Origin of the sequence: Bacillus halotolerans (assembly GCF_001517105.1) — a bacterium.
Taxonomy (GTDB): Bacteria; Bacillota; Bacilli; order Bacillales; family Bacillaceae; genus Bacillus; species Bacillus halotolerans.
In genome coordinates this window covers 230,076-345,418 of the sequence record NZ_LPVF01000009.1, presented here as the reverse complement: position 1 = coordinate 345,418, position 115,343 = coordinate 230,076, and the positions used below count along the sequence as shown (strand labels likewise).

At 44.3% G+C, this 115,343-nt stretch carries 114 protein-coding genes, 1 other RNA gene, 3 pseudogenes and 3 other annotated features (2 of these 121 cut by a window edge); of the genes and pseudogenes, 99 read left to right on the top strand and 19 right to left on the bottom strand.

All coding sequences use genetic code 11. The features are described from left to right. The 8 genes from leuC to yihA all read left to right on the top strand — a co-directional run. Positions 1-147, top strand: partial view of a 3-isopropylmalate dehydratase large subunit gene (gene leuC / locus AU387_RS09425; protein ID WP_059335537.1) — the final stretch only. The gene continues 1,272 nt to the left of window position 1, outside the view; the window shows 147 of its 1,419 coding nt (coding positions 1,273-1,419); the start codon falls outside the window, past its left edge; it ends in the stop codon at positions 145-147. A gap of 12 nt (positions 148-159) precedes the next feature. Continuing rightward, positions 160-759, top strand: coding sequence for a 3-isopropylmalate dehydratase small subunit (gene leuD / locus AU387_RS09420; RefSeq protein ID WP_044154097.1), 600 nt, complete (start codon positions 160-162; stop codon positions 757-759). A gap of 120 nt (positions 760-879) precedes the next feature. Continuing rightward, positions 880-1,884: a DNA damage checkpoint antagonist DdcA gene (gene ddcA / locus AU387_RS09415; RefSeq protein WP_059293477.1), complete on the top strand. Its 1,005-nt coding sequence runs from the start codon at positions 880-882 to the stop codon at positions 1,882-1,884. A gap of 226 nt (positions 1,885-2,110) precedes the next feature. Beyond that, positions 2,111-3,385, top strand: a complete 1,275-nt coding sequence (gene tig, locus AU387_RS09410; protein ID WP_059293478.1) for a trigger factor — start codon at positions 2,111-2,113, stop codon at positions 3,383-3,385. A 272-nt stretch (positions 3,386-3,657) separates the two neighbouring features. Continuing rightward, positions 3,658-4,920, top strand: coding sequence for an ATP-dependent protease ATP-binding subunit ClpX (gene clpX, locus AU387_RS09405; RefSeq protein ID WP_044154108.1), 1,263 nt, complete (start codon positions 3,658-3,660; stop codon positions 4,918-4,920). A gap of 152 nt (positions 4,921-5,072) precedes the next feature. Further along, positions 5,073-6,731 (top strand): ATP-dependent protease LonB, encoded by a 1,659-nt coding sequence (gene lonB / locus AU387_RS09400; protein WP_024122376.1) that lies wholly within the window; start codon positions 5,073-5,075, stop codon positions 6,729-6,731. A gap of 179 nt (positions 6,732-6,910) precedes the next feature. Next, positions 6,911-9,235, top strand: coding sequence for an endopeptidase La (lon, locus tag AU387_RS09395; protein WP_024122375.1), 2,325 nt, complete (start codon positions 6,911-6,913; stop codon positions 9,233-9,235). Next, positions 9,232-9,819: a ribosome biogenesis GTP-binding protein YihA/YsxC gene (yihA, locus tag AU387_RS09390; RefSeq protein ID WP_024122374.1), complete on the top strand. Its 588-nt coding sequence runs from the start codon at positions 9,232-9,234 to the stop codon at positions 9,817-9,819. The genes lon and yihA overlap by 4 nt, the downstream gene beginning before the upstream one ends. A 23-nt stretch (positions 9,820-9,842) precedes the next feature. Here yihA and AU387_RS09385 read toward each other — a convergent pair whose 3' ends face one another. Next, positions 9,843-10,340, bottom strand: a complete 498-nt coding sequence (locus tag AU387_RS09385) for a hypothetical protein (protein WP_044154109.1) — start codon at positions 10,338-10,340, stop codon at positions 9,843-9,845. Positions 10,341-10,570: 230 nt separating this feature from the next. Here AU387_RS09385 and hemA point away from each other — a divergent pair, with 230 nt between their 5' ends. The 8 genes from hemA (at position 10,571) to cotN (ending at position 20,342) form a co-directional block, all read left to right on the top strand. Beyond that, positions 10,571-11,938 (top strand): glutamyl-tRNA reductase, encoded by a 1,368-nt coding sequence (gene hemA / locus AU387_RS09380; protein WP_059335536.1) that lies wholly within the window; start codon positions 10,571-10,573, stop codon positions 11,936-11,938. 7 nt (positions 11,939-11,945) lie between these two features. After that, positions 11,946-12,776, top strand: coding sequence for a cytochrome c biogenesis protein (locus tag AU387_RS09375; protein WP_010335178.1), 831 nt, complete (start codon positions 11,946-11,948; stop codon positions 12,774-12,776). A gap of 36 nt (positions 12,777-12,812) precedes the next feature. Continuing rightward, positions 12,813-13,754, top strand: coding sequence for a hydroxymethylbilane synthase (hemC, locus tag AU387_RS09370; RefSeq protein WP_059335535.1), 942 nt, complete (start codon positions 12,813-12,815; stop codon positions 13,752-13,754). Then, a complete protein-coding gene (gene hemD, locus AU387_RS09365; protein ID WP_059335534.1) occupies positions 13,744-14,532 on the top strand; it encodes a uroporphyrinogen-III synthase in 789 nt (262 codons plus the stop codon). The genes hemC and hemD overlap by 11 nt, the downstream gene beginning before the upstream one ends. Beyond that, positions 14,529-15,503: a porphobilinogen synthase gene (hemB, locus tag AU387_RS09360; RefSeq protein WP_024122369.1), complete on the top strand. Its 975-nt coding sequence runs from the start codon at positions 14,529-14,531 to the stop codon at positions 15,501-15,503. The genes hemD and hemB overlap by 4 nt, the downstream gene beginning before the upstream one ends. Positions 15,504-15,532: 29 nt before the next feature. Continuing rightward, positions 15,533-16,825, top strand: coding sequence for a glutamate-1-semialdehyde 2,1-aminomutase (hemL, locus tag AU387_RS09355; protein ID WP_059293481.1), 1,293 nt, complete (start codon positions 15,533-15,535; stop codon positions 16,823-16,825). A gap of 134 nt (positions 16,826-16,959) precedes the next feature. Then, on the top strand, positions 16,960-19,284 hold the full coding sequence (locus AU387_RS09350; RefSeq protein WP_059335533.1) for a LysM peptidoglycan-binding domain-containing protein: 2,325 nt from the start codon (positions 16,960-16,962) through the stop codon (positions 19,282-19,284). 32 nt (positions 19,285-19,316) lie between these two features. Beyond that, complete coding sequence (cotN, locus tag AU387_RS09345; protein ID WP_059335532.1) at positions 19,317-20,342, top strand: spore coat protein CotN; 1,026 nt, start codon at positions 19,317-19,319, stop codon at positions 20,340-20,342. A 19-nt stretch (positions 20,343-20,361) separates the two neighbouring features. On the opposite strand, the gene AU387_RS09340 is transcribed toward cotN, so the two are convergent. Further along, on the bottom strand, positions 20,362-20,553 hold the full coding sequence (locus tag AU387_RS09340; RefSeq protein WP_024122364.1) for a hypothetical protein: 192 nt from the start codon (positions 20,551-20,553) through the stop codon (positions 20,362-20,364). Between the two features lie 166 nt (positions 20,554-20,719). After that, positions 20,720-20,942 (top strand) — a binding site (T-box leader). Positions 20,943-21,001: 59 nt separating this feature from the next. Between AU387_RS09340 and valS the strand changes: the two genes are divergently transcribed. The 16 genes from valS (at position 21,002) to rpmA (ending at position 35,428) form a co-directional block, all read left to right on the top strand. Beyond that, entirely contained in the window at positions 21,002-23,644 is a 2,643-nt protein-coding gene (gene valS / locus AU387_RS09335; RefSeq protein ID WP_059335531.1) for a valine--tRNA ligase, read from the top strand. A 59-nt stretch (positions 23,645-23,703) separates the two neighbouring features. After that, the gene (locus AU387_RS09330) at positions 23,704-24,996 is read left to right on the top strand and encodes a bifunctional folylpolyglutamate synthase/dihydrofolate synthase (protein ID WP_059335530.1); all 1,293 of its coding nucleotides are present in this window, start codon (positions 23,704-23,706) and stop codon (positions 24,994-24,996) included. Between the two features lie 141 nt (positions 24,997-25,137). Then, a complete protein-coding gene (locus AU387_RS09325) occupies positions 25,138-25,884 on the top strand; it encodes a prepilin peptidase (RefSeq protein ID WP_044154157.1) in 747 nt (248 codons plus the stop codon). 112 nt (positions 25,885-25,996) lie between these two features. Next, positions 25,997-27,013, top strand: coding sequence for an SPOR domain-containing protein (locus AU387_RS09320; RefSeq protein ID WP_415868787.1), 1,017 nt, complete (start codon positions 25,997-25,999; stop codon positions 27,011-27,013). A gap of 150 nt (positions 27,014-27,163) precedes the next feature. After that, positions 27,164-27,733 carry a Maf family nucleotide pyrophosphatase gene (locus AU387_RS09315; protein ID WP_044154168.1) on the top strand — a complete coding sequence of 190 codons (570 nt, stop codon included), beginning with the start codon at positions 27,164-27,166 and terminating at the stop codon, positions 27,731-27,733. 37 nt (positions 27,734-27,770) lie between these two features. Further along, entirely contained in the window at positions 27,771-28,466 is a 696-nt protein-coding gene (gene radC / locus AU387_RS09310; protein WP_044154171.1) for a RadC family protein, read from the top strand. A 90-nt stretch (positions 28,467-28,556) separates the two neighbouring features. Then, on the top strand, positions 28,557-29,570 hold the full coding sequence (gene mreB / locus AU387_RS09305) for a cell shape-determining protein MreB (RefSeq protein ID WP_010335164.1): 1,014 nt from the start codon (positions 28,557-28,559) through the stop codon (positions 29,568-29,570). 30 nt (positions 29,571-29,600) lie between these two features. Beyond that, entirely contained in the window at positions 29,601-30,473 is an 873-nt protein-coding gene (mreC, locus tag AU387_RS09300; protein WP_010335163.1) for a rod shape-determining protein MreC, read from the top strand. Continuing rightward, on the top strand, positions 30,470-30,988 hold the full coding sequence (gene mreD / locus AU387_RS09295) for a rod shape-determining protein MreD (RefSeq protein WP_010335162.1): 519 nt from the start codon (positions 30,470-30,472) through the stop codon (positions 30,986-30,988). Before mreC ends, mreD begins: the two co-directional genes overlap by 4 nt. Before the next feature lie 52 nt (positions 30,989-31,040). Further along, complete coding sequence (gene minC, locus AU387_RS09290; protein ID WP_024122354.1) at positions 31,041-31,721, top strand: septum site-determining protein MinC; 681 nt, start codon at positions 31,041-31,043, stop codon at positions 31,719-31,721. Between the two features lies 1 nt (position 31,722). Beyond that, positions 31,723-32,529 carry a septum site-determining protein MinD gene (minD, locus tag AU387_RS09285; RefSeq protein WP_024122353.1) on the top strand — a complete coding sequence of 269 codons (807 nt, stop codon included), beginning with the start codon at positions 31,723-31,725 and terminating at the stop codon, positions 32,527-32,529. 149 nt (positions 32,530-32,678) lie between these two features. Beyond that, positions 32,679-33,473 (top strand): peptidoglycan DD-metalloendopeptidase family protein, encoded by a 795-nt coding sequence (locus AU387_RS09280; RefSeq protein ID WP_059335529.1) that lies wholly within the window; start codon positions 32,679-32,681, stop codon positions 33,471-33,473. Next, the gene (locus tag AU387_RS09275; protein WP_059335528.1) at positions 33,466-34,332 is read left to right on the top strand and encodes a M50 family metallopeptidase; all 867 of its coding nucleotides are present in this window, start codon (positions 33,466-33,468) and stop codon (positions 34,330-34,332) included. Before AU387_RS09280 ends, AU387_RS09275 begins: the two co-directional genes overlap by 8 nt. A gap of 57 nt (positions 34,333-34,389) precedes the next feature. Then, positions 34,390-34,465 (top strand) — a sequence feature (ribosomal protein L21 leader region). Positions 34,466-34,478: 13 nt separating this feature from the next. After that, on the top strand, positions 34,479-34,787 hold the full coding sequence (rplU, locus tag AU387_RS09270) for a 50S ribosomal protein L21 (RefSeq protein WP_010330275.1): 309 nt from the start codon (positions 34,479-34,481) through the stop codon (positions 34,785-34,787). Positions 34,788-34,789: 2 nt separating this feature from the next. After that, positions 34,790-35,131, top strand: coding sequence for a ribosomal-processing cysteine protease Prp (locus AU387_RS09265; protein ID WP_059335527.1), 342 nt, complete (start codon positions 34,790-34,792; stop codon positions 35,129-35,131). Between the two features lie 12 nt (positions 35,132-35,143). Continuing rightward, entirely contained in the window at positions 35,144-35,428 is a 285-nt protein-coding gene (rpmA, locus tag AU387_RS09260) for a 50S ribosomal protein L27 (RefSeq protein WP_003222623.1), read from the top strand. A 119-nt stretch (positions 35,429-35,547) separates the two neighbouring features. On the opposite strand, the gene AU387_RS21595 is transcribed toward rpmA, so the two are convergent. Then, positions 35,548-35,670 carry a hypothetical protein gene (locus AU387_RS21595; protein WP_125825434.1) on the bottom strand — a complete coding sequence of 41 codons (123 nt, stop codon included), beginning with the start codon at positions 35,668-35,670 and terminating at the stop codon, positions 35,548-35,550. A gap of 77 nt (positions 35,671-35,747) precedes the next feature. Between AU387_RS21595 and AU387_RS09250 the strand changes: the two genes are divergently transcribed. The 4 genes from AU387_RS09250 to pheA are packed head-to-tail and all read left to right on the top strand — an operon-like array spanning position 35,748 to position 39,020. After that, positions 35,748-36,326, top strand: a complete 579-nt coding sequence (locus AU387_RS09250; protein WP_044154182.1) for a sporulation initiation phosphotransferase B — start codon at positions 35,748-35,750, stop codon at positions 36,324-36,326. A 34-nt stretch (positions 36,327-36,360) separates the two neighbouring features. Beyond that, positions 36,361-37,647 (top strand): GTPase ObgE, encoded by a 1,287-nt coding sequence (obgE, locus tag AU387_RS09245; RefSeq protein ID WP_044154184.1) that lies wholly within the window; start codon positions 36,361-36,363, stop codon positions 37,645-37,647. Between the two features lie 54 nt (positions 37,648-37,701). Next, positions 37,702-38,145, top strand: coding sequence for a transcriptional regulator ThrR (gene thrR / locus AU387_RS09240; RefSeq protein WP_010335153.1), 444 nt, complete (start codon positions 37,702-37,704; stop codon positions 38,143-38,145). Positions 38,146-38,162: 17 nt separating this feature from the next. Further along, positions 38,163-39,020 carry a prephenate dehydratase gene (gene pheA, locus AU387_RS09235; protein ID WP_059335526.1) on the top strand — a complete coding sequence of 286 codons (858 nt, stop codon included), beginning with the start codon at positions 38,163-38,165 and terminating at the stop codon, positions 39,018-39,020. Between the two features lie 21 nt (positions 39,021-39,041). On the opposite strand, the gene AU387_RS09230 is transcribed toward pheA, so the two are convergent. Together AU387_RS09230 and AU387_RS09225 are read right to left on the bottom strand one after the other, a co-directional pair. Further along, a complete protein-coding gene (locus AU387_RS09230; protein WP_059293490.1) occupies positions 39,042-39,584 on the bottom strand; it encodes a transcription repressor NadR in 543 nt (180 codons plus the stop codon). Next, the gene (locus tag AU387_RS09225) at positions 39,550-40,731 is read right to left on the bottom strand and encodes an IscS subfamily cysteine desulfurase (RefSeq protein ID WP_059335525.1); all 1,182 of its coding nucleotides are present in this window, start codon (positions 40,729-40,731) and stop codon (positions 39,550-39,552) included. Before AU387_RS09225 ends, AU387_RS09230 begins: the two co-directional genes overlap by 35 nt. Positions 40,732-40,835: 104 nt before the next feature. Between AU387_RS09225 and nadB the strand changes: the two genes are divergently transcribed. The 6 genes and pseudogenes from nadB to AU387_RS09195 all read left to right on the top strand — a co-directional run bounded on the left by nadB (position 40,836) and on the right by AU387_RS09195 (position 47,203). After that, positions 40,836-42,431 (top strand): L-aspartate oxidase, encoded by a 1,596-nt coding sequence (gene nadB, locus AU387_RS09220; RefSeq protein ID WP_059335524.1) that lies wholly within the window; start codon positions 40,836-40,838, stop codon positions 42,429-42,431. Continuing rightward, the gene (gene nadC, locus AU387_RS09215; RefSeq protein ID WP_059335523.1) at positions 42,385-43,254 is read left to right on the top strand and encodes a carboxylating nicotinate-nucleotide diphosphorylase; all 870 of its coding nucleotides are present in this window, start codon (positions 42,385-42,387) and stop codon (positions 43,252-43,254) included. The genes nadB and nadC overlap by 47 nt, the downstream gene beginning before the upstream one ends. After that, positions 43,241-44,343 (top strand): annotated as a pseudogene (gene nadA, locus AU387_RS09210) (quinolinate synthase NadA). Before nadC ends, nadA begins: the two are co-directional and overlap by 14 nt. Positions 44,344-44,458: 115 nt before the next feature. After that, complete coding sequence (gene safA, locus AU387_RS09205) at positions 44,459-45,622, top strand: spore coat assembly protein SafA (protein WP_059335522.1); 1,164 nt, start codon at positions 44,459-44,461, stop codon at positions 45,620-45,622. Between the two features lie 146 nt (positions 45,623-45,768). Continuing rightward, a complete protein-coding gene (locus AU387_RS09200; protein WP_059335521.1) occupies positions 45,769-46,380 on the top strand; it encodes a YhcN/YlaJ family sporulation lipoprotein in 612 nt (203 codons plus the stop codon). A 103-nt stretch (positions 46,381-46,483) separates the two neighbouring features. Beyond that, positions 46,484-47,203: a YebC/PmpR family DNA-binding transcriptional regulator gene (locus AU387_RS09195; RefSeq protein ID WP_059335520.1), complete on the top strand. Its 720-nt coding sequence runs from the start codon at positions 46,484-46,486 to the stop codon at positions 47,201-47,203. Positions 47,204-47,250: 47 nt separating this feature from the next. On the opposite strand, the gene AU387_RS09190 is transcribed toward AU387_RS09195, so the two are convergent. Further along, on the bottom strand, positions 47,251-48,705 hold the full coding sequence (locus AU387_RS09190; protein ID WP_059335519.1) for an alanine/glycine:cation symporter family protein: 1,455 nt from the start codon (positions 48,703-48,705) through the stop codon (positions 47,251-47,253). A gap of 265 nt (positions 48,706-48,970) precedes the next feature. Then, positions 48,971-49,324, bottom strand: coding sequence for a DUF5412 family protein (locus AU387_RS21590; RefSeq protein ID WP_232460803.1), 354 nt, complete (start codon positions 49,322-49,324; stop codon positions 48,971-48,973). A gap of 176 nt (positions 49,325-49,500) precedes the next feature. On the opposite strand from AU387_RS21590, the gene AU387_RS21585 reads away from it, so the two are divergent. Then, positions 49,501-49,623, top strand: a complete 123-nt coding sequence (locus AU387_RS21585) for a hypothetical protein (protein ID WP_063623044.1) — start codon at positions 49,501-49,503, stop codon at positions 49,621-49,623. 41 nt (positions 49,624-49,664) lie between these two features. Here the strand turns inward: AU387_RS21585 and AU387_RS09180 are convergent, their stop codons facing one another. After that, positions 49,665-50,315 (bottom strand): phosphotransferase, encoded by a 651-nt coding sequence (locus AU387_RS09180; protein ID WP_024122334.1) that lies wholly within the window; start codon positions 50,313-50,315, stop codon positions 49,665-49,667. A gap of 237 nt (positions 50,316-50,552) precedes the next feature. Between AU387_RS09180 and iolG the strand changes: the two genes are divergently transcribed. The 9 genes from iolG to yajC all read left to right on the top strand — a co-directional run bounded on the left by iolG (position 50,553) and on the right by yajC (position 58,018). Next, entirely contained in the window at positions 50,553-51,578 is a 1,026-nt protein-coding gene (gene iolG, locus AU387_RS09175; protein ID WP_059335518.1) for an inositol 2-dehydrogenase, read from the top strand. Between the two features lie 82 nt (positions 51,579-51,660). After that, a complete protein-coding gene (locus tag AU387_RS09170) occupies positions 51,661-52,968 on the top strand; it encodes an MFS transporter (protein ID WP_059335517.1) in 1,308 nt (435 codons plus the stop codon). Between the two features lie 47 nt (positions 52,969-53,015). Further along, positions 53,016-53,525, top strand: coding sequence for an intercompartmental signaling factor BofC (locus AU387_RS09165; RefSeq protein ID WP_044154215.1), 510 nt, complete (start codon positions 53,016-53,018; stop codon positions 53,523-53,525). A gap of 138 nt (positions 53,526-53,663) precedes the next feature. Continuing rightward, positions 53,664-54,269, top strand: coding sequence for a Holliday junction branch migration protein RuvA (gene ruvA, locus AU387_RS09160; protein ID WP_044154216.1), 606 nt, complete (start codon positions 53,664-53,666; stop codon positions 54,267-54,269). 10 nt (positions 54,270-54,279) lie between these two features. Beyond that, positions 54,280-55,284: a Holliday junction branch migration DNA helicase RuvB gene (gene ruvB, locus AU387_RS09155; RefSeq protein ID WP_059335516.1), complete on the top strand. Its 1,005-nt coding sequence runs from the start codon at positions 54,280-54,282 to the stop codon at positions 55,282-55,284. Continuing rightward, on the top strand, positions 55,277-55,477 hold the full coding sequence (locus AU387_RS09150) for a DUF2905 domain-containing protein (RefSeq protein WP_003222669.1): 201 nt from the start codon (positions 55,277-55,279) through the stop codon (positions 55,475-55,477). The genes ruvB and AU387_RS09150 overlap by 8 nt, the downstream gene beginning before the upstream one ends. 26 nt (positions 55,478-55,503) lie before the next feature. Further along, positions 55,504-56,532: a tRNA preQ1(34) S-adenosylmethionine ribosyltransferase-isomerase QueA gene (queA, locus tag AU387_RS09145; RefSeq protein WP_059335515.1), complete on the top strand. Its 1,029-nt coding sequence runs from the start codon at positions 55,504-55,506 to the stop codon at positions 56,530-56,532. Between the two features lie 26 nt (positions 56,533-56,558). Beyond that, positions 56,559-57,704: a tRNA guanosine(34) transglycosylase Tgt gene (tgt, locus tag AU387_RS09140; RefSeq protein ID WP_059335514.1), complete on the top strand. Its 1,146-nt coding sequence runs from the start codon at positions 56,559-56,561 to the stop codon at positions 57,702-57,704. Between the two features lie 47 nt (positions 57,705-57,751). Continuing rightward, a complete protein-coding gene (gene yajC / locus AU387_RS09135; RefSeq protein ID WP_024122325.1) occupies positions 57,752-58,018 on the top strand; it encodes a preprotein translocase subunit YajC in 267 nt (88 codons plus the stop codon). A gap of 57 nt (positions 58,019-58,075) precedes the next feature. Here the strand turns inward: yajC and AU387_RS09130 are convergent. Then, positions 58,076-58,458, bottom strand: a pseudogene (locus tag AU387_RS09130) (TIGR04086 family membrane protein). Between the two features lie 196 nt (positions 58,459-58,654). Here AU387_RS09130 and AU387_RS09125 point away from each other — a divergent pair. Further along, a complete protein-coding gene (locus tag AU387_RS09125) occupies positions 58,655-59,311 on the top strand; it encodes a DUF421 domain-containing protein (RefSeq protein WP_024122323.1) in 657 nt (218 codons plus the stop codon). Between the two features lie 3 nt (positions 59,312-59,314). Here AU387_RS09125 and spoVB read toward each other — a convergent pair whose 3' ends face one another. After that, positions 59,315-60,871 carry a stage V sporulation protein B gene (spoVB, locus tag AU387_RS09120; protein ID WP_059335513.1) on the bottom strand — a complete coding sequence of 519 codons (1,557 nt, stop codon included), beginning with the start codon at positions 60,869-60,871 and terminating at the stop codon, positions 59,315-59,317. Positions 60,872-60,986: 115 nt separating this feature from the next. Between spoVB and AU387_RS09115 the strand changes: the two genes are divergently transcribed. From AU387_RS09115 to dtd, 8 genes are all read left to right on the top strand, one after another. Beyond that, the gene (locus AU387_RS09115; RefSeq protein ID WP_059335512.1) at positions 60,987-61,283 is read left to right on the top strand and encodes a post-transcriptional regulator; all 297 of its coding nucleotides are present in this window, start codon (positions 60,987-60,989) and stop codon (positions 61,281-61,283) included. A 37-nt stretch (positions 61,284-61,320) separates the two neighbouring features. Beyond that, on the top strand, positions 61,321-63,534 hold the full coding sequence (gene secDF / locus AU387_RS09110; protein WP_059335511.1) for a protein translocase subunit SecDF: 2,214 nt from the start codon (positions 61,321-61,323) through the stop codon (positions 63,532-63,534). Positions 63,535-63,693: 159 nt separating this feature from the next. After that, the gene (locus tag AU387_RS09105; protein WP_044154248.1) at positions 63,694-64,191 is read left to right on the top strand and encodes a cation:proton antiporter regulatory subunit; all 498 of its coding nucleotides are present in this window, start codon (positions 63,694-63,696) and stop codon (positions 64,189-64,191) included. A gap of 76 nt (positions 64,192-64,267) precedes the next feature. Next, positions 64,268-64,603 carry a LapA family protein gene (locus tag AU387_RS09100; protein WP_024122318.1) on the top strand — a complete coding sequence of 112 codons (336 nt, stop codon included), beginning with the start codon at positions 64,268-64,270 and terminating at the stop codon, positions 64,601-64,603. Between the two features lie 66 nt (positions 64,604-64,669). Next, positions 64,670-67,030 (top strand): single-stranded-DNA-specific exonuclease RecJ, encoded by a 2,361-nt coding sequence (gene recJ, locus AU387_RS09095; protein ID WP_059335510.1) that lies wholly within the window; start codon positions 64,670-64,672, stop codon positions 67,028-67,030. 5 nt (positions 67,031-67,035) lie between these two features. Then, positions 67,036-67,548 carry an adenine phosphoribosyltransferase gene (locus AU387_RS09090; RefSeq protein WP_059335509.1) on the top strand — a complete coding sequence of 171 codons (513 nt, stop codon included), beginning with the start codon at positions 67,036-67,038 and terminating at the stop codon, positions 67,546-67,548. A gap of 167 nt (positions 67,549-67,715) precedes the next feature. Next, entirely contained in the window at positions 67,716-69,920 is a 2,205-nt protein-coding gene (relA, locus tag AU387_RS09085) for a GTP diphosphokinase (protein WP_059335508.1), read from the top strand. 12 nt (positions 69,921-69,932) lie between these two features. Beyond that, positions 69,933-70,373: a D-aminoacyl-tRNA deacylase gene (gene dtd / locus AU387_RS09080; protein WP_059293508.1), complete on the top strand. Its 441-nt coding sequence runs from the start codon at positions 69,933-69,935 to the stop codon at positions 70,371-70,373. A 25-nt stretch (positions 70,374-70,398) separates the two neighbouring features. On the opposite strand, the gene AU387_RS09075 is transcribed toward dtd, so the two are convergent. Next, entirely contained in the window at positions 70,399-71,952 is a 1,554-nt protein-coding gene (locus AU387_RS09075) for an N-acetylmuramoyl-L-alanine amidase family protein (RefSeq protein ID WP_059335507.1), read from the bottom strand. A gap of 133 nt (positions 71,953-72,085) precedes the next feature. On the opposite strand from AU387_RS09075, the gene AU387_RS20525 reads away from it, so the two are divergent. The 5 genes from AU387_RS20525 (at position 72,086) to AU387_RS09055 (ending at position 76,805) form a co-directional block, all read left to right on the top strand. Next, on the top strand, positions 72,086-72,256 hold the full coding sequence (locus tag AU387_RS20525) for a YrzK family protein (RefSeq protein ID WP_010335119.1): 171 nt from the start codon (positions 72,086-72,088) through the stop codon (positions 72,254-72,256). Positions 72,257-72,315: 59 nt separating this feature from the next. Next, positions 72,316-72,546 (top strand) — a binding site (T-box leader). A 91-nt stretch (positions 72,547-72,637) separates the two neighbouring features. Further along, positions 72,638-73,912 carry a histidine--tRNA ligase gene (hisS, locus tag AU387_RS09070; protein ID WP_059335506.1) on the top strand — a complete coding sequence of 425 codons (1,275 nt, stop codon included), beginning with the start codon at positions 72,638-72,640 and terminating at the stop codon, positions 73,910-73,912. A 13-nt stretch (positions 73,913-73,925) separates the two neighbouring features. Then, positions 73,926-75,704, top strand: a complete 1,779-nt coding sequence (aspS, locus tag AU387_RS09065; protein WP_059293511.1) for an aspartate--tRNA ligase — start codon at positions 73,926-73,928, stop codon at positions 75,702-75,704. A gap of 60 nt (positions 75,705-75,764) precedes the next feature. Further along, positions 75,765-75,957, top strand: a non-coding RNA gene (ssrS, locus tag AU387_RS09060) — 6S RNA. Positions 75,958-76,040: 83 nt separating this feature from the next. Then, complete coding sequence (locus AU387_RS09055; protein ID WP_059293512.1) at positions 76,041-76,805, top strand: tRNA threonylcarbamoyladenosine dehydratase; 765 nt, start codon at positions 76,041-76,043, stop codon at positions 76,803-76,805. Between the two features lie 38 nt (positions 76,806-76,843). Here the strand turns inward: AU387_RS09055 and AU387_RS09050 are convergent, their stop codons facing one another. Further along, the gene (locus tag AU387_RS09050; protein ID WP_059335505.1) at positions 76,844-78,109 is read right to left on the bottom strand and encodes a replication-associated recombination protein A; all 1,266 of its coding nucleotides are present in this window, start codon (positions 78,107-78,109) and stop codon (positions 76,844-76,846) included. 201 nt (positions 78,110-78,310) lie between these two features. Between AU387_RS09050 and cymR the strand changes: the two genes are divergently transcribed. The 8 genes from cymR (at position 78,311) to AU387_RS20520 (ending at position 85,096) form a co-directional block, all read left to right on the top strand. Continuing rightward, a complete protein-coding gene (gene cymR / locus AU387_RS09045) occupies positions 78,311-78,727 on the top strand; it encodes a cysteine metabolism transcriptional regulator CymR (RefSeq protein ID WP_003225879.1) in 417 nt (138 codons plus the stop codon). A 19-nt stretch (positions 78,728-78,746) separates the two neighbouring features. Next, on the top strand, positions 78,747-79,889 hold the full coding sequence (locus AU387_RS09040; protein WP_059293514.1) for a cysteine desulfurase family protein: 1,143 nt from the start codon (positions 78,747-78,749) through the stop codon (positions 79,887-79,889). Positions 79,890-79,917: 28 nt separating this feature from the next. Beyond that, positions 79,918-81,033, top strand: coding sequence for a tRNA 2-thiouridine(34) synthase MnmA (mnmA, locus tag AU387_RS09035; RefSeq protein ID WP_004398509.1), 1,116 nt, complete (start codon positions 79,918-79,920; stop codon positions 81,031-81,033). An 83-nt stretch (positions 81,034-81,116) separates the two neighbouring features. Beyond that, positions 81,117-81,737 (top strand): tetratricopeptide repeat protein, encoded by a 621-nt coding sequence (locus tag AU387_RS09030; RefSeq protein WP_081638347.1) that lies wholly within the window; start codon positions 81,117-81,119, stop codon positions 81,735-81,737. A gap of 24 nt (positions 81,738-81,761) precedes the next feature. Further along, positions 81,762-84,158 (top strand): SF1B family DNA helicase RecD2, encoded by a 2,397-nt coding sequence (gene recD2, locus AU387_RS09025; protein ID WP_059335504.1) that lies wholly within the window; start codon positions 81,762-81,764, stop codon positions 84,156-84,158. A 117-nt stretch (positions 84,159-84,275) separates the two neighbouring features. Next, the gene (locus AU387_RS09020; protein WP_044154311.1) at positions 84,276-84,740 is read left to right on the top strand and encodes a PRC-barrel domain-containing protein; all 465 of its coding nucleotides are present in this window, start codon (positions 84,276-84,278) and stop codon (positions 84,738-84,740) included. Positions 84,741-84,751: 11 nt separating this feature from the next. Next, positions 84,752-84,943, top strand: a complete 192-nt coding sequence (locus AU387_RS09015) for a hypothetical protein (protein ID WP_010335110.1) — start codon at positions 84,752-84,754, stop codon at positions 84,941-84,943. A gap of 21 nt (positions 84,944-84,964) precedes the next feature. After that, positions 84,965-85,096, top strand: coding sequence for a YrzQ family protein (locus AU387_RS20520; RefSeq protein ID WP_024122308.1), 132 nt, complete (start codon positions 84,965-84,967; stop codon positions 85,094-85,096). A gap of 33 nt (positions 85,097-85,129) precedes the next feature. Here the strand turns inward: AU387_RS20520 and AU387_RS09010 are convergent, their stop codons facing one another. From AU387_RS09010 to AU387_RS08995, 4 genes and pseudogenes are all read right to left on the bottom strand, one after another. After that, positions 85,130-85,786 (bottom strand): amino acid ABC transporter permease, encoded by a 657-nt coding sequence (locus AU387_RS09010; protein WP_044154312.1) that lies wholly within the window; start codon positions 85,784-85,786, stop codon positions 85,130-85,132. Between the two features lie 16 nt (positions 85,787-85,802). Then, positions 85,803-86,453, bottom strand: coding sequence for an amino acid ABC transporter permease (locus AU387_RS09005; protein ID WP_044154313.1), 651 nt, complete (start codon positions 86,451-86,453; stop codon positions 85,803-85,805). Positions 86,454-86,516: 63 nt separating this feature from the next. Next, a pseudogene (locus tag AU387_RS09000) lies at positions 86,517-87,337 on the bottom strand (transporter substrate-binding domain-containing protein). 22 nt (positions 87,338-87,359) lie between these two features. Next, positions 87,360-88,088: an amino acid ABC transporter ATP-binding protein gene (locus AU387_RS08995; RefSeq protein ID WP_059335503.1), complete on the bottom strand. Its 729-nt coding sequence runs from the start codon at positions 88,086-88,088 to the stop codon at positions 87,360-87,362. A gap of 222 nt (positions 88,089-88,310) precedes the next feature. Between AU387_RS08995 and AU387_RS08990 the strand changes: the two genes are divergently transcribed. The 13 genes from AU387_RS08990 (at position 88,311) to AU387_RS08930 (ending at position 101,590) form a co-directional block, all read left to right on the top strand. Then, positions 88,311-89,372, top strand: a complete 1,062-nt coding sequence (locus tag AU387_RS08990; RefSeq protein WP_059293521.1) for an AI-2E family transporter — start codon at positions 88,311-88,313, stop codon at positions 89,370-89,372. 332 nt (positions 89,373-89,704) lie between these two features. After that, positions 89,705-92,341, top strand: coding sequence for an alanine--tRNA ligase (alaS, locus tag AU387_RS08985; protein ID WP_059335502.1), 2,637 nt, complete (start codon positions 89,705-89,707; stop codon positions 92,339-92,341). 84 nt (positions 92,342-92,425) lie between these two features. Further along, on the top strand, positions 92,426-92,692 hold the full coding sequence (locus AU387_RS08980; protein WP_003225903.1) for an IreB family regulatory phosphoprotein: 267 nt from the start codon (positions 92,426-92,428) through the stop codon (positions 92,690-92,692). A 7-nt stretch (positions 92,693-92,699) separates the two neighbouring features. After that, positions 92,700-93,116, top strand: coding sequence for a Holliday junction resolvase RuvX (gene ruvX / locus AU387_RS08975; RefSeq protein WP_044154325.1), 417 nt, complete (start codon positions 92,700-92,702; stop codon positions 93,114-93,116). Positions 93,117-93,133: 17 nt separating this feature from the next. Then, positions 93,134-93,415 carry a DUF1292 domain-containing protein gene (locus tag AU387_RS08970; RefSeq protein WP_010335105.1) on the top strand — a complete coding sequence of 94 codons (282 nt, stop codon included), beginning with the start codon at positions 93,134-93,136 and terminating at the stop codon, positions 93,413-93,415. A 127-nt stretch (positions 93,416-93,542) separates the two neighbouring features. Then, positions 93,543-94,625, top strand: a complete 1,083-nt coding sequence (gene mltG, locus AU387_RS08965; RefSeq protein ID WP_059335501.1) for an endolytic transglycosylase MltG — start codon at positions 93,543-93,545, stop codon at positions 94,623-94,625. Positions 94,626-94,776: 151 nt separating this feature from the next. Next, the gene (locus AU387_RS08960; RefSeq protein ID WP_059293524.1) at positions 94,777-95,430 is read left to right on the top strand and encodes an O-methyltransferase; all 654 of its coding nucleotides are present in this window, start codon (positions 94,777-94,779) and stop codon (positions 95,428-95,430) included. A 5-nt stretch (positions 95,431-95,435) separates the two neighbouring features. Then, on the top strand, positions 95,436-96,365 hold the full coding sequence (locus AU387_RS08955; protein WP_059335500.1) for a peptidase U32 family protein: 930 nt from the start codon (positions 95,436-95,438) through the stop codon (positions 96,363-96,365). Positions 96,366-96,383: 18 nt separating this feature from the next. After that, complete coding sequence (locus AU387_RS08950; protein WP_059335499.1) at positions 96,384-97,652, top strand: peptidase U32 family protein; 1,269 nt, start codon at positions 96,384-96,386, stop codon at positions 97,650-97,652. Positions 97,653-97,658: 6 nt separating this feature from the next. Next, the gene (gene udk, locus AU387_RS08945) at positions 97,659-98,294 is read left to right on the top strand and encodes a uridine kinase (protein WP_010335100.1); all 636 of its coding nucleotides are present in this window, start codon (positions 97,659-97,661) and stop codon (positions 98,292-98,294) included. A 248-nt stretch (positions 98,295-98,542) separates the two neighbouring features. Next, positions 98,543-99,016, top strand: coding sequence for a transcription elongation factor GreA (gene greA / locus AU387_RS08940; protein ID WP_010335099.1), 474 nt, complete (start codon positions 98,543-98,545; stop codon positions 99,014-99,016). Positions 99,017-99,069: 53 nt separating this feature from the next. Beyond that, complete coding sequence (locus AU387_RS08935) at positions 99,070-100,824, top strand: peptidoglycan D,D-transpeptidase FtsI family protein (RefSeq protein ID WP_059335498.1); 1,755 nt, start codon at positions 99,070-99,072, stop codon at positions 100,822-100,824. Positions 100,825-100,888: 64 nt separating this feature from the next. Then, positions 100,889-101,590, top strand: a complete 702-nt coding sequence (locus tag AU387_RS08930) for a YrrS family protein (RefSeq protein ID WP_044154335.1) — start codon at positions 100,889-100,891, stop codon at positions 101,588-101,590. 33 nt (positions 101,591-101,623) lie between these two features. Here AU387_RS08930 and AU387_RS08925 read toward each other — a convergent pair whose 3' ends face one another. After that, a complete protein-coding gene (locus AU387_RS08925; protein WP_024122294.1) occupies positions 101,624-101,827 on the bottom strand; it encodes a YrzA family protein in 204 nt (67 codons plus the stop codon). Positions 101,828-102,019: 192 nt separating this feature from the next. Here AU387_RS08925 and AU387_RS08920 point away from each other — a divergent pair, with 192 nt between their 5' ends. The 5 genes from AU387_RS08920 (at position 102,020) to AU387_RS08900 (ending at position 105,819) form a co-directional block, all read left to right on the top strand. Then, positions 102,020-102,661 (top strand): class I SAM-dependent methyltransferase, encoded by a 642-nt coding sequence (locus tag AU387_RS08920; protein ID WP_044154337.1) that lies wholly within the window; start codon positions 102,020-102,022, stop codon positions 102,659-102,661. 20 nt (positions 102,662-102,681) lie between these two features. Further along, positions 102,682-103,377, top strand: coding sequence for a 5'-methylthioadenosine/S-adenosylhomocysteine nucleosidase (gene mtnN, locus AU387_RS08915; RefSeq protein WP_024122292.1), 696 nt, complete (start codon positions 102,682-102,684; stop codon positions 103,375-103,377). Positions 103,378-103,439: 62 nt separating this feature from the next. Then, positions 103,440-104,363: an O-acetylserine dependent cystathionine beta-synthase gene (locus tag AU387_RS08910; RefSeq protein ID WP_059335497.1), complete on the top strand. Its 924-nt coding sequence runs from the start codon at positions 103,440-103,442 to the stop codon at positions 104,361-104,363. A 1-nt stretch (position 104,364) separates the two neighbouring features. Then, a complete protein-coding gene (locus AU387_RS08905) occupies positions 104,365-105,504 on the top strand; it encodes a bifunctional cystathionine gamma-lyase/homocysteine desulfhydrase (RefSeq protein ID WP_059335496.1) in 1,140 nt (379 codons plus the stop codon). An 84-nt stretch (positions 105,505-105,588) separates the two neighbouring features. After that, positions 105,589-105,819 (top strand): YrhC family protein, encoded by a 231-nt coding sequence (locus tag AU387_RS08900; RefSeq protein ID WP_010335091.1) that lies wholly within the window; start codon positions 105,589-105,591, stop codon positions 105,817-105,819. Positions 105,820-105,851: 32 nt separating this feature from the next. Here the strand turns inward: AU387_RS08900 and AU387_RS08895 are convergent, their stop codons facing one another. Together AU387_RS08895 and fdhF are read right to left on the bottom strand one after the other, a co-directional pair. After that, positions 105,852-106,334: a helical membrane plugin domain-containing protein gene (locus AU387_RS08895; protein ID WP_059335495.1), complete on the bottom strand. Its 483-nt coding sequence runs from the start codon at positions 106,332-106,334 to the stop codon at positions 105,852-105,854. Between the two features lie 19 nt (positions 106,335-106,353). Continuing rightward, entirely contained in the window at positions 106,354-109,296 is a 2,943-nt protein-coding gene (gene fdhF / locus AU387_RS08890; RefSeq protein ID WP_082687884.1) for a formate dehydrogenase subunit alpha, read from the bottom strand. A 316-nt stretch (positions 109,297-109,612) separates the two neighbouring features. On the opposite strand from fdhF, the gene AU387_RS08885 reads away from it, so the two are divergent. From AU387_RS08885 to cypB, 7 genes are all read left to right on the top strand, one after another. Then, on the top strand, positions 109,613-109,981 hold the full coding sequence (locus AU387_RS08885) for a Na-translocating system protein MpsC family protein (RefSeq protein ID WP_024122287.1): 369 nt from the start codon (positions 109,613-109,615) through the stop codon (positions 109,979-109,981). Positions 109,982-110,245: 264 nt separating this feature from the next. Next, positions 110,246-111,046: a formate/nitrite transporter family protein gene (locus AU387_RS08880; RefSeq protein WP_059335493.1), complete on the top strand. Its 801-nt coding sequence runs from the start codon at positions 110,246-110,248 to the stop codon at positions 111,044-111,046. Between the two features lie 396 nt (positions 111,047-111,442). Next, positions 111,443-111,592: a YrzI family small protein gene (locus AU387_RS20515; protein ID WP_024122284.1), complete on the top strand. Its 150-nt coding sequence runs from the start codon at positions 111,443-111,445 to the stop codon at positions 111,590-111,592. 166 nt (positions 111,593-111,758) lie between these two features. Further along, positions 111,759-111,917, top strand: coding sequence for a hypothetical protein (locus AU387_RS21580; RefSeq protein ID WP_125825436.1), 159 nt, complete (start codon positions 111,759-111,761; stop codon positions 111,915-111,917). A 189-nt stretch (positions 111,918-112,106) separates the two neighbouring features. Next, positions 112,107-112,655: a class I SAM-dependent methyltransferase gene (locus AU387_RS08875; protein WP_059293534.1), complete on the top strand. Its 549-nt coding sequence runs from the start codon at positions 112,107-112,109 to the stop codon at positions 112,653-112,655. Positions 112,656-112,877: 222 nt separating this feature from the next. Next, positions 112,878-113,468, top strand: coding sequence for a transcriptional regulator FatR (fatR, locus tag AU387_RS08870; protein WP_024122281.1), 591 nt, complete (start codon positions 112,878-112,880; stop codon positions 113,466-113,468). Positions 113,469-113,484: 16 nt separating this feature from the next. Then, positions 113,485-115,343: the 5' portion of a bifunctional cytochrome P450/NADPH--P450 reductase CypB gene (gene cypB / locus AU387_RS08865; protein WP_059335492.1), read on the top strand. It continues 1,306 nt past the right edge of the window; only the first 1,859 of its 3,165 coding nucleotides appear in the window; it begins with the start codon at positions 113,485-113,487; the stop codon falls past the right edge of the window.

Sequence of the window (115,343 nt, the reverse complement as noted above, 5' to 3'; positions counted from 1 at the left end):
GCGTCAACCTCTAACCGTAACTTTGAGGGCAGACAAGGAAAAGGCGCGAAAACACATCTCGTCAGCCCTGCGATGGCTGCGATGGCCGCCATTCACGGCCATTTCGTGGATGTCAGAAAGTTTTATCAGGAAAAAACAGTTGTGTAAGGAGTGCACGAGATGGAACCTTTGAAAACACATACGGGGAAAGCGGCCGTATTAAATCGTATTAATGTTGATACAGACCAGATCATTCCGAAACAATTTCTGAAGAGAATTGAAAGAACGGGCTACGGCCGTTTTGCATTCTTTGACTGGAGATACGATGCGAATGGTGAACCGAACCCGGAATTTGAACTGAACCAGCCGGCTTATGAAGGGGCGTCCATTTTAATAGCGGGAGAAAACTTCGGCTGCGGGTCATCGCGTGAACACGCTCCGTGGGCCCTTGATGATTACGGCTTTAAAATCATTATCGCACCGTCATTTGCTGATATTTTCCACCAAAACTGCTTTAAAAACGGTATGCTGCCGATTCGCATGCCGTATGACAATTGGAAAAAGCTCGTCGGACAATACGAAAATCAGTCACTGCAAATGACAATCGATCTTGAAAATCAGCTTATTCATGACAGCGAAGGCAATCAGATCTCATTCGAAGTCGATCCGCATTGGAAAGAAATGCTGATCAACGGCTATGATGAAATTTCATTAACGCTTTTACTTGAAGATGAAATCAAGCAATTTGAGTCGCAGAGAAGCTCTTGGCTTCAAGCTTAAAAAAAGCTGCCCGGCAATTTGTCGGCAGCTTTTTTTGCCTGGCAGAACCTTTCCTTTCTTGTTTTTGTGTACGGGTGTTGATACACTTGAACAAAATAAATGCCTGAAAGGAATATAGGTATGACGCATGACAAGAAAAACGCAAAAATTATTCCTTTTCCTCATCTGAAAGACCGTCTGGTGGAAAAAGGAATGTCCTCGCTGAAGGAGAAAAAGTATCAAGAGGCGCTGGAATTGTTTTCAGAAGCAATGAAATATGATGATACTGAATCAGATCTTCACTTGGGCATGGCCATTTGCTTTTTGGAGCTGGGCGAATTGGAAGAGGCAAAACGTGTATGCGAAAAGATGCTGAAAGAAGGATACGGCCAGTATTTTACGGTTTTACAAGTATACATGACGATCTTAATTCAGCTTAAGAAATATGAAGAAGTAAAAAGCACGATTGAAGCCGTCCTGGAGGAAAATCAGCTGCCTGCGGAAAGTGCCGAGCAATTTTATAAGCTGCTTGATTTCAGCCGCAAAATGACCGATCCAGAGCGAGAAGACGAGGCTTGGGCCGAAGAGTATGAAGATGTGATCGACACGGAGAAAGTGTTAGCCAGCCCAGAGGAACAAATGAATTTAATCCATTCATTGAAAGACCGCAATGTAGCGAAGTATACGGGGCTGTTAAAAACAATTCTTGAAGATCCCGCTGCTCACCCGATTATCAAGACGATGATCGTGATGTTACTGGCGGAACACGACTACAGCAAACCGGTCCACATTACAAAATTCGGCGACTCCATGACAATCGAGCCGAGCGAGACTGTCCCGCCTGACGCCTCCCCGATTTTGCACCGCGTTCTCCGTGTGCTGGATGAAACGCTGGGGAATGAAAATCCAACCCTGTATGCAGCGGTAGAAGAACTGTGGAGAAGACATTTGTATGTTTTATATCCATTTCAGCCAAAATTGCTGTCTGCAGATCTTTGGGCGGCGGCCCTGCATAAAGTCGGTTATGAAATGCATGGGATTGAGATTGAAAGAGAAGAGCTGCATATGATGTATGAGTTTACCGACAGAGAACTTGATGAAGCGTGCACAATGATTAAAGATATTGAAGAAATTTCTTATTTGTAAATCACGCCATATAGTTGAAAGCGTTATGTGTTATGTTATAATATAATGGTTGTATTTGTGTATAACGGGTATAAGAAATACGGTTGGACAGGCTTTGCAGTTCATTATTAAAATGGATACATAATGATTCTGATCTTTGGCAGCTTCGTTTTTGATGGACGAAGCCGAATGATTGCTTTAGAATGGAAGACCGACACAACCTGAATAGATTTTTGGAGGGAAACACATGTCTGTAAAATGGGAAAAACAAGAAGGCAACGAAGGCGTTTTAACGGTTGAAGTTGATGCTGAAACATTTAAAACGGCACTTGATGATGCATTTAAAAAAGTAGTTAAGCAAGTTTCAATTCCTGGATTCCGTAAAGGGAAAATTCCTCGCGGTTTATTCGAACAGCGCTTTGGCGTAGAAGCTCTTTACCAAGATGCTTTGGATATTCTTCTTCCTGTAGAATACCCTAAAGCAGTTGAAGAAGCTGGAATCGAGCCTGTAGACCGTCCTGAAATCGATGTTGAAAAAATCGAAAAAGGCGAAAGCTTAATCTTCACTGCAAAAGTAACAGTGAAACCTGAAGTGAAGCTTGGCGAATACAAAGGCTTAGGCGTCGAAAAAGACGACACAGCTGTAACTGACGAAGATGTTCAAAACGAACTAAAAGCGCTTCAAGAGCGTCAAGCTGAGCTTGTTGTAAAAGAAGAAGGCGCTGTTGAAGAAGGAAACACAGTTGTTCTTGACTTCGAAGGATTCGTTGACGGCGAAGCATTCGAAGGCGGAAAAGCTGAAAACTATTCACTTGAAGTGGGCTCAGGTTCATTCATCCCTGGCTTCGAAGATCAGTTAGTTGGCCTTGAAGCAGGTGCTGAGAAGGATGTTGAAGTAACATTCCCTGAAGAGTACCACGCTGAAGATCTTGCCGGCAAACCAGCTGTCTTCAAAGTGAAAATTCACGAAATCAAAGCGAAAGAGCTTCCTGAGCTTGATGATGAATTCGCAAAAGATATCGATGAAGAAGTGGAAACACTTGCTGAATTGACTGAAAAAACGAAGAAACGTTTAGAAGAAGCAAAAGAAAACGAAGCTGACGCTAAATTGCGTGAAGAGCTTGTTCTGAAAGCTTCTGAAAACGCTGAAATCGATGTTCCTCAAGCGATGATCGACACTGAGCTTGACCGCATGCTGAAAGAATTCGAACAGCGTCTTCAAATGCAAGGCATGAACCTTGAGCTTTACACTCAATTCTCAGGCCAAGACGAAGCTGCGTTAAAAGAGCAAATGAAAGAAGATGCTGCAAAACGCGTAAAATCTAACCTGACTCTTGAGGCGATTGCGAAAGCGGAAAACCTTGAAGTAACAGATGAGGAAGTTGATGCTGAGCTTTCTAAAATGGCTGAAGCATACAACATGCCTGTTGAAAATATCAAACAAGCCATCGGTTCTACTGACGCGATGAAAGAAGATTTAAAAGTTCGCAAAGCAATTGATTTTCTTGTAGAAAACCGTTAATATGGTGCATAATAATAGTAATAATAAAACAGGGCGCGAATCATTCGTGCCTTGTTTTGTACAATTATGATATATCTCTTTTTCTTGGGGCAATATAGTTAATGCAGGCTGTTTTTTTGTCATACATATAGAATGTGCAAGTCAGAAACACAATGTTACCGTCTTTTTGGAAAGTATGGTAAAATGCAATACATACTCGTTTCGTTTCAAGAATCATTTTCTTTTGCTCTGCCGGTAAAAGAAAAAGTGAGACAAGATTAAGGGGTGAAAGAATGTTTAAATTCAACGAGGAAAAAGGACAATTAAAATGCTCGTTCTGTGGAAAAACACAAGATCAGGTTCGTAAGCTTGTAGCTGGACCTGGTGTATATATATGTGACGAATGTATCGAACTCTGCACTGAAATTGTGGAGGAAGAACTCGGAACAGAAGAAGAAGTAGAATTTAAAGATGTGCCGAAGCCGCAGGAAATTCGTGAAATTCTGAATGAATATGTAATCGGTCAGGATCAGGCGAAGAAATCACTTGCTGTTGCTGTATATAACCACTACAAACGCATCAACTCCAACAGCAAAGTGGACGATGTCGAGCTTTCGAAAAGTAACATTTCATTAATCGGCCCGACAGGAAGCGGTAAAACCCTTCTTGCGCAAACTTTAGCCCGTATTTTAAATGTGCCGTTTGCGATTGCTGACGCTACGTCCCTGACAGAAGCTGGATATGTAGGTGAAGATGTAGAGAATATTCTCTTGAAACTCATCCAAGCTGCTGACTATGACGTGGAAAAAGCGGAAAAAGGCATTATTTATATTGATGAAATCGATAAAGTGGCAAGAAAGTCTGAAAACCCGTCTATTACACGTGATGTGTCAGGTGAAGGCGTGCAGCAGGCATTGCTGAAAATTCTTGAAGGAACTGTGGCGAGCGTGCCGCCTCAAGGCGGACGTAAGCACCCTCATCAAGAGTTTATTCAAATTGATACAACAAACATTTTGTTCATTTGCGGCGGTGCCTTCGATGGTATCGAATCGATCATCAAACGCCGTTTAGGACAAAAAGTGATTGGCTTCGGTTCAGATAATAAGGCTGCAGATCTGGAGAAAGAAGACCTTCTTTCAAAAGTGCTTCCAGAAGACTTGCTCCGTTTCGGATTAATTCCGGAATTTATCGGACGTCTTCCGGTTATTGCAAGTCTTGAAAAGCTTGACGAAGAAGCGTTGGTTGCGATCTTAACGAAACCGAAAAACGCTCTTGTGAAGCAATTCAAAAAAATGCTTGAGCTTGATAATGTTGAGCTTGAGTTTGAAGAAGAAGCGCTGTCTGAAATTGCTAAAAAAGCAATTGAGCGTAAGACAGGAGCACGCGGACTCCGTTCCATCATTGAAGGCATTATGCTTGATGTGATGTTTGACCTGCCTTCCCGTGATGACATTGAAAAATGTGTGATTACTGGAGCGACTGTAACGCATGGAGAACCGCCTCGCCTTTTGTTAAAGGACGGTACTGAGGTTAGCCAAGACAAAACGTCTGCTTAAAAATGAAAATGAACCTCCTGAGTGGTAACATTCAGGAGGTTTTTTTGTTGTGTAAACTCTTCCGGAAAACGTTTATTCCCCTCTTTTGTGGGAGATACTAGCAATCAGAGGAATGAATTGGATACATAAATTGTTTTTCAGGAGGGACCACCATGAGTTGGACAGGGATCGCTTTATTTATTCAGCTGTTTTTTGGGATTATCATTGGTTTGTATTTTTGGAATTTGCTTAAAAATCAAAGGACACAAAAAGTCACGATAGATAAGGAATCAAAGAAGGAAATGGAGCAGCTTCGCAAAATGCGGGCTATCAGCCTGTCCGAACCGTTATCTGAAAAGGTGCGCCCTAAAAGCTTTCAAGATATTGTCGGTCAGGAAGACGGGATTAAAGCGTTAAAAGCGGCGTTGTGCGGACCGAATCCCCAGCACGTCATTGTCTATGGACCGCCGGGAGTCGGAAAAACAGCTGCTGCAAGGCTTGTGTTAGAGGAAGCCAAAAAACATAAGCAATCACCTTTTAAAGAGCAGGCTGTTTTTGTGGAACTCGATGCGACAACGGCTCGATTTGATGAAAGAGGAATTGCCGATCCGCTCATTGGATCTGTACATGATCCGATATACCAAGGGGCCGGAGCGATGGGACAGGCGGGTATTCCGCAGCCGAAGCAGGGGGCTGTCACGCATGCCCACGGCGGTGTATTGTTTATTGATGAAATTGGGGAGCTGCATCCTATTCAAATGAATAAAATGCTGAAGGTGCTTGAGGACCGGAAAGTCTTTTTAGACAGCGCTTATTACAGCGAAGAAAATACACAAATACCGAACCATATTCACGATATTTTTCAAAATGGGCTTCCGGCTGATTTTCGTCTGATCGGTGCGACAACAAGAATGCCCAATGAAATCCCTCCTGCAATCCGATCCCGCTGTTTAGAGGTATTTTTCCGCGAGCTTGAGAAAGATGAGCTGAAATCAGTTGCCAAAACAGCAGTGGATAAGATTGAAAAGAATATTTCTGAAGAGGGGCTTGATTTACTGACCAGCTATACGCGGAACGGCCGTGAAGCAGTTAATATGATTCAAATCGCGGCGGGAATGGCGGTGACTGAAGATCGGAAGGACATCACCATTGAGGATATAGAATGGGTGATTCATTCCAGCCAGCTTACTCCTAAGCACGAGCAGAAAATTGGCACTGCACCGCAAATCGGCATCGTAAACGGGCTTGCAGTGTATGGCCCTAACAGCGGTTCGCTGCTGGAAATCGAAGTGAACGTAACACCGGCTCAGGATAAAGGGTCAATTAACATTACCGGAATAGCAGAAGAAGAAAGCATCGGCAGCCAATCAAAATCAATTCGCAGGAAAAGCATGGCAAAGGGCTCGGTTGAGAATGTGCTAACCGTACTGCGTACAATGGGAATGAAGCCTTCAGACTATGATATCCACATTAATTTTCCCGGCGGCATTCCGATTGACGGGCCGTCGGCAGGTATTGCCATGGCGGCGGGAATTTTTTCAGCCGTTCATAAAATTCCGATTGACAACACGGTTGCCATGACAGGCGAGATCAGTCTAAACGGACTTGTAAAACCGATTGGAGGCGTGATTCCGAAAATTAAAGCGGCAAAACAGTCCGGTGCCAAAAAAGTTATTATACCGCATGAAAATCAGCAATCGATCTTAAAACAGATTGAAGGAATCAAAATTGTGGCGGTGAAAACGTTCCAGGAAGTGCTTGATGAAATTTTAGTGAACCCGCCTACTGAACAAAAACCGTTTAACATGCAAATGAATAAAGAATCGGTCTGACCCTATTTTAAAAATAGGGTTTTTTTCATGAAGGACATCTTTTCCTTTTTCAGATCAGAAAGAAAGGGTATACTACGAGGAGACTGTGTTATAGAAAATGAAACCATGCCGTTTATTGTACAAGGATGAAAAAGTTGTATTATAATGGTTCATACTAAAGTCACGGAGGTGTCAGTCATATGGCAGAAGAATTAAAACGCAGCATCCCGCTCCTCCCTTTAAGAGGTTTATTAGTGTACCCGACAATGGTTTTGCACTTAGATGTAGGACGTGACAAGTCGGTTCAGGCCCTTGAACAGGCAATGATGCATGATCATATGATATTTTTAGCCACTCAGCAGGATATTTCGATAGACGAACCGGGTGAAGACGAAATTTTTACTGTCGGCACCTATACGAAAATTAAACAAATGCTGAAGCTTCCGAACGGTACGATTCGTGTGCTGGTGGAGGGCATACAGCGCGCTCAGATTATTGAATACAATGAGCATGAAGATTATACATCAGTAGACATTCAGCTGATCCATGAAGATGATTCAAAAGATACAGAAGACGAAGCGCTGATGCGGACTTTGTTGGACCACTTTGATCAGTACATAAAAATTTCTAAAAAAATCTCAGCCGAAACGTACGCCGCGGTTACTGATATCGAAGAGCCGGGCAGAATGGCAGACATTGTTGCTTCTCACCTGCCTCTTAAACTAAAGGATAAGCAGGATATATTAGAAACGGCTGATGTCAAAGACAGACTGAACAAGGTCATTGATTTTATCAACAATGAAAAAGAAGTGCTTGAGATCGAGAAAAAAATCGGCCAGCGCGTCAAACGTTCAATGGAGCGTACACAAAAGGAATACTATTTGCGCGAACAGATGAAGGCGATCCAAAAAGAGCTTGGTGATAAAGAAGGCAAAACAGGTGAAGTTCAAACGCTGACCGAAAAAATCGAAGAAGCGGGCATGCCTGACCATGTGAAGGAAACGGCTCTTAAGGAATTAAACAGATATGAAAAAATTCCATCCAGTTCTGCCGAAAGTTCTGTTATCCGAAATTATATTGACTGGCTGGTCGCTCTCCCATGGACGGATGAGACAGAAGATAAGCTTGATTTAAAAGAGGCTGAACATCTTTTAGACAAAGAACATCACGGACTTGAAAAAGTGAAAGAGCGTATTTTAGAGTATTTGGCTGTTCAGAAGCTGACAAAATCCTTAAAAGGTCCGATTCTCTGTTTGGCTGGACCTCCAGGGGTCGGAAAAACGTCCTTGGCCAAATCGATTGCTAAAAGTATGGATCGGAAATTTGTCAGAATTTCACTTGGCGGGGTGCGCGACGAATCAGAAATTCGCGGGCACAGACGGACATATGTCGGGGCAATGCCGGGACGTATTATTCAAGGCATGAAAAAAGCCGGCAAGCTGAATCCGGTCTTCTTACTAGACGAAATTGACAAAATGTCTTCTGATTTCAGAGGCGATCCGTCATCCGCGATGCTTGAAGTGCTTGATCCAGAGCAAAACAGCACCTTCAGCGACCACTACATTGAGGAGACCTTTGATCTGTCAAAAGTGCTCTTTATCGCTACGGCTAACAATTTAGCGACAATCCCGGGACCGCTTAGAGACAGAATGGAAATCATTAATATTGCGGGCTACACGGAAGTGGAAAAACTTGAAATTGTGAAAGATCACCTTCTTCCGAAGCAGATCAAGGAGCATGGGCTCAAAAAGAGCAACCTGCAGCTGCGTGATCAGGCCATTCTTGATATTATTCGCTATTATACGAGAGAAGCAGGTGTGAGAAACCTCGAACGCCAGCTTGCTGCCATCTGCCGCAAGGCCGCAAAAGCCATTGTTTCTGAAGATAGAAAACGGATTACAGTTACGGAGAAAAATCTTCATGACTTTATCGGAAAACGAATTTTCAGATACGGACAAGCAGAAACGGAAGATCAGGTGGGCGTCGTCACGGGGCTGGCTTATACAACTGTCGGCGGAGATACGCTGTCGATCGAAGTATCGCTTTCTCCAGGGAAAGGAAAATTGATCCTGACGGGTAAGCTTGGAGATGTCATGAGAGAGTCTGCCCAGGCGGCTTTCAGCTACGTGCGTTCAAAAACAGAAGAACTTGGCATTGAACCTGACTTTCATGAGAAGTATGATATTCATATACATGTTCCTGAGGGTGCGGTGCCTAAAGATGGTCCGTCTGCCGGTATCACAATGGCGACTGCGCTTGTTTCTGCTTTAACAGGACGGGCTGTATCGCGTAAAGTCGGAATGACTGGAGAAATTACGCTTCGCGGACGCGTGCTTCCGATCGGCGGACTGAAAGAAAAAGCACTCGGAGCACATAGAGCGGGATTGACGACCATTATTGCGCCTAAAGATAATGAAAAAGATATAGAGGATATTCCAGAAAGCGTCAGAGAGGGGCTCACCTTTATATTGGCATCCCACTTAGACGAAGTTTTGGAACATGCCTTAGTAGGAGAGAAGAAATGAAAGTCACAAAGTCAGAAATCGTAATCAGTGCAGTTAAACCTGAACAGTACCCTGAAGGGGGGCTTCCGGAAATTGCACTGGCCGGAAGATCGAACGTTGGAAAGTCATCTTTTATCAATTCATTGATTAATCGTAAAAATCTTGCGAGAACATCATCAAAACCGGGAAAAACACAAACATTAAATTTCTACATTATTAATGACGAATTGCATTTTGTTGATGTACCGGGTTACGGTTTTGCCAAAGTGTCAAAATCCGAGCGTGAAGCTTGGGGCAGAATGATTGAAACCTACATTACAACACGCGAGGAATTGAAAGCGGTGGTGCAGATCGTTGATTTGCGGCATGCACCGTCTAATGATGATGTGCAGATGTATGAATTCTTAAAGTATTACGGCATTCCTGTTATTATTATCGCTACAAAAGCCGATAAGATCCCGAAAGGAAAATGGGACAAACATGCGAAGGTTGTCCGACAGACATTAAATATTGATCCGGAAGACGAGCTGATTCTCTTCTCCTCAGAAACGAAAAAGGGGAAAGACGAAGCTTGGGGAGTGATCAAAAAAATGATAAACCGGTAGAGAATACTCTCTGCCGGTTTTATTTATCGTATAGATTTTTTTCGTTTTATCAATAATAACAATAAACTGATTCCGATAAATACAAACGGCCAATACTCTTTCAGCAGGGACGTGGGAACATGCGCAGACTCGAGCCATGCCATAATCTGTTTGAAAAAGTAAAGAAACAGGGAAAAACAAATCATCGAAACAGCTTCATATACATATTCTTTTTTCTGAACGGTTGAAACGAGCAGCGAGAAGCCGACCATGAAGAGAAGCGTTTCAAAATCATCCGGCCACCATGTCCACTTTGGCTTAGCGAAAAAGTGCAAACCGATTCCGAAGAGAAGCAAGCCGATAAAGAAATGGGGGGAGACAGCTTCTTTTTTCCCTTGGTATATAAAGGCTGCGCCTAACAGCATAAGAAGAACAGGCCATTGATCCTGTCCTGAAAACAGTTCGGCTTGGCCGCTTTCAAGCCATGCGTAAATGGATGCAGCGAGCAGCAGACAAGGGAATAAAATTGATTTTTGTTTCATGCATATCACCTTCTTGTTTTTTAGAGCTGATGTGTAGTAAATTTCTGCTGTTTTTGGTATTGTCAATAGGAATGCTTCTTTTCCGTGAAGCTTTTTCTAATATAGCATAAGAATTTTAAAATCTGTTCACATTTTGTGAAAGAAACTATGTTATAATTATTATAAATAATGAGTTCTATGTTAGAATGATTATAAATAAAAGATTAGGTGTTGGGGGTGTAATTAAAGCGATGCATATACTTGTTGTGGGAGTAGATTATAAATCCGCCCCTATTGAGATACGTGAAAAAGTAAGTTTTCAGCCGAATGAGCTTGCAGAAGCGATGGTGCAGCTAAAAGCAGAGAAAAGCATTCTCGAAAATATCATCGTATCTACCTGCAACCGTACTGAAATTTATGCGGTAGTCGACCAGCTCCATACCGGCCGTTATTATATAAAGAAATTTTTAGCTGACTGGTTTCACTTAAGCAAAGAAGACCTGTCGCCGTTTTTAAGATTTTATGAAAGCGATGCGGCTGTTGAGCATTTGTTCCGTGTAGCCTGCGGATTGGATTCTATGGTGATCGGTGAAACGCAAATACTTGGCCAGGTGCGCGACAGCTTCAAAACAGCTCAGCAAGAAAAAACGATCGGCACGATTTTTAATGAGTTGTTTAAGCGGGCGGTTACAGTGGGTAAACGGACTCACGCCGAAACAGACATTGGCTCTAATGCAGTGTCTGTTAGCTATGCGGCCGTTGAGCTTGCGAAAAAAATCTTCGGAAACCTTTCAAGCAAGCATATATTGATCCTTGGTGCAGGAAAGATGGGCGAGCTTGCAGCCGAAAATCTGCACGGACAGGGAATCGGAAAAGTGACCGTCATTAACAGAACATACTTGAAAGCGAAAGAACTTGCAGACCGTTTCTCCGGTGAAGCGCGAAGCTTAAATCAGCTTGAAAGCGCGCTTGCAGAAGCCGATATTTTAATCAGCTCTACCGGTGCGAGTGATTTTGTTGTGTCTAAAGAAATGATGGAAAACGCGAATAAGCTTCGCAAGGGCCGCCCTTTATTTATGGTGGACATCGCCGTGCCAAGAGACTTGGATCCCGCTTTGAACGATTTAGAAGGCGTCTTCCTTTATGATATAGACGATCTTGAAGGGATCGTAGAAGCGAACCTGAAAGAGCGGAGAGAAACCGCTGAGAAGGTTGAACTGTTAATCGAAGAAACTATTGTGGAATTTAAACAATGGCTGAATACACTCGGTGTAGTGCCCGTCATTTCCGCATTGCGTGAAAAGGCGCTGGCAATCCAGTCTGAAACGATGGACAGCATCGAACGGAAGCTGCCTCATTTGACGACAAGAGAGAAAAAACTTTTGAATAAACATACGAAAAGTATCATTAATCAAATGCTCCGCGACCCGATATTAAAGGTGAAAGAACTTGCGGCAGAGGCTGATTCTGAAGAAAAGCTGGCTTTGTTTAAGCAGATTTTTGATATAGAAGAAGCTGCGGGCCGGCAAATGATCAAAAGCATTGAAGGCAGCCAAAAGGTCCATTCTTATAAGAAGGCTGAATCAAGAGCGGGGTTTGCCCCACTTGTAAGTGAGTGAAAGCTGAATGATTGATACTGCAATGGCAAGACTTAATGAAGGGACAATCGTCATTTACGCATTAAGTGTACTCTTTTATTTTATAGATTTTCTTCAACACAACCGGAAGGCTGGGAAAATGGCCTTCTGGTTGCTTTCTATTGTCTGGACTCTGCAAACCGTGTATTTAGCCTACTTTATGTGGGTGACGGGGCGGTTTCCGGTATTAAATGTGACGGAGGCGCTTTATTTTTATGCTTGGGTGCTTGTCACACTGTCACTTGTACTGACAAAGCTGCTGCGTGTTGATTTTATTGTGTTTTTTACAAATGTAATAGGGTTTGCTATGATCGCCATTCATACATTTTCACCGACGGAGCAGCAGTCAGCGGCTTTTTCGGGTCAGCTCGTATCGGAGCTGTTAGTGATTCATATTACAATGGCGATTCTTTCTTACGGCGCTTTTTCCCTTTCTTTTGTATTCTCTGTGCTCTACTTGTTTCAATATCATCTGTTAAAAAAGAAAAAATGGGGAAAGTGGCTGTTGAGAATAGAAGATTTGTCTAAGCTTGATTATATGGCGTATGTTCTGAATGTCATCGGAGTTCCGATGCTTTTGCTGAGTTTGATTCTTGGCGTCATTTGGGCGTATGTGTCTCTAGAAACGCTGTATTGGTTCGACGCCAAAGTGCTTGGTTCGTTTGTCGTCCTGCTTCTGTACAGCTATTATCTTTATATCAGGCTGATTAAAGAGCTTCAGGGGAAGGTCGCCGCACTGTGGAATACGGCTTGTTTTCTCGTGCTGATGATCAATTATTTCCTGCTCGGAAGCCTGTCTCAATTCCATTGGTTCAGTTAAATAATGTGCCCAAGCAGATTCGGGAGGAAAGAAAAAATGAGAACGATAAAAGTAGGTTCCAGACGGAGCAAACTCGCTATGACCCAAACAAAATGGGTGATTCGCAAACTGAAGGAGATCAATCCTTCTTTTGCTTTTGACATAAAAGAAATCGTCACAAAGGGTGACCGGATTGTCGATGTTACCCTGTCAAAAGTGGGAGGGAAAGGGCTGTTTGTCAAAGAAATCGAACAAGCGCTTTTAAACGAAGACATTGATATGGCGGTTCACAGCATGAAGGATATGCCTGCCGTTTTGCCTGAGGGCCTTGTGATCGGCTGTATTCCTGAACGGGAAGATCCTCGTGACGCTCTTATTTCAAAGAATCGTGTAAAGCTTTCTGAATTGAAGGAAGGTGCTGTAATCGGCACAAGCAGTTTAAGAAGAAGCGCGCAGCTTTTGATTGAGCGCCCTGACATTACAATTAAATGGATTAGAGGTAATATAGATACGAGACTTCAAAAGCTGGAAAACGAAGATTATGACGCAATTATTTTAGCTGCGGCAGGGCTTTCCAGAATGGGCTGGAAGCAGGAAGTCGTAACTGAATTTCTTGAGCCTGAGCGCTGTCTTCCGGCTGTTGGTCAAGGCGCTCTTGCAATTGAGTGCCGCGAATCCGATCGAGAGCTTTTAACGTTATTTTCTCAGTTTACGGATGAGTATACAAAACGGACTGTACTGGCAGAACGTGCCTACTTAAACGCGATGGAGGGCGGCTGTCAGGTGCCGATCGCCGGCTACTCGGTGATAAACGGCCAGGATGAAATTGAACTGACAGGGCTTGTGGCTTCGCCTGATGGAAAAATCATTTTCAAAGAAACCGTCACCGGAAACGATCCGGAGGAAGTCGGTAAGCGCTGTGCGGCTCTCATGACTGATCAAGGCGCTAAAGATTTAATTGATCGCGTAAAACGGGAGCTTGATGAGGATGGTAAATGATTTTCCTTTGAAAGGAAAAACAGTGCTTGTCACCCGAAATAAGACGCAGGCAAAATCGTTTCGGCAGAAAGTGGAGCAGCTTGGCGGAAAAGCGGTATTGGCCTCATTGATCACGTTTCACCGAGCTCTGCCGAATGATCTGGCAGAACAGGTGCGAATAGATCTTGCCATACCCGGGTGGCTTGTGTTTACGAGTGTAAATGGAGCAGATTTCTTTTTTTCTTATCTGAAAGAAAATCAGCTTATTGTTCCCGGTCATAAAAAAATTGCAGCTGTTGGTGAAAAAACCGCACGCCGTTTAGAATCGTACAACGTATCGGTTGATGTAATGCCTCATGACTATATTGCAGAACAATTGGCGGACGCTCTTAAGCAGCATGCCGAACCGTCAGAACGGATTTCAGTCATAAAAGGCAATTTATCTCGCGATGTGATAAAAAAAGAGCTTACGCCTCTTGGCTTTGAAGTGAAGGAATGGGTCGTATATGAAACTGTTCCTGATGAAGACGGCATTGAGGAATTAAAAAATGCCGCGAATCAGTATTCATTTGATTATGTGACATTTACAAGCTCATCAACCGTACATACATTTATGCATGTTCTGGGAGAAGGAATAAAAAAATGGCCGGCGCACCAGACGGCCTGCATCAGCATCGGACCGCTAACGAGGGACGCTCTGCTGTCGTACGGAATCACGTCGTATATGCCTGATACATTTACAATTGACGGCATGCTTGATTTAATGTGCCGCATGTCTAGAAAGGAAGATAGAATATGAGTCAATCATTTAACAGACACCGCCGTTTGCGGTCATCAAAAGCAATGAGAGAGATGGTGAAAGAAACTCGTCTGCATCCATCTGATTTTATTTATCCGATCTTTGTCGTTGAAGGTTTAGAAGGAAAAAAAGCTGTTCCTTCAATGCCTGATGTTTATCATGTATCTTTAGATCTATTAAAGGATGAAGTGGCTGAGCTGGTCAGTCTCGGAATTCAATCCGTCATTGTTTTCGGCATACCTGAAGAAAAAGATGATTGCGGAACGCAAGCTTACCATGACCATGGGATTGTGCAAGAAGCAATTGCCGAAATTAAAAAGCACTTCCCTGAGATGGTTGTCGTCGCTGATACATGCCTATGTGAATATACAGATCACGGACATTGCGGTCTCGTCAAAGACGGACAGATCCTGAATGATGAATCCTTGGAGCTATTGGCACAGACAGCTGTCAGCCAAGCAAAAGCCGGAGCGGATATCATTGCGCCTTCTAACATGATGGACGGATTTGTGACGGTTATCAGAGAAGCGTTAGATAAAGAAGGCTTCATCAATATTCCGATCATGTCTTACGCCGTGAAATATTCAAGTGAGTTTTACGGTCCGTTCCGGGATGCAGCAAACAGCACGCCTCAATTTGGCGACCGCAAAACGTATCAAATGGACCCTGCCAACCGCCTGGAAGCACTCCGTGAAGCCCAATCAGATGTTGAAGAAGGCGCGGACTTCCTGATTGTGAAACCTTCACTTTCTTATATGGATATCATGCGGGATGTAAAAAATGAGTTTACATTGCCGCTTGTGGCTTATAATGTAAGCGGAGAGTATTCTATGGTGAAGGCTGCAGCTCAGAACGGCTGGATCAAGGAAAAAGAGATTGTCTTAGAAATTTTGACAAGCATGAAGCGTGCGGGTGCCGACCTGATTATTACGTATCATGCAAAAGACGCAGCAAAATGGCTTGCGGAGTAATTTTATTCAGTTGACAGGAGTTGAGGCAGATGAGAAGCTATGAAAAATCAAAAGCGGCTTTTAAAGAAGCGCAAAAACTCATGCCGGGCGGTGTAAACAGCCCCGTTCGCGCCTTTAAATCGGTAGACATGGACCCGATTTTTATGGAGCGAGGAAAAGGCTCTAAAATCTATGATATTGATGGAAATGAGTATATTGATTACGTCTTGTCATGGGGGCCTTTAATTTTAGGACACACAAATGACCGCGTTGTAGAGAGCCTCAAAAAAGTGGCTGAATACGGGACAAGCTTCGGGGCTCCGACTGAGGTGGAAAATGAATTGGCGAAGCTCGTCATTGACCGAGTGCCGTCAGTAGAAATTGTACGGATGGTCAGCTCGGGAACCGAGGCGACCATGAGCGCGCTTCGTTTGGCAAGAGGATATACAGGCCGCAATAAGATTTTAAAATTTGAGGGCTGCTACCATGGACACGGAGATTCTCTGCTGATTAAAGCGGGTTCAGGAGTGGCAACACTCGGTCTGCCTGACAGCCCGGGCGTACCTGAAGGAATAGCGAAAAACACCATCACCGTTCCGTACAATGATTTAGAAAGTGTAAAGCTTGCATTCCAACAGTTCGGTGAAGACATTGCAGGCGTCATCGTAGAACCGGTTGCCGGAAACATGGGAGTAGTTCCGCCGCAAGAAGGCTTCCTGCAAGGATTGCGTGATATTACTGAACAGTACGGCACGCTGCTGATTTTTGATGAAGTCATGACTGGCTTCCGGGTCGATTACAAATGCGCTCAAGGCTATTTCGGCGTAACGCCTGATCTGACTTGCTTAGGAAAAGTGATCGGGGGCGGACTGCCTGTCGGCGCTTATGGCGGTAAAGCCGAAATTATGGAGCGGATCGCTCCGAGCGGTCCGATTTATCAGGCAGGTACGCTGTCAGGCAACCCGCTTGCGATGACGGCTGGACTCGAAACATTAAAGCAGCTCACGCCTGAATCATACAAGACCTTTATGAAAAAAGGCGACAGGCTGGAAGAAGGCATTTCAAAAGCGGCAGAGGCGCACGGTATTCCGCATACCTTTAACCGCGCAGGTTCAATGATCGGTTTCTTCTTTACAAATGAACCTGTCATCAATTATGAAACAGCCAAAGCATCGGATTTGAAGCTGTTTGCCAAGTATTATAAAGGAATGGCAAACGAAGGTGTGTTCCTTCCGCCGTCTCAATTTGAAGGGCTTTTCCTCTCGACGGCTCATACTGATGAAGATATTGAAAAAACAATTCAGGCAGCTGAGAACGTATTCGCAGAGATCAGCCGCGGATAAGTACGATAAAAACCGGTATCAAGGACATCCTTGTACCGGTTTTTCTATGCTTCCCCATTCATATTTTCTCCATTTCATACATACACCTTTAGTGACATCTAATTTTAAGGATTAGATGAAAGGAGGATATGAACTTGCCGCAAAATCATCGATTGCAATTTTCTGTAGAAGAATCGATCTGTTTCCAAAAAGGACAGGAAGTTTCTGAACTGCTTTCCATTTCATTAGATCCTGATATTAGGGTTCAGGAAGTAAATGATTACGTTTCAATCAGAGGATCGCTTGAACTTACAGGTGAGTACAACATAGATCAGAGCAAAAATACTGAAGAGTTTTATACCGATAAGCGGTTTGTCGAAGAGGTCAGAACGAGAGAGGATGGAACTGCGGAACTGACTCATTGTTTCCCTGTCGATATTACCATCCCGAAAAATAAAGTCAGTCATCTACATGAAGTTTTTGTGTTTATTGATGCATTTGACTATCAACTAACAGACTCGCGTATCCTAACGATCCAGGCTGATTTAGCAATAGAAGGCCTTCTTGATGACACAGCAGACAGGGAGCAAGACATTCCTCTCTATGAAGCTCCTGATGAAGGTTTTTCTGAGCCGCCAGAGCTATTTGCTTTAGAAGCAGAGGACAGCGTAGAAGAAGCGCCAGCCGAGCCGCCGGAGCTTGTTGTCTCGGAAACGAGGCTTCGTGAAGAGCAGGAAAATGAAGAGGAAGAAGCTGAGCGGCCAGAGCCATTGGCTTTGAAATCAGAGGACAGCGAAGATATAAAGGCGGAAGAAGCGCCAGCTGAGCCGCCGGAGCTTCTAGTCTCGGAAACGAGGCTTCGTGAAGAGCAGGAAAATGAAGAGGAAGAAGCTGAGCGGTCAGAGCCATTGGCTTTGAAACCAGAGGACAGCGAAGATATAAAGGCGGAAGAAGCGCCAGCTGAGCCGCCAGAGCTAGTTGTCTCGGAAGCGAGGCTTCGTGAAGAACAGGAAAATGAAAAGAAAGAAGCTGAGCGGTCAGAGCCATTGGCTTTAAAAGCGGAGGAAAGCGGCGGTATTAAAGCAGAAGAAGCGTCAGCTGAGCCGCCAGGGCTTGTTGTCTCGGAAGCGGGGCTTCGTGAAGAACAGGAAAATGAAAAGAAAGAAGCTGAGCGGTCAGCGCCATTGACTTTAAAATCAGAGGACAGCGAAGATATAAAGGCGGAAGAAGCGCCAGCTGAGCCGCCGGAGCTTGTTGTCTCGGAAGCGGGGCTTCGTGAAGAGCAAGCAGATGAAAAGGAAGAAGCTGAGCGGTCAGCGCCATTGGATTTAAAAGCAGAGGAAAGCGGCGGTATAAAAGCAGAAGAAGCGCCAGCCGAGCCGTCAGAGCTAGTTGTCTCGGAAGCGAGGCTTCGTGAAGAGCAGGCGAATGAAGAGAAAGAAACTGTACGATCAGAATCAGCTGCTTTAGAACCAGAGGGCAGCAAAGATATAAATGCGAAAGAAGCGAAGCCGCCGGAGCTCATTCTATCAGAGACAAGGCTTCGTGAGGAAGCGGAAACAATAGAAGCAGATTCCCCAAAGGCTGCTTCAGGAATAGGGATCCGCGAAAAAACAGAGACGGAAGAAGAGCAGGCTGAACTGTCAGAACCGCTTGTTTCAGAGGCGGAAATATCACTTGCTGTAGAAGCTGAGCGTGGTGAAGAAAAAACAGAAAATCCAGATTCTCCTATTCTTGAGCATGCTCTGTGTCAAGAATCCCAAAAAACAGAATCGTGGCTATCGGATCACATAGAGCCTGCACCTCGACAGGATGCAGAACAACCGGAGGAAGTCCAGGAAACTATACGTGAAGACGTTGTTTCTTTAGAAGGAAGCAGAGAGCAGGAAGAAGCGCCAGCTGCACTTTTAAAGGAAGAATCAGCAGTTCCAACCCTGCATTTTAATCAAAAGATAAGTGCTGAAGAGGAATCTCAGGAAGAAGAGCTTACGCCGGCCTACCGTACCTTCCTGCCGGAACAAGATTCAGAAGAGCATTCCTTTTATTCAGCGCCTAAGCTGCTGGAGGAAGAAGAGCAGAAGAAAGAAAGCTTTGAAATTGAAGTGAGAAAAACACCTTCACCTGAAGAACCTGAGGAAGAGGCGTCTTTTCATTCTTACCAGCTGCCAGACACTTCCGAACCTGAAAGGAAGGAAACAGATGCTGTTGCTGGGGCTGTTCCTGCTGCTCAAACAAAGGGAACTGAAACAAAGGAAAATCATAATTCTCTTTATTTAACAAAACTCTTTACAAGAGAAGAAGATGAGTTTTCTAGAATGAAAATCTGTATTGTTCAGCAGGAAGATACCATTGAACGTTTATGCGAACGGTACGACATTACCTCCCAGCAGCTGATCAGGATGAATTCTTTGGCGCTGGATGATGAATTGAAAGCAGGGCAGATTCTTTATATCCCTCAATACAACAGCAGCCATGCGTAAGTCGTAAGCGGTCGGAAAATGTGGTGAATGGAATGGAAGATGTCCAATCGGTTCTTCAGGAATACGGACTGACGGCTCAATTTATTGAGCCAGTCAGTTCTCGTGTGTGGAAAGTGTATTCAGATTATGGGGTATTTGCGCTGAAAAAAATGAAATCGGTTCGCGGCAAACATTTTACAGATCAAATGGTGGCAATTGAGGAAAAAGGCTTTCATTCGTTTGTTCCCATTTACAGAACAAATGGGGGAGAGTTTTTCTCCGGGGGCGTACAAACTGGAGACTCCTATTACTTAATGCCTTGGCTCCAATTTGACCAAGAGGAAGAGCGGGATCAGAAACATGCCTATCTATTTAGAGAAACAGCCCGCCTTCACGAGCGAACTGCGCAGGAGTTCAAGGTCAGGCGTGAAGACATTGAACGCCACTATGAACAAACGAGAAAAAAGTGGGAAAATGAAAAGATCATTTATGAACAGTTTGTAGACAGAGCTGAGAAAGAATGGTACCTGTCCCCCTTTGAATTGCAGGCTGTAACCTATTATTCAGAAACCATTTCCGCCGTGAACTTTGCGCTTGAGCGGATTAAGGACTGGTATGAAGCGGCAAAAGAAAAAGGCTCCTCAAGGGTTGTCATTACCCATGGCAGCCTGTCTATTCACCATTTTCTGTATAATGATGCGGGGACCGGATACTTTACGAATTTTGAGAGAGCGTCTGTGGGGCCGCCGCATAACGACTTGCTCGGCTTTTACACACGAATGTTCAGCGGTTTTCCAAAAGCTTGTCCGGAGTGTGTCGATTGGTTTTATGCATATACGAAAGCATTTCCTCTGCATGATGCTGAAATCAGTCTTTTTCTCAGTTACATGGCTTATCCGGCAGCGGTGTACAAAGTGCTGAACCGCTATCAGACCGGGAAAAGACAGCCTGAAAAAGATGAATGTACACACTTATTAAAGGCATACTGGCAAATGAAAAATATTGAGCCGTTTGTGATGAAAATCCATCAAATTGAACAAGAGAAAAAATTTCAGGCGGAAAACGAGTCCACGTCTTAATTGGCGCGGACTTGTTTGTTTATATCCATTCCAAATGAAGCGCACAGGCTAACAGAATCAATATTGCGAGCAGTAAGACATCAAAGGTTGTCGGAAAGAAAATAGTTCTGATACCTTGGAAAATCGTAATCGGGATAATCACTTGCGCGGATACAAGCCGAATTTGCCTGACCCACGGCGGCAGGGAATAAGAGCTGAAACGTTTCTTCACGGTGCATCCTCCTCAACGCATTTACAAGCATCATATGTATACTTGGTCAATAGGTGCCTGCCCATCTTGTATAGGACGCAGTATTTTTGGAAAAGATGATTGACGAATCAAAAACACTTTTACTATAATAAAGAACATAAATAAAGTATATAATGAGCTGATAGATACACCTGCTTAGAACGGGAAGAGTACAAGAAAGACGCATGCAGAGAGAGAAGCCGCTTGCTGAAAGGCTTCTTATGTTGTCTGATTGGAAGGTCGCCCGGGAGCATAATTTCTTGAAAGAAGAGTAGAGAAATTCGGGAAACCCCCGTTATCCGTTGAAGCGCATGAACTGACAAGGTTCATGAAAAAAGGTGGTACCGCGAAAGAGCTTTTTCGTCCTTTTCCCAAGGATGAAGGGCTCTTTTTTCGTTCTCAGCCATTTTAAACATGCTGGAGGGTTATGATGGAAACGAATGAACAAACAATGCCGACGAAATACGATCCGGCTGCGGTTGAAAAAGACCGATATGATTTTTGGCTAAAAGGTAGGTTTTTTGAAGCAGGCAGCGATCAGACAAAGGAGCCGTACTCTGTCGTTATTCCGCCGCCAAACGTAACAGGAAGGCTTCACCTTGGCCACGCTTGGGATACCACGCTGCAAGACATTGTAACAAGAATGAAACGCATGCAGGGTTATGATGTACTGTGGCTTCCGGGTATGGACCATGCCGGCATCGCGACACAGGCTAAAGTTGAAGCGAAACTTCGTGAAGAAGGCACAAGCCGTTACGATTTAGGCCGTGAGAAATTTCTTGAAGAAACGTGGAAGTGGAAGGAAGAGTATGCTGACTTCATCCGCAGCCAGTGGGCGAAATTAGGGCTTGGCCTTGATTATTCCCGTGAGCGCTTCACGCTTGATGAAGGCTTAAACAGAGCGGTTCGCGAAGTGTTCGTCAAACTTTATGAAAAAGGCTTGATCTACAGAGGCGAATACATCATAAATTGGGACCCTGCAACAAAAACAGCTTTATCAGACATTGAGGTCATTTACAAGGATGTTCAAGGCGCGTTTTATCACATGAGCTATCCGCTTGCTGACGGATCAGGTTCAATTGAAATCGCGACGACACGTCCAGAAACGATGCTTGGTGATTCAGCCGTTGCGGTTCACCCTGAAGATGAGCGCTACAAGCACCTTATCGGAAAAACGGTTATTCTGCCTATCACAAATCGTGAAATACCGATTGTCGGCGATGACTATGTTGATATGGAATTTGGTTCAGGTGCGGTGAAAATTACGCCTGCCCATGATCCGAACGACTTCGAGCTTGGCAACCGCCATAACTTAGAGCGCATTCTTGTCATGAATGAAGACGGCACGATGAATGAAAATGCGCTGCAATATCAAGGCATGGATCGCTTTGAATGCCGCAAAAAGCTCGTTAAAGATTTACAGGAGGCAGGCGTTCTCTTCAAAATCGAGGATCATCTGCACTCTGTCGGGCATAGTGAACGAAGCGGAGCGGTTGTTGAACCTTATCTTTCTACCCAATGGTTTGTGCGCATGCAGCCGCTTGCTGATGCAGCAATAGAATTGCAAGAGAAAGAAGAAAAAGTCAACTTTGTTCCTGACCGCTTCGAAAAAACGTATTTGCATTGGATGGAAAATATCCGCGATTGGTGTATTTCCCGTCAATTATGGTGGGGCCACCGCATTCCTGCCTGGTATCATAAAGAAACAGGCGAGTTATATGTCGGTCTTGAAGCGCCGGAGGACAGCGAAAATTGGGAGCAGGATACAGACGTGCTGGATACATGGTTTAGTTCTGCGCTCTGGCCTTTCTCCACTATGGGCTGGCCTGATTTGACAGCTGAAGACTTTAAACGCTATTATCCGACTGACGTTCTCGTTACAGGCTACGACATCATTTTCTTCTGGGTGTCACGCATGATTTTCCAAGGGATTGAATTTACTGGTGAACGTCCGTTTAAAGATGTTTTAATCCATGGCTTAATCCGTGATGAGCAAGGCAGAAAAATGAGTAAATCTCTTGGCAACGGTGTCGATCCGATGGACGTGATTGACAAGTACGGAGCCGATTCCCTTCGCTATTTCCTGGCGACTGGAAGCTCTCCTGGCCAAGATCTTCGCTTCAGCTATGAAAAAGTGGAATCGACTTGGAATTTTGCCAATAAAATTTGGAACGCTTCTCGTTTCGCGTTAATGAACATGGACGGCATGACATATGATGAGCTTGATCTGTCAGGCGAAAAATCAGTAGCTGACAAGTGGATTTTAACGCGATTAAATGAAACGATCGAGCACGTGACCCAGCTTGCTGACCGATATGAATTTGGTGAAGTCGGCCGCCATTTATATAACTTTATTTGGGACGATTTCTGTGATTGGTATATTGAAATGGCGAAGCTTCCGCTTTACGGAGAAGACGAAGCGGCTAAGAAAACAACCCGTTCCATCCTTGCTTATGTTCTGGATCAAACGATGCGCCTGCTCCATCCGTTTATGCCATTCTTAACGGAGGAAATTTGGCAGCACCTGCCGCACCAAGGAGAATCCATTACTGTAAGCACATGGCCTGTTGTTGTGCCTGAGCATACAGACACTGAAGCTGCTGCTGACATGAAGCTTCTCGTTGAGCTGATCCGTTCTGTGCGTAATATCCGCAGCGAAGTAAACACACCGATGAGCAAGCAAGTTGAATTGTACATTAAAGCGAGCACGGACGAGGTCGCAGCCCGTCTCGAAGCAAACCGTTCTTATGTGGAACGCTTTACAAATCCGAGCGTGCTGAAAATCGGTACAGATATCGAAGCTGTTGATAAAGCAATGACGGCAGTTGTCACAGGAGCAGAGGTCATACTTCCGCTTGAAGGTTTAATTAATATCGATGAAGAAATCGCCCGTCTGCAAAAAGAATTCGATAAGCTGACGAAAGAGGTCGAGCGTGTCCAAAAGAAACTTGGAAACGAAGGATTTATAAAAAAAGCGCCTGCGCACGTAATTGATGAAGAACGTGAGAAAGAGAAAGATTATGTGGCAAAGCGTGACGCTGTTCAAAAACGAATGGCTGAGCTGAAGGGCTAATGAAAAGCCGAGGCGGTTTCTTGAGAAACCGCCTTGTCTTATAAAAGAGGGGATTATCATTGTTTACTGCATATGAAGAAGCGCGCAGCTGGATTCACAGCCGTCTGAAATTCGGAGTGAAGCCCGGTCTTGATCGAATGAAGCAGCTGATGGCGCGATTGGACCATCCTGAAAAGAATATCCGCGCGCTCCACGTGGCGGGAACAAACGGCAAAGGATCAACTGTCGCTTTTATCCGTTCTATGCTGCAAGAAGCGGGATACACTGTCGGTACGTTTACATCGCCTTATATCATCACATTTAATGAGCGCATCAGCGTAAACGGCACACCTATTACAGATGAGGAGTGGGTCACACTCGTTAATCAGGTGAAACCGATCGTGGAAGAGCTTGATCAAACTGAACACGGTCAGCCGACAGAATTTGAAATTATGACGGCTTGTGCATTTTTATATTTTGCTGCGTATCATAAGGTCGATTTTGTTATTTTTGAAACAGGTCTGGGCGGAAGGTACGATTCTACCAATGTTGTCGAGCCGCTTTTAACTGTCATCACAAGCATCGGACACGACCATATGAACATTTTAGGAAACACCATTGAAGAAATCGCAGGCGAAAAAGCCGGGATTATAAAAGAAGGCATTCCGATCGTGACAGCCGTTACCCAGCCGGAAGCCTTACAGGTAATCCGGCATGAAGCTGAACGAAAGTCTGCTCCTTTTCAGTCATTGCATGATACAAGCAGGATTTATAATGAAAAGGCTCTCCCTGCAGGAGAACAGTTTTCTTTAAAAACCGGAGAAACGTGTTATGAAGATATTCGAACATCTCTCATCGGTACGCATCAAAGACAAAATGCGGCATTGTCCATTTTGGCTGCCGAGTGGCTTAACAGGGAAAACATTGCTGAATTGAGTGATGCTGCGTTAAGAAGCGGGCTCATAAAGGCTGCTTGGCCGGGCAGATTAGAGTTGGTTCAGGAACATCCGCCGGTATATTTAGACGGCGCCCATAATGAAGAAGGGATCGATAAGCTGACTGAAACGATGAAGCAGTGTTTCCCAGATTCCGATATTTGTGTGGTGTTTAGTGCGTTAAAGGATAAGCCGTATCATGACATGATTAAGAAACTGGAAACGATCGCGCACTCGATTCATTTTGCTTCTTTTGATTTTCCGCGTGCTTCTCTAGCGAAAGATCTGTATGATGCTAGTGAAATCAGCAGCAAAAGCTGGAATGAAGATCCGGAGCATGTGATCAAATTAATAGAAAGCAAAAAAGGCTCAAATAATATCGTGCTCATTACGGGATCACTTTATTTTATTTCTGACATTCGAAAAAGAATGCTGTAATGACTTTGGCCCGGCAGAATCAATAATGATATTCTGCCGGGATTTTTTCTGTCAAAATCTAAAATTGCTTATTATAGATCAATATGCTTGCTGTGCTACAATCCATAGCATAATCCTAAAGAGAGTAAAGGTGTGTTGTCTATGATTCCGATTCTTTTTGTCCTCGGCCTTATCCTCGGTTCATTTTATTATACGGTTGGATGCCGTATCCCCTTGCACATATCCATCATAAGTCCGCGTTCGGCATGTTCTTTTTGCCGTCGAACCCTAACCCCGACGGAATTAATCCCTGTTTTATCTTTTATTCTGCAAAAAGGCAATTGCAAAAGCTGCGGCCAAAAGCTCTCTCTTATGTACCCGGCGGCAGAGCTCTCGACAGCGAGTTTATTTGCAGCCGCGGGATTTCGTTTCGGTTTGTCTTGGGAACTGATTGTTGCGTTGCTGTTTCTATCTCTTCTAATTATTGTTTCTGTGACAGATATTCACTTTATGCTGATTCCAAATCGCATATTGCTATTCTTTCTTCCCTTTCTGGCGGCTGGCAGAATCATTTCTCCGCTTCTTTCTTGGTATGAAGGCTTTATAGGCGCGGCTGCCGGTTTTCTTTTACTGGCCTTTATTGCCGTCATCACTCATGGAGGAATAGGGGGAGGGGATATTAAATTATTTGCCGTTATCGGCCTTGTGCTTGGTGTAAAAATGCTTGCTGCCGCCTTTTTCTTTTCTGTTCTTATAGGCGCATTGTACGGAGCTGCCGCTGTACTGTTCGGAAGGCTGGCCAGAAAACAGCCGATTCCCTTTGCCCCGGCAATTGCAGCAGGAAGCATTTTCGCTTATTTATACGGTGACTCTATCATATCCTTTTATGTCAAAACGGCGTTAGGCTGACTGATGAAAAATTTGACGAACGTTTTTTGGACAAGACGACAAAAGTCTTGTTCTTTTTTTTTCGCCTATGCTAAAGTGTGTAGCATGAAAAGCCACAAGAACGGTCACACAAATGAAGGGAGGAAGCAGAATTGAAAAAAAGGAAGCAAAAAAAATCAGTAAAGCGGAAGAAAAAGCCCTTAAGGTGACGATTAATGGAAAAGAAGAAACAGTTTACGAACAAGAGACACCGAAGACAGAGCAAGAAAAAGACATGACGTTTTCAAATTGGGAGGAAAAGAGAAAGGCGGAGCAGGAGGTTGCGGCATCCCATGAACATCCTGATGAAGATGAATTCAACTGGGATTCAGACGAGGATAAGGTGTTTAAAGATGACCCCAAAGTTGTTCCGCCTTATCAAAAGAAGAAATCGAAGCTCTATTCAAAAGGAAAGTCAGGGGCGGCCAAGCCGGTAAAAAGAGTGGCGGCGACAATTGCCTTTGCGGCGGTTTTAGGCACAGGCTTAGGGCTATTCGCATTGAATATATCAGGCAATAAAGAAGCGTCGGCGCCAGCCTCCTTAGATGATTCTTTAGGCAGCCAGACGGCAAAAGCAGGAGATACATCTGCGGAGAAACAAAGCACCGGCGGAGAAAAACAAGCGGCACAAACGGAAGGTACATATAAAACATATGCAGTTCAAGCAGGAAAGTTTTCAAATGAAAAGGGTGCTGAGACGTTAACTGAACAGCTGACTGAAAAAGGATATTCCGCCGTCTCCCTGTCAAAGGATGACGGGTACACGTATGTCATTGCGGGCCTGGCAAATGATAAGGCTGTATCACAGCAGTTAGGGCAGCTTTTGATCGACAGCGATTTTGAAGCTTGGGGAGGCAAGGAATTATCCTTATCAATAGAGTCGGATATGACAGATTCTTTCAAGAAAACAGCAGAGCTCTCTGCGAAGGCGATCCTCGGAGAAGATATCACAAAAGCAAGTGTTAAAAAAATAGAAAAGTCGCTCGGTGAATCAGAAGCGGCTGAAACGGGAGAGAAAAAAGCAGTTTTGCAGGCGTTAAAGGAATTAGAGGACCCAAGTGCTGAAGCCGGATGGAAGGCTCAGCAGCAGCTTTTAGCCGTAGTTAAATAATAGAAAGTGCCTGAGCCTTCGTCCTTAGTGACAGGCTTTTTTTATTTTGTCATGAAAAAGTTATTTTTCTGAAATTGTGGCGAGCCTCATGATTTGGTAGGATAAATGAGTATCTTTTTTTCTTAAGCAAACCCTGAAAGGATGACGAACATGGCTAAGCCGCTTATACTTGCATCACAATCTCCGCGAAGAAAAGAACTCCTCGATCTGCTTCAGATTCCCTACACCATTATTGTCAGTGAAGTAGAGGAAAAATTAAATCGAAACTTTTCACCTGAAGAAAACGTCCAATGGTTGGCAAAACAAAAAGCTAAGGCTGTGGCCGATCTCAATCCGGGCGCAATCGTAATCGGTGCTGATACAATGGTATGTCTTGACGGTGAGTGCCTTGGCAAACCGCAAGATCAAGAAGAAGCCGCTGCTATGCTTCGCAGGCTTTCCGGCCGTAGTCATTCAGTGATAACCGCTGTCAGTATTCAAGCCGCAAATCACAGCGAAACGTTCTATGATAAGACAGAGGTTGTGTTTTGGCCCCTCAGTGAAGAAGAGATTTGGACTTATATTGAAACGAAAGAGCCGATGGATAAAGCAGGTGCTTACGGCATCCAAGGAAAAGGCGCACTTTTTGTAAAAAAAATAGACGGAGATTATTATTCAGTCGTAGGGCTCCCTATATCAAAAACAATGAGAGTTCTGAAGGATTTTGATGTAGAAGCCTGACGATTTTTATAAACGGGAAGGGAAAGAAAAGGAGGGCTTGATCATACACGATCTGCCATTAAAACTCAGAGATTTCCCAAAGAAAGAAAAACCTAGAGAACGGCTGCTGAAAGTCGGAGCCGAGAACTTAGCAAACAACGAACTTTTGGCTATTTTATTGCGGACAGGCACAAAGAACGAATCTGTTATGAACCTTTCAAACAGGCTTCTGCGCTCGTTTGACGGGCTGCGTCTGCTGAAAGAAGCTTCCGTTGAGGAGCTGTCCAGCATCCCGGGAATCGGTCTGGTGAAGGCTGTGCAAATACTGGCAGCAGTTGAACTGGGAAGCCGTATTCATAAACTAGCCAATGAAGAACATGTTGTAATCCGCTCCCCGGAAGACGGCGCAAACCTGGTCATGGAGGATATGCGCTTTTTAACCCAGGAGCATTTTGTCTGTTTATATTTAAATACAAAAAACCAAGTCATCCATAAACGCACTGTTTTTATCGGAAGTCTGAATTCATCTATTGTCCACCCCCGGGAGGTATTTAAAGAAGCGTTCAAACGATCTGCCGCTTCCTTTATTTGTATCCACAATCATCCTTCGGGGGATCCGACGCCGAGCAGGGAAGATATTGAAGTGACAAGACGGCTGTTTGAATGCGGAAACCTGATTGGCATCGAGCTGCTTGACCATTTGGTGATTGGCGACAAAAAATTTGTGAGTTTAAAGGAAAAAGGATATTTGTAACACTTTTTTTTCGTCGAATTAAGCTATAATAGAGTTTATGAGTTTTTCCCTTTAGGGTATTTTTGCTTTAAGAAAGGAAGATACATACATATGTTTGGAATTGGTACAAGAGACCTTGGTATAGATCTTGGAACTGCGAATACGCTTGTTTTTGTGAAAGGTAAAGGAATTGTTGTGAGAGAGCCGTCAGTCGTTGCTCTGCAAACGGATACGAAATCGATTGTTGCTGTCGGAAATGATGCGAAAAATATGATCGGACGGACTCCTGGAAACGTAGTGGCTCTTCGCCCGATGAAAGACGGCGTTATCGCTGATTATGAAACAACGGCTACCATGATGAAATATTACATCAATCAAGCCATTAAAAATAAAGGCATGTTTGCCAGAAAACCTTATGTGATGGTTTGTGTGCCATCCGGCATTACTGCGGTTGAAGAGCGTGCTGTTATCGATGCGACAAGACAAGCAGGAGCGCGTGACGCGTATCCGATCGAAGAACCGTTTGCTGCGGCTATCGGCGCCAATCTGCCGGTTTGGGAACCGACTGGAAGCATGGTTGTTGATATCGGTGGCGGAACGACAGAAGTTGCGATTATTTCCCTCGGAGGTATTGTAACATCTCAATCCATCCGCGTTGCCGGTGATGAAATGGACGATGCGATTATCAACTACATCAGAAAAACATACAACCTGATGATCGGGGACCGCACTGCTGAAGCGATTAAAATGGATATCGGCTCTGCTGAATCCGCAGAAGAATCCGATAAAATGGAAATCCGCGGACGTGACTTGCTGACTGGTCTGCCGAAAACGATCGAAATTACTGGAAAAGAAATTTCTAATGCTTTGCGTGACACTGTGTCAACCATTGTAGAGGCAGTTAAAAGCACACTTGAAAAAACACCGCCTGAGCTTGCCGCAGATATCATGGACAGAGGTATTGTGTTAACCGGCGGCGGAGCGCTTCTTCGTAATTTGGACAAAGTCATCAGCGAAGAAACAAAAATGCCGGTCCTTATCGCTGAAGACCCGCTTGATTGTGTAGCGATCGGTACAGGAAAAGCACTGGAGCACATTCATCTTTTCAAAGGAAAAACAAGATAATCGGGAGTTCAATAGAAGAGGTGTAACACGATGCCGAATAAACGGTTAATGCTATTACTTCTGTGTATTATCATATTGGTGGCTATGATTGGATTTTCGCTGAAGGACGGCCGTAATACCACCTGGCCTGAGAAACTGATCGGTGATACGACGGGAGTATTTCAAAACATTTTTCATACGCCTGCCGAATTTTTTGCAGGGATATTTGAGAACATTAGTGATTTAAAAAACACATACGAAGAAAACGAGCGTCTGAGAGAAAAGCTTGACGGACAGACAAAATATGAAGCCAAGCTCCAAGAACTTGAAGACGAAAACAAATCCTTGCGTGACGAACTCGGCCATGTGAAATCAATAAAAGATTACAAGCCGATTTTGGCGACAGTCATTGCCAGAAGCCCTGATAACTGGGCGAAGCAGGTGACCATTAACAAAGGGACTCAGCAAAACGTAGCGAAAGATATGGCTGTAACGAACGAAAAAGGCGCATTAATCGGGAAGATTAAAAGCTCCGGCCTTAATAACTTTACGTCTACGGTCCAGCTTTTAAGCGATACTGACCGGAATAACAGAGTCGCAACAACCATTTCCGGGAAAAAAGGCAGCAAAGGCTACGGTTTAATCGAAGGCTATGATAAAGACAAAAAACGGCTGAAGATGACCATAATCGAACGCAAGGATAAACAAGACGTGAAAAAAGGCGATCTGATTGAAACGTCGGGCACAGGAGGCGTATTTCCAGAAGGGCTGACAATCGGTGAAGTGACTGAGATCGAGTCTGACTCTTATGGATTAACGAAAGTTGCCTATGTAAAACCTGCGGCTGATCTTTCTGATTTAAATAATGTGATCGTTGTTAATCGTGATGTGCCGACTGTCGATACAGAGGAGGAAGGATCGTGAAACGTTTCCTTCTCCCTTTCGTTATGATGTTGGTTTTTTCAGCGGAAAGCATCTTTACTGATCTGGTGCATTTCCCGTTCGTCACGGATGACCAGGTGCTCGTCCCGCGTTTTCTGATGCTTGTGCTGATTTTTATGTCGGCTTTTATCAATCAAAAACACGCGGTGATCTACGGTTTTATTTTCGGCTTTCTATATGATATGAATTATACAAGTCTATTAGGTGTTTATATGTTTGGCTTTGCGGGGCTAAGCTATTTGGCGTCAAAAGCGTTTAAAGTGCTGCACACAAACGCTTTTGTCGTCATCCTGATTGCTGTTCTCGCAGTTTGCCTGCTTGAATTTTATGTATTCGGCATTCAGTCGCTGATTCACAAAGACATTATGACGTTTAATGGCTTTGTGTTAGACCGGTTTATACCGACAGTTTTATTAAATATGATAAGCGCACTCATCCTGGTTCTCCCATTTAGATTATTTTTTATGAGTCTAAAGAAAGAATTGAGAGATGAGTAAAAAGGATTTTATCTTTTTTTGACGAAATGAGTATGTTGTTGAGGTGAATATTGTGAAGACCAAAAAGCAGCAATATGTAACGATAAAAGGAACAAAGAATGGTTTGACATTGCATCTTGATGATGCATGTTCTTTTGATGAGCTTCTCGATGGTCTTCAGAATATGCTGTCAATTGAACAATATACAGATGGAAAAGGCCAGAAAATCAGCGTTCACATTAAGCTGGGCAATCGCTGCTTATATCAGGAGCAAGAGGAACAGCTGACCGAATTAATTGCGTCAAAGAAAGATTTGTTTGTTCATTCTATTGAGAGTGAAGTCATTACTAAAAAAGAAGCACAGCGTATGAAAGAGGAAGCTGAAATTATTTCTGTTTCAAAAATTGTCCGTTCAGGCCAAGTGCTCGAGGTGAAGGGCGATTTGCTTCTCATCGGAGATGTGAACCCGGGCGGGACAGTCAGAGCCGGCGGAAACATTTTTGTTCTGGGTTCGCTGAAAGGGATTGCCCACGCCGGATTTAACGGAAATAATCATGCGGTCATTGCTGCCTCTGAAATGCTGCCGACACAGTTAAGAATCAATCACGTGTTAAATCGCTCCCCAGACCACATTCAAAAAGGGAACGAAATGGAATGTGCTTATTTAGATACAGACGGAAATATGGTCATTGAACGCCTTCAACATTTGGCTCATTTAAGACCTGATCTAACAAGGCTTGAGGGAGGAATGTGAATTGGGTGAGGCTATCGTAATAACTTCGGGAAAAGGCGGAGTAGGTAAAACAACAACATCTGCTAACCTCGGTACCGCCTTAGCCATTTTAGGGAAGCGTGTATGTTTAGTAGATACTGATATAGGACTGCGCAACCTGGATGTAGTAATGGGTCTTGAAAATAGAATTATTTATGATCTCGTAGACGTTGTAGAGGGCAGATGTAAAATGCATCAGGCGCTCGTAAAGGATAAACGTTTTGATGATTTGCTCTATTTAATGCCCGCTGCTCAAACGAGCGATAAAACGGCTGTTGCTCCTGAACAAATTAAAACTATGGTCCAAGAGCTCAAGCAGGAATTTGATTATGTCATCATAGACTGCCCCGCAGGAATTGAGCAAGGATACAAAAACGCCGTTTCCGGGGCTGACAAGGCGGTAGTGGTCACAACGCCTGAAATTTCAGCTGTGCGAGATGCTGATCGCATTATAGGGCTTTTGGAGCAAGAAGAAAATATTGAACCGCCGCGGCTCGTTGTAAACAGAATCAGAAATCACCTGATGAAAAACGGTGACACGATGGATATCGATGAAATCGTTCAGCATTTGTCGATTGATTTGCTCGGTATCGTTGCCGATGATGATGAAGTGATTAAGGCATCTAACCATGGCGAACCGATTGCAATGGACCCGAAAAACCGCGCTTCCATCGCATATCGCAATATTGCCCGCCGCATTTTAGGCGAATCTGTTCCTTTGCAGGTGCTTGAAGAGCAAAACAAGGGAATGATGGCTAAGATTAAGTCATTTTTCGGAGTAAGATCATAACTTCATAGAATAAAAGAGAAGAATCTGACAAAGCAAATGCTGTGTCAGGTTTTTTTGTTTCTGACTGCTCTGTGCTGAAGGTAAATCGAATAATTGCCATGGACAAGACATATGATGTACAAACCCAACGAATGCAAAGGATGATGGCAATGAGTCACAGAGCAGATGAAATCAGAAAACGATTAGAGAAAAGAAGGAAACAGGTTTCCGGCTCAAAACGTTTCCCTACTCAGACAGGTTCCGAAAAGCAAAAACCGCCGTCTTGGGTCATGATGTCTGATCAAGAAAAACATGGAATACTCCCGGTATATGAAGATGGCAATTCGAATTTCAGCGGAAGATACCCTTTGGTGAAAACAGACTCAATTATTCTGAAATGTCTTCTATCGGCCTGCCTTGTTCTTGTTTCTGCCATAGCCTATAAAACAAATATTGGACCCGTCAGCCAGATCAAGCCGGTCGTTGCACAAACCTTCGAAACAGAATTTCAATTTGCTTCAGCAAGCCATTGGTTTGAAACGAAATTTGGCAGCCCGCTTGCATTTCTCGCTCCTGAAAAGAAAAATAAGGAACAGCAGGTTGAAGTGGGTCAGGATCTCGTCGCACCCGCATCTGGTAAAGTTCAGCAGGATTTTCAGGACAACGGGGAAGGCATTAAAGTCGAAACAAGCAGCGATACAATCGATTGTATAAAAGAAGGCTATGTTGTTGAAGTCAGTAAAGACGGTGAGACGGGGCTGACAGTGAAAGTGCAGCATGCTGACAATACCTACAGCATTTATGGCGAACTGAAAGATGTGGATGTCGCTTTATATGATTTTGTAGATAAAGGCAAAAAGCTCGGTTCGATTAAACTCGATGATCATAACAAAGGGCTCTATTATTTTGCCATGAAAGACGGCGATAAATTTATTGATCCGATTCAGGTGATCTCATTTGAATAAATGGCTTGACCTCATCTTGAAAATTCATGTTCATCCTTTTCTTTGGATTATCATGGCGCTGGGGCTGATTACAGGGCATATGAAAGCATTGCTGTGTTTGCTTGTGATTGTTCTGATCCATGAGCTGGGGCATGCCGCTCTGGCCGTGTTTTTTTCTTGGAGAATCAAGCGTGTTTTTTTGCTGCCATTTGGAGGAACAGTTGAAGTGGAAGAGCACGGAAATCGGCCGTTAAAGGAAGAGTTTGCGGTGATTATTGCCGGACCTCTTCAGCACATTTGGCTCCAGCTTGCGGCTTGGATGATTGCAGGCCTCTCAATAATTGATCAGCAGACCTTTGAACTGTTTACATTTTATAATCTATCTATTTTATTTGTGAATCTGCTGCCGATTTGGCCGCTTGATGGCGGCAAGCTGTTATTTTTAATTTTTTCAAAGCATCTGTCTTTTCAAAAAGCGCACCGGCTGAATCTAAAGACTTCACTTGTGTGCTGCCTGCTTCTCGCATGCTGGGTTTTATTTGCGGTTCCTCTGCAAATCAGCGCATGGGTTTTGTTTGTCTTTCTGGCTGTTTCTCTGTTTGAGGAGTACAGGCAAAGACACTACATCCATTTGAGGTTTCTCTTGGAAAGATATTATGGGAAAAACCGCGAGCTTGAAAAATTGCTTCCGCTTACCGTTAATGCTGAGGACAAAGTCTATCATGTCATGGCGGAATTCAAACGAGGCTGCAAGCATCCCATTATTATAGAAAAATCCGGAGAGAAGCTAAGCCAGCTGGATGAGAATGAAGTGCTGCATGCCTACTTTGCTGATAAGCGGACAAATTCCTCCATGGAAGAGCTGCTGCTCCCTTATTAAAATCGATTGACAAACGCCTTGTATTCTGATATATTTTTTAATGTTATGGATGTAGCACCATTGCTACAACCGCTCAGTACAGGTGTTAAGAGCTTTTACAGCCCCCTGGTATCTGGCGAGTCTTAGTCTAATAGGAGGTGCAGAGAATGTACGCAATCATTAAAACAGGCGGTAAACAAATCAAAGTTGAAGAAGGCCAAACTGTTTACATCGAAAAACTTGCTGCTGAAGCAGGTGAAACAGTTACTTTTGAAGACGTTTTGTTTGTTGGCGGAGACAACGTGAAAGTCGGCAACCCTACAGTTGAAGGCGCAACAGTAACGGCTAAAGTTGAAAAACAAGGCCGCGCGAAAAAAATCACTGTTTTCAGATACAAAGCAAAGAAAAACGTTCATAAAAAACAAGGTCATCGTCAGCCTTACACTAAATTGACGATCGAAAAAATCAACGCGTAAGCATGATTCAGGCAACAATCAGACGGTCCCGTACTGACAAAAGCTTATTGTCTTTTGAAATGACGGGTCACGCCAACTTTGCTGAACATGGACAAGATCTCGTATGTGCCGGAGTAACAGCCGTTGTGTTTGGATCCGTTAACGCGGTCATCGCGCTGGCGGGCTTCGAGCCGCTTCTTGATATAGGAGAAGATGGGGGTTATTTCTACTTTGAACTCCCTGAATCTCTCGATCCGGAGGCGCGCCAAAAAGCTCAGTTGCTGATTGAAGGCATGATTGTTTCGTTAGAGACAATTGAGCGGGATTATAAAGATCACTTGCGTGTGACCACAAACATAATATAGGAGGTGAGCTACATGCTTAGATTAGATCTTCAGTTTTTCGCTTCTAAAAAAGGAGTAGGTTCTACAAAGAACGGACGTGACTCTGAGGCTAAACGTTTAGGTGCTAAACGTGCTGACGGTCAATTCGTAACAGGCGGTTCTATCCTTTACCGTCAACGCGGAACAAAAATTTACCCAGGTGAAAACGTGGGCCGCGGCGGAGATGACACTCTTTTTGCGAAAATCGACGGAACTGTTAAATTCGAACGTTTCGGCCGTGACCGCAAAAAAGTGAGCGTATATCCTGTAGCTCAATAATGATTCAAAAACTCCGGTCGATGATGACTGGAGTTTTTTTTGCAATATGCGGAGTAAGCATCAAGAATGTTATGCAGAGTATGTGCGAGCAGACCCCGCCAAGAATGAGAACGAATGTCTCAAACCCACTGGATATGTTCCCCAAGCAGTAATACATAAAATGTTCTGCCTGGCTGAAAATCAACCGAAGCCAGAAAAAAGGAACATGATATTTCTGGGAAAAACAATTGTTTTTCTATCAAAGCCTTCTCTGTTATAATTCATAATACACACTTATACAGACTCCTAAATAAGAAATCAAATGATTGGGAGTGCGAAAATGAAGGATGTTTCAAAAAATCAAGAAGAAAATATAAGCGATACGGCTTTAACAAATGAACTGATTCATCTTCTTGGCCATTCCCGGCATGATTGGATGAATAAGCTGCAGCTAATTAAAGGAAACTTAAGCTTGCAGAAGTATGACCGCGTCTTTGAAATCATTGAAGAAATGGTGATAGACGCTAAGCACGAATCAAAGCTCTCAAACCTGAAAACACCGCATTTAGCGTTTGATTTTCTTACGTTTAATTGGAAAGCCCAATGTATGACACTTGAATATGAAGTTCTCGGGGAAATTAAGGATTTGTCAGCTTTTGATCAAAAATTGGCGAAACTGATGAGAAAGCTGTTTGATCTGTTTGAACAAGCAGTCACTAGAGGCAGTGAAAATCATTTAACCGTTTCGCTTCAAACCGATCATCCTGACAGACAGCTGATTCTTTACCTTGATTTTCACGGCACTTTTGCCGATATATCTGCCTTTGACGATTTTCGGCAAAATGGATATGAGGACTTTGATATCATGCGTTTTGAGATCACAAGTCACGAATGTCTGATTGAAATTGGGTTGAACTAGCGGAGTTTTTTAACGGTTTAGAACGGAGGACATTATGTTTGTAGATCAGGTGAAAGTGTATGTAAAAGGCGGCGACGGAGGCAACGGGATGGTTGCGTTTCGCCGTGAAAAATATGTGCCGAAAGGCGGCCCTGCCGGCGGCGACGGCGGAAAAGGAGGAGACGTCGTTTTTGAAGTGGACGAAGGTCTCCGTACTCTTATGGATTTTAGATATAAAAAACACTTTAAAGCCATTCGCGGCGAGCATGGCATGTCAAAAAACCAGCATGGACGAAATGCTGATGATATGGTCATTAAAGTTCCGCCTGGCACTGTTGTGACAGACGATGATACAAAACAGGTCATTGCCGATTTAACCGAACATGGACAGCAGGCTGTCATCGCAAGAGGCGGAAGAGGCGGAAGAGGGAACTCACGCTTTGCCACACCGGCGAACCCGGCACCTCAGCTCTCAGAAAACGGTGAACCGGGAAAAGAACGCTATGTTGTTCTTGAATTAAAAGTGCTTGCAGACGTCGGGCTTGTCGGGTTCCCAAGTGTAGGTAAATCGACTTTGTTGTCCGTCGTTTCATCTGCAAAACCGAAAATTGCGGATTATCATTTTACGACACTTGTTCCGAATCTTGGCATGGTCGAAACAGATGATGGACGGAGCTTCGTTATAGCCGATTTGCCTGGACTGATTGAAGGGGCTCATCAAGGCGTCGGGCTTGGCCACCAATTTTTGCGCCATATTGAGCGGACCCGTGTTATCGTTCATGTCATCGATATGTCCGGCTTGGAAGGCCGCGATCCGTATGAGGATTATGTGACGATTAATCAGGAATTGAGCGAGTACAATTTGCGTCTCACTGAGCGCCCGCAAATTATTGTCGCAAATAAAATGGACATGCCGCAGGCGGCGGAAAATCTTGAAGGGTTTAAAGAAAAGCTGACGGATGATTATCCGGTGTTCCCGGTCAGTGCAGTGACAAGAGAAGGTCTTCGCGAGCTTCTGTATGAAGTCGCCAATCAGCTGGAAAACACTCCGGAATTCCCGCTGTATGACGAGGAAGAGCTTACGCAAAACCGCGTCATGTACACGATAGAGAATGAAGAAGTGCCATTCAGCATTACGCGAGATCCTGACGGAGTCTTTGTGCTTTCAGGAGACAGTCTTGAGCGGTTATTCAAGATGACTGATTTCTCACGTGATGAATCTGTTAAACGATTTGCAAGACAGATGCGGGGAATGGGTGTTGATGAAGCACTCAGAGAACGCGGGGCCAAAGACGGAGACATTATCAGACTTCTTGAATTCGAATTTGAATTTATTGATTAATGATGGGTGAGAGCCTGGATATCAGGCTCTCTATTTTCAAAAGGGGGGATGCAAGTGAAAGAGGAGACGTTTTATCTTGTCCGTGAAGATGTGTTGCCTGATGCGATGAGAAAAACATTGGAAGTCAAAAAACTGCTGGATCGAAAAAAAGCAGAATCAGTGGCAGATGCCGTTCAAAAGGTGGATTTAAGCAGAAGTGCATTTTATAAATACAGAGATGCCGTTTTCCCTTTTTATACAATGGTTAAAGAACAAATTATCACACTTTTCTTTCATTTAGAGGATCGCTCAGGCGCGTTATCTCAGCTCCTTCAGGCGGTGGCTGACTCTGGAAGCAACGTTCTTTCCATTCACCAGACTATCCCGCTTCAAGGGAGAGCAAACGTAACGCTGTCTATCAGTACATCTGCAATGGAAGAGGATATTCATACATTAATGAACAAGATGAGAAAGTTTGATTTTGTAGAAAAGGTTGAAATATTAGGTTCAGGAGCGTAAGGGGAGAGAATATCGTCATGAAAGTCGGTTATTTAGGTCCAAAAGCTACATTCACACATCTAGCAGTCAGTTCTTGTTTCCAAAATGGCGCCGAGCATGTTGCTTACCGCACGATACCGGAATGTATAGATGCGGCAGTTGCAGGTGAGGTTGATTTTGCTTTTGTTCCTTTAGAGAACGCATTAGAAGGATCAGTAAACTTAACAATAGACTATTTAATACATGAACAGCCTCTGCCCATCGTAGGTGAAATGACATTGCCGATTCATCAGCACTTACTCGTTCATCCTTCCAGAGAAAATGCATGGAAGGACCTAGACAAAATTTATTCTCACTCACATGCGATTGCGCAGTGCCATAAATTTCTCCATGGGCATTTTTCTTCCGTGCCGTATGAATACGCCAATTCAACCGGAGCGGCGGCAAAGTTTGTCAGTGACCATCCCGAGCTGAATATCGGGGTGATTGCCAATGAAATGGCGGCTTCTACATACGAATTAAAAATCGTAAAACGGGATATACAGGATTATAGAGACAATCATACGCGATTTGTCATTCTGTCTCCTGATGAAAATATAACTTTTGAAGTGAATTCAAAATTGAATTCACGACCAAAAACAACACTGATGGTGACGCTTCCGCAGGATGATCAGTCCGGAGCGCTGCATAGAGTGCTGTCTGCTTTTTCTTGGAGAAACTTAAACCTGTCAAAAATCGAATCCCGTCCGACCAAAACCGGGTTAGGGAATTATTTCTTTATTATTGATATTGAACAGGCGTTTGATGAAATATTAATCCCTGGGGCTATGCAGGAGCTTGAAGCGCTCGGATGCAAAGTAAAGCTGCTTGGTACATATCAATCTTATCAATTATAAAAAGCCCTATTAGGGCTTTTTTTAGTCTTCAATCAAAATACCGGCTTCTTCGAGTGCTTGACAGGCTTGATCGATGCGATGTTCATCGGGTGCTGTCAGTGTATGAAGATGCACACCATCTGTCAGCTGTGATAAATAGGCGGCATTTGTGGAATTGATTTTTTTGATGAAATGTTTGACTTCTTTTCGCGTGCCGACTTGGATCGCTGCAGTTAAATCTCCGTATACAGGGTGCTCGATTTTTACGTCTTTTACAGTTACCCCTTCATCTACGATGAGCTGCAATTCTTCTTCTGTCCGTTCAGGCCCGTGCAGACACGCTATGATTCTTTCTGCCTGCTGATGCTTCTGAGCGGCGGCGTCCAGATAGACATAGCCTTGGCTTGTGGCGATAATCGGCTCGTTACTCGCTTTTAAAAGCGAGATATCCTGAACGATCACCTGTCTCGAAACATTTGCTTTTTTGGCGAGCTCTCCTCCTGTCAGCGGCGATGTGGATTCCTTCAGCCACAAAAGAAGCTGCTCACGCCTATTGGCGCCCAAGAGCTTTAATTCTTCGGTCAATATGATATTCTCCTTTCCTTTGTTCCAAAAGCGCTGTAAACGTATGTAATAACATATCCAGCTGTTCAGTTGTTGTGTTTTTTCCGAAAGAGATGCGGATAAATTGCAGGGCTTCCTGTTCTGTTTTTCTTAACGCTTTCATCGTTTCAGACGGTCCGTGATAGCCTGCAGAACAAGCGCTGCCCGTTGAAATGCAAATATTATTCCGATTACATTCTAACATAACATATTGTCCTTCAAATGAGCCAAAAAAACACCCGATAATATGGGGCAGACATTCTGTGTTTGCACCATCTGCCGCAAGGGTTACAGGGAGAGACCGAATACGGATTTGTTCTAAAAAGTATTGTCTCAGCGTTTGATTGTGGGATATCTGACTTTCCATTTCACTTACGATCAGCTCCGCAGCCGCTGTAAAGGCACCGATACCCGGTACGTTTACCGTGCCTGCTCGAAACCCATTCTCATGAACGGTGTCAGGGTACACCGGTTTCCAATTGACGTCCGGCCGAATATAGACAGCTCCGGCTCCTTTAGGGCCGTGAATTTTGTGACTGGAAACAGAGAGAGCATCCACCCCCATTTCTTCAGTATGGATGGGCAGTTTGCCGAATGTTTGTACCGCATCACAATGAAGAAGAATTTGCCTGTTGTGAAGATACGATGACAGGTGTTTAATGGGCTGAATAATTCCTGTTTCTGAATTGGCATGCTGAATAGAAACCAGGCCTGTGTCCGGGCGAATATGAGCTGCCAATATTTCCTCGGTAATAAGTCCGTACTCATTAGGCTTAATGATTGTCACGTCAAAGCCATGATTCCGCAGTAAAGCAGCACAGTTATGGATTGATTGATGTTCCATGGCAGTCGTAATAAAATGTCTTTTTGTTTTTGGCAAGCCGTTTAACAATGATTGAATGGCAAGAAAATTGGATTCTGTGCCGCCGCTTGTAAAATATATACCGTCTGTTTCTCCGCCGATTATGTCAGCTATTTTCCCCCGGCAGTACTCCAATATATGCTTTGCTTTTCCCCCAGCGTCATGCAAGCTGCTGGCATTCCCGTACATATCAATGCTGAGCTTCTGAAATACGTCCAGAGCTTCCTCGCAAATTGGCGTGGTTGCTGCATAATCTAAATAAATCATCCGGTCTTTCCTCCATATGTTCTTCATAAAAAAAACTCTTGAGTTTATTTTACCGTTGTGTAAATATAGGTGTCAAGACAGGTGTAAACAACAGGAGGTGGCATATGTCTATAAAGACGATTGCGGTCATTGGTTCTGGAGCGGCGGCACTTGCCCTGGCTTCTGCACTTCCGCCATCATACCAGGTGACTGTCATCACGAAAAAAAGCACAAAAAACAGCAATTCAAGACATGCACAGGGCGGAATTGCGGCGGCTTATGCAAAAGATGACTCGATTGCGTCTCATATGGAGGATACGTTATATGCAGGCTGCGGACATAACGATCAAAACATCGTATCAGACGTTTTACTTGATGGAAAAACCATCATTGAGAATTTTTTGGAGAATGACTTTCCATTTGACCGGGATAAACAAGGCAAAGTCAGCCTCAGCAGGGAAGGAGCCCACACGCACAACCGCATTTTTCATGCGGGCGGAGACGCTACAGGCAGCATGCTCATTGATTACTTGCTGAAACAAATTAATAGCCAAATCGAAGTCATCGAGAATGAAACAGCGGTTGATTTGCTGATGAAGAATGGGCGCTGTGCCGGTGTAGTGACGAAAGACAGCCGCGGCCGGATCAATTTGCGGCATGCGGATGAGGTTGTGCTTGCAGCTGGCGGATGCGGAAGCTTGTTTCAGCACCATACGAACGATCCATCTGTCACTGGTGATGGTCTTTCACTTGCTTACCGGGCCGGAGCGGAATTAACTGATCTAGAGTTTACCCAGTTTCATCCTACACTTCTAGTCAAAAATGGCGTCTCGTGTGGACTTGTTTCAGAGGCAGTCAGAGGTGAGGGCGGTTTTATAACAGACCAAAATGGCCGCCGTATTATGGCCGGACGGCATCCGCTGGAGGATTTAGCACCACGGGACGTCGTCTCGCGGGTGATTCATGAAGAAATAGCAAAAGGAAAACGTGTGTATATCGATTGCAGCGCTATTTCTGACTTCGAAGTGCGTTTTCCCACAATCACCTCTATTTGCCAAAAGGCAGGGGTTGATATTCGTAAAAGAAGAATACCTGTTGCGCCGGGAATGCATTTCTTAATGGGAGGCGTTTCAGTCAATCGGTGGGGAGAAACAACTGTACCCGGGCTTTACGCGATAGGGGAAACAGCATGCACCGGCTTACACGGAGCCAATCGTCTTGCGAGCAATTCTTTGCTGGAGGCACTAGTGTTTGGTAAAAGAGCAGCAGAACATATCATGAGAAAACCGGCTGATAACAGGTATAGTCAATTCAAAGGTGAAACCAGCGGAGTTTATGAGGTGCCGAATATCGAGCTTTCTGAACTGCAAAACAGAATGACAAGCGACATGTCCATAGTAAGAGAAAAAGACAGACTGATTGAGATGAGCAATTGGCTTTATGGGCTCCCATCTCAGAAGATAAATGTGAAGGATATCACAATTCCGCAGCTGGAGCTTTCTCACTTGTGGCAGGTTGCAAAGCTGATGACTTCGTCTGCTCTCTTGCGGGAAGAAAGCAGGGGGGCGCATTTTCGAATAGATATTCCTCAGGCTGATGAAGGCTGGCAAGGAAAACAAATTGTCCATACAAAAAAGGGAACCAAAATGAGAAAAAATGAAGGGGTTTGGAGAAATGAATCATTTACAGCTGAAAAAATTGCTGAATCACTTTTTTCATGAGGATATAGGGACGGGAGATCTTACATCACAGTCCATCTTTGAAGGACAGAACTGTGAGGCCTCAATTGTTGCAAAGTCAGACGGCATTTTCGCCGGAACTGCGGTGATTAAGGAAGGCTTTGCTTTATTAGATGAAAAGGTTCAGGTGTTTTTATACAAAACAGATGGAGATCATTTGCGAAAGGGTGATGTGGTTGCCGTCTTACGCGGGCCGGCCGCTGCTCTTCTTTCTGGAGAGAGGGTCGTATTAAATCTAATTCAAAGGCTGTCGGGTATTGCGACGATGACAAGGCAGGCTGTTGAACGGCTTGATGATGAACAGATTAAGATTTGTGACACAAGGAAAACGACGCCGGGGTTAAGAATGCTCGAAAAATATGCGGTCAGGGTCGGAGGGGGATATAACCATCGATTCGGCCTGTACGACGGAATCATGATCAAAGATAATCACATTGCAGCTTGCGGTTCCATTGTAAAGGCGTGTGAAAAAGCGCGGCAGGCGGCAGGGCACATGGTGAATATTGAAGTGGAAATTGAATCTGAGGAGCAGCTCAGAGAAGCCATTCTTGCTGAAGCTGATGTCATTATGTTTGACAATTGCCCGCCTGACACCGTCCGCCATTTTGCAAATATCACACCGGATCACATTAAAACAGAAGCTTCCGGAGGAATTACATTAGAATCACTGCCCGCTTTTAGAGGGACGGGTGTGAATTATATTTCCTTAGGATTTCTGACTCATTCGGTCAAAAGCTTAGATATCAGCATGGATGTGGCTTTAACAAATCAGTCAGTGGAGGAATGCGGTTATGTCAATTCTTGATGCAATCAAACAATTTGAAATGATGCCTGACCATTATAAAGGGCTGTCAATGAAAGAGATGGAAAGACGTGTTGCGGCCATTAAGGAAAAGTTCGGGAGCAGGTTGTTTATTCCAGGCCATCATTACCAAAAGGATGAAGTGATTCAATTTGCTGACCAAACGGGCGATTCACTCCAGCTTGCCCAAATGGCGGAAAAAATAAGGATGCGGAATATATTGTGTTTTGCGGCGTGCATTTTATGGCAGAGACCGCTGATATGCTGACAGGTACGGACCAAACGGTCATCCTGCCAGATATGAGAGCGGGCTGTTCTATGGCTGATATGGCTGACATGCAGCAGACGAACAGGGCGTGGGAGAAACTTCAGCATATATTCGGCGACACGATCATACCATTAACCTATGTGAATTCTACAGCGGAGATCAAGGCATTTGTCGGAAAGCATGGCGGAGCGACTGTAACCTCCTCCAATGCCAAAAAAGTGCTTGAATGGGCGTTTACACAGAAAAAACGCATTTTATTTCTGCCTGATCAGCATTTAGGAAGGAACACCGCTTATGAACTGGGTATCCCGCTTGAGGACATGGCTGTCTGGGACCCGATTCAAGATCAATTAGAGAACGAGGCAGAACAAAACGATATCAAGGTTATTCTTTGGAAAGGCCACTGCTCTGTTCATGAAAAATTCACCGTGAAAAATATAAATGATTTGAGAGAACGAGATTCTGACATCCGGATCATTGTTCATCCTGAATGCTCCCATGAAGTCGTAATGCAAAGTGACGACAGCGGATCAACGAAATATATTATTGATGCAATCAGCCACGCTCAGCCGGGTAGCAAATGGGCAATCGGTACAGAAATGAATCTTGTTCAGCGACTGATTCAAGAGCATTCCGACAAACAAATTGAATCACTCAATCCGGATATGTGTCCATGTCTGACGATGAATCGAATTGACCTCCCGCATTTACTCTGGTCTTTAGAACAAATAGAAAAAGGAGAACCAGCAGGCGTGATCAAAGTGCCGAAAGTCATTCAGGACGATGCCCTTCTAGCGCTGAATCGGATGCTTTCCATCACGTAAATCAGAAATATTTCCCCTCCTGTACTCATAATTTCTTTTGATCAGGCATATGTTGTGAAGAAACATATTGTAATCACAACTGAACTGTTCACGTTTTGCATAGGAGGGGAAAACGTTGAAAATCCATATCGTTCAAAAAGGCGATTCACTCTGGAAAATAGCTGAAAAATACGGAGTTGATGTTGAGGAAGTAAAAAAACTCAATACGCAGCTCAGCAATCCAGATTTAATCATGCCTGGAATGAAAATAAAAGTGCCGTCTGGAGGTGTTCCAGTCAGAAAAGAGATAAAAGCGGGCAAAAGTCCGGCGGCAGTCGGGGATGAGAAGCAAGAACACCCATTTTCCAAGGAGAAGCCTAAATCCGTTGTCGACGTAGAAGACACAAAACCGAAAGAAAAGCAGTCTGTTCCTTTTGTCCCGCCGATGCCAAATTTGCATGATAATGTGTATCCTGAAGCTGATGTGAACGATTATTATGATATGAATCAGCTTTTTCAGCCTTGGTCACCTCCTAAACCGGAGGAGCCTAAAAAGCATCATGACGGAAATATAGATCATATGTATGACATGCAAGATCAATTTCCACAACAGGAGGCAATGAGTAATATGGAGAATGCAAATTATCCGAATATGCCTAATACGCCTAAGGCGCCAGATGTAGGCGGTATGGAAGAAGAAAACATCCACCACACTGTTCCGAATATGCCGGCAGTTCAGCCATACTATCCGTATCCAGCCCATTTTGTGCCATGTCCGGTTCCTATCTCACCGGTTCTGCCTGGATCCGGCCTGTGCTACCCATACTTTCCTGCACATGCATTTCCGATGCATCAGCCTTATGGCTTCCAGCCAAGTTTTGTATCACCTTCGCAATATGATCCGGGTGAATATGATAACCAGCATCATGAAAACAACCATCACGGACATTACGGATATCAGCCTTCGCACGGCGCGCCTCAATATGCATCGCCGGCTTATGGATCTCCTTATGGGCATATGCCATACGGTCCTTATTATGGCGCTCCTCAAGTGATGGGTGCTTATCAGCCAAATGTGGCACATGGTTATATGCCGCCATTTAAGGATCATGATGATTGCGGGTGTGACGATGACCAGCAGCCATACTTCTCAGCACCTGGTTATCAGGGAGGAGCATATGGAACTCCTTATATGCCTTACGGAGGAGCAAATCCGAATCCGTATGCAGCCGGAACTTCCATGCCGAATCAGCCTTCAACAAACCAGATGTTTGGACGGCCGGAAGAAGAAAGTGAATGATTGTTCGGGACGATGTGAATCGTTCCTTTTTTTGTATTGCCTTACAATCGTCGAATGGTCATAACTGACACGCTTAACATATCTCCCTGATGCACATGATAAAAACGAGCACAACATGCTCAATCAGTCCTCGGGGGGTTTTTCCATTGGGTAGAAAGTTAACAATTGCAGGCCTCATTTTGATGACAGCCGGATTAACAGCATGCGGCGCAAATAATGATGCCCTTAATGATACTCGTAATAACGGTAATAACGGCAATACCCGTCCAATCGGATATTATACAAATGAGAATAACGCTGACAGACAGGGAGACGGGATGGATCACGACGGCCCGGTCTCTGAATTGATGGAGGACCAGAACGGCCAGAACGGCCGTGACCGAAACACAACCAATGTAAACGACCGTGTTACTGCAGATGATCGCGTCCCATTGGCAACTGACGGAACATATAACAACACAAATAACAGAAACATGAACCGAAATGGGACGAACAACAACGGGTATGACAACCAAGAGAACAGAAGACTTGCCGCAAAAATCGCCAATCGTGTAAAACAAGTGAAAAACGTCAACGACACACAAGTGATGGTAACGGATGACAAAGTAGTCATCGCAGTCAGAAGCCACGCTGATTTCACACAGTCTGACAGGCAAAATGTCAAAAAAGCCGCACGAAACTATGCGGATGGCCGTGACGTTCAAGTATCTACAGATAAAGGACTGTTCACAAGACTTCATAAAATGAACAGACGCTAGGACTAAGAAGGCCGCCGGAGAGTGATTCCCGGCGGTCTTTTTCTTTACAACGGCTTGCAAAACCCATTAAAGTGTACATAGAAATATCAAGGAAGGTGAAAGCATGGCTGGCCATTCTAAGTGGAAAAACATCCAAAAAAGAAAAAATGCGCAAGACGCAAAGCGCGGAAAAGTGTTTATGAAGCTTGCTAAAGAAATCTATGTGGCAGCAAAGCAAGGCGGAGCCGATCCTGAAGCAAACTCAGCATTGAGGCTTGTGATTGAAAAAGCAAAAGGCGCCAATATGCCAAACGATAATATAGACCGTGCCCTAAAAAAAGCCGCAGGAAGCCAGGACGGCAGCAGCTACGAGGAAATCACCTATGAAGGCTACGGCCCCTCAGGGGTTGCCGTCATGGTGGAGTGCTTAACTGATAATAAAAACCGTACGGCGACAAATGTGCGGACAGCTTTCAATAAAAACGGCGGAAGTCTCGGAGAAAGCGGATGTGTGGCATTTTTATTTGAGCGGAAGGGGTACATTGCAATTGACCGTACACATCGGCAAATAGAAGAGGATGATCTGATGCTTGATGTCATAGAAGCGGGCGGCGAAGAGCTGCAGACAGAGGATGAATACTTTGAGGTATTAACAGCGCCTGAACGTTTTGAAGAGGTAAAAACAGCACTTGAAGCAAATTATCCAGTCGATTCAGCTGAAGTAACCATGATTCCGAAAACATATGCAGATGCTGATGATGAGGCTGTTGAAAAACTGGATAAATTGATTGATGCGCTTGAAGACGATGAGGATGTTCAGGCAGTGTATACAAATTACCAGTAATATAAAAATGACCGGCGCGAAGTGATCTCAGGCCGGTCTTTTTCGTCTTAAGAGACGCGCTCATTTTCGTGTGTGTATTCTTTCTCCCAGAAATCAGCGTTTTTGATGCCGAGAGCTTTAGGATCAAAGACTGGGTCTAAGCCTTGTTTCTTCTGTTGCTCATAATCCTTTAACGCAATAAGCGCCGGCTTGGCGAGCAAAACAATGGCAATGACGTTCAGCCAAACCATAATGCCAAGTCCCGCGTCACCTAATGCCCAAGCAAGTGTAGCGGTTTTGACAGCACCGTAGAATGTCGCGGCTAAAATGATCAGTTTTAAGCCGAGCATTGCCCATTTGCTTTCTCCGCCTCTCGCTAAATATGCGATATTTGTTTCAGCGATGTAGTAATAAGCCATAATGGTTGTAAAAGCGAAGAAGAACAAAGCAATAGCGACAAAGCCTGCACCAAAGCCGGGCAGCACACTGTCAATGGCGGCCTGAGTGAAGCCCGGTCCAGCTTCTACACCTTTCAGGTGATTGACAATAAATGAACCGTCGGCAGCCTGTGTATTGTACATACCGGTAAATAAAATCATGAATGCTGTAGCGGAACATACAAATAAAGTGTCGATATAAACAGAAAATGCCTGAACCAATCCTTGCTTTACCGGATGAGATACCTCTGCGGCGGCAGCGGGATGAGGGCCTGTTCCTTGTCCGGCTTCGTTTGAATAAATGCCTCGTTTGACGCCCCATGAAATGGCCATGCCGATGAGACCGCCGAATGCAGAATCTAACGCGAAAGCGCTTCTGAAAATCAAAGAAATGACAGCAGGCAGTTCAGAAATATTCATCACAATGATGATCAGAGAGAGCAGAATGTATCCGACTGCCATAAACGGGACAATCATTTGTGCGGCACTGGCGATGCGTTTTACACCTCCGAAAATGATAAAACCTAATAAGAGAACAAGAAAACAGCCAGTAATGGCAGGAGAGATGCCGAATGCATTTTGGACGCCCGTCGCAATGGAGTTGGACTGGACCCCTGGCATAAGGAGAGCCATTGCAATAAGGGCCGCAGCCGCAAATAAAACAGCAAACCACTTAATGCCTAATCCTTTTTCTATATAATAAGCGGGTCCGCCTCGATATTGGCCGCCTTGTTTCACTTTATAAATTTGGGCAAGAGTAGATTCAACAAAGGCGCTTGAAGCACCGATAAAAGCAATGGCCCACATCCAGAACACCGCGCCGGGTCCGCCGAACGCAATTGCTGTTGCCACACCTGCGATGTTTCCGGTCCCCACCCTGCCGGACAGCGCAATTGATAATGCTTGAAACGAAGATACCCCTGCCTCTGAGCTCTTGCCTTGAAACATCAGCACAATCATTTCCTTGATGTGTCTGACTTGTAAAAAACGGGTCACAATAGAAAAGATCAATCCAATTCCTAATAAAATATAAATGACGGGTGTACTCCATAAGACCGCGTTTAAACCAGCAACAAAATCTGCCATCAAGCTTCCTCCTCACGTCGTTTCGATTGCATTTATAAAGAGGATTTTGGGTTAATTGAACTATTTTTACAATCAATCTGTCACATTATATAACGTGTAATGATCATGAGAGGGGAGAATGTGGTGAAAAAAGCGCAGCGTATGAAGTACGCCGCGCTTCTGTTTATAAAGGCATGTGGAAAGCAATTGTGAAACAGTCCTTGAGAAATAAATAGCCAAGCTCATTGTGTATATAAAAGGCAAACGATAAGGATCTTTCATTATCTCACCTCACTGATGCTTGCGGCGGTTCCTCACGAATCCAATGATCATCCTTTCGCCAATCATAAGTTTCATCGATATCGAGATGTAAAGTCTGGCTGCCGATTTTTACTGTATTGTAGTTCAACCATTTAACAGATGGTCTGCTGTCAGGATAATTCCAATAGATTGTTTTTTTGACAAGTGTTTTTTCATTCACGAGTTCGCCTCTGGCGGCATCTGAGCTTAAGGTATTTTTAGATACATAAGTGTTTAGCGTATAGCTTCCGTCAGGCGATGCCACTGATTGTACGAGGCTGCCTTTCGGAACATTTTTCAGTGAAAAAAACATCCAATAGACGGCACCGCCGAAGAACAGAAGACATGAGAATATTATAAGAAGGACTTTACTGCGTGTTTTGATGTGACTATCTCCCTTTTTTCTCTCATTTTACCACATCACGGATTTTATACGATCTTTACATTTCTTTAAAATTTCCTCAATAAAGCGCAGGTATGATAAAAGAAAATAGATAAAGGGTGGAGGAGACAGAAATGGAAAACACATATTGTCATTCCAGCGAAAAGAACTCAGAAGCGGTTTATTTGAGTGTGAGAGGGTATCGCATCAAGCTGTCGCCTGAACAAATGAAATTAATTTCTGCTGTCAGAAAGTAAAAATAAAATGATAAAGGCAGCCGCTTATGCGGCTGCCTTTTTTATGAAGAATATTTTCTTTTCCGTTGTGCAAAGTGCTTCTGAAACCAATCTTTTTTATATAAAAAAGCAATAACCTCAAGCCAAAAGCCCGGGATTTTTTTCGGGAAAATCGGCTTTTTATAAAGCGTATGATACGCCGTTTTTAAATCGTCCCACTGCGTGCACGTTTTCGTTTGTTCAAATCTCGCAACATCAATAACCCGCACTGCTCCGGATTCTGTCAGAATCAGATTGCGCAAATGAATGTCTGACGGGTTGAGGCCGGCTGCACGGGCGTCAGAAAGTGCGTCCTCTACCTGCTGAATCATATCGTCGCTGATCGCGATGCCTTTTTTCAGGCAGTTGTAAAAGGTATCGCCTTTAATATATTCCATTAAAATAAATGAATCACCAGTTTCATAAATGTCAGGGTAGAATGCGGATCCGGCTAATTTTTCATAAATCGCTGCTTCTTTGACGGCTGTCGCTTGATACTCCGGAAAAAATACCTTCAGCGCCATTTTCCGGTCACCTTCTGTTATGGCAAACACATAGGCGCTTCGTCCCTTGCCGATCAATGTTAATTCCTCGGGTTTCTCTTTGACTTTATCAAATCTGCTGTTTTGGCGGTATATGACTGAATGGGCCAGTGCCTCTGCTTTTGTCAGCATTTCATTCACCTTCTTTGCTCTATTTTATGCAGTTGTTTATAGGAAAATCCAAAACTGTTCAGGAAAAAGAGCCTAAATATAGTGTATCTGGTCTTGGGAAAGAAGGCTACCTATAAGCTTTGATTGTGATAAAAGAGACATGAAAACGTTTATTCCACTCCTTGAAAAGCGCTTACAAATGGGATACTATTAATTTTAAATAAAGCGCTTTCGTAAACTATCAAGGGGGAACACGCTATGACGAAACAGATGGTGACAGGAATGATCGGTGCAGGGCGCATCGGCAAACTTCATGTTCAAAATATACATCGGATTCCTCATATCAAAATAAAAGCGGTTTCTTATATTTCTGCAAGCTGTTTGCAGGATTGGGCCGCCAGTCACCACATTGAATACATAACCGCTGACTATAGAGATTTATTACTTGATCCTGATATTGACGCTGTATTTATCTGTTCGCCAACAAACACACATGCGCAAATCATCAGAGAAGCGGCTGAGGCGAAAAAACATATTTTTTGTGAAAAACCAATCAGTTTTTCTCCCGATGAAACGAAGGAGGCACTTGCGGCCGTGCGGAAACATGGGGTTAAGCTGCAAGTCGGATTTAACCGCCGTTTCGACCCTCATTTTAAGAAAATCAAAACCATTGTCTCAAATGGTGAAATCGGCACGCCTCATTTATTAAAAATTACGTCACGGGACCCTGAACCCCCAAATGTGGATTATGTCCGCACATCAGGCGGCTTATTTATCGATATGTCGATTCACGATTTTGATATGGCGAGATACATCATGGGAAGTGAAGTGACGGAAGTGTATGCAAAAGGAGCGGCTTTGGTGAATCCGTCCTTTGCAGAGCTGGGGGACATTGATACGGCTGTCATTACCTTGACATTTGCAAACGGTGCCATGGGTGTGATAGACAACAGCCGTCAAGCTGTGTACGGATATGACCAGCGGGTCGAGGTTTTCGGCACGAAAGGCTCGGCAGCAGCGGACAACAGCAGGCCGACGACGGTAGAAGTGTCAACGGCTGACTTTGTCATGAAGGATAAACCGCATTTCTTTTTTCTTGAACGCTATAAGGAAGCCTATACAGAAGAGATTCTTCAGTTTGCAGATGCGATCAAAACCGATCGGGAGACTGCCTGCACCGGCGATGACGGCTTTCAGGCGGAACGAATAGCAAGGGCGGCTCAGCAGTCGCTCGCTTTAGGCATGCCTGTCAGCATTGAACATACTGAGAAAATTGTTTTTTAATATTCAGATAAAGGGATTACAATACAGCAAGCTTGGGTATATACATTCCATTGATACTTTATAAAAGTAGGCGGTGGAAATCATGAATACAGCACATGCTAAAGGAAATGGTTTAAACAAAATCGGAATCCCTTCTCACATGCTTTGGGGTTATATTGGTGTGGTCATCTTTATGGTTGGAGACGGACTTGAGCAAGGATGGCTGTCTCCTTTTCTTGTTGATCACGGTCTCAGTATGCAGCAATCTGCTTCGCTGTTTACGGTGTATGGCATTGCTGTCACGATTTCGGCTTGGCTATCAGGAACCTTTGTCCAGACTTGGGGGCCAAGAAAGACGATGACGGTCGGTTTACTTGCTTTTATCCTCGGTTCGGTTGCTTTTATCGGCTGGGCGATTCCTCATATGTACTATCCGGCTCTCTTGGGCAGCTACGCGCTCAGGGGCTTGGGGTACCCGCTGTTTGCATACTCGTTTCTTGTATGGGTATCATACAGCACCTCTCAGCAAATCCTTGGTAAAGCCGTCGGCTGGTTTTGGTTTATGTTTACGTGCGGCCTGAACGTGCTTGGACCGTTTTATTCGAGCTATGCGGTTCCGGCGATTGGAGAAATTAATACGCTTTGGAGCGCTTTACTATTTGTGGCAGCAGGCGGAGTTCTCGCACTGTTTTTTAATAAAGATAAATTTATGCCTGCACATAAACAAGATCAGCCGAAATGGAAAGAGCTGTCGAAGGCGTTTACAATTATGTTTGAAAATCCTAAAGTCGGCATCGGCGGCGTAGTCAAGACAATTAATGCTCTCGGACAATTCGGATTTGCCATATTTCTTCCGACCTATTTGGCGCGTTACGGCTATTCTGTTTCAGAATGGCTGCAAATCTGGGGGACGCTGTTTTTTGTCAACATTGTATTTAACATCATTTTCGGCGCGGTCGGAGATAAACTGGGCTGGCGCAATACTGTCATGTGGTTTGGCGGAGTCGGCTGCGGCATTTTCACACTGGCGCTCTATTACACGCCGCAATTGATTGGGCATCAGTACTGGGTGCTGATGATCATTGCCTGCTGCTACGGTGCGGCACTGGCCGGATATGTTCCATTAAGCGCGCTTTTGCCGACGCTTGCGCCTGATAACAAAGGTGCTGCCATGTCTGTGTTAAATCTGGGATCGGGTCTGTGCGCTTTTATTGCTCCCGGCATCGTGAGCCTTTTTATCGGCCCGCTCGGCGCAGGCGGCGTGATATGGATTTTTGCGGCATTATATTTTCTCAGTGCTTTCATGACACAATTTCTGACGATTTCAGAACGGCACGCCGATATGTATCCAGAGGAACAGCTTGTCAGGAAAAATGTGCAAACAAATTTTGAGGAAACGGTTAAGCAGTAGCCTCTTTGGTCAGACTAGTCATAAACGTGTGCAAAGAGGTGTAAAGGGTGAAACGATTTAGCACTGCGTATCTGTTGCTGGGGATTTTATGCTCAGCCGCAGCTTTTCTAATGGGCGCTCCCCGCGCGTCAGGGTCGGAAGTGGAGCACTATGAACCGCTGCAGGTGCATGTGCAGCTGGAAAAAGTGTATTTGGATGGAGAGGTCAGCATCGAGCATAAGCGTGAAAAGGTGCTGTCCATGGATGACTTTTGGGCGGATTATGCGGGATGGACGCTTGTCGAACATAAAAATGGGTACGTTCTATTTCGGAAGCAGGTGGACGATATTTCTCCGCTCAGCAAGGTGAATGGTTATATCGGCGTTTCTGACAGCGGAGTAATTTCCACCTTTCATGGACGGCCGGAGTCGGATTCTGAACCGATTCAATCTTTTTTTCAAATTGACTTAGAAAGACTGGAGAGCCATATGCAAAAAAATCTCGAAAAAGGCATTCCGTTTCGGACGAAAGCGGAGTTTGAAGATGTCATAGAACATATCAAGACGTACAGCGGGTGACCATTGCTGATTGAAGACATGTGCTCATGTCTTTTTTTTCGTGGAACAATGAATGAGAAGCGAACATATGTTAACTTTTCTTTAAGCCTTTGGCTGTTTTTATGGTACAATGAAGAACAGTCAAAGAGGTGAATTTTCGTGATCGAATTTGTTAAAGGGACGATTGATTATGTATCTCCCCAATATATTGTGATAGAAAACGGCGGCATCGGCTATCAGATTTTTACGCCAAATCCGTTTATATATAAGGAGAGAAGTCAAGAAACCATTTTTACGTACCATCATGTAAGAGAAGATGCGTTTTTACTATACGGCTTTTCAACAAGGGAGGAAAAAGCGCTCTTTACAAAGCTGTTAAATGTGACCGGAATCGGTCCAAAAGGGGCACTCGCCATTTTGGGATCAGGTGACCCGGGAGCGGTCATTCAAGCAATTGAAAATGAAGATGAAGCCTTTTTAGTCAAGTTTCCGGGTGTCGGCAAAAAAACTGCCCGCCAGATTATCCTTGATTTAAAAGGAAAGCTGGCTGACGTCGTGCCTGAAATGATTGAAACTCTGTTCAATCATGAAGAAAGACTTGAAAAACAAACGGCAGAAACGGCGCTTGAAGAAGCACTCGAGGCTCTCAGGGTACTTGGTTATGCCGAAAAAGAAATCAAAAAGGTACTTCCTCACTTAAAAGAGGATATTGGTCTGACAACAGACCAGTACGTAAAAAAAGCATTACAAAAACTATTGAAGTAAGGTGATGTTCATGGATGAACGGCTCGTCTCAAGTGAAGCAGACAACCATGAATCAGTGATAGAGCAAAGCCTGAGGCCTCAGCGCCTGGTTCAATACATCGGGCAGCATAAGGTAAAAGAGAATTTGCGTGTTTTTATAGATGCCGCAAAAATGAGACAGGAAACGCTTGATCATGTTCTTTTATACGGTCCGCCAGGGCTTGGAAAAACGACGCTTGCTTCCATTGTTGCCAACGAAATGGGAGTGGAGTTGCGGACGACTTCGGGACCTGCGATTGAAAGGCCGGGTGATTTGGCTGCGATCTTAACGGCGCTTGAGCCGGGAGATGTATTATTTATCGATGAGATACATAGGCTGCACAGATCGATTGAAGAGGTGCTATATCCGGCAATGGAAGATTTTTGTCTTGATATTGTCATTGGAAAAGGGCCTTCTGCCCGTTCAGTCCGTCTTGATCTTCCGCCTTTTACACTGGTCGGCGCCACGACAAGAGTAGGGCTTTTGACGGCGCCGTTAAGAGATCGATTCGGGGTCATGTCGCGGCTTGAATATTATACACAAGAAGAGCTTGCTGATATTGTTGCGAGAACGGCTGATGTGTTTGAGGTTGAAATTGATCAGCCGTCAGCGCTTGAGATTGCCAGAAGATCAAGAGGAACGCCGCGGGTGGCCAACCGGCTGCTGAGAAGGGTCCGGGATTTTGCACAGGTGTTAGGTGACAGCCGGATTACAGAAGAGATTTCTCAGGACGCTTTGGAGCGGCTTCAAGTCGACCGTCTTGGCTTGGATCACATTGATCACAAGCTGCTGATGGGAATGATCGAAAAATTTAACGGCGGTCCGGTGGGGCTTGATACGATTTCAGCAACGATCGGCGAAGAACCGCATACGATTGAAGATGTGTACGAACCGTATCTTCTGCAAATCGGTTTTATCCAGAGAACGCCGCGGGGAAGGATCGTCACACCGGCCGTTTATCATCATTTTCAAATGGAGGCTCCCCGATATGACTGAATTTCCTAAGATCATTATGATTCTTGGTGCTGTTTTGCTTATTATCGGAGCGGTTTTGCATTTTGTCGGCAAGATGCCGGGAGATATTTTTGTGAAAAAAGGAAATGTGACGTTTTTCTTCCCGGTTGTCACTTGTATTATCATAAGTGTGGTATTATCAATCTTGCTTAATCTTTTCGGCAGAATGAAATAACAAAAGACTAGAATAAAGGTGAAATTATGAAAGTTGATTTATTTGATTTTGAACTTCCGGAACGTTTAATTGCACAGGTGCCATTGGAACAGCGTGACGCTTCAAGGCTGATGGTGCTTGATAAACATACAGGAGAGCTGACAGACAGCTCGTTTAAACAGATTATCAGTTTCTTTAAAGAAGGGGATTGTCTCGTGCTGAACAATACCCGCGTTTTGCCTGCCCGGTTATTCGGAACAAAAGAGGATACGGGGGCAAAAGTAGAACTGCTTTTGCTGAAACAAGAAGCCGGTGACAGGTGGGAAACGCTCGTCAAACCGGCAAAACGGGTAAAAAAAGGAACCGTTGTAACTTTTGGAGACGGAAGATTAAAAGCTGTCTGCACGGAAGAGCTGGAGCATGGCGGCAGAAAAGTTGAGTTCCAATATGACGGTATTTTTTACGAGGTGCTGGAATCACTCGGAGAAATGCCGCTTCCGCCATATATTAAGGAACAGCTTGATGACAGAGAGCGCTACCAAACGGTGTTTTCAAAAGAAATCGGATCTGCCGCTGCGCCTACAGCCGGACTTCATTTCACAGAAGACATTTTAGAGCAGCTGAAGGACAAAGGTGTTCAGATTGAGTTCATCACACTGCATGTTGGTCTCGGAACGTTTCGTCCGGTCAGTGCCGATGAAGTGGAAGAGCATAATATGCATGCAGAGTTTTATCAAATGTCAGAAGAAACGGCCGCGGCTTTAAACAGCGTAAGGGAAAAGGGAGGACGGATTGTTTCTGTCGGCACGACCTCAACCCGCACGCTTGAAACGATTGCCGGTGAACATGATGGGCGATTTAAAGCATCAAGCGGATGGACATCTATTTTTATTTATCCGGGCTATGAATTCAAAGCCATTGACGGAATGATTACAAACTTTCATTTGCCGAAATCATCATTGATTATGTTGGTCAGTGCGCTTGCAGGCAGAGAAAATGTCCTGCGTGCGTATAACCATGCGGTTGAAGAAGAATACCGTTTCTTCAGCTTCGGCGACGCAATGCTGATTATATAAATTGAGAACAGGAGGCCTCATAAAAAGTGGCTGAACAACCAATACGCTATGAATTTATAAAAGAATGCAAACAAACAGGGGCGCGCCTGGGCAGAGTGCATACTCCCCACGGCTCCTTTGAAACGCCTGTTTTTATGCCGGTCGGCACACTGGCGACAGTTAAAACAATGGCGCCTGAAGAGCTGAAGGAAATGGACGCGGGCATCATATTAAGCAACACATATCACCTATGGCTTCGCCCGGGACAGGATATTGTAAAAGAAGCGGGCGGACTCCATAAATTTATGAACTGGGACCGTGCAATTTTAACAGATTCAGGCGGTTTTCAGGTCTTTTCATTAAGCAAGTTTCGTAATATAGAGGAAGAGGGCGTTCACTTCCGCAATCACTTAAATGGAGATAAGCTGTTTTTATCTCCGGAAAAAGCGATGGAGATCCAAAACGCACTCGGCTCTGATATTATGATGGCATTTGACGAATGCCCGCCATATCCGGCAGAATACGATTACATGAAACGGTCAGTTGAGCGGACAAGCCGCTGGGCTGAACGCTGCCTGAATGCCCATGCCCGGCAGGACGAGCAAGGCCTGTTTGGTATTGTTCAGGGGGGAGAATACGAAGATTTGCGTACACAAAGCGCGAAAGACTTGATTTCCCTTGATTTTCCGGGATATGCTATAGGTGGATTGTCCGTTGGTGAACCGAAAGACGTTATGAATCGGGTGCTTGAATTTACGACACCGCTTTTACCGAAGGATAAGCCGAGGTATCTGATGGGAGTTGGTTCTCCGGATGCTCTGATTGACGGAGCGATCCGCGGAGTAGACATGTTTGACTGTGTGCTGCCTACCCGTATTGCACGGAACGGCACGGTGTTTACTGCTGAAGGCCGGCTCAATATGAAAAACGCAAAATTTGAGAGAGACTTCCGTCCAATTGATGAAGAGTGTGATTGCTACACATGTAAAAATTACACACGGGCGTATATCAGACATTTGATTCGCTGCAATGAAACGTTTGGACTCCGATTAACAACTTACCATAACCTTCATTTTCTGTTACACTTAATGGAGCAGGTAAGACAGGCTATTCGCGAGGATCGTCTGGGTGATTTCAGAGAAGAGTTCTTTGAGCGTTACGGCTATAACAAGCCAAATGCGAAAAGCTTCTAATATAAAAAGCCATAATGGCAAGTTTGTTTCAGAAAGGGGGGAAAAAGATGACAGGTACTTTAGGTACATTAGTTCCTATTATTTTAATGTTTGCGGTTCTTTATTTCTTGCTGATCCGTCCGCAGCAGAAGCAGCAAAAAGCTGTGCGTCGAATGCAGGAGGAACTGAAAAAAGGCGATTCAGTCGTGACAATCGGTGGATTGCACGGTACAGTTGACTCTATCGACGAAAGCAAAGTCGTCATTAAGACTGGTGATAACACACGTCTTACTTTCGACCGCCGCGCGATCAGAGAAACTTCTGCTGCTGAATAACAGCAGGAGTTCATACATAGCAAACAAAAAAGAGCGGGTAACCCCCGCTCTTTTTTATTAGGAAGATCTGCTTCCTCTCAAATTCACTCCGAAAATGCCGCCAAGCATACATACGCCTAAAAAGCCAAGATGGAAGAGCAGCTGTTCTGCTGTAAATGTTTTTCCGAATCCCAGATATTGAAACAGTAAAATAATCAAGGAAAAGCTTAAAGCAGTCAATGCCCCAATCAGCCATCCTCTTTCCTTCCCTTTCCCGCCAGATATGAATCCGCCGATAAATAAAGAAATGATACGGCGGTGATCAGCCAGTTGAATGATGATTCTTCAAGCGAGGTTGCTGTCAGTAAAAGTGAAACGGCTAAACTCGTTAGGAGCATGGCTGAAAAAATAGCGATTAAGCCGTAGAGTATGCCTTTTCCAACTTGTTTCGTTTCCTCCATGAATTTCTCCTCCCTGCCTATCTATAAAGGCTTCTGTACTTTTTAAACAAAGCCTCAGACATGCTGATGGCTCGTCTTTGTAAAAATGTATTCCCTCGTTCCGTGAATTAGACGTAAAAGCTTTATGAAATACGATCACTTTTTCTTACATAAATCGTATGTTTTGTTGCATGCTATGATGAGTTGGAGGTGCATGATGGAAGAGCTTCTTACTATAACGTTTCGCACAGTCGTATTATATTTTGTGATCCTGATTATTTTTCGTTTCATGGGCAAGCGGGAGATCGGAGAGCTTAGTATATTAGATCTCGTTGTCTTTATCATGATGGCAGAAATTGCTGTCCTGGCCATAGAAAACGTAGAGGACCATCTGTTTCATACCATTTTGCCAATGCTTGTGCTAATGATGATCCAAGTGACGTTTGCATACATATCCTTAAAAAACCGGAACGTACGTCAGCTTCTTGACGGCAAGCCCACCATTATCATTAAATACGGAAAAATTGACGAAAACGCCATGAAATCACAGCGTTATAATTTTGATGATTTGATGGTTCAGCTAAGAGAAAATAATATCGACAGAGTGGCTGATGTATCATTTGCTATATTAGAGCCGTCAGGCAAACTGACTGTCGTAAAAAAACAAAACAATGATGAACATAGACAGCTGGAGATGCCGCTTATCATTGACGGTGACATTCAAACTGAGAACCTGGCTCGGATCGGCAAAGATAACCAGTGGCTTGAGGAGAATTTATTAAAACAGGGATATACGAATCCTTCAGCTATATCATTTTGTTCGTTTACTGACGGCGAATTTTTTATTGATGAAAAAGATGGGCACCGCACCTGATTTTCAGCGGACGATCAGGCGTCCGATAATAGGGATGCGGCGAAGCTCATCTTTTTTGATTAAACGGAAAACGAGCAGCAAGATGATATAGAAAACAGCGCTTATCGCAATCCATCCGGCAACATTCACAGCCTCCGACTCTCCAAAGGTCACATATTGTTTGACAGCAGAGCTGAGGAACCCGCATATAAAAATAACCGCAAAGCAGAGCACGTACTCTTTTATTTTGATGCTGATCGGCAGCACTTTGCTCACTGTCGCTGCATGCAAAAGGGTGACGAGCACCATGCCCGTTACAATCGCTAATGCAGCACCCATGATGCCGAGAGACGGTCTCGTGGCAAGGACGAAAATAAGGCCTGTTTTTACAAGGGCTCCGATCAAGCTGTTCATCATTGCAGCACCTGCCAAATTGAGCGCCTGCAGCACAGCCTGAAGCGGACCCTGAAAATAATAAAGCAGAAAAAACGGAGCCATGACTTTTATAAACACAGCTGCGCCTGAGGACCCATACATCACGCTCATCAGCTCATCCGCAAATACATATAAAATCACAACTGAAATGCCCCCGCTAAGCAGGCACAGCCTCATGGCCTGCTCCAATCGGTATTCAACCACCTGAAGTTTTTTCTGTTCCATTCCTTCACTTATCGCAGGAACAAGCGCGGTCGACAAAGAATATGTAATAAAGCTGGGCAGAGTCAGCAGCGTCATGGCAAAGCCGGTCAGTTCCCCGTATTGCTTTGTAGCCGCAACTGTCGCCACTCCGGCAATTGCAAGGCTTTGCGCGACAACAATGGGTTCAAAAAACCAAGACAGGTTGCCGATAAAACGGCTGCCGGTTGTAGGAAGTGAGACGCTCATTAATTGAGATAAAGTTTCTTTTCCATTTTTAATCGATTGAAAAAAATGTTTTCTGATTTTCATTGTCTTTTTGAATTTGAAACAAATGAATAAATAAACGAGTGATGCCAGCTCTCCTGCAACTGAAGAAAGCATGGCTCCCGCTGCGGCATATTCAATTCCGTAAGGGAGAAAAATCGTCGTACATACAGCCACGAGAGAAATGCGGACGACCTGTTCTAGGACTTGTGAAACGGCAAGCGGGTTCATATTTTGTTTTCCTTGAAAATACCCTCTCAGCACACTGGATATGGCGATAATCGGCACGACCGGAGTAATGGCCAAGAGGGGGTACAGCGTCCTCTGATCTGTCAGCATGGTTTCCGCCATTATCGGAGCGAAAAATAAAAACAGCGGTGTGAAAATCAGGCTGAGAATCCCAGTGATGGTAAGAGACATGACTAAAATATTTTTCGTTTTTTGATGATCTCCGCGTGCGCTGGCTTCAGCGACAAGCTTACTGATCGCGACGGGAAGACCGAATTGAGTTAATGTAGTGGCTAAGAAAAAGGTAGGAGCCGCCATCATATAGAGCCCTACCCCTTCTTCACCGATAAAACGGGCGATGACCACCCGGTTGACAAAGCCGAGCATTCTTGTGACCATCCCTGCTGCGATAAGGATAAGAGTGCCCTTTAAAAACGTCTGTTTCGCCATTTTTACCCCCTGCCTTCTCAAACTACCTGGAATCATATACAATAAAGATATGCGTATATATCGTCCAAGCATGACAAGTCTTCTTGAAAAACAATAAAAAAGGAGCGTGGAATTCGTGGATAAGCATCCAGCCGATCTGTATAAAGACCACGTAAGGCCGTTTCTTTACAGCAAACTGGAAGAGTTTAAGATTCTGGGATATGCTGATGTTGAGCTCGATAGTTTGTGGTCATACTTAAAAAACAAGAAGTGGAAAAAGAAATCGGAGCTGCACATCTATGAACTGACAAGGGATATTTTATCAGTGAAAATTGGAGAATTTATGAACTATGCAACTGTTGAGTCATTTAAAACGTCTAATTGGCTGGGCAGTGAAGAAGGTCAGGAAGCATTGGAAGAACTACTGAGGTAGCAGTTGATCTGCATAGGTTTAAGGGAGGATATACATAATGAAAAAAGGACGCTTGATTGCGTTTTTCCTTTTCGTTCTATTGATTGGCACGGGGCTGGGCTACTTTACAAAGCCTGCTGCAAGCAATATTACGTTAGGATTGGATTTGCAAGGCGGATTTGAGGTGCTGTATGACGTACAGCCCGTAAAAAAAGGTGACAAAATCACAAAAGACGTTCTGGTCAGCACAGTAGAGGCTTTGAACCGCAGGGCGAATGTCCTCGGTGTAAGTGAACCGAACATCCAAATTGAAGGAAATAACCGGATTCGTGTTCAGCTCGCTGGTGTGACAAACCAAAACAGAGCGCGGGAAATTTTGGCGACTGAGGCTCAGCTTTCTTTCAGAGATGCAAATGATAAAGAATTGCTGAATGGTGCGGATCTCGTCGAAAACGGCGCACAACAAACTTATGATAGTACAACAAATGAACCGATTGTCACTATCAAATTGAAAGACGCTGATAAATTCGGAGAAGTGACAAAAAAGGTCATGAATATGGCGCCAAACAACCAGCTTGTTATTTGGCTGGATTACGAAAAAGGCGACTCTTATAAAAAAGAAGTTCAGAAAGAGAACCCTAAATATGTTTCCGCTCCGAATGTAAGCCAGGAATTAAACACAAAAGATGTAAAAATCGAAGGGCATTTCAAAGTCCAGGAAGCGAAAGATTTAGCCAGCATTTTAAATGCCGGGGCGCTGCCTGTTAAACTGACTGAAAAATACTCAACATCAGTAGGCGCACAATTTGGACAGCAGGCGCTGCATGATACGGTGTTTGCAGGTATTATCGGAATAGCTATTATTTTCCTATTTATGCTTTTCTATTACCGCCTGCCAGGATTGATTGCGGTGATTACGCTATCAGTTTATGTATACATTACGCTCCAGATTTTTGACTGGATGAACGCTGTTCTCACTCTTCCGGGAATAGCCGCACTCATTTTAGGCGTCGGGATGGCTGTAGATGCCAACATCATCACCTATGAGCGGATTAAGGAAGAGCTTAAGCTAGGAAAATCTGTCCGTTCTGCCTTCCGCTCAGGAAACAGACGGTCATTTGCGACGATTTTTGACGCGAATATTACAACCATTATTGCAGCGGTTGTGCTCTTTGTCTTTGGGACAAGCTCTGTTAAAGGGTTTGCGACAATGCTGATTCTGTCGATTCTGACAAGCTTTATTACCGCAGTCTTCTTATCAAGATTTCTGCTCTCGCTTCTTGTGGAAAGCAGATGGTTAGACCGGAAAAAAGGCTGGTTTGGCGTCAAAAAGAAACATATTGTGGACATCCAGGACACAGATGAAAATACAGAACCGTATACGCCGTTCCAAAAATGGGATTTTACGAGCAAACGAAAATTTTTCTTTATTTTCTCAAGTGCAGTTACCGTTGCCGGGATTATTATTTTGCTTGTATTTAAGCTGAATCTGGGCATTGACTTTGCGAGCGGCGCACGGATTGAAGTGCAAAGTGACCATAAGCTCACGACAGAGCAGGTGGAGAAGGACTTTGCATCACTTGGCATGGAACCTGACACGGTTGTCTTGTCAGGCGAAAAGAGCAATATTGGTGTTGCCCGCTTTGTAGGAGTGCCTGATAAAGAAACCATTGCAAAAGTGAAAGATTACTTTAAAGACAAGTACGGATCCGAGCCGAATGTCAGCACGGTGTCACCTACTGTTGGTAAAGAGCTGGCGAGAAACGCATTGTACGCAGTGGCCATTGCTTCAATCGGAATCATTATTTACGTTTCCATCCGATTCGAGTACAAAATGGCGGTTGCTGCGATTGTTTCACTGCTTTATGATGCTTTCTTTATCATCACATTTTTCAGCATTACAAGGCTGGAGGTAGATGTTACCTTTATTGCGGCCGTCCTGACGATTGTCGGTTATTCGATTAACGATACAATCGTTACATTTGACAGGGTTCGCGAGCATATGAAAAAACGCAAGCCGAAAACGTTTGCCGATTTGAGCCATATTGTAAACCTAAGCTTGCAGCAAACCTTTACTAGATCCATTAATACTGTATTAACTGTAGTGATTGTTGTTATAACACTGCTGATCTTTGGGGCATCTTCTATTACAAACTTCTCAATCGCTCTATTGGTTGGGCTGTTAACAGGTGTTTATTCATCCCTCTACATTGCCGCGCAAATTTGGCTTGTTTGGAAAGGGAAAGAACTAAAAAAAGGTACGGAACAATAGAGTAACTGTCAGGCTGTCCATTATGGGCAGCCTGATTTTTTGGCGTTTGATTGATCTTAAAATAGACATTTGCTATAATGACATACGCTTACAATTAAACATATAAATGGTGTGAAGAGGATTTGTGACAGGTTTTCATATATGTGGGAGGGTTTGGGTATGAAGGTTCGCGAGTCGGAGCTGCCGGGTATCGGGCAAAAAGTTGAGATTGTCACCAGAAACCAAGATAAAATATCAATTATCATCCATGACGATGGCAGAAGAGAGCTGTATTATTTTGACGAAAATGATCATGAAGAATGTGTGACATCCGTACAGTTTGATGATGCGGAAGCGAGGCAGATTTCTGCGATTCTGGGCGGGATGGCATATAAACCGAAAGCATTAGAAACCGTGGAAGTGGCTCTTGACGATTTGATCATAGAATGGTTTAAAGCAGAAGCAGGAGCACCAGCCGTTCACAAGACAATCGGTGATTTGGACGTGCGGCAGGAATATCAAGCGACAGTCATCGCTATATTAAAGAAGAATCAGCAAAAGCAATTGAATCCAGGATCTGAAACAGTGATAGAAGAAGGAGATACACTCGTCATCTCTGGAGAGAGAGACGGACTGAAGAGGCTGATCCGAGAAAAATTAACCGCACTGGGGGCTTGACCTCGCGTCAAGCCATGTTTAAAACCAATGTGAATAGGGAAACTAACCTCAATAAATGAAGTTTGGGGGTAATCGAATGAACAAACAATGGACGATCATATTTGCACTTATTTTTACGTTGCTTGTCGCTGTTTTCGCAGTAATTAATGTAAGATCCGTAGAAGTTGATTACCTGTTTGGCAGATCAGAGTGGCCGCTTATTCTAGTCATTTTAGGTTCAGTACTGATGGGGGCGCTGATCGTTTTTTCTGCCGGAATTTTTCAAGTCATGAAATTAAAGAGAGAAATAAAAGCGTTGCGGAAAGAAACCAAAACCGCACAGGATGTGATACATAACCAAGAGGATGCTCATTTGAATGATGTTCAAGCCGACACACAGGATGCATCCGCCATTATTGAGAAAAAAGACTAGTTTTCGAATTATATTTGAAACCCCTCAGCATGCTCTAGTATAATAGGGTGGTTGAGGGGTGAATTTATGTTAGCGTCAAAAATGCGATGGGAAATCCAGCGACCAGATCAGGAAAAGGTCAAATCACTCACAGAACAATTGGACATAACACCTCTTGTTGCGTCGCTGCTTGTAAAAAGAGGCTTTGATACGGCAGAAAACGCGAGGCTGTTTTTACATACAAAGGATACCGAATTCTATGATCCCTATGAGATGAAGGGGATGAAAGAAGCGGTAGAACGAATAAAACAGGCGATTTCACAACAAGAACAGATTATGATATATGGCGATTATGACGCCGATGGAGTTACCAGTACGTCAGTGATGCTGCACACTTTGCAAAAGCTGTCGGCGCAAGTTGATTTTTATATACCTGACCGGTTTAAAGAAGGCTACGGCCCTAATGAACAGGCGTTTCGTTCAATTAAAGAACGAGGCTCCTCACTCATTATTACGGTTGATACGGGGATTGCCGCTGTCCATGAAGCGAAGGTAGCAAAGGAACTTGGCTTAGATGTCATCATTACCGACCACCATGAGCCTGGACCAGAGCTTCCGGATGTTCATGCGATCGTTCACCCGAAGCAGCCTGGCTGCACCTATCCTTTTAAGGGGCTTGCAGGAGTGGGCGTGGCGTTTAAGCTTGCCCACGCATTATTGGGCGAATTGCCAGATGAACTTCTTGACCTGGCGGCAATCGGAACCATTGCCGATCTAGTTCCGCTGCATGATGAAAACAGATTAATTGCAACATTAGGTCTCGAAAAGCTCCGGCGGACGAACCGGCTTGGCTTAAAAGAACTGATTAAGCTCTCAGGCGGAGAAATCGGTGAAGCGAACGAAGAAACCGTCGGATTTCAGCTCGCACCGAGACTGAATGCAGTCGGAAGAATTGAACAGGCCGATCCTGCTGTTCATTTGCTTATGTCAGAGGACCCGTTTGAAGCGGAAGAGCTTGCCGCTGAAATCGATCAGCTTAATAAAGAACGGCAAAAGATGGTCAGCAAAATGACGGATGAAGCGATTGAAATGGTTGAACAAGAAGGGCTTAATCAAACTGCGATTGTCGTGGCAAAAGCAGGGTGGAATCCCGGAGTCGTCGGAATTGTAGCTTCAAAGCTTGTAGACCGTTTCTACCGCCCGGCCATTGTCCTTGGAATTGATGAAGAAAAAGGGATCGCCAAAGGTTCGGCACGAAGCATCAGGGGATTTAATTTGTTTGAAAGCCTTTCTGAATGCAGAGATATTCTTCCGCACTTTGGAGGCCATCCAATGGCGGCTGGCATGACGCTGAATGCCGAAGATGTGCCGGAATTGCGGAACAGGCTGAATGAGATAGCTGACAATACGCTTACAGAAGAAGATTTTATTCCTGTACAGGAAGTAGACCTCGTATGCAGCGTGGAGGACATTACGGTTGAAAGCATCACAGAGATGAATCTGCTTTCTCCCTTCGGCATGCTGAATCCGAAACCGCATGTGATGGTAGAAAACGCAGTGCTGGAAGATGTCCGCAAAATCGGGGCGAATAAAAATCATGTCAAAATGACGATTAGAAACGATTCATCCCAGCTTGACTGCGTCGGTTTTAATAAAGGCGAGCTTGAGGAAAGTATTGTACCCGGTTCAAAAATTTCGATTGTTGGTGAAATGTCGATCAATGAATGGAATAACAGAAAAAAACCGCAGCTGATGATCAAGGATGCGGCTGTTGCTGAATGGCAGCTGTTTGACTTAAGAGGAAAACGCACGTGGAAAGATACGGTTTCCGCCCTTCCGTCTGATAAACGAGTCATTGTCTCCTTCAAAGAAGAAACTACAACGCTTCTTCAGTCTGAAGATCTTCGCCATGACGTGCACGTTATCAGTTCTGAAGACCAAGCGAAGGCATATGAACTTGACGGTGCATATATTGTATTACTGGATTCTCCGCCTTCGCTGGACATGCTCGCACGTTTGCTGGAAGGCAAAGCGCCTGAGCGGATTTACTTCATCTTTCTCAATCATGAGGAACACTTTTTATCATCTTTTCCGGCAAGAGACCACTTTAAATGGTATTATGCATTCTTGCTGAAAAGAGGCGCTTTTGACTTGAAAAAACACGGTTCAGAGCTTGCGAGGCATAAAGGCTGGTCCGTTGAAACAATCAATTTCATGACAAAGGTGTTTTTTGATCTCGGTTTTGTTAAAATAGAGAATGGTGTGCTGTCTGTGATAAGCGGAGCGAAAAAACGCGATTTAACGGACTCACAAACATATCAAGCAAAACAGCAGCTGATGGAGCTGGATCAAAAGCTGAATTATTCTGCGGCTGAAGAGCTGAAGGAATGGCTGAATAAGCTGATGAAACAAGATTCAGAGGCTTATGAAAGTACGAGGAGGACATAAAACAGATGGATTTAAAACAATACGTAACAATTGTACCCGATTACCCGAAAGAGGGCGTGCAATTTAAAGATATTACGACACTGATGGATAAAGGCGATGTCTATCGCTATGCAACAGATCAAATTGTTGAATATGCGAAAGAAAAACAAATTGATTTGGTTGTCGGCCCGGAGGCGCGCGGCTTTATTATCGGCTGTCCGGTTGCCTACGCGCTCGGCGTCGGTTTTGCACCGGTTCGCAAAGAAGGCAAATTGCCGCGCGAGGTCATCAAAGTGGATTACGGTTTGGAGTATGGCAAAGACGTATTAACGATCCGCAAAGATGCGATTTTGCCAGGCCAGCGTGTGCTTATTACAGATGACCTGCTTGCGACAGGCGGCACCATTGAAGCTACAATCAAACTAGTTGAGGAGCTTGGCGGCATTGTAGCTGGTATCGCTTTCTTAATCGAGCTTTCTTACCTTGACGGCAGAAATAAACTTGATAATTATGACATCTTAACACTAATGAAATACTAAAGATAACCTCATAAAGGAAAAAGCACTCGATACAGGGTGCTTTTTTCCTATTGTTTTGCATTTATTTAATATATTATTTGGTGATTTGAACTTCTGCTCTTTACATCTATCGTTTTTTTCTTGATAATAAACTACAATACAGTTTACATTTTAAAAAAGGTGATTCCATGGCGAACGAACAAGTATTGACTGCCGAGCAAGTTATTGATAAAGCGCGCAGTTATCTATCCGATGAGCATATCGCATTTGTCGAAAAAGCATACCTGTACGCTGAAGATGCTCATCGCGAGCAATACCGCAAATCAGGTGAGCCTTACATTATTCATCCGATTCAGGTTGCGGGAATTCTCGTTGATCTTGAAATGGATCCATCCACAATCGCGGGCGGATTTCTGCATGATGTAGTGGAGGATACTGATGTGACGCTTGATGACCTGAAGGAAGCATTCTCCGAGGAAGTGGCAATGCTTGTGGACGGTGTAACGAAGCTCGGTAAAATTAAATATAAATCTCAAGAGGAACAGCAGGCGGAAAATCATCGCAAAATGTTTGTCGCTATGGCTCAAGATATCCGGGTCATACTGATCAAGCTGGCGGATCGTCTTCACAATATGCGGACGCTGAAACATCTTCCCCAAGAAAAACAGCGCAGAATTTCTAATGAAACGCTGGAAATTTTTGCTCCTTTGGCTCATCGCCTCGGGATTTCAAAGATTAAATGGGAACTGGAAGATACGGCGCTCCGTTATTTGAATCCTCAGCAATATTACAGAATTGTCAACCTCATGAAGAAAAAACGCGCAGAACGCGAGCTTTATGTCGACGAGGTTGTCAATGAGGTGAAAAAACGTGTCGAAGAAGTCAACATCAAGGCTGACTTCTCAGGCCGGCCGAAACATATTTACAGTATCTATAGAAAAATGGTGCTGCAAAATAAGCAATTCAATGAAATTTATGATCTGCTTGCTGTCCGGATTCTCGTGAACAGCATAAAGGACTGCTACGCGGTGCTCGGTATTATTCATACCTGCTGGAAGCCGATGCCCGGCAGGTTCAAAGATTATATCGCAATGCCGAAGCCGAACATGTATCAATCGCTTCATACAACAGTTATAGGGCCTAAAGGCGACCCGCTGGAAGTGCAGATCCGCACCTTCGAAATGCATGAAATCGCGGAATACGGGGTTGCGGCTCACTGGGCTTATAAAGAAGGAAAAGCAGCGAGTGAAAGTGCAACATTTGAGAAAAAGCTTTCATGGTTCCGCGAAATTTTGGAATTCCAAAATGAATCAACAGATGCCGAAGAATTTATGGAATCGCTCAAAATCGATTTGTTCTCGGATATGGTGTACGTCTTTACGCCAAAAGGAGATGTCATCGAGCTTCCGTCCGGTTCTGTCCCGATTGATTTCTCTTACCGGATACACTCTGAAATCGGCAATAAAACAATCGGTGCGAAGGTCAACGGAAAAATGGTGATCCTTGACCATAAGCTCCGGACTGGTGATATCGTTGAAATTCTTACGTCCAAGCATTCCTATGGACCGAGTCAGGATTGGGTGAAGCTTGCTCAAACTTCACAGGCGAAGCATAAGATCCGTCAATTCTTTAAGAAACAGCGGCGTGAAGAAAATGTCGAAAAAGGCCGTGAGTTGGTAGAAAAAGAAATTAAAAATCTGGACTTTGAAGTAAAGGACGTCTTGACACCGGAGAACATCCAAAAAGTGGCTGATAAATTTAATTTCTCAAATGAAGAAGACATGTACGCAGCGGTCGGCTACAATGGCATCACAGCCCTGCAGGTGGCGAACCGGCTGACGGAAAAAGAAAGAAAACAGCGCGATCAGGAAGAACAAGAAAAAATTGTCCAGGATGTCGCTGCGGAGCCTAAACCGTATCCGCAAGGAAGAAAGCGGGAAGCTGGCGTTCGCGTCAAGGGGATCGACAATCTTCTTGTGCGTTTATCGAAATGCTGCAATCCTGTGCCTGGTGACCATATTGTCGGTTTCATTACAAAAGGCAGAGGGGTTTCCGTCCATCGCGACGACTGTCCGAATGTCAAAACGAATGAAGCACAGGAGCGGCTGATCCCTGTAGAGTGGGAACATGAGTCACAGGTGCAAAAACGCAAGGAATACAATGTTGAGATCGAGATTCTTGGGTATGACCGCCGCGGATTGCTTAACGAGGTGCTTCAGGCAGTGAATGAAACGAAAACAAATATTTCTTCTGTCTCTGGCAAATCGGATCGCAACAAAGTGGCAACCATTCATATGGCTATTTTTATTCAGAATATCAATCATCTGCATAAAGTCGTCGAGCGCATTAAGCAAATAAGGGATATATATTCTGTGCGCCGCGTCATGAATTAAAGGAGTCACAAAATGAAAATAGTCGTTCAGCGAGTAACAGAAGCAAGTGTAACCGTTGATGGAGATGTGATCGGCCAAATTGGACAAGGCATTATGGTCCTGGTCGGCATCACTCACGATGATACAGAAGAGGACGCCGCTTACTTAGCGGATAAAATGGTGAATCTTCGCATTTTCGATGACAGCGATGGAAAAATGAATTTGTCGCTTCTGGACACAGGCGGAGAGATTTTGTCTGTTTCACAGTTTACGCTTTACGGAGATACGAGAAAAGGACGGCGCCCCAACTACATGAACGCCGCAAAACCTGATAAGGCTTTGGGCCTTTATGAAAAATGGAATGACTTGCTTCGTGAAAAAGGAATCAAAGTGGAAACAGGTAAATTCGGCGCCATGATGGATGTAAAGCTCACTAACTCCGGACCGGTTACTTTGATTATGGATTCAAAATAAAAAAGCTGCCAAAAGGCAGCTTTTTTTATTGGAAATATTTCTCCAATCCGCTCTCAATTCCGTCTGTTACTTTTTCTTGATATGAATTGCTATGTACTATGGCTTCTTCCTGCGGATGGCTTACATAACCTAGCTCGTACAGCATAGCGGGCTGTTTGTTTTCACGGAGCACATAATAATCTCCGAACAGTACGCCGCGGTCAGGAATTGAAGATCGCTTAACCACTTCAGAGTGTACATCTGATGCCAGTTCCTGATCCTTTGCAGGACTGTAGTAATAAGCTGTGCTTCCCCTTGTAGAAGTATCCGCAAAGCTGTCGTAATGAATGCTGATGAAGGCGTCTGCGTTGCGGTAGTGAGACGTCGAGACTCGTGACTGTAAGCTGACAAATGTATCATCCTGCCGTGTCACATACACGTCTGCTCCTGCTGATCTAAGTTTGCTAGCCAGCAGTTTCGCCGTTTTGATCGTTAGTTTTTTCTCGAATTGGCCTGAATAGCCGATCGTTCCGCTGTCTTTTCCTCCATGCCCCGGATCGACAACAATCGCTTTGTTTTTCAGCGACCCGCTTCCGGAAGCGGAATCAGCGACAGGCGGCTCTCCGGATTCTTCAGCGCTTTTAGACGTCTGTACCACCCAGTTGGCGACATAAGCGGTCTGCCCATTGTCAAGTTTTACTTCATACCAGCTGCCCTTTGCTCCGGTAATGGAGTACGCATCGCCTTTGGCTGCGCGTTTAACGATTGAAGCTGACGTTGAGGCATCGCTTCTTAAATTCGTTCCTCCGTATACGATATAGGCTTTTTTTGTACTGTCTGAACTGCTGACATCAGCTGAATCTCCAGCTGGGTCAGAACTGGTCACAATGTAATGGCTTGCGACCCAGCCTTTTAGCCCATTCACTTTAATATGGAGCCAGCCGTTTTTCTCTTCGAGGATTGTAAGCTTCGTTCCTCGTGAAAGTTTTGTTATAATCGCTGCATCATGTGAGGCGGACCCTCTGACATTCAGTGAAGAAACGCCAACCGTGCCCGTTGTTGAACCAGATGATTCTGTCTGATCACTTTCCTCAGACGCTGAACTGCCGCTGCCTGAAGTGACGTATTCGGAAGATACCCATCCGGTGGAATTTCGATATGATATCTTGATCCAGCCGGAATCCTTGTCAATCACTGCGGCTTGGCTGCTCTGCGGGAATTTGCCGATGACTTCGTATGAAGTACCAGGGCCTGTTCTCATCCGTAAATCGGGATCTGTTGATGTAACAGTTTCACTGCTGTCTGTAGAGCTTGTGCCTGACTGTTTTTCCTTAGTAATAAGCCAGGAGACAACCCACCCTTTATCTCCGGAACCAAGCTGTATTTGCACCCAGTCTCCGTCTTCCTTCAAGATGGGGTAGCGTTCTCCTTTTTTCACCTCCGCCATGATGCCGTAGCTAAGCCCCGGACCGCTTCTGACGTTCATTTCATCTGTTGCGATGACCGCTTCTCCCTGAGCGGCTGTAACGGCAGAAAAAGGCGGGAAAAGCGCCCCGGCGACGATAATACATACAATAAGGACAAAGTGTTTCTTGCTCATTGTGTCCTCCTTTCTAATGATCGTAAAAAAAAGCATTCTTTCTTAATATCGTAAAGTCCTTTCTGATTTTTAAATAAAAATAAAATGATTTGTTTATACTAGGCATAAATACAATCAAAAAGGTGTGCAAATCATGAAATATCATCCAAAAATGGGGCGTGCATTTCACGACGGCGAAGGAAACCTGCATTTCAGTGATCATGCCGATCCTGATACAATCGGTTATCTCACTGAAACGGCAACGGAATTTGGTCTTATGTCCAAAGAAGCATCACAGCAGAAAAACAACCGGAATAAAGCTTGACAGAGTACGGCAATGCCATTATTATAATAGAAATCGAGTACATAATAAATAAAAATTAAACTGAACCAATAATGGAGAAGAGTAGGTCAGATTGCATGGCTAGAGAGGAACCGCCCCAGGCTGAAAGCGGCTCCCATTGCGTCTTTCTCGAAACAACACTCCGGAGGTTTCCTGCTGAACGCGTGATACCGTCATTAGGCAGTGAACGTGAACCTGCGTTAAAGGATCGAGCGGGAATACGAAAATATTCCAACTAGGGTGGCACCACGGGTATAACTCTCGTCCCTACTATATGTGTATAGTAGGGGCGGGAGTTTTTTTTATTTTTCATCATTGACGATAAATGTATATTTTATAAGGGATACATAAGGAGGTCTACACATGGGATATAACATTCCAAGAGGAACACAAGATATTCTGCCCGGAGAATCAGAGCGCTGGCAGTATGTTGAACAAATCATGAGAGACACTTGCCGAACTTATCAATATAAAGAAATCCGCACGCCGATTTTTGAGCATACAGAACTGTTCGCCAGAGGCGTCGGGGAGTCTACGGATATTGTACAAAAAGAAATGTACACCTTCCAAGACCGCAAAGGCAGAAGCCTGACGCTTCGCCCCGAGGGAACTGCTGCAGCAGTTCGCGCTTTTAATGAAAATAAATTATTTGCGAATCCTGTTCAGCCGACAAAGCTGTATTATGTCGGGCCGATGTTCCGTTACGAACGTCCGCAGACAGGCCGTTACCGCCAGTTTTATCAGTTTGGAATCGAAGCGATCGGTTCGAAAGACCCTGCAATAGATGCTGAAGTAATGGCGCTGGCGATGGGGATTTATCAGAAGGCCGGCTTGAAAAACGTCAAGCTTGTGATAAACAGTCTTGGCGATCGGGACAGCCGCAAAAGCTACAGAGAAGCGCTCGTGAAACACTTTGAGCCGCGCATCGAGGAATTTTGTTCAGACTGTCAGTCACGTCTGCACACCAATCCGCTCAGAATTTTGGATTGCAAAAAGGACCGGGATCATGAGCTGATGAAATCGGCACCTTCTATTCTTACTTACTTAAATGAAGAATCAGCCGCTTATTTTGACAAAGTGAAGCAATATTTAAACGATCTCGGCATTTCTTATGAAATTGATCCTAACCTTGTGAGAGGGCTGGATTATTATAACCATACCGCATTCGAAATCATGAGCAATGCGGAAGGCTTTGGCGCTATTACAACGCTTGCCGGCGGCGGCCGCTATGACGGATTGGTCGAGCAAATCGGCGGACCAGAAGCGCCCGGCATCGGATTTGCGATGAGCATTGAACGCCTGCTTGCCGCAATTGATGCTGAAAAAAGAGAACTGCCTGTTGATCAGGGAATTGACTGCTATATCGTGACGCTTGGCGAAAAAGCGAAGGATTATTCCGTTTCGTTGGTGTACAAACTGAGAGAAGCAGGCATTTCCAGTGAAATTGATTACGAAAATAAGAAAATGAAAGGCCAGTTTAAAACAGCTGACCGCTTCAACGCCAGATTTATTGCGATTTTGGGAGAGGATGAGCTTGCTCTAAACAAAATCAATGTAAAGGATGCAAAAACAGGCGAACAGATTGAAGTGGCTCTTGATGAATTTATACATGTGATGAAAGCAAACCAAAAGGGATAAGGAGTGGAACGCATTGTTTGGAAGAACATATTATTGCGGCGAAATGACTGAAAAAGCAATTGGCGAATCTGTAACGCTGAAAGGCTGGGTCCAAAAAAGACGGGACCTCGGCGGATTGATTTTTATTGACTTGCGTGACCGTACGGGAATTGTTCAAGTCGTTTTTAACCCTGATGTATCAAAAGAAGCGCTTGCTATTGCGGAAGGCATCAGAAACGAATACGTACTTGATATTCAAGGAAAAGTGGTTGCGCGCGAAGAAGGCACAGTGAATAAGAATTTGAAAACAGGCGCGATTGAAATTCACGCTGATGCAGTGACTGTATTGAGTGCTGCGAAGACGCCTCCGTTTGCCATTTCTGATCAAGCGGATGATGTATCAGAGGACGTGCGTTTAAAATACCGTTACTTAGATTTGCGCAGACCGGCTATGTTTCAAACGATTCAGCTGCGCCATAACGTGACGAGAGCTGCTCGGGGCTTTTTAGATGAAAAAGGATTTCTTGATATTGAAACGCCGATTTTAACAGGAAGCACACCTGAGGGCGCACGTGACTACTTGGTGCCGAGCCGTGTGCACGAAGGTGAATTCTATGCGCTCCCTCAATCTCCGCAGCTATTTAAACAGCTTCTGATGGTCTCAGGCGTTGAACGCTATTATCAGATTGCCCGCTGTTTCCGCGATGAGGACTTGCGTGCGGACCGCCAGCCTGAGTTTACGCAAATCGATATTGAAATGTCCTTTATGAGCCAGGAAGACATTATGTCATTGGCTGAGGATATGATGGCAAAGATTATGCGTGAAACGAAAGGTGTGGAACTCAAGCTTCCTCTGCCTCGAATGACGTATGACGAGGCGATGAACAAATACGGTTCTGATAAACCGGATACTCGCTTTGACATGCTTTTGACAGATGTATCTGACATTGTAAAAGATACTGAATTTAAGGTGTTTTCATCAGCTGTGGCAAACGGCGGAGTAGTCAAAGCCATCAACGTAAAAGGCGGGGCAGGCGATTACTCAAGAAAAGACATCGATGCTCTGGGCGCGTTTGCCGCAAATTACGGAGCGAAAGGACTTGCTTGGGTGAAGGTCGAAGCGGACGGAGTGAAAGGCCCGATCGCTAAATTCTTTGACGATGAAAAGCAGTCCAAGCTGATTGAAGCACTTAACGCCGCTGAGGGTGACTTGCTGCTGTTCGGAGCGGATAAATTCGAAGTTGTTGCCGCATCACTCGGCGCCCTGCGCTTAAAGCTTGGGAAAGAACGGGGACTCATTGACGAAAACCTCTTCAATTTCTTATGGGTTATTGACTGGCCGCTCTTAGAGCATGATGCGGAGGAAGGCCGTTTTTACGCAGCGCACCATCCGTTTACAATGCCTGTCCGTGAAGACCTTGAGCTGATTGAAACAGCGCCTGAGGACATGAAAGCGCAAGCCTATGACCTCGTCTTAAACGGCTATGAGCTTGGCGGCGGTTCGATCCGTATTTTCGAAAAGGATATTCAGGAAAAAATGTTTGCACTGCTTGGTTTCACAAAAGAAGAAGCAGCAGAACAGTTTGGATTCCTTCTTGAGGCATTTGAATACGGCGCTCCTCCGCACGGCGGAATCGCGCTTGGTTTAGACCGTCTCGTGATGCTTCTTGCCGGCCGGACGAATCTGAGAGATACGATCGCTTTCCCGAAAACGGCAAGTGCAAGCTGTCTGATGACAGATGCGCCGGGAGAAGTAAGCGACGCGCAGCTTGATGAACTTCATCTTTCTATTAAAACAAAAGTAAAGAACTGAATGTGCAGTTCGATTCTTGAAAATCAAAATCGTCTATGATATGATTTTGACAAGTTAAATAAAGTCCTGATGTGTTAGTTGTACACCTAGTTTTGACCGAACATTTTTTTGATTTGGGAGCCCGCATTTTTAAATGGCGTACATGCCTCTTTTCATTCGGTAAAGAGGACTTACAAGATTTAAAAGAGGGCACCCACCTGCTGAGAGCGGGTTCAAAACAAAGGAAAGCTGCAACGGCACAATTGGGACTTTATTTTTTATGCGCAGAAAAAACGGCTGTTTCTGTAATAGCCATTTATCATATGAAAACCAGATTACGAATGTGGAGTGAGGTTCTTGTTACACCAGTTTTCACGCAATGAATTAGCTATCGGAAAAGAAGGCCTTGAAACGCTGAAAAACAGCACGGTTGCTGTGCTTGGAGTTGGAGGCGTCGGATCGTTCGCAGCGGAGGCGCTTGCACGTTCAGGCGTTGGACGCATCCTGCTTGTCGATAAGGATGATGTGGACATCACAAACGTAAACCGTCAGCTTCACGCTCTTCTTTCAACTGTCGGTCAGCCGAAAGTGGATTTAATGAAAGCGCGTATTGCAGACATTAACCCTGAGTGTGAAGTGATTTCGTTAAAAATGTTCTATACGGAAGAAACGTATGAGCAATTCTTTGAGTATAACCTTGACTACGTAATTGATGCGTCAGACACCATTCATTATAAAATCCATTTAATGAAAGAATGTCTGAAACGGGATATTCCGCTGATCTCCAGCATGGGTGCGGCGAACAAGACAGACCCGACACGTTTCCAAATCGCAGATATTTCTAAAACACATACTGACCCGATTGCAAAGGTAGTTCGTACGAGACTCCGTAAAGAAGGCATCAAAAAGGGTGTTCAAGTGATTTTCTCCGATGAAAGCCCAATTGTGATCCGGGAAGACGTCAGAAAAGAAGTCGGAAATGACGATGCGAAAATCCGCAAAGCCAAAATGCCGCCGTCCTCTAATGCTTTTGTGCCGTCTGTTGCGGGATTGATTATGGGCGGTCATGTTGTCATGGATCTTTTGAAAGATATTGAAATCAAACGCGTGAAGGATAAATAATAAAAAAACAGCCTTGAAGCATATTCAAGGCTGTTTTTTTATTTTCTTTTTATTAATTTATCGTACACTTGCTTTAACGCAGATTCAAATTTACCAGTTTGCTTCGGTTTGTAATATTGCTTGTTCTTTAAAGGATCAGGGAGGTACTGCTGTTCAACCCATCCATTTTCGTAATGATGAGGGTATTTATAGTCGATTCCTCTTCCAAGTTCCTGTGCTCCTTTATAATGCGCGTCTTTTAAATGTTTTGGGACATCGCCGATTTTTCCTGCTCTGATGTCCGCGAGCGCTTCATCGATTGCTAAAATAGCTGAATTGGATTTCGGCGAGAGACAGAGCTCAATTACCGCATTGGCCAGCGGTATGCGCGCTTCAGGGAAGCCAATACGTTCGGCGGTCTGAACTGCATGCAGCACTCTAGGTCCGGCCTGCGGGCTGGCTAAGCCGATATCCTCATAGGCGATAACCAAGAGTCTTCTCGCGATGCTTTCCAAGTCACCCGCTTCAATTAATCTGGCCAAATAGTGAAGAGCGGCGTTGGCATCAGAGCCGCGGATCGATTTTTGAAAAGCGGACAAGACGTCATAATGCGCATCACCGTCTTTATCGTGAGAAAAACTCTTCTTTTGCAGGCATTCTTCCGCAGTCTCTAATGTGATGTGAATCACGCCGTCCGCAGACTCCTTCGTTGATAATACGGCAAGCTCAAGCGCATTTAAAGCGGAACGGACATCTCCTCCGCATCCGTGGGCAAAGTGCTCCATCGCCTGGTCATCAATTGTAACAGAATACGTGCCAAGCCCCCGGTGCTCATCATGAAGAGCTCGCTCTAAAGCCTGTTTAATCAATTGAGGTGTTAAGGGCTCTAGCTCAAAAATCTGCGTTCGGCTTCTGATGGCCGGGTTTATGGCGTGATATGGGTTAGCTGTAGTGGCGCCGATTAAAATAATCATGCCATTTTCTAAATAAGGCAAAAGAAAATCCTGTTTTCCTTTATCGAGTCTGTGGACTTCATCCAAAATCAAAATGACCTGGCCGGACATTTTGGCTTCTTGGGCTACGATCTCCATATCTTTTTTATTGTTAATAACGGCATTCAGCTTGCGGAAAGCAATACTTGTTGAACCGGCGATTGCTGTTGCGATTGAGGTTTTTCCAATTCCGGGAGGCCCGTACAAAATCATGGATGACAAATGTTTTGCCTGAACCATTCTGCCGATAATTTTATCTTCAGCCACCAGATGCTGCTGGCCGATAATATCCTCTATTTTCGTCGGACGCATCCGATATGCCAATGGCTTCATCATCATCTCTCCTTACTTAATTACAGGGTAACGGAAAACCGGAAATTAGAAAAGGGGGAAGCCCTGTTTCCGCCGGCTTCCATGAAAATTCGCAGAAGGTATGCTATAATAGCAGTTGGTCTATTATTTAATAAACGGACGAATTATATAGAAATTACCATTATATATGTGGAAAATCATGAAATAACAGAGGTGTTCATGTTGAAAATATCAACTAAAGGAAGATACGGTCTCACCATTATGATCGAGCTCGCGAAAAAGCATGGTGAAGGCCCGACTTCATTAAAAAGCATCGCACAGACAAATAATTTGTCAGAGCATTATTTAGAGCAGCTGGTATCACCGCTCAGAAATGCCGGCTTAGTCAAAAGCATCAGAGGCGCATACGGCGGATACGTATTAGGCAGTGAGCCGGATGCCATTACAGCTGGAGACATCATCCGCGTGCTTGAAGGTCCGATCAGCCCTGTGGAAGTGCTCGAAGACGAGGAGCCTGCCAAGCGGGAGCTGTGGATCCGCATACGGGATGCCGTTAAAGAAGTGTTAGACAGCACAACATTAGAGGACCTTGCCAGCTACACAGATGGAGAGCAAGAAGCTTATATGTTCTATATTTAGATCAGAGGTGTAAAACAAAATGGAACGGATTTATTTGGATCACGCCGCAACGTCTCCGATGGATGATCGCGTGCTGGAGAAAATGATACCGCATTTCTCCGGAAATTTCGGCAATCCATCCAGCATTCATTCATTTGGAAGGGAATCACGGAAATGGGTGGACGAAGCAAGAGCGCAGATTGCAGCTGAAATTGGTGCGGCAGAACAGGAAATTATTTTCACTAGCGGGGGAACGGAAGCCGATAATTTAGCGATAATGGGAACTGCGCTTGCCAGAAAAGATCAGGGAAAACATATCATCACGACAAAAATTGAGCATCACGCCGTGCTTCACACATGTGAAAAACTGGAGGAAGACGGATTTGAAGTGACGTATCTGGATGTTGATGAAAACGGCAGAGTCAGTGCAAATCAGGTGAAAGAAGCACTCCGTGATGATACAATCCTTGTGACAGTGATGTATGGAAATAACGAAGTCGGAACTGTGCAGCCGATCGATGAAATCGGCCAGCTGCTGAAGGAACATAAGGCTTATTTTCATACCGATGCTGTTCAGGCATTCGGATTTTTTCCAATTGATGTGAAAAGCAGCCATATTGACCTTCTGTCTGTTTCTGGGCACAAGCTCAACGGGCCAAAAGGGACAGGCTTTTTATATGCAAGTAAGGATGTAAAGCTTTCTCCGCTGTTATTCGGAGGAGAGCAAGAAAGAAAACGCCGTGCCGGAACAGAAAATGTTCCGGGAATTGTCGGGCTGAAAGAAGCGGTCAAGCTGTCGGGCGAAGAACGGGACGAAAAAAACGAGAAGTATCAATCGTTTAAAACAATCATTGCCGGCACGCTTAAGGATGCCGGTGTGGCATTCGAGATCAATGGAGATCAAGAGCATAGCCTTCCGCATGTTATGAACCTTTATTTTCCGGGTGTATCTGTGGAGGCACTGCTGGTAAATCTTGATATGGCGGGAGTCGCGGTCTCCAGCGGATCAGCGTGCACCGCTGGTTCAGTCCTGCCGTCACACGTTCTGACTGCCATGTTCGGTGAAGAGAGCGACCGGCTGACGTCCTCAATTCGAATCAGCTTCGGTCTCGGCAATACGGCTGAGCAAGTGAAAACCGCTGCCGAACATGTGGCTGCCGTTGTAAAGCGGCTGACACAATAAGGCGGACTTAATTATTGGAGTGAATGAAATGGAAAAACGGCCGGAGGATACAAGAGTCGTTGTCGGCATGTCCGGCGGAGTAGACTCATCTGTGGCGGCTCTGCTGTTAAAAGAACAGGGCTATGACGTGATCGGAATCTTTATGAAAAACTGGGATGATACGGACGAAAACGGTTTTTGCACGGCGACAGAGGATTATGAAGATGTGATCCGCGTCTGCAATCAAATCGGAATTCCGTACTATGCCGTTAATTTTGAAAAGCAATATTACGAGAAGGTATTTCAATACTTCCTCGATGAATATAAAGCAGGCAGAACACCAAACCCGGATGTGCTGTGCAACAAAGAAATTAAATTCAAGGCATTTTTGGAGCATGCCCTGTCACTTGGCGCCGACTATTTAGCGACTGGCCACTATGCAAGGGTCGACAGAAGCGGCGGCAAAGTCAGAATGCTGCGCGGCATTGATGAAAACAAAGATCAAACGTACTTCTTGAATCAGCTGACAGAAGATACGCTAAGCAAAGTCATGTTCCCGATCGGCGAGCTTCAAAAAAGCCGTGTGCGTGAAATTGCCAAAGAAGCAGAACTTGCAACGGCAACGAAAAAAGACAGCACAGGCATCTGTTTTATCGGCGAACGCAACTTCAAAACGTTTCTCAGCCAATATCTCCCTGCACAGCCGGGCGATATGATGACGATGGACGGCGAAGTAAAAGGACGCCATGACGGGTTAATGTACTACACGATCGGACAGCGTCACGGCCTTGGCATCGGCGGAAGCGGCGAGCCGTGGTTTGCGGTCGGTAAAGATCTTGAAAAGAACATCCTTTACGTGGATCAAGGGTTCCACAACCCGCTCCTTTACTCCGATAAAATCACAGCAACCAATATCAGCTGGGTACGTTCGGATATCATGAAGGGCGAAGAGATTTCCTGCACGGCTAAATTCCGTTACCGTCAAGAAGACCATAAAGTCACGGTTCGAATGACTGGGGAAGGCGAAGCGGAGGTTATCTTCGACGAACAGGTCCGTGCTGTCACACCGGGACAAGCCGTTGTCTTTTATGATGGCGAAGAATGCCTTGGCGGCGGAACCATCGATGACGTATATAAAGACGGAACAAAATTGTGGTATGTATAAAATGAAAAAACCTCAACAGCGAGTTGGGGTTTTTTAATGAAAGGAAGATGTCTGTGGACTACAATCAAGCCGGTATAGAGGCAATGCAGGAAGGCGATTACGAAAAAGCGGCAGAGGCTTTTACAAAAGCGATTGAAGAGAACAAAGAAGACGCAATTCCGTATATTAACTTTGCTAACCTGCTTTCATCAGTAAATGAACTGGAACGGGCGCTTGCGTTTTATGAAAAAGCGCTTGACTTAGACAGCGGGGCAGCCACTGCTTATTATGGAGCAGGAAATGTCTATGTTGTAAAAGAAATGTACAAAGAAGCGAAAGACATGTTTGAAAAAGCGCTGCGTGCCGGAATGGAGAACGGTGATCTTTTCTACATGCTTGGAACCGTTCTCGTAAAGCTTGAGCAGCCTAAGCTCGCTCTGCCATATTTACAAAGAGCCGTCGAGCTGAATGAAAACGATGCAGAAGCGCGTTTCCAATTCGGGATGTGCTTAGCGAACGAAGGCATGCTGGACGAAGCACTCAGCCAATTTGAAGCTGTAACTGAGCAAGACCCGGGGCACGCGGATGCGTTTTATAATTCCGGTGTCGCTTATGCTTATAAAGAAAATCGTGAAAAAGCGCTTGAAATGCTGGATAAGGCTATCGAAATCCAGCCGGATCATATGCTGGCGCTTCATGCAAAAAAACTGATCGACCCATCATAAAAAGCTCAGGAGGAGGGACGGCTCGTGCAGCAGCACCCGGATCAGCTGAAAATGGAGGAGGAGCCCTTTTTAAAAGGGACAGTAAACACCGTCATTTATCACAATGACGCCAATTTATATACGGTTCTGAAAGTGAAAGTCACAGAGACCTCCGAAGCTATTGAAGATAAAGTCGTATCCGTGACGGGCTACTTCCCTGCGCTTCAAGAAGAAGAGACCTACACGTTTTACGGAAAAACCGTTACTCACCCAAAGTTCGGACTGCAATTTCAAGCTGAGCATTTCAAAAAGGAGATCCCGACAACAAAAGAAGGCGTCATTCAGTATTTGTCGAGCGATCTGTTTGAAGGAATCGGTAAAAAAACCGCTGAAGAGATTGTGAAAAAACTGGGTGACAGTGCGATTAATAAAATTTTGGCTGATTCTTCAGTCCTTTATGATGTTCCCAGACTGTCAAAAAAGAAAGCTGACACCCTTGCCGGTGCTTTGCAGCGGCATCAGGGACTGGAGCAAATTATGATTTCGCTGAATCAATTTGGGTTCGGCCCTCAGCTGTCTATGAAAATCTATCAGGCCTATGAATCCGAGACGCTGGAGAAAATTCAGGAAAACCCTTATCAGCTTGTGAGAGACGTGGAAGGCATAGGCTTTGGAAAAGCAGATGAGCTTGGCGGAAGAATGGGGCTCTCAGGGAATCATCCTGAGCGGATAAAAGCGGCTATTTTGTACACGCTTGAAACGACATGCCTTTCAGAAGGGCATACGTACATAGAAACGAAGCAGCTGATTATCGAAACCCAAACGCTGTTAAATCAGTCAGCGGCAGATGGACAGCGCATTACAGAAATGGATGCCGCTAATGCAATGATTGCGCTTGGAGAAAATAAGGATATTGTCATTGAAGATGAACGATGTTACTTTCCGTCGCTGTTTTTCGCTGAACAAAATGTTGCAAAGCGTGTGAAACAGATCGCAAGCCAAACCGAATATGACGACCAGTTTCCTGAATCAGAATTCCTCCTGGCTTTAGGAGAATTGGAAGAGCGTATGAATGTTCAGTACGCGCCGAGTCAGAAGGAAGCGATACAAAAAGCGCTGTCGTCACCGATGCTTCTTTTAACGGGAGGGCCGGGTACCGGTAAAACAACGGTCATCAGAGGCATTGTAGAATTGTATGGAGAACTCCACGGTGCTTCGCTTGATCCGTCGGATTATAAAAAAGATGAAGCCTTTCCGATTGTGCTGGCCGCGCCTACAGGTAGAGCGGCGAAACGAATGAGTGAGTCAACGGGTCTTCCGGCGGTTACGATACACCGGCTGCTCGGCTGGAATGGCGCGGAAGGATTTACTCATACAGAGGACCAGCCGATTGAAGGGAAGCTTTTGATTATCGATGAAGCGAGTATGCTTGATATATGGCTTGCGAATCATTTGTTCAAAGCGATCCCTGACCATATTCAAATCATCATTGTCGGAGACGAAGACCAGCTGCCTTCCGTCGGACCCGGTCAAGTGCTCAGAGACCTTTTGGCATCCCAGGTGATTCCGACCGTAAGACTGACAGACATCTACCGGCAAGCGGAAGGATCGTCGATTGTCGAGCTTGCCCACGAGATGAAAAATGGGCTGCTTCCAAACAACCTGACGGCCCCGACAAAGGATCGTTCCTTTATTCGCTGCGGTGGTTCGCAAATTAAAGAAGTGGTTGAGAAGGTTGTCGCGAATGCATTGAAAAAAGGATATACGGCAAAAGATATACAGGTCCTCGCCCCAATGTACAGAGGGAAAGCCGGAATCAATGAGCTGAATGTGATGCTGCAGGATATTTTAAACCCTCCAAAAGAAAAGCGGAGGGAAATTAAGTTCGGTGACGTTGTCTATAGAACTGGGGATAAAATTTTGCAGCTTGTCAATCAGCCGGAAAACAATGTGTTTAACGGCGATATTGGAGAAATCACTTCAATTTTCTATGCGAAGGAAAATACAGAAAAAGAAGACATGGCTGTTGTCTCTTTTGACGGCAATGAAATGACATTTACGAAAAAAGACTTCAGTCAGTTTACTCATGCGTATTGCTGCTCTATTCATAAATCGCAGGGCAGTGAATTTCCGATCGTGGTTCTTCCTGTAGTGAAGGGCTACTATAGAATGCTCAGAAGAAACCTTCTATATACCGCCATCACGAGGGCGAAGAAATTTCTCATTTTATGCGGGGAAGAGGAAGCGCTGGAGTGGGGCGTGAAAAATAATGACGCGACTGTCAGACAGACCTCATTAAAAAACAGGCTGTCAGCGCAGGCGGCTGAAATGGATGCTGAGCTTGCGGCTTTGCAAAAAGAGCTCCCGTTCAGCGTGCGCGACGCAAATATCGGAATGGAAGGCATTACGCCATTCGATTTTATGAAAGAAGAACAGCTGTAAAAAGGGCTCCCGTGTTTGCGGGAGCTTTTTTCAGTGGGGTGGAAGTGATTTCATCGTATGTGTCAAAGGTGAAAAGCAAAACCTAAGCCTGTTCAACAAAAGGTGGTTGATCACACTTTGAGAACATGCCATGAGGTAGAAGGATTTCCTGTATATTCAGAACAAACTTCTTATTATCTTGGGTCGATTTCTGATATTTGTTTTTCTCTTGAAGGAAATTGTCTCGGATTTATTCTTGAACAAAAACGTCTTTTTCATAACCATCATGCGCTTTTACGTGCATGTGATATCAGTTGCATTCTTCATGACCGGATATTGGCCGCAGTCAATTCAGAACAGCTTTTGCCTCTTCCGAAATCATGCTTCACATATGAGCAGATGAAAATGAAGCTTGTGAAATCGCAAGAGGGTGATATTTTGGGGATGCTGGAAGATGTATACTTTTGTTTGGACAAGGGCATAATCGTAGCATATGAACTCTCGGACGGTTTCTTTTCTGACTTAGCGGGGTGCAAACGCCAGATCCAAAGAGCGGATTCGCTTGTAGAGGTGCGGAAAGACGAGATCGTTCTGAACGGATAGAGGTGTGAGATATGCTTATATGCCCGAACTGCAAAAGTAAGGATATCGGGAAAATCGGCGTGAACCAATATTATTGCTGGGGCTGTTTCATTGAGCTGACAGTGGTCAAAGGGAAGATTGAAACTCATCAAGTGGAAGAAGACGGAACGCTAAGCAGCCTGGATGATTTGTTTTCTGAGGATGAACGCAGCATCAATTTTTAATAACGAAAGGAGATGCGCAGGATGAATCGGACAATGACTTCTCTTTTGGCGCTGGGAGCCGGGGCTCTCGTGTACCGAATGGCTACTCAATCTGACATGCTGAATAATCGAAGCATGAAGCGGATGAGAAAAAGAATGATGAAGATGTTTTAAGGAATGAAGGATACTCTATTTAGAGTATCCTTTTTATGTCTGGCGTGCCTCTAGGCGTCTGGCTGCAAGTGAAAGACTGTAATTGACTGCAAAATACATCAATGCCGCCAGCAGAAAAATCGGGAAAAAATAACTGCCGTCAGCGCTTTGCCCGTTTAAAATCTGCGCGTTATGAATAAGCTCAGGCAGGGCAATGACAACAGCTAGCGATGTATCCTTTAATAAAGAAATAAACTGGCTGACAATCGGCGGAACCATCCGGCGAAGCGCCTGAGGCATCACAATAGAGAAAAGTGACTGTGTATAGCTAAGACCGGAGGAACGCGCCGCCTCAATTTGCCCTTTGTCAACTGAATTCAGGCCGCTCCGTATGATTTCAGAAAGCATGGCGGATTCAAAGATTGTTAAGGCTGTAATAGCGGCAGCTGTAATTTCAAGTTTGATCCCGATTTCCGGCAGGGCGAAAAACGTAAAGAAAATAATTAATAATAAGGGGAGATTTCTGATCGTTTCAACGAGAACGGCAATCAGTTGAGAAAGAATAGGGATTTTCGCATAACGGAGAGTACCTGCGATCAACCCGAAAATAAAGCTCAGGATGATAGAAATAAATGCAACGTACAGTGTGACGAGAAAGCCGTCCCATAAAAAAGCTAAATGTTCAGATGAATAAGCTCCGATGAAATCCAATGGTTTTCACTCCTTATCAATAGCTTCTTTCCAGCCGTTTTTCCAAATAGTTAACACCGATACTAAGCGGTATCGTCAGCACTAAGTAAAAGAGTGCCACAAAGATATAGACATCAAAAACGACGAGCGTGCTTGATGACACCAAATCTGCCTGATACATGAGATCCAATCCGGCAACAACCCCGAGAATAGACGAGTTTTTGACCAAGTTTAAAAATTGATTGCCCAAGGGGGGGATCACAATTTTGATCGCCTGGGGCAAAATGATATATACCATTGCCTGGCTGTAGGTAAAGCCTGACGATCTTGCTGCTTCCATTTGCCCTTTTGAAACAGACTGGATGCCGGCTCTGATGGCTTCTGCGATAAAAGCAGACGTATAAATTGTGAGCGCAACGGTACCCGCTTGGAATCCATCCAGCCTCAGACCCGCATTTGGAAGTCCAAAGTAAAAGACAAATGTGATCAAAAGCAAAGGGATATTGCGGATAAATTCGACATAAGCCGTCCCGAGCCATTGCAAGGGCTTAAATACTGTTATTCTCATCACCGCGACAAGAACGCCAAGCGCAAAGCTGCCGGCCAGCGCGATCAGGCTTGCGAGCAGCGTGTGGTAAAAACCGTCCATATACATGTCGAAGTTATCGAATAGAATAGACACATTCATATGCTTTATTCACTCTCCTTATAAAATCGGGATGAGCATCGCCTGCTCACCCCGGGATGTTCGTTATTCAGCTGGTTTTTCTTTTATCCATTTTTTATAAATCTCGTCATATCTACCGTCCGATTTCATCTTTTCGAGAGAAGCGTTAATTTCTTTTGCGAGAGCCAATTGTCCTTTTTTACGGCAACTCCATATGGCTCATCCGTGAATGGTTCTCCTGTTAATTGATAATTTTTATTCTCGTCAGCCATTCCGTATAAAATAGCATTATCCGTTGTGAGAGCATCACCTTGACCGGATTTCAGCGCTGTAAAGGCTTCGGTGTAGTTTTCGAACTCTAATACACTCGCATCAGGCGCCTTTTCGCGTATGTTTTGAGAGGAAGTGGAGCCTTTTACAGCGAGAACTTTCGAGCCTTTGCCAAGGTCCTCAATACTTTTGATCTTGCTGCCTTTTTTCACGAGAAGTGATTGGCCTGCTTCAAAATAGACATCGGAAAAGTCAACTTCCTTTTTTCGTTCATCAGTGATCGTCATCGTTGCGACAATGGCGTCGATATCTCCGTTTTGAAGCATCGGAATCCTTGTTTTTGATGTGACTTCTTTAAATTCAGCTTTGTTTTCGTCGCCTAAAATATCTTTAGCGATTTGTTTGGCAATGTCGATGTCAAATCCCTCGATATCACCTGAGCTTGGGTTTTTCAGGCCGAACAGCCTGGTGTCGGTTTTAACACCGAAAACCATTTTGTCTTGATCTTTAATGGCAGCTAATGTATCTTTTTTGCTATCCTTTGCGCTTTCTCCGTTTGACCCCTTGCTTCCGCATGCAGCAAGCATGACAACAGCGATTAAAGAAATCAATGCTAACGATAAAATGTTTTTCATACAAACGCCCCCATTTCTCTTTTTAATGATTTAAAATACGGCTCAAGAATAGGCGTGCCCGTTCTTCCTTCGGGTTTGCGTAAAACTCAGCCGGTGCTGATTCCTCCAGAATGTTACCTTCATCAATAAAGACAATACGATCCGCCACTTCTCTCGCAAACCCCATTTCATGCGTCACGACAACCATTGTCATGCCTTCTTTGGCGAGGTTCTTCATCACATCAAGCACTTCACCGATCATTTCCGGATCGAGCGCCGATGTCGGCTCGTCAAACAGCATGACCTCCGGCTTCATCGCCAGTCCCCGGGCAATAGCCACACGCTGCTGCTGCCCGCCGGAAAGCTGGGAAGGATAGGCGTTTGCTTTCTCAGGGATTCCAACTTTTTCTAGGTAATACAGCGCAGTTTCCTTCGCTTGTTCAGCGGATTGTCCGAGTACTTTTACGGGCGCCAGCATAATATTTTGCAGCACGGTTTTATGAGGATATAAATGAAAGTGCTGAAACACCATTCCGATATTTCGCCGTACGTGATTAATGTCAGTTTTTCTGTCATTAATAACTGTGCCGTTTACGGTAAGATTTCCTTCGTTAATCGTCTCCAGCCTGTTGATGCATCTGAGTAAAGTGCTTTTTCCGGAACCCGATGGGCCGATAATGACGACGACTTCACCTTTTTCGATTTGCAGGTTAATCTGCTTTAGCACATGAAAATCTCCGTAATGCTTGTTTACATTTTGAAATGAGATCATCGCAATCCTCCTAACAGAAACTTCAATAATTATGTGTAAATGTAACTAACTTACAAGGTTGAGGAAAGTAACAACACGATATGCTGCATACCTTAGTGTGAAAAGGTCAAACTTTTCTGAAAATTTAGCGTGGGAAAATATCCATTCCATTTGTCTGTGTAAAGAAAACATAAGAGAATAATTCCCTATAATCCTCAAAAGATATAGAAGAGGTGAAAGCAGATGCTCCAGAAACCGGTGCAGCTTTTGTTATGGGTGGCCATTTGTTTATTGGTCCTGTTAACAGTCTATGTCTTTTGTATGCTAGATATGTTATGGTCTCCCCTTTGGCTCGTCATAAAATCGATCTTTATTCCCTTGATCATTTCTATTTTTATTTCTTATTTATTACTTCCGGTCACTGAGTGGCTTCATGACAAAGGTCTGCCAAGGACTTTAAGCATTTTGGTAATTTACGTCCTTTTTTTTGGCGGACTGGGCTGGGCATTATATAAAGGTGTGCCTGTTCTAATCGTGCAGCTGACGGATTTGTCAGAAAATATACCTATGTTTGCCGAGACGTACAATGGGCTCCTTCTTCACGTGCATAACCATACAGATGACTGGCCGGACGGCATGCATCATCGCATAGACAAAATGATTAGGCAGACAGAGGCGTTTTTCGCCGGCACAATCGAAGGGGCAATCAGCGGAATCCGTAAAGTACTCGACTATTTCTTAATTGCGGCAACGATCCCTTTTCTCGTGTTTTATATGGTCAAGGATATCGAATTGATGAAAAAAACGGTGTGGTATTTGACGCCGAAGTCGTGGAGGAAGCGGGGCAGCGCTTTTTTGCTTGATGTAGATGATTCACTCGGTGATTACATTCGCGGCCAACTGCTCGTCTGCTTGATTCTCGGAGCTGTAGCCGGTATTACATTTTGGATATTTGGCCTTCCGTATCCGCTGATACTGGGTCTTATCTCGGGTATTACGAATGTCATCCCGTACTTCGGTCCCTTTATCGGCGCTGTTCCTGCGCTTTTGATTGCGATGACGATTTCTGTGAAGGCCGTTCTTGTCGTTGTCATTACGGTGTTTGTACTTCAATTTTTGGAAGGAAATGTCCTCAGTCCGTTTATTGTCGGCAGAAGCCTCAAGATGCACCCGGTAGTGATCATGCTTGCGCTTCTTGCCGGAGGTGAGCTGGCGGGGATTGTCGGCATGATACTGGCAGTGCCTGCTGCGGCTGTTTTAAAAGTAATGATGATCCATTTTCTGCGGATGCGGACGGAGCATTGACATTGGCGTGCCGCTTGTCTATAATTTCTCGTAGAATACATACGAATCTCGAGTGACGGATCTGAGTACGCCGAAGCCCTGTTAAAGAGAGAAGCTCCGTAAGCTGAAAGGAGCTTTATCAGAAGATCGGAGGAAGCTAATCCTGAGTGCAGTTAATCGCTGCCGCACATCCTGCGTTATTGGATGAAAGGTGACGGGCGAATCATAAGGCCCGTAATCAGGGTGGTACCGCGAGACAGCTCTCGTCCCTGTGTAAACGTGTGTTTGCATAGGGGGAGGGCTTTTTTGCTGTCACTGAAGAGAATTTCGATTTTTATAGAGGAGGAAATACAATGAAACACTTAACTTCTGCTGAAGTGCGTCAAATGTTTTTGGATTTCTTTAAAGAAAAAGGACATGCTGTAGAGCCGAGCGCGTCATTAGTGCCTCATGAAGATCCTTCACTGCTTTGGATCAACAGCGGTGTTGCGACGCTGAAAAAATATTTTGACGGCCGCGTTGTGCCGGAAAATCCAAGAATCGTAAACGCTCAAAAAGCAATCAGAACAAACGATATTGAAAATGTGGGTAAAACCGCGCGCCATCACACATTCTTTGAAATGCTCGGAAACTTTTCCATCGGCGATTATTTTAAAGAAGAAGCGATCACATGGGCTTGGGAATTTTTAACGAGTGACAAGTGGATTGGTTTTGACGAAGAGCTTCTTTCTGTTACAGTTCATCCGGAAGATGAAGAAGCGTATGAGTTTTGGGCGAAAAAAATCGGTGTTCCGGAAGAAAGAATTATTCGCCTGGAAGGGAACTTCTGGGACATCGGCGAAGGGCCGAGCGGACCGAACACAGAAATTTTCTACGACCGCGGTGAAGCGTACGGGAACGATCCTGACGATCCGGAGCTTTATCCTGGGGGAGAAAATGACCGCTATCTTGAAGTATGGAACCTTGTATTCTCTGAGTTCAACCATAATCCGGATGGCACGTATACGCCGCTTCCGAAGAAAAACATCGATACAGGGATGGGGCTTGAAAGAATGGTATCTGTCATTCAAAATGTCCCGACAAACTTTGATACTGATTTGTTTGTCCCAATCATTAAAGCGACAGAAACGATTTCCGGTGAAGCTTACGGCCAAGATCATGTAAAAGACACTGCATTTAAAGTCATCGCCGACCACATCAGAACGGTTGCTTTTGCTGTCAGTGACGGGGCGCTTCCGTCAAATGAAGGACGCGGCTATGTATTAAGACGTTTATTGCGCCGCGCTGTTCGTTATGCCAAAACGATCAACATCAACCGTCCGTTCATGTACGATCTTGTGCCGGTTGTTGCTGAGATCATGGCTGCTTTCTACCCTGAAGTAAAAGAGAAGGAAGAATTCATCTCAAAGGTCATAAAAACGGAGGAAGAACGCTTCCACGAAACATTGAATGAAGGACTTGCCATCTTGTCTGAAATGATCAAAAAGGAAAAAGATAAGGGCAGCAGCGTCATTTCAGGTGCGGATGTCTTTAAACTTTACGACACGTACGGATTCCCGGTTGAACTGACTGAAGAATATGCGGAAGACGAGAACATGAAAGTTGACCATAAAGGCTTTGAAGAAGAAATGAACCAGCAGCGCGAGCGGGCCAGAAATGCACGTCAGGATGTCGGCAGCATGCAGGTGCAGGGCGGCGCATTACGCGACGTAACAGAAGAAAGCACATTTGTCGGCTACTCCCAAACAAAGGCTGATGCCAATGTGATTGTGCTTCTGCAGGACGGCCGGTTAATTGAAGAAGCGCATGAAGGCGAAACTGTACAGATCATTCTTGACGAAACACCTTTCTATGCGGAAAGCGGCGGTCAAATCGGCGACAAAGGCTTTTTGCGCAGCGAGCAGGCAGTGGTAAAAGTGAAAGATGTGCAAAAAGCGCCGAACGGCCAGCATGTGCATGAAGGCGTTGTCGAGAGCGGAAGCGTTCAAAAAGGCATGCATGTAACAGCTGAGGTTGAAGATCATATGAGAAGCGGCGTGATTAAAAACCATACGGCAACGCACTTATTGCACCAGGCCTTGAAGGATGTTCTTGGAACGCACGTCAATCAGGCGGGCTCTCTTGTGAATGAAAACCGCCTTCGTTTTGACTTCTCACACTTCGGACAAGTGACAAAAGAAGAGCTCGAACGAATTGAAGTCATTGTAAACGAAAAGATTTGGGCAAGCATCCCGGTCAGCATTGATCTGAAACCGATCGCTGAAGCAAAAGAAATGGGAGCTATGGCTCTGTTCGGAGAAAAATACGGTGATATTGTAAGGGTTGTTCAAGTCGGAGATTACAGCCTTGAACTTTGCGGCGGATGCCATGTCAGCAACACAGCGGAAATCGGCTTGTTTAAAATCGTATCTGAGTCTGGAATCGGAGCGGGCACTAGACGGATTGAAGCTGTAACAGGACAAGGCGCTTACGTGGAAATGAACAGTCAGATCTCAGTTTTGAAGCAGACTGCCGACGAACTGAAAACAAATATCAAAGAGGTGCCGAAGCGCGTTGCTGCGCTGCAGGCTGAGCTGAAGGAAGCGCAAAGAGAAAATGAATCTCTTCTGGCGAAACTAGGCAACGTTGAAGCAGGCGCCATTCTATCAAAAGTAAAAGAAGTTGATGGTGTCAGCGTGCTTGCGGAAAAGGTAAACGCCAAAGACATGAACCATCTCCGCACAATGGTTGATGAACTGAAAGCAAAAATCGGCTCTGCGGTCATCGTGCTTGGCGCTGTACAAAATGATAAAGTCAATATTTCTGCCGGTGTTACAAAGGATCTGATTGAGAAAGGCCTTCATGCCGGCAAGCTTGTCAAACAAGCCGCGGAAGTTTGCGGCGGAGGCGGCGGAGGCCGTCCGGACATGGCACAGGCGGGCGGCAAGCAGCCGGAAAAATTAGAAGAAGCATTGGCTTCTGTAGAAGATTGGGTGAAATCCGTTTTATAATTTGCCCATGTAGTGTAGAATGATGGTAAGATTAGGACCCCAGGCTGAACTTTGCCTGCGAATTTGGGAAAGAGGTGCAAAACGGTGAGCTCGTTTGATAAAACGATGAAATTTAATTTCTCCGATGATTCTGCCGAGACTAACGTAAATGAGGTGCTGATTACTGTGTATGACGCGCTTCAGGAAAAGGGCTACAATCCAATCAATCAGATTGTCGGATACTTGCTGTCAGGTGATCCCGCTTATATTCCTAGGCATCGTGACGCTCGCAATTTAATTCGCAAACTTGAAAGAGACGAATTAATCGAGGAATTGGTGAAGTCTTATTTAGAACAGCATAAAGAGGCGTAAATAAACAATGAGAATATTAGGGCTCGATTTAGGAACCAAAACACTCGGTGTTGCTCTGAGCGATGAAATGGGCTGGACTGCTCAAGGCATTGAGACCATAAAGATAAATGAAGCAGAGGGCGATTACGGATTACCCCGTTTATCTGAACTGACAAAAGACTATACTATAGATAAGATCGTGCTTGGCTTTCCTAAAAACATGAATGGAACAGTCGGCCCGAGAGGTGAAGCCAGCCAAACATTTGCGAAAGTGCTTGAAAACACGTACAATGTTCCTGTTGTGCTGTGGGACGAGCGTCTTACCACAATGGCGGCTGAAAAAATGCTGATTGCCGCTGATGTCAGCAGGCAGAAACGAAAAAAAGTCATTGATAAAATGGCGGCTGTTATGATTCTGCAAGGATATCTTGACAGCTTAAATTAAAGCCAGAGGTGAATATAATGGAACACGGCGAAAAAAATATTACAATTGTTGACGATCAAGGAAATGAACAGCTTTGCGAAGTGCTGTTTACATTTGAAAACGAAGAGTTTGGCAAATCTTATGTGTTGTACTACCCAATTGAAACAAAGAATGACGAAGAAGTAGAAATTCTTGCTTCCAGCTTTACGCCAAACGAAGATGGTGAAGACGGTGAACTATTCCCGATCGAAACCGATGAAGAATGGGATATGATCGAAGAGACATTAAACACGTTTTTAGCGGAAGAAGACGAAGAGTAAAAACCGCGCCAAAAGCCGGAGCCTATACTGCTCCGGCTTTTTTTCTGCTTATAAAGAGACTTTTTTTGTAATAAATTGCCGAAACAGCATGAATCATGTAGTATAAAAGCTGATGGGAGGAGACCTTATGTATATTAATCAGCAAAAAAAATCATTCTTAAATAAAAAAAGAATTGTACTGTCTTCCATTATTGTGCTGCTTCTCATCATAGGCGGAGCATTTTTATATGGGAAATCACTGCTGGAACCTGTTGAAAAAAACAATAAAACGACAGTTAATATTAACATTCCGAGCGGATCGTCTGTATCTGCGATCGCATCGATTTTGAAAGAAAACAATGTCATAAAAAGTGAAAAGGCATTTCAGTACTATGTGAAATATAAAAAAGCTTCCGGATTCCAAGCCGGGTACTACCATCTGAACAAAGGAATGGATCTGGATGCCATTATCAAGAAGCTGACAAGCGGAGCAACAAACTACGCCTTTCAAATCACCGTGCCTGAGGGGAAACAGCTGACACAGATCGCCGACGCCATTGCGGAGGAAACGAAATACTCAAAAAAACAGGTCATGGCAAAGCTGGACGATAAAACGTTTATCAATCAGCTGAAAAAGGAATTTCCGGACACCGTTACAAACGATGTTTTTCAGAAGAATATAAAGCATCCGCTGGAAGGATACCTATTCCCGGCTACATATCCATTCAACGATCCGGATACGTCGCTTGAGAACATCATAACTGAGATGATGAAACAGACAGATTCTTATGTGAAAACATACAAAACAGAAATGAAGAAAGAAAAGCTTTCTGTGCATAAGCTGCTGACGGTGGCTTCTTTGATCGAAGAGGAAGCGACTGAAAAAGCCGATCGCCATAAAATTTCCAGCGTCTTTTATAACAGGCTGAAAAAGAAGATGCCGCTTCAGACCGATCCGACCGTCTTGTACGCGGCTGGAAAGCATAAAGACCGGGTGCTTTATAAAGACCTTGAAATCGATTCGCCGTACAATACGTATAAAAACACAGGTCTGCCGCCAGGACCGATTGCCAATGCCGGAATGTCGTCATGGGAAGCGGCGCTTCATCCGGATAAAACGGACTATCTGTACTTTTTAGCAAAATCAAACGGTGAAGTCGTATTTACGAAAACATTAAAAGAACATAATAAAGCAAAAGAAAAATATATTTCGGCAAAAAATCAGAAATAAAAGGAGAGCAAAAGCTCTCCTTTTATTCGCATTCCGCAAGGTTTTATGATAAAATATATCGGGTTGTTTACTAACGTATACAAGTTGTGCTCAGAGAGTGTCCTGTGTCAAAGACTGGGGCACTCCTTTTTAGAACGGGAGGCTGTTTGTTGTGACAGACCGCTATGAACAAATAAATGACTATATAGAAGCATTATTGAAGCCTCAGCCGGATAACGTGAGGAAACTGGAAGCATATGCGGAAGAACATCATGTTCCGATTATGGAAAAAGCGGGCATAGAAGTGCTGCTTCAAATTTTGTCTGTCAAACAGGCGAAGAAAATACTGGAGATCGGAACGGCTATCGGTTACTCGGCCATTCGAATGGCGCTGGCACTGCCGTCTGCAGAAATATATACGATTGAACGCAATGAGACACGCCATGAGGAAGCTGTTAATAACATAAAGGATTTTCAGCTGAATGACCGAATCCATGTGTTTTACGGGGACGCGCTCGAATTAGCAGAAGCCGTTCATGTCACAGCGCCATATGATGTGATTTTCATTGATGCTGCTAAAGGTCAATATCAAAACTTTTTTCACTTATATGAACCGATGCTTTCGCCAGACGGGGTGATTTTAACAGACAACGTGCTGTTTAAAGGTCTGGTGGCAGAGGATTACAGCAAAATAGAACCAAAAAGAAGACGCAGGCTGGTATCAAAAATCGATGAGTATAATCATTGGCTGATGAATCATCCGGATTATCAAACTGCGATTATCCCTGTTGGGGACGGGCTTGCGATCAGTAAAAAGAAGAGGTGAACGTCATGAAAAAACCAGAGCTCTTAGTCACACCGACAAGTACGGCAGACATTTTGCCGCTGATTCAGGCGGGAGCAACTGCGTTTTTAGTTGGGGAACAGAGATACGGTCTTAGATTAGCGGGGGAATTTTCCCGTGAGGATGTAACGAAAGCCGTAGACATTGCCCACAACGAAGGAGCAAAAGTATACGTTGCCGTAAACGGAATTTTTCATAATGATAAAGTGGGAGAACTTGGCGATTATCTCGCTTTCTTAGCGGAAACGGGCGTTGATGCGGCTGTATTCGGCGATCCTGCCGTTCTTATGGCTGCACGTGAATCAGCACCGGATCTGAAGCTTCATTGGAGCACAGAAACGACAGGAACCAACTATTATACATGCAACTACTGGGGACGTAAAGGCGCAACTCGATCTGTGCTTGCCAGAGAATTAAATATGGACAGCATTGTCGAGATCAAAGAAAACGCAGAAGTTGAAATTGAAGTTCAGGTGCATGGAATGACCTGCATGTTCCAGTCGAAACGTTCCTTGATCGGAAACTATTTCGAATACCAAGGCAAAGTCATGGACATTGAAAGAAAGAAAAAAGAATCGGGCATGTTCCTGCATGATAAGGAACGCCATAATAAATATCCGATTTTCGAAGATGAAAACGGCACACATATCATGAGCCCAAACGATGTGTGCATCATTGATGAACTTGAAGAGCTGATAGATGCGGGAGTCGATTCTTTCAAAATCGACGGTGTTCTGAAATCATCTGAATACTTAGTGGAAGTCACCAGCATGTACAGAGAAGCGATTGATCTGTGTGCGGAAAACCGTGACGATTACGAAGCGAAAAAAGAAGACTGGATCGAACGTATTGAAAACATTCAGCCAGTAAACAGAAAAATAGATACTGGCTTCTTCTTTAAAGAAACGGTTTATTAATGAAAAGGAGGTTACGCTATGACTGCCGTAAATGATAAGATTTCTAAAATAGTGGATGGTAAGCGTGTGATTACGAAAAAGCCAGAGCTTCTCGCGCCTGCGGGGAATCTTGAAAAGCTGAAAATTGCTGTGCATTACGGAGCGGATGCCGTCTTTATCGGAGGGCAGGAATACGGGCTTCGTTCGAATGCGGATAACTTTACGATTGAAGAAATCGCAGAGGGCGTGGAATTTGCGAAAAAATACGGCGCGAAAATTTACGTCACGACAAACATTTTTGCCCATAATGAGAATATTGACGGGCTTGAAGAGTATTTAAAAGCTCTTGGTGACGCCAATGTTGCCGGCATCATTGTGGCAGATCCGCTTATTATCGAAACATGCCGCAGAGTAGCGCCTCATGTTGAGGTTCACTTGAGCACGCAGCAATCTCTCTCCAACTGGAAGGCTGTTCAGTTCTGGAAGGAAGAAGGGCTTGACCGTGTGGTGTTAGCCCGTGAGACAAGCGCGCTCGAAATCAGAGAAATGAAAGAAAAAGTAGATATCGAAATCGAATCCTTTATTCACGGTGCGATGTGTATTGCATACTCCGGCCGCTGTGTCCTGAGCAATCACATGACAGCCCGCGATTCCAACCGCGGAGGCTGCTGCCAGTCATGCCGCTGGGATTATGATTTATATCAAACCGAAGGTGCCAATGCCGTTGCTTTATACAGTGAAGAAGACGCTCCGTTTGCAATGAGTCCCAAAGACTTGAAGCTGATTGAGTCGATTCCGAAAATGATTGAAATGGGCATCGACAGCTTAAAGATTGAAGGACGGATGAAATCCATTCACTACGTAGCGACAGTTGTCAGCGTATATCGTAAAGTGATTGACGCTTATTGCGCTGATCCCGATAACTTTGTGATTCAAAAAGAATGGCTGGAAGAGCTTGATAAATGCGCCAACCGTGACACTGCGACAGCTTTCTTTGAAGGAACACCAGGCTATGAAGAGCAAATGTTTGGCGAACACGGCAAAAAAACAACATTTGATTTTGTCGGCTTAGTGCTGAATTATGATGAGGATACACAAATGGTCACTCTTCAGCAGCGCAATTTCTTCAAAAAAGGCGACGAAGTAGAATTTTTCGGTCCGGAAATCGAAAACTTTACACATACGATTGAAACCATTTGGGACGAAGACGGAAATGAGCTAGACGCTGCCCGCCATCCCCTGCAAATTGTCAAATTCAAATTAGACAAAAAGATTTATCCGAGCAACATGATGAGAAAGGGGAAGTAATCACCCATGGGTAAGAGTCCAGTAGTCATTGGAATCGCAGGAGGTTCCGGATCAGGAAAAACGAGTGTAACACGTTCAATTTATGAACAATTCAAAGGGCACTCGATTTTAATGATCCAGCAAGACCTCTATTATAAAGACCAAAGCCATCTTCCATTTGAAGAAAGGCTGAATACAAACTATGATCATCCGCTTGCGTTTGATAATGACTATTTAATCGAGCATATTCAAGACCTTTTGAATTACCGTCCGATTGAAAAGCCGATTTACGATTATAAGCTTCACACACGGTCAGAAGAAACGGTTCACGTAGAGCCGAAAGACGTGATTATTCTTGAAGGCATTCTTGTTCTTGAAGATAAAAGGCTGCGCGACCTGATGGATATCAAGCTTTACGTTGACACAGACGCAGACTTGCGCATCATCAGACGGATTATGAGAGATATTAATGAGCGCGGACGCTCTATTGATTCTGTCATTGAACAATATGTGTCTGTTGTCCGCCCGATGCACAATCAATTCGTTGAGCCGACAAAGCGATACGCTGATATTATTATCCCGGAAGGCGGACAAAATCACGTTGCAATTGATCTGATGGTCACAAAAATTCAAACCATTCTTGAACAAAACGCGATTTTGTAATACCATAGCATAGACATAAATAACTCTGACCATATTATGTATAGGCAGGAAGGGGATGTGTAAATTCCCTTCTTTCCCTGTTTATAAACGCGAAATATTTGCAGAACCACAAGATTCAGTTTAAGATAAACAGTACCAATATGGGAGAGAAGAACGAGGACTGCCCTGTGTTCTCATTCTTGTATTTTAGTTTATGCTCTCATACATAATCGAAGATGTTGAGGGACAACCAGAAGGAGTGAAGGGACATGGCACAAGAGAAAGTTTTTCCTATGACTGTAGAAGGAAAACAAAAACTTGAACAAGAATTAGAATATTTGAAAACGGTTAAACGAAAAGAAGTAGTAGAGCGCATCAAAATCGCGAGAAGTTTCGGGGATCTTTCCGAAAACTCTGAATACGACTCAGCGAAAGAAGAGCAGGCATTCGTAGAGGGCCGTGTAACGACTCTTGAGAATATGATCCGCAATGCGAAAATCATTGAAGATGACGGCGGCTCTAACGTTGTCGGTTTAGGTAAAACCGTCACTTTCGTCGAACTGCCTGATGGTGATGAAGAATCTTATACAATCGTCGGAAGCGCTGAAGCTGATCCGTTTGAAGGGAAAATTTCAAACGACTCGCCGATCGCTAAAAGCCTGCTTGGCAAAAAAGTAGATGATGAAGTCACAGTTCAGACACCGGGCGGAGAAATGCTCGTGAAAATTGTGAAAATTTCATAATATCCGTTTAGCAAAGAAACACCTCGTCCACAATGTGGGTGAGGTGTTTTTTTATGAAGTTATCGAAACGAATGAAGCTGGCTGTTCTGGCTTTTTTAATCGTGTTTTTTCTGCTTTTGCTGAGGCTCGCGGAAATCCAGTTGTTTTTCACAGAATCATTTTCAAAAAAGAAAATTAATTTAATACAGGAAAGTGTTAATCAGCGAACGGAGGAAGTGCTCATTTCTGATGGCAGAGGATCGTTTTTAGATCGAAACGGCCAAGCGCTGACGGGTACAAGCGAGCCTGCGGTTGTTTTGTTCCCTTTTCTGTTAACGCAGGACTGGCCGATTAAAAAAGTCGCAGAGATTCTCGGCATGTCTGAAGATGATTTGCATCAGACTCTTGCAAAATCGAAAAAACCAGTTATTTTACATCAAAAGAAAATCAAAACACTTTCGAAGGAATCTATCACAAAAATCAATTCTTTGAAATATCCTGGCATTTACGGCGTATATATGGAGAATGAAGACAAGCCCAGTCTTGCCTCGCATACGATAGGCACAACCAATCAAGATCCAGCGCTTCTCCGCAATAAGTATCCTGAAAAGGAAAACCTGCCGATTAAAACGAAAATCGGCACAACTGGTTTAGAACGGACATTTGATGAGTTTTTGCTTCCGGAACAGGACACGAAGCTTTTGTATCATGTGGACGGAAAAGGAAACCCTTTGTTCGGCATGGACGTCAAATATACAGCTGAGGCCAACTCATTTTATCCGCTCCAAGTCAAAACAACGATTGATCAAAGCATTCAAAAAGCGATAGAAGGCATACTAGATGATCAGGGGCTGAAAAAAGGAGGAGCGGTGCTGCTGGACATCGAAAAGAGCAGTGTGTTGGGCATCGTAAGCAAACCGGATGCCGATGTGTCCAGACAAAACACGCTTCAAAATTATATGTTGACGCCAATCTATCCCGGCTCCGTTTTTAAAACTGTGATTGCGGCAGCTGCGATTGAGCATAACGCGGTAAAGCCGAGCCAAACCTTTAATTGTAATTTAAACCTGTACGGCGAACCGGGAGACGACAAAGGAACCCTGTCCTTTGAAGAAAGTTTCGCGCAAAGCTGCAATTACACGTTTACAAGTCTTGCCGAACAATTAATGAAGAAAGACCATTCCGTCATTGAAGACATGTCAGAAAAGCTGTCCCTTACAGATCGGGCAGGCTGGGAAGGAAAACTGTACCACGAGTCAGATTTCCGCCAATTCTATAATGAAAAAAGCGGCGTGATTTGGGGGGATGAAAAAGACAAATCAGTCAAAAAAGCAATTGCGCAAACAGCGATCGGGCAGAAAAATGTAAAGGTAACGCCGCTTGAGGTAGCTAATATGATGGCGACAATCGCCCGCGGCGGTGAAAAGCGTCAGGTGAAAATCGCAGAGCAGATTGAATACAAAAACGGCACAACGCTCGTCAAGTTTAAAGATCAGAAGCTTAAAGGAGAAACAATAGACAAATATACGGCACAGCAGCTTCAAAAAATGCTGCGTCGGGTGGTGGAATCTCCTTTCGGAACGGGCAGAAGGTTTCAGGATCTTTCGTATACTGTAGCAGGGAAGTCAGGCACGGCCCAGACAGGCAAGCTTTCAAAAGATAAAGAAACGCTTTATGAAAAATGGTTTGCCGGGTATTTTCCCGCGGATAAGCCGAAATACGCGCTTGTCGTATTGCACATGGATACGCCGGGGGATAAGGCTCTGACAAATTCGGTGTTTTATGATATTGTTAAAAAAGTACACGAAATTGAAATCAATCAGAAATAGAACAACTTCTCAGCACATGGTAAAATATATGCTGAGCCAAGAGGGATAAAGGAGTGCAGAATTATTGAGCAATAATCAATCTCGTTATGAAAACCGTGATAAGCGCAGGAAAGCTAATTTAGTGCTTAACATCTTAATCGCAATCGTATCTATTCTAATTGTTGTAGTAGCAGCCAATCTCTTCATTAACAGTCCTTCTAGCAAAGATGTCAGCAAGGATTCTGAAACGGCGCAAAAACAGGAATCTCCGGCTTCAGGAAAGACGGAAAAGAAATCCGATGAGGATATAAAAGACAGTAAGAAAGATACATCTGACAGCGAAAAGGATTCTGAGAAATCTTCTGACTCAGATTCAGATTCCAAAAAAGATGATTCTTCTAAAAGTGATGACTCTGATTCAGACTCAGACTCAAATTCGGATGACCCGCTTAAAGACGCAAAAGTCACAGAAGGCGGCTCATCAAGTGATGTGGAAAAAACGTATGAAAATCCTGACTGGAAAGCAGTCGGAACTGAGCAGAAGGGCGAGCATGCCGCCACTTATGACTCAAGCTCACAAGACTGGGCTGAGATGCTGAAAGCCATATCATATGCAACCGGTGTTTCAACAGATAACATGACCGTGCTCTGGCTCGGAAATAACGGCAGTCCTCAGGATGCCAAAGGTAAGATTTTAGATAAAACGAGCGGAGAGAAATATCAAGTAACGATTACATGGGTTGATGAAAAAGGCTGGAAGCCGATAAAAGTAGAAAAATTAAAATAAACAAAAGCAGCCGAATTTTCGGCTGCTTTTGTTTTACACCTCAGCTGCAAAATGAACAACGGCGCTGTAAAAAAATTTTCCGTCTGCCACAGCAGTTTGATGCGAGACAGATTTCACACGCAGCATGATCGCTTTATTGTTTTCAATTTGTGTGTTGATCTTCTTTTCAAGCTCCTGCAATGATGCCGCTTCGAAAAATTCTACTTTGTCTTTAATCAGATCCAATTGAAAATTCATTTTTCGACCCCTCCGCCTTTACAAGTCATATGAAGTATAAGCCTTTTTACACTGTACGCGCAATATATGACTGGATAAAAAACACAAAGTGTTTTAGTACCTACTTTCAAGAAGATATGGTAAGATAGGAACTGTTCCATCATTAATTCATAGTATGCTTATAGGAATTATAAAATATGGAGTGTGACAACTATGGGACGTGAATTTATCCCTCTTTTTGAGGATTGGGCCGCAACTTACGATCAAACAGTTCAAGGTTTTGATATTCAGTATAAAGAGGCGTTCAGAGGTTATGATGATATTTTGAATGCCATTGTCAGCCGGTCAGGGATTCGTGTATTAGAATTTGGGCCAGGGACCGGCAACTTGACAGCGAAACTGCTTGAAGCGGGGAAATCTGTATTTGGAGTCGAGCCGTCTCCGGCGATGCGCAAGTTAGCATCTGACAAGCTCCGCGGCAGGGCGGAAATTGTTGACGGAGACTTCCTGACATTCCCTGAACCGCCATTTCAGGCTGACACGATTGTCAGTTCATATGCTTTTCATCATTTGACTGACGAAGAAAAACGAGCCGCAATAAAGCAATATGGCAAATACCTTCACATGCATGATAAAATAGTGTTTGCCGATACTGTCTTTGAACACGAGGAAGCGTATAATCAAGCCATTGATAAAGCACGTTCTCAGGGCTTTTATCAGCTGGCGAATGATTTAAAGACAGAGCATTATCCCACATTGGAAACGATGAAAGAGATGTTTACAGCTGAAGGTTTTGCAGTCCGATTCATTCAGCAAAACGACTTCGTGTGGATAATGGAGGCGATCAAACGGTAAAGTGAAGGGAATGTGTATAGATGAAACTAGCAGTCATCGGAGCAATGGAAGAGGAAGTAACCATCCTAAGAAACAAACTGGAAAATGCAAAAACAGAAACGATCGCGCACTGTGAATTTACAACAGGCCAATATGAAGGAACTGAAGTCATTCTTTTAAAATCAGGAATCGGAAAAGTGAATGCTGCGATCAGCACGACACTTCTGCTTGATCGCTACAAGCCTGATTATGTGATTAACACAGGCTCAGCGGGCGGATTTCATCATACACTGAATGTGGGAGACGTCGTCATTTCTACTGACGTTCGCCATCATGATGTAGATGTAACGGCCTTTGATTATGAATACGGACAGGTGCCAGGCCTTCCGGCTGCTTACGCCGCAGATGAAAAGCTGATCAGCATTACTGAAGAAGCGATTTCTGAGCTTGACGGCATTCAAGTTGCAAAAGGAACAATCGCAACAGGCGATTCCTTTATGAATGATCCGAAGCGAGTAGAAGAGGTGCGTGCGAGATTTTCTGATCTGTATGCGGTTGAAATGGAGGCAGCGGCAGTCGCTCAAGTGTGCCACCAGTTTAAAACGCCGTTTGTTGTGATCAGAGCATTATCTGATATCGCAGGAAAAGAATCACATGTATCATTTGACCAATTTTTAGAGCAGGCCGCTGTTCACTCAACAGAGCTTGTGTTAAAAGTGATCAAACGAATTCATTAAAACGGGGGGAGTGTTCTCCTCCGTTTTCCCTAAAACAACCTCTATCAAGGAGGAGGACATATATGACAGTTATTACGGACATTACCGAGCTGATTGGGAATACACCGCTTCTCCGCTTGAAGAATTTTGATATTCCTGAAGGTGTGGCTGTATATGCCAAGCTGGAAATGATGAACCCTGGCGGAAGCATAAAAGACAGACTGGGAGATATGCTGATTCGTGACGCCCTGGATTCAGGCAAAGTGAAGCCCGGGGGAGTCATTATAGAGGCAACGGCCGGAAATACAGGTATCGGGCTTGCCCTTAACGCCAGAAAACATGGTTTAAAAGCCATTTTCTGTGTTCCGGAACATTTCAGCAAAGAAAAGCAGCAAATTATGCAGGCGCTAGGAGCGTCAATCGTGCATACGCCGCGTAAAGACGGAATGCAGGGAGCCATTCAAAAAGCGATACAGCTGGAGAAGGAAATTGAAAATTCCTATTGTGTTTTGCAATTTAAAAACCAAGTAAATCCATCGACTTACTATAAGACTCTTGGACCTGAAATATGGAAAGCGCTTGACGGCAATATTCATACATTTGTCGCGGGGGCAGGATCAGGAGGCACATTCGCGGGAACAGCATCCTTCTTAAAAGAAAAACATCCCGCAGTCAAAACAGTAATTGTCGAACCTGAAGGCTCCATATTAAACGGCGGAGAGCCTCATGCTCATAAAACAGAAGGGATCGGCATGGAGTTTATCCCTGACTATATGGATGAAAGCCATTTTGATGCAATATATACGGTAACAGATGAGAATGCTTTTAGACTTGTTAAAGAAGCGGCTGAAAAAGAGGGCCTGCTGATTGGAAGCTCTTCAGGTGCAGCGCTTTATGCGGCATTGGAGGAAGCGAAAAAATCGTCTGCCGGAACAAATATTGTCACAGTATTCCCAGACAGCAGTGATCGGTATATCAGCAAACATATATACGAAGGAGGCATCTGATATGAAGAAAAAAACATTGATGGTACATGGCGGGATCACAGGTGATGAGAAAACAGGAGCTGTTTCCGTTCCGATATATCAAGTGAGCACGTACAAGCAGCCGAAAGCAGGCCAGCATACCGGCTATGAATATTCAAGAACGGCCAACCCGACAAGAACTGCACTGGAAACGCTTGTGACAGAGCTCGAAGCCGGGGAAGCAGGTTATGCGTTCAGCTCAGGAATGGCTGCAATTACAGCTGTTATGATGCTGTTTAACAGCGGAGACCATGTGGTTTTGACTGATGACGTGTACGGCGGGACATATCGAGTGATGACAAAGGTGCTTAACCGTCTCGGCATTGAATCAACTTTTGTGGACACAAGCAGCAGAGAAGAAGTCGAAAAAGCGATTCGTCCCAATACAAAGGCAATTTATATTGAGACACCGACAAATCCGCTTCTCAAAATCACCGATTTATCACTGATGGCAGATATTGCGAAAAAAGCGGGTGTTCTTCTAATCGTAGACAACACCTTTAATACACCATATTTTCAGCAGCCGCTTACTTTAGGCGCTGATATCGTACTTCACAGTGCGACTAAATATCTCGGCGGACACAGTGATGTTGTCGGCGGTTTAGTTATTACAGCTTCGAAAGAGCTTGGAGAAGAGCTGCATTTTGTGCAAAATTCAACAGGCGGCGTGCTCGGCCCTCAGGATTCATGGCTGTTAATGAGAGGGATCAAAACACTGGGGCTCAGAATGGAAGCAATCGATCAAAACGCGCGGAAAATCGCAAGCTTTCTTGAGCAGCATCCCGCTGTTCAAACGTTATATTACCCTGGTTCTCCAAACCATCCGGGACATGAGCTTGCGAAATCTCAAGGATCAGGCTTTGGAGGCATGATCTCCTTTGATATTGGCAGTGAAGAGCGAGTGGATGCCTTTTTAGGTAAACTTAAGCTGTTTACAATTGCGGAAAGCCTGGGCGCTGTAGAAAGCTTAATTTCTGTTCCGGCTAGAATGACACATGCCTCTATTCCGAGAGAGCGCCGGCTTGAACTCGGCATTAGTGACGGCTTGATCAGAATCTCTGTGGGAATAGAAGATGGAGAGGATTTGCTGGAAGATATCGAGCAGGCTCTTCACATTTTATAACAAATGGATAGATTTACTTTCTCTGTAAGCTGCCAGATTATATTATAATAGTCGTATACTATGAATCTGGCAGGTGATTCTTTTATGAAGAAGAATAGAATGAAATCATTAAAAGAAGACTACAAGCATTTCGCTTTTACCTTGCTTGCAGTCAGCACTTTTTTATATATAGGCGCGGTTCTTCCTGATCAGGGCTTAACGCTAGGCCAGAAATCAGTTATGTTTATGACGGATTGCGTATTTTTAGCCGGCGCTTTCTTTTGCGCCGACCGTTCACTTGTATATAAGAAGCGCTTGGAAGAAGCCGACGAATAAAAAACAGCCATCAACTGATGACTGTTTTTTTGTTATTCTTCCCGCAGCTCTTTTCCCATGCCTTTTAAAAACTGAAGGCCGAAGCCGACTGCTCTGTTAATATCAGGGTCGTTCATCGCTTTTAAGAGATCGAGAATGCCGACTTTCTTGTCTTCTTTTAAAAAGCTTTGCGCCTGTTCGGTTCCCGCCATTACGCTTTCTAAAAGCTTGCCTGTAAACGCAGGATCAGCCTTTGTCAAAGCGCCTCCAGCCGCCATCATCGTGTTGATGAGGTTTGTGACAGGCTCGCGAGATACCTGGCCAAGCGCGATTTTGGCGATGTCTTCTTTCGCCCTCAGCATGCTTGCTGCTGCATCAAAGATGCCAAGCTCATTAAGTTCACTCATTAACGTCATCGTTTTCGAGACGGCATCCTCATTTTCCGTCAGCAGCTCCTTCAGCTTCTCGATTTTCTCAAGCTTGATTTGCTCCGCTGTTTTTGTTTCTTTTTTGATCGTTGTAATCGGAGTGGCCATTTTCATTTCCCCCTTTCATTTAATCAGTCAAATGGACATAACCCGGACGGTTCCATTTTCTTTCTGCCTCGACGCCGTTTTGCGGATTTCGTTTCTTGTTACGAGGATTTGTTTTAGGAAGCGGTGCGCTTTCGCAGCCTCCAAGCACCTCCATGCGAACCTTCGTCTGTTTGTAAGCAGGCGTGTTCGTGCGTTTATCAGCCGCAGGCCCTGTCAGGAAGTTAATCGCTGAATCCTTGTCTGTCGAGTTCATCGGCAGGTAGAGTTCATTTTTTCGCACACGGTCAGTAATGAGCGCATTTAATTTAACAGCTCCGAACGGAGAAACGAGGCGAACCAGTGAACCGTCACAAATGCCGCGCTCCTGTGCAAGCTCCGGCGATACTTCGACGAATACATTCGGCACTTTGGATTGAATGCCTTTCGATTTATTTGTCATATTTCCTTCATGGAAATGCTCAAGCATCCGGCCGTTATTGATGTGAAGATCATATTCTTCAGGGAAAGCGGCAGGTTCAGTCCAATCAGACAGTGCAAAACGGGCTTTCTTGTCTGGGAAATTAAATCCGTCTTCATACAGAAGCGGCGTGCTTTCACCTGTGAAGCTGCCCCATAGGAAGGTGTTCCAGCCTTCAAGCACCTCATAGCTGGCTTTTCCAAACAGAGGAGAAAGACTCGCCATTTCAGAGAAAATGTCGCTTGGATGGCTGTAGTTCCAGCCGGCTCCTAAGCGGTTTGCCACCTCTTGAATAATCCACCAGTCCGGTTTCGCGTCTCCAAGTGTCGGAAGCGCTTGATACAATCGCTGCACACGGCGCTCTGTATTGGTAAACGTTCCATCTTTCTCAAGAGATGGAGTGGCAGGCAAGACGACATCGGCATATTGAGCCGTTCTCGACAGGAAAATGTCCTGAACCACGAAGAAATCAAGGCTTGATAAAATATCATGCACATGGTTCGCATTTGAATCAACCAGTGCCATATCTTCACCAACAAGGTACATGGCCTTCATCTTGCCTTCTTCAATGGAATGAAGCATTTGAATATTGTCTAAACCTGGTTTTCCTTCAATCTCCACACCATAAGCCTTTTCAAATTTGGCGCGTGCTTCGTCATCTGTAATATGCTGATATCCCGGAAGCCAGCCTGGCAATGTCCCCATGTCGCAAGCGCCTTGAACATTATTGTGTCCGCGCAGTGGATAAGCGCCGGCACCCGGACGGCGGTAGTTGCCTGTTGCCAGAAGCAGGTTCGAAATCGCTGCTGACGTATCAGAGCCGCCCGTATTTTGAGTAACACCCATTCCCCAAAGAACACAAGTGCCGTCAGCATCACGAATCATCTCGGCAATTCGAATGATGTTTTCTTTTGAGAGGCCTGTGATGCGTTCTGCATAATCAAGCGTATAGGTTTTAAGTGTTTCTTTATAGTCTTCAAAGTAGTTCACGTTCTCATCAATAAACGCTTGATCATGCCAGCCTTGGTCGATCATATATTTCGTAACGGCCATCAGCCAAACCTGGTCTGTACCTTGTTTAGGGCTGATGAACAGATCAGACCGCTCAGCCATCTCATTTTTCCGCAGGTCGGCAACGATCAATTTTTGTCCATGGAGCTTGTGTGCACGTTTGACCCGTGTTGCAAGCACCGGATGTCCTTCAGCCGGATTGGCGCCGACGATGATGACGAGTCCGGCCTTGGCAATATCTTTAATCGTGCCGGCGTCACCGCCCATGCCGACCGTACGGAACAACCCGTCTGTAGCAGGAGACTGACAGTAGCGAGAGCAGTTATCGACGTTATTTGTTTCAAATACCTGACGCGCTAATTTTTGGATGACATAGTTTTCTTCATTCGTAATTTTAGAAGAAGAAATGAATCCGACAGAGCCTTTGCCGTATGTCTCTTTAATTTCACCTAATCTGCTTGCGACTAGATCGAGGGCTTCTTCCCAAGATGATTCAACAAAAGCCCCGTTTTTACGGATTAAAGGCTTTGTGATCCGCTCTTCAGAATTAACGAAATCCCAGCCGAATTTCCCTTTGACACATGTAGAAATTGCGTTAACCGGAGCGTCGGAAACAGGCTGGATCTTTAAGATATCCCGGCCTTTTGTCCATACTTCAAAGGAACAGCCGACGCCGCAGAACGTACATACCGTTTTGGTTTTTTTCGTTCTCGTTTCACGCATTGCCGCTTCGACTTCAGAAATGGCAAAAATGCTGCCGTACCCAGGTTCAACGTTTTTCACGAGGTCAATCATAGGCTCCATGACATCCTCTTTGATGCCTGTCATAAAGCCAGCCTGCCCGAGCATTGATTTTTCCATCAGTGCATTACACGGACAAACCGTGACACATTGGCCGCAGCTGACACAAGAAGATTCGTTGATTGAAACTCCTTCATCCCAAATAACCCGCGGACGTTCGCGTTCCCAGTCGATAGAGAGTGTTTCATTGACTTGAAGGTTCTGACACACCTCAACACACTGGCCGCAGGCGATGCATTGGTTTGGATCATATCTGTAAAACGGGTGAGACATATCAACCGCACAAGACGGATCTTCTTTTGGCGTATAAGGGTATTTTTGATGCTCGATTCCCATCATTTCTGCTGTATTATGCAGTGTACAGTTCCCATTGTTATTATCGCAAACCGTGCAATACAGCAAATGATTTTCAAGAAGGCGGTCCATTGCTTCGGTTTGTGCCTCTTTCACCCGATTTCCCGAAAGATCAATTGACATTCCGTTTTCAGCGACCGTAGAGCATGAACGAACCAGCTTGCCGTCTGCCTCTACAATGCATGTATCGCATGTTTGAATCGGATCAACCTCTGGGACGTGGCAGATTTGCGGATACTCAATCCCATTTTCATTTAAAATATCTAAAATTGTGGCCCCTGCTCGTGCTTGAATTTCTGTTCCGTCAACGCGGACACTGATCGACTTATCGTCCATCATATTCATATTCCCCTCCATCTTTCTTTCAAGAAGTCAAAAAAGCCATGTATAGATACACCTGTCTTTCATTCACAGAAGGTGTAAACACACATGGCGGAATAGTTCACTAGCAAGTCTTACTAACAGACCAATCCTTGATTTTTATAAACCGATAGACTCATAACAAGATCCTATTACAAATCCATCAACACTGCTTTTATTATAAAGTGATATTTATTATAATACAATATGACAGGAAAATTTTAACCAAGTGAAATGTCCTGAGGGGAACCGGGAACGGCCTTTTTTTAAGGCAAAATCGGAAGGGGTAATCAGCATGTCAAAGAAAATTCATGAGTTCAATGATATTATTCGAAAACTTCGCAAGGAATTGTTCGGCAAAGGACCTGAACGGATTCACACGGTATTTGTAGATAATATGGCTGTGTCGACGCTCTACGGCAACCTGAGCGCGAGCGAGCAGTTTATCGCCCGCACGCCTGAGGGAAGAGAAATGGTGCATGCGGCCCGGACAAGCCTGATTCAAGACCTTTACTCTAAAAAAACGCCGGAAGGAATGGAGGAGCTGATCGGGGCTAAGCTTGTTCATTTGTTTTCTGATATTAAAATTGAAGAAAATATCGCCGTATCTGTTTTTGTCTTTGACCGAAAAATTGACGACCAAAAAGAAGTCCTTTTTAACTAGCATATTTGCCATTGACACAAAATTGTCACATTTGATATGATGTTTTTACTGCAGTTATAGAAGGACAAAAGCAATGGAATGTATGCACGAACTGTATATATTCTCTATCAATATCTTAATTCTGCTTGATGTTGTTGTATGGGCATGCACACAAGTTAGGCAGCATTCAAACACCTGATGGATACAGGTTATTTGAGTGCTGCCTTTTTTGATGCTTTTCTTTTATAACTGTAAAAATGGAGAAACAATGGAGGCGTATGTAGTATGGGTTTTCGGAAACCGGATGAAATAGCAGAAGCAGCAATTGAAGCAGGGATGAAAAAGGTAAAGCTTCCGCTGCTGTCTCTCTTGGTGCTGGGTTTTTTAGGCGGTGCTTTTATCGCACTCGGTTATTTGCTTGATATCAGAGTGATCGGCGATCTTCCGAAAGAATGGGGAAGCCTGTCCAGTTTGATCGGGGCTGCGGTATTTCCTGTAGGATTGATACTTGTGGTTCTTGCAGGGGCTGAACTGATTACAGGAAATATGATGTCAATGGCAATGGCGTTATTTTCGAGAAAAATATCACTAAAGGAATTGGCGGTTAATTGGGTGATCGTTACCATTATGAATCTGATCGGCGCTTTGTTTGTTGCTTACTTTTTCGGACATCTTGTCGGCTTAACCGAAACGGGGGCATATTTGGAAAAGACGATCGCTGTCGCGCAAGGCAAGCTTGATATGAGCTTTGGCAAGGTGCTCGTTTCCGGCATCGGCTGTAACTGGCTGGTGTGTCTTGCAGTTTGGCTTTCCTTCGGTGCTCAAGATGGCGCAGGGAAAATTGTTGGCATATGGTTCCCTGTTATGGCCTTTGTGGCAATCGGATTTCAGCACGTTGTCGCCAACATGTTTGTGATTCCGGCTGCCATTTTTGCAGGCTCGTTTACGTGGGGGCAGTTTATCGGAAACCTCATTCCGGCTTTTATCGGCAATGTTATTGGAGGAGCAGTGTTTGTCGGATTCATCTATTTTATCGCATATCATAAGAAAGACCGCTTCAGAAAAGAAATGAAACAGGTATCATAAACAAGGGACAAAGACAGTCGATGAATCACACAATTTACGTCCATTTTTAGAAAAAGATGTTTACAAAATGGAATTTGGTGGATATACTTACAAAGTAAGAAAAAAAGCAAAGGAGGCTGAATCAAAATGACAATGCGACAACGACGCAGACCAGTTAGTGGCTCAAGCAATGTACAAGGAATTTATAATGGTTTATTCAGCCTGTGGAAGAGTCCGTGTCCTTCCTTAACCGATGCTTATCGCACGCATTAAATTCGGAATCGTCGGACATACGCAACTCCCCGCAGGCAGTAGAGACATGGGTGTCTTCTTTTGTCTGCGGTTTTTATGTGCCCGCGGCAGGGAGATGCCGCGGGTTATTTCGCTTGGAGCGGACTTTGAAAGGGGGTGAGCGATATGACGATTAACCTATTCTTTTTGACTTTAACGATTAACAAGCGGTTTAAAAGCCCGGAAGAGTTCGAACAAGAACAGCAGATCGAGCAGATTTATGATGAAATGAAAGAATCTCAGCTGAAACATCTTTATTTGACAAACTGGCGCTAAAAAAAGGAAACAAAATACAGAAGGGAGAGATGACAAATGTTTAAAATGGAACTATTGATGCATTATACGATGGAGAAGGACCAAGTGTAGCGAATGAAGCTGTCAAGGAAATGCCGTCCTGCATATCATATAAAAAGCAGCACTTTATGTAAGGGCAGGTGATGGCATGATGAACTTTCAACAAAAAAGGCTGCCGTCGATAGGTCATGGTTATGCATCCATGCCGCATTCCTTCAAACACGGCTATGGTAATCCATTCCGTCAGCAGAGGCTGGCGGCGATGCAGCAGCAAAGGCTGTATATGTTCCCATATCATTGGCATTAAAAAGCGGGCGGAAAACATTTTGTTTTCTGCCTTTTTTTGCGGGAAAAAATGAAAATGTTCAGTTCTGTTGAAACATTTCTAAACACATTGCCGTCTAGTTGATATCTTCATTCTGTATAAGAAATGAAGCGATGTTTATTTTTTCAATATAATAAATAAGCTACAGGAAACCAAAAGCAGGTGTTTAAAATGCTAGAAAACAAACTTTATAAACGAGCGAACCTATTGAAATTATTTTCTGGGAAATATAAGCAAACTAAAATCATTGAGCATATGATGATTGATTCTATAGACATACAAGAAAATGACAGAATTTTAGAAATTGGAACCGGAAACGGCTCTGTCTTTAAGACAATAACGGGAAAACTTGAAAAGGGAAGCATAAAAAGCATCGACTCTTCTAAGCGAAAAGTAAGACAGGTATCTCGTGCAATCCAAAAGAAAAAGAAAACAGATCAAGGGGGCATTTTCCATGGTCATCCGGAAAGGATCCCCTTTGAAGACCGTACCTTCAATAAAGTATTTTCTTTACATACGGTTCAGGCTTGTACTGATGTCAGGCTCGCATTAAGAGAGATTTATCGAGTGCTCCAAATTGACGGCCGATTTTACATCAGTATTGATAATAATGCAGAAAGAAACGAGAAAAAATATATTCAATTGCTGCAAGATCAGCATTTTAGAGACATTTCTGTCATCAGACGCGATTCGTGCCTTTGTATTGTCGCTGTTAAATAAAAAATTTCTCGGGAAATATATCCAGACTTCTGACATTCAGGGATTTGGGTATATTTTCTTAATTTTATATTTTTTGCATAGCATTTATATTAAAAAAAGTTTTTTTCATATAAACTATAAACATAAGAATGGGTAAGAGGTGATTCGAGACAGAGTGGATATCATTTATGAACAAACGGAATGAATGTTCATTCCTAAATGAATCGGAGGTTTTAAGTTTACATGGCATCCGCACTTATCAGTAAATACGATTTGATCATGAAGGCATCGCTCTCGCTTTTTACGGAAAGAGGATTTGATGCCACCACCATCCCAATGATAGCAAAAAGAGCTGAAGTGGGTACAGGCACGATTTATCGCTACTTTGACAGCAAAGAAACACTCGTCAATGTTTTGTTTCAAGAAAGCATTCAGCGCTTTTCAGAAAAGGTAAAGCGAAATTATTCTGAAATGCCTGTCAGAGAGGGCTTTCGCCACATATTTTGCTGTCTCGTTCAATTTACGAAGGAGAGCGACTACGCGCTTTTTTTCCTTGAAACGAAAAAGGATGCTCACTATTTAAATGAAACAAGCAAAAAAATGATAGAAAACCTGACTCAAATGCTTGACGATTTTTTTAACAAGGGAAAAACAGAAGGAGTGATCCGCTCCTTGCCCTCCAATGTATTAATTGCGATTGTATTAGGCGCATTTCTCAAGTTGTATCAGCTTGTGCAACAAGGTGATATAGAGATGAATGCTGATTTGATTTCTGAATTGGAGCAATGCTGCTGGGATGCGATTAAACTTCATTCATTGACTTCAGAAGAATAAAGAAAGGAAGATGTTTATGAAACAGGCAAGTGCAATACCTCAGCCGAAAACATACGGACCTTTAAAAAACCTCCCGCATTTGGAAAAGGAACAGCTTTCCCAATCCTTATGGCGGATTGCTGATGAGTTAGGGCCGATTTTCCGTTTCGATTTTCCTGGTGTATCCGGCGTTTTCGTATCAGGCCATGAACTCGTTGCTGAAGTGTGTGACGAGAGCCGATTTGACAAAAACCTTGGAAAAGGCTTGCTGAAAGTGCGTGAGTTCGGAGGAGACGGGTTGTTTACTAGCTGGACGCACGAGCCGAATTGGCAGAAAGCCCATCGTATTCTGCTGCCGAGCTTCAGTCAAAAAGCAATGAAAGGCTATCATTCTATGATGCTGGATATCGCGACACAGCTGATTCAAAAATGGAGCCGGCTGAATCCGAATGAAGAAATTGACGTGGCGGACGATATGACCCGCCTGACGCTTGATACCATCGGGTTATGCGGATTTAACTACCGGTTTAACAGCTTTTACCGTGATACGCAGCATCCGTTTATCACCAGCATGCTCCGGGCTTTAAAAGAGGGAATGAACCAAACAAAAAGACTGGGCCTGCAGGATAAGATGATGGTCAAAACGAGACAGCAGTTCCAAAAGGATATCGAAGTGATGAATTCGCTGGTTGACAGAATTATAGCAGAGCGAAAAGCAAACCCGGACCAAAACATTAAGGATCTGTTATCGCTCATGCTTTATGCGAAAGATCCTGTAACGGGTGAGACACTGGATGATGAAAACATCAGATATCAAATCATCACGTTTTTAATCGCAGGCCATGAAACAACGAGCGGCTTGCTTTCCTTTGCGATTTACTGTCTGCTTAAACATCCGGAAAAACTTAAAAAAGCTCAAGAGGAAGCCGATCGCGTGTTAACGGAAGACACGCCTGAATATAAACACATTCAGCAGCTGAAATATGTTCGGATGGTTCTCAATGAAACGCTTAGGCTGTATCCGACAGCGCCCGCTTTTTCTCTTTATGCCAAGGAGGATACAGTTTTAGGCGGCGAATACCCTATCAGTAAAGGACAGCCCGTCTCCGTCTTGATCCCAAAACTTCACAGAGATCAAAACGCTTGGGGTGAAGATGCAGAAGATTTTCGTCCGGAACGGTTTGAAAACCCTGAGAATATTCCTCACCATGCGTATAAACCGTTTGGAAACGGCCAGCGCGCGTGTATCGGGATGCAGTTTGCGCTTCAAGAAGCGACAATGGTTCTCGGACTTGTATTAAAGCACTTTGAATTGATGAATCACACTGGTTACGAGCTCAAAATCAAAGAGGCATTAACAATTAAACCGGATGATTTTAAAATTACAGTGAAACCAAGGAAAACGGTCCAAATGAATGTTCAGAAAAAAGAACAGACTGGCACCGCGCACGAAACGAAGGAAAACGAGACAAAACCTAAACACGGCACACCTTTACTCGTTCTTTACGGTTCAAATCTCGGCACCGCAGAAGGCATGGCAGGTGAATTGGCAGCTTACGGGCGCCGGCTCGGCTTTACAGCGGAAACTGCACCTCTTGATGATTACATTGGAAAACTCCCCGACCAAGGCGCTGTTGTCATTGTGACTGCCTCATATAACGGAGCGCCGCCTGATAATGCTGCTGGCTTTGTTGAGTGGCTGGGAGAGTTGGAGGAAGGTCAATTAAAGGATGTTTCCTATGCGGTATTCGGCTGCGGAAACCGGAGCTGGGCCAGCACGTATCAGCGAATTCCTCGGCTTATCGATGACATGATGGCATCAAAAGGAGCATCACGATTGACATCCATTGGGGAAGGCGATGCGGCCGATGACTTTGAAAGCCATCGCGAGTCTTG

What these genes read in the sequence shown, in the direction of transcription:
- leuD (WP_044154097.1), top strand. Translation starts at nt 160, where the DNA reads ATGGAACCTTTGAAAACACATACGGGGAAAGCGGCCGTATTAAATCGT.
- ddcA (WP_059293477.1), top strand. Translation starts at nt 880, where the DNA reads ATGACGCATGACAAGAAAAACGCAAAAATTATTCCTTTTCCTCATCTG.
- tig (WP_059293478.1), top strand. Translation starts at nt 2,111, where the DNA reads ATGTCTGTAAAATGGGAAAAACAAGAAGGCAACGAAGGCGTTTTAACG.
- clpX (WP_044154108.1), top strand. Translation starts at nt 3,658, where the DNA reads ATGTTTAAATTCAACGAGGAAAAAGGACAATTAAAATGCTCGTTCTGT.
- lonB (WP_024122376.1), top strand. Translation starts at nt 5,073, where the DNA reads ATGAGTTGGACAGGGATCGCTTTATTTATTCAGCTGTTTTTTGGGATT.
- lon (WP_024122375.1), top strand. Translation starts at nt 6,911, where the DNA reads ATGGCAGAAGAATTAAAACGCAGCATCCCGCTCCTCCCTTTAAGAGGT.
- yihA (WP_024122374.1), top strand. Translation starts at nt 9,232, where the DNA reads ATGAAAGTCACAAAGTCAGAAATCGTAATCAGTGCAGTTAAACCTGAA.
- AU387_RS09385 (WP_044154109.1), bottom strand. Translation starts at nt 10,340, where the DNA reads ATGAAACAAAAATCAATTTTATTCCCTTGTCTGCTGCTCGCTGCATCC.
- hemA (WP_059335536.1), top strand. Translation starts at nt 10,571, where the DNA reads ATGCATATACTTGTTGTGGGAGTAGATTATAAATCCGCCCCTATTGAG.
- AU387_RS09375 (WP_010335178.1), top strand. Translation starts at nt 11,946, where the DNA reads ATGATTGATACTGCAATGGCAAGACTTAATGAAGGGACAATCGTCATT.
- hemC (WP_059335535.1), top strand. Translation starts at nt 12,813, where the DNA reads ATGAGAACGATAAAAGTAGGTTCCAGACGGAGCAAACTCGCTATGACC.
- hemD (WP_059335534.1), top strand. Translation starts at nt 13,744, where the DNA reads ATGGTAAATGATTTTCCTTTGAAAGGAAAAACAGTGCTTGTCACCCGA.
- hemB (WP_024122369.1), top strand. Translation starts at nt 14,529, where the DNA reads ATGAGTCAATCATTTAACAGACACCGCCGTTTGCGGTCATCAAAAGCA.
- hemL (WP_059293481.1), top strand. Translation starts at nt 15,533, where the DNA reads ATGAGAAGCTATGAAAAATCAAAAGCGGCTTTTAAAGAAGCGCAAAAA.
- cotN (WP_059335532.1), top strand. Translation starts at nt 19,317, where the DNA reads ATGGAAGATGTCCAATCGGTTCTTCAGGAATACGGACTGACGGCTCAA.
- valS (WP_059335531.1), top strand. Translation starts at nt 21,002, where the DNA reads ATGGAAACGAATGAACAAACAATGCCGACGAAATACGATCCGGCTGCG.
- AU387_RS09325 (WP_044154157.1), top strand. Translation starts at nt 25,138, where the DNA reads ATGATTCCGATTCTTTTTGTCCTCGGCCTTATCCTCGGTTCATTTTAT.
- AU387_RS09320 (WP_415868787.1), top strand. Translation starts at nt 25,997, where the DNA reads ATGAAGGGAGGAAGCAGAATTGAAAAAAAGGAAGCAAAAAAAATCAGT.
- AU387_RS09315 (WP_044154168.1), top strand. Translation starts at nt 27,164, where the DNA reads ATGGCTAAGCCGCTTATACTTGCATCACAATCTCCGCGAAGAAAAGAA.
- mreB (WP_010335164.1), top strand. Translation starts at nt 28,557, where the DNA reads ATGTTTGGAATTGGTACAAGAGACCTTGGTATAGATCTTGGAACTGCG.
- mreC (WP_010335163.1), top strand. Translation starts at nt 29,601, where the DNA reads ATGCCGAATAAACGGTTAATGCTATTACTTCTGTGTATTATCATATTG.
- AU387_RS09280 (WP_059335529.1), top strand. Translation starts at nt 32,679, where the DNA reads ATGAGTCACAGAGCAGATGAAATCAGAAAACGATTAGAGAAAAGAAGG.
- rplU (WP_010330275.1), top strand. Translation starts at nt 34,479, where the DNA reads ATGTACGCAATCATTAAAACAGGCGGTAAACAAATCAAAGTTGAAGAA.
- AU387_RS09265 (WP_059335527.1), top strand. Translation starts at nt 34,790, where the DNA reads ATGATTCAGGCAACAATCAGACGGTCCCGTACTGACAAAAGCTTATTG.
- rpmA (WP_003222623.1), top strand. Translation starts at nt 35,144, where the DNA reads ATGCTTAGATTAGATCTTCAGTTTTTCGCTTCTAAAAAAGGAGTAGGT.
- AU387_RS09250 (WP_044154182.1), top strand. Translation starts at nt 35,748, where the DNA reads ATGAAGGATGTTTCAAAAAATCAAGAAGAAAATATAAGCGATACGGCT.
- obgE (WP_044154184.1), top strand. Translation starts at nt 36,361, where the DNA reads ATGTTTGTAGATCAGGTGAAAGTGTATGTAAAAGGCGGCGACGGAGGC.
- pheA (WP_059335526.1), top strand. Translation starts at nt 38,163, where the DNA reads ATGAAAGTCGGTTATTTAGGTCCAAAAGCTACATTCACACATCTAGCA.
- AU387_RS09225 (WP_059335525.1), bottom strand. Translation starts at nt 40,731, where the DNA reads ATGATTTATTTAGATTATGCAGCAACCACGCCAATTTGCGAGGAAGCT.
- nadB (WP_059335524.1), top strand. Translation starts at nt 40,836, where the DNA reads ATGTCTATAAAGACGATTGCGGTCATTGGTTCTGGAGCGGCGGCACTT.
- nadC (WP_059335523.1), top strand. Translation starts at nt 42,385, where the DNA reads ATGAATCATTTACAGCTGAAAAAATTGCTGAATCACTTTTTTCATGAG.
- AU387_RS09195 (WP_059335520.1), top strand. Translation starts at nt 46,484, where the DNA reads ATGGCTGGCCATTCTAAGTGGAAAAACATCCAAAAAAGAAAAAATGCG.
- AU387_RS09190 (WP_059335519.1), bottom strand. Translation starts at nt 48,705, where the DNA reads ATGGCAGATTTTGTTGCTGGTTTAAACGCGGTCTTATGGAGTACACCC.
- AU387_RS21585 (WP_063623044.1), top strand. Translation starts at nt 49,501, where the DNA reads ATGGAAAACACATATTGTCATTCCAGCGAAAAGAACTCAGAAGCGGTT.
- AU387_RS09180 (WP_024122334.1), bottom strand. Translation starts at nt 50,315, where the DNA reads ATGCTGACAAAAGCAGAGGCACTGGCCCATTCAGTCATATACCGCCAA.
- iolG (WP_059335518.1), top strand. Translation starts at nt 50,553, where the DNA reads ATGACGAAACAGATGGTGACAGGAATGATCGGTGCAGGGCGCATCGGC.
- AU387_RS09170 (WP_059335517.1), top strand. Translation starts at nt 51,661, where the DNA reads ATGAATACAGCACATGCTAAAGGAAATGGTTTAAACAAAATCGGAATC.
- ruvB (WP_059335516.1), top strand. Translation starts at nt 54,280, where the DNA reads ATGGATGAACGGCTCGTCTCAAGTGAAGCAGACAACCATGAATCAGTG.
- AU387_RS09150 (WP_003222669.1), top strand. Translation starts at nt 55,277, where the DNA reads ATGACTGAATTTCCTAAGATCATTATGATTCTTGGTGCTGTTTTGCTT.
- queA (WP_059335515.1), top strand. Translation starts at nt 55,504, where the DNA reads ATGAAAGTTGATTTATTTGATTTTGAACTTCCGGAACGTTTAATTGCA.
- yajC (WP_024122325.1), top strand. Translation starts at nt 57,752, where the DNA reads ATGACAGGTACTTTAGGTACATTAGTTCCTATTATTTTAATGTTTGCG.
- AU387_RS09125 (WP_024122323.1), top strand. Translation starts at nt 58,655, where the DNA reads ATGGAAGAGCTTCTTACTATAACGTTTCGCACAGTCGTATTATATTTT.
- spoVB (WP_059335513.1), bottom strand. Translation starts at nt 60,871, where the DNA reads ATGGCGAAACAGACGTTTTTAAAGGGCACTCTTATCCTTATCGCAGCA.
- secDF (WP_059335511.1), top strand. Translation starts at nt 61,321, where the DNA reads ATGAAAAAAGGACGCTTGATTGCGTTTTTCCTTTTCGTTCTATTGATT.
- AU387_RS09105 (WP_044154248.1), top strand. Translation starts at nt 63,694, where the DNA reads ATGAAGGTTCGCGAGTCGGAGCTGCCGGGTATCGGGCAAAAAGTTGAG.
- AU387_RS09100 (WP_024122318.1), top strand. Translation starts at nt 64,268, where the DNA reads ATGAACAAACAATGGACGATCATATTTGCACTTATTTTTACGTTGCTT.
- recJ (WP_059335510.1), top strand. Translation starts at nt 64,670, where the DNA reads ATGTTAGCGTCAAAAATGCGATGGGAAATCCAGCGACCAGATCAGGAA.
- AU387_RS09090 (WP_059335509.1), top strand. Translation starts at nt 67,036, where the DNA reads ATGGATTTAAAACAATACGTAACAATTGTACCCGATTACCCGAAAGAG.
- relA (WP_059335508.1), top strand. Translation starts at nt 67,716, where the DNA reads ATGGCGAACGAACAAGTATTGACTGCCGAGCAAGTTATTGATAAAGCG.
- dtd (WP_059293508.1), top strand. Translation starts at nt 69,933, where the DNA reads ATGAAAATAGTCGTTCAGCGAGTAACAGAAGCAAGTGTAACCGTTGAT.
- AU387_RS09075 (WP_059335507.1), bottom strand. Translation starts at nt 71,952, where the DNA reads ATGAGCAAGAAACACTTTGTCCTTATTGTATGTATTATCGTCGCCGGG.
- AU387_RS20525 (WP_010335119.1), top strand. Translation starts at nt 72,086, where the DNA reads ATGAAATATCATCCAAAAATGGGGCGTGCATTTCACGACGGCGAAGGA.
- hisS (WP_059335506.1), top strand. Translation starts at nt 72,638, where the DNA reads ATGGGATATAACATTCCAAGAGGAACACAAGATATTCTGCCCGGAGAA.
- AU387_RS09050 (WP_059335505.1), bottom strand. Translation starts at nt 78,109, where the DNA reads ATGAAGCCATTGGCATATCGGATGCGTCCGACGAAAATAGAGGATATT.
- AU387_RS09040 (WP_059293514.1), top strand. Translation starts at nt 78,747, where the DNA reads ATGGAACGGATTTATTTGGATCACGCCGCAACGTCTCCGATGGATGAT.
- mnmA (WP_004398509.1), top strand. Translation starts at nt 79,918, where the DNA reads ATGGAAAAACGGCCGGAGGATACAAGAGTCGTTGTCGGCATGTCCGGC.
- AU387_RS09030 (WP_081638347.1), top strand. Translation starts at nt 81,117, where the DNA reads ATGCAGGAAGGCGATTACGAAAAAGCGGCAGAGGCTTTTACAAAAGCG.
- AU387_RS09015 (WP_010335110.1), top strand. Translation starts at nt 84,752, where the DNA reads ATGCTTATATGCCCGAACTGCAAAAGTAAGGATATCGGGAAAATCGGC.
- AU387_RS20520 (WP_024122308.1), top strand. Translation starts at nt 84,965, where the DNA reads ATGAATCGGACAATGACTTCTCTTTTGGCGCTGGGAGCCGGGGCTCTC.
- AU387_RS09005 (WP_044154313.1), bottom strand. Translation starts at nt 86,453, where the DNA reads ATGAATGTGTCTATTCTATTCGATAACTTCGACATGTATATGGACGGT.
- AU387_RS08995 (WP_059335503.1), bottom strand. Translation starts at nt 88,088, where the DNA reads ATGATCTCATTTCAAAATGTAAACAAGCATTACGGAGATTTTCATGTG.
- AU387_RS08990 (WP_059293521.1), top strand. Translation starts at nt 88,311, where the DNA reads ATGCTCCAGAAACCGGTGCAGCTTTTGTTATGGGTGGCCATTTGTTTA.
- alaS (WP_059335502.1), top strand. Translation starts at nt 89,705, where the DNA reads ATGAAACACTTAACTTCTGCTGAAGTGCGTCAAATGTTTTTGGATTTC.
- ruvX (WP_044154325.1), top strand. Translation starts at nt 92,700, where the DNA reads ATGAGAATATTAGGGCTCGATTTAGGAACCAAAACACTCGGTGTTGCT.
- AU387_RS08970 (WP_010335105.1), top strand. Translation starts at nt 93,134, where the DNA reads ATGGAACACGGCGAAAAAAATATTACAATTGTTGACGATCAAGGAAAT.
- mltG (WP_059335501.1), top strand. Translation starts at nt 93,543, where the DNA reads ATGTATATTAATCAGCAAAAAAAATCATTCTTAAATAAAAAAAGAATT.
- AU387_RS08955 (WP_059335500.1), top strand. Translation starts at nt 95,436, where the DNA reads ATGAAAAAACCAGAGCTCTTAGTCACACCGACAAGTACGGCAGACATT.
- AU387_RS08950 (WP_059335499.1), top strand. Translation starts at nt 96,384, where the DNA reads ATGACTGCCGTAAATGATAAGATTTCTAAAATAGTGGATGGTAAGCGT.
- udk (WP_010335100.1), top strand. Translation starts at nt 97,659, where the DNA reads ATGGGTAAGAGTCCAGTAGTCATTGGAATCGCAGGAGGTTCCGGATCA.
- greA (WP_010335099.1), top strand. Translation starts at nt 98,543, where the DNA reads ATGGCACAAGAGAAAGTTTTTCCTATGACTGTAGAAGGAAAACAAAAA.
- AU387_RS08935 (WP_059335498.1), top strand. Translation starts at nt 99,070, where the DNA reads ATGAAGTTATCGAAACGAATGAAGCTGGCTGTTCTGGCTTTTTTAATC.
- AU387_RS08925 (WP_024122294.1), bottom strand. Translation starts at nt 101,827, where the DNA reads ATGAATTTTCAATTGGATCTGATTAAAGACAAAGTAGAATTTTTCGAA.
- AU387_RS08920 (WP_044154337.1), top strand. Translation starts at nt 102,020, where the DNA reads ATGGGACGTGAATTTATCCCTCTTTTTGAGGATTGGGCCGCAACTTAC.
- mtnN (WP_024122292.1), top strand. Translation starts at nt 102,682, where the DNA reads ATGAAACTAGCAGTCATCGGAGCAATGGAAGAGGAAGTAACCATCCTA.
- AU387_RS08910 (WP_059335497.1), top strand. Translation starts at nt 103,440, where the DNA reads ATGACAGTTATTACGGACATTACCGAGCTGATTGGGAATACACCGCTT.
- AU387_RS08905 (WP_059335496.1), top strand. Translation starts at nt 104,365, where the DNA reads ATGAAGAAAAAAACATTGATGGTACATGGCGGGATCACAGGTGATGAG.
- AU387_RS08900 (WP_010335091.1), top strand. Translation starts at nt 105,589, where the DNA reads ATGAAGAAGAATAGAATGAAATCATTAAAAGAAGACTACAAGCATTTC.
- AU387_RS08895 (WP_059335495.1), bottom strand. Translation starts at nt 106,334, where the DNA reads ATGGCCACTCCGATTACAACGATCAAAAAAGAAACAAAAACAGCGGAG.
- fdhF (WP_082687884.1), bottom strand. Translation starts at nt 109,296, where the DNA reads ATGATGGACGATAAGTCGATCAGTGTCCGCGTTGACGGAACAGAAATT.
- AU387_RS08885 (WP_024122287.1), top strand. Translation starts at nt 109,613, where the DNA reads ATGTCAAAGAAAATTCATGAGTTCAATGATATTATTCGAAAACTTCGC.
- AU387_RS08880 (WP_059335493.1), top strand. Translation starts at nt 110,246, where the DNA reads ATGGGTTTTCGGAAACCGGATGAAATAGCAGAAGCAGCAATTGAAGCA.
- AU387_RS20515 (WP_024122284.1), top strand. Translation starts at nt 111,443, where the DNA reads ATGACGATTAACCTATTCTTTTTGACTTTAACGATTAACAAGCGGTTT.
- AU387_RS21580 (WP_125825436.1), top strand. Translation starts at nt 111,759, where the DNA reads ATGATGAACTTTCAACAAAAAAGGCTGCCGTCGATAGGTCATGGTTAT.
- AU387_RS08875 (WP_059293534.1), top strand. Translation starts at nt 112,107, where the DNA reads ATGCTAGAAAACAAACTTTATAAACGAGCGAACCTATTGAAATTATTT.
- fatR (WP_024122281.1), top strand. Translation starts at nt 112,878, where the DNA reads ATGGCATCCGCACTTATCAGTAAATACGATTTGATCATGAAGGCATCG.